The organism is Kluyvera sp. EC_51, from assembly GCF_019584505.1.
GTDB classification, from domain to species: Bacteria; Pseudomonadota; Gammaproteobacteria; order Enterobacterales; family Enterobacteriaceae; genus Kluyvera; species Kluyvera sichuanensis.
Window position 1 is genome coordinate 57477 of record NZ_VDAG01000115.1, and the last position, 112556, is coordinate 170032.

General features: G+C 55.3%; 112 protein-coding genes, 2 tRNA genes and 1 other RNA gene (2 of these 115 cut by a window edge). 58 read left to right on the plus strand and 57 right to left on the minus strand.

From position 1 onward, the window contains the following. Both gltD and gltB read right to left on the minus strand, forming a co-directional pair. Positions 1-577: the start of a glutamate synthase subunit GltD gene (gene gltD / locus FHC49_RS22240; RefSeq protein WP_185667787.1), read on the minus strand. It extends 842 nt beyond the left edge of the window; the window shows 577 of its 1419 coding nt (coding positions 1-577); its start codon is at positions 575-577; its stop codon lies beyond the left edge, outside the window. A 9-nt stretch (positions 578-586) separates the two neighbouring features. After that, a complete protein-coding gene (gene gltB, locus FHC49_RS22245) occupies positions 587-5047 on the minus strand; it encodes a glutamate synthase large subunit (protein ID WP_220440877.1) in 4461 nt (1486 codons plus the stop codon). Between the two features lie 685 nt (positions 5048-5732). On the opposite strand from gltB, the gene FHC49_RS22250 reads away from it, so the two are divergent. The 3 genes from FHC49_RS22250 to mtgA all read left to right on the plus strand — a co-directional run bounded on the left by FHC49_RS22250 (position 5733) and on the right by mtgA (position 10105). Then, positions 5733-6656 (plus strand): TIGR01212 family radical SAM protein, encoded by a 924-nt coding sequence (locus FHC49_RS22250; RefSeq protein WP_185667789.1) that lies wholly within the window; start codon positions 5733-5735, stop codon positions 6654-6656. Between the two features lie 163 nt (positions 6657-6819). Continuing rightward, the gene (gene arcB / locus FHC49_RS22255) at positions 6820-9159 is read left to right on the plus strand and encodes an aerobic respiration two-component sensor histidine kinase ArcB (RefSeq protein ID WP_220440878.1); all 2340 of its coding nucleotides are present in this window, start codon (positions 6820-6822) and stop codon (positions 9157-9159) included. 226 nt (positions 9160-9385) lie between these two features. Beyond that, a complete protein-coding gene (gene mtgA, locus FHC49_RS22260; RefSeq protein WP_185667937.1) occupies positions 9386-10105 on the plus strand; it encodes a monofunctional biosynthetic peptidoglycan transglycosylase in 720 nt (239 codons plus the stop codon). Between the two features lie 64 nt (positions 10106-10169). Here the strand turns inward: mtgA and npr are convergent, their stop codons facing one another. From npr to FHC49_RS22315, 11 genes are read right to left on the minus strand one after another with little or no spacing between them, the layout of a single operon-like run. Beyond that, the gene (gene npr, locus FHC49_RS22265; protein WP_185667791.1) at positions 10170-10442 is read right to left on the minus strand and encodes a PTS phosphocarrier protein NPr; all 273 of its coding nucleotides are present in this window, start codon (positions 10440-10442) and stop codon (positions 10170-10172) included. Continuing rightward, positions 10439-11293 carry an RNase adapter RapZ gene (gene rapZ, locus FHC49_RS22270; RefSeq protein ID WP_035891172.1) on the minus strand — a complete coding sequence of 285 codons (855 nt, stop codon included), beginning with the start codon at positions 11291-11293 and terminating at the stop codon, positions 10439-10441. Before rapZ ends, npr begins: the two co-directional genes overlap by 4 nt. Before the next feature lie 33 nt (positions 11294-11326). Beyond that, complete coding sequence (gene ptsN, locus FHC49_RS22275; RefSeq protein ID WP_220440879.1) at positions 11327-11815, minus strand: PTS IIA-like nitrogen regulatory protein PtsN; 489 nt, start codon at positions 11813-11815, stop codon at positions 11327-11329. 55 nt (positions 11816-11870) lie between these two features. Beyond that, entirely contained in the window at positions 11871-12158 is a 288-nt protein-coding gene (hpf, locus tag FHC49_RS22280; protein ID WP_185667793.1) for a ribosome hibernation promoting factor, read from the minus strand. Between the two features lie 22 nt (positions 12159-12180). Then, the gene (gene rpoN / locus FHC49_RS22285) at positions 12181-13614 is read right to left on the minus strand and encodes an RNA polymerase factor sigma-54 (RefSeq protein WP_185667794.1); all 1434 of its coding nucleotides are present in this window, start codon (positions 13612-13614) and stop codon (positions 12181-12183) included. 45 nt (positions 13615-13659) lie between these two features. Further along, on the minus strand, positions 13660-14385 hold the full coding sequence (gene lptB, locus FHC49_RS22290; protein ID WP_035891167.1) for an LPS export ABC transporter ATP-binding protein: 726 nt from the start codon (positions 14383-14385) through the stop codon (positions 13660-13662). Between the two features lie 6 nt (positions 14386-14391). After that, a complete protein-coding gene (gene lptA / locus FHC49_RS22295) occupies positions 14392-14946 on the minus strand; it encodes a lipopolysaccharide ABC transporter substrate-binding protein LptA (protein WP_035891165.1) in 555 nt (184 codons plus the stop codon). Beyond that, positions 14915-15490 (minus strand): LPS export ABC transporter periplasmic protein LptC, encoded by a 576-nt coding sequence (gene lptC / locus FHC49_RS22300; protein WP_185667796.1) that lies wholly within the window; start codon positions 15488-15490, stop codon positions 14915-14917. The genes lptA and lptC overlap by 32 nt, the downstream gene beginning before the upstream one ends. Continuing rightward, on the minus strand, positions 15487-16053 hold the full coding sequence (gene kdsC, locus FHC49_RS22305; RefSeq protein ID WP_185667797.1) for a 3-deoxy-manno-octulosonate-8-phosphatase KdsC: 567 nt from the start codon (positions 16051-16053) through the stop codon (positions 15487-15489). Before kdsC ends, lptC begins: the two co-directional genes overlap by 4 nt. Positions 16054-16068: 15 nt before the next feature. Then, complete coding sequence (kdsD, locus tag FHC49_RS22310) at positions 16069-17055, minus strand: arabinose-5-phosphate isomerase KdsD (RefSeq protein ID WP_317983845.1); 987 nt, start codon at positions 17053-17055, stop codon at positions 16069-16071. Between the two features lie 14 nt (positions 17056-17069). Then, positions 17070-18044: a calcium/sodium antiporter gene (locus tag FHC49_RS22315; RefSeq protein WP_220440880.1), complete on the minus strand. Its 975-nt coding sequence runs from the start codon at positions 18042-18044 to the stop codon at positions 17070-17072. A 188-nt stretch (positions 18045-18232) separates the two neighbouring features. Between FHC49_RS22315 and mlaF the strand changes: the two genes are divergently transcribed. From mlaF to murA, 7 genes are all read left to right on the plus strand, one after another. After that, the gene (gene mlaF / locus FHC49_RS22320; protein ID WP_185667799.1) at positions 18233-19045 is read left to right on the plus strand and encodes a phospholipid ABC transporter ATP-binding protein MlaF; all 813 of its coding nucleotides are present in this window, start codon (positions 18233-18235) and stop codon (positions 19043-19045) included. 7 nt (positions 19046-19052) lie between these two features. Beyond that, the gene (mlaE, locus tag FHC49_RS22325; RefSeq protein ID WP_185667800.1) at positions 19053-19835 is read left to right on the plus strand and encodes a lipid asymmetry maintenance ABC transporter permease subunit MlaE; all 783 of its coding nucleotides are present in this window, start codon (positions 19053-19055) and stop codon (positions 19833-19835) included. 4 nt (positions 19836-19839) lie between these two features. Then, complete coding sequence (gene mlaD / locus FHC49_RS22330; protein ID WP_220440881.1) at positions 19840-20394, plus strand: outer membrane lipid asymmetry maintenance protein MlaD; 555 nt, start codon at positions 19840-19842, stop codon at positions 20392-20394. 18 nt (positions 20395-20412) lie between these two features. Continuing rightward, positions 20413-21048, plus strand: coding sequence for a phospholipid-binding protein MlaC (gene mlaC, locus FHC49_RS22335; RefSeq protein ID WP_185667802.1), 636 nt, complete (start codon positions 20413-20415; stop codon positions 21046-21048). Beyond that, positions 21048-21338: a lipid asymmetry maintenance protein MlaB gene (gene mlaB, locus FHC49_RS22340; RefSeq protein WP_185667803.1), complete on the plus strand. Its 291-nt coding sequence runs from the start codon at positions 21048-21050 to the stop codon at positions 21336-21338. The genes mlaC and mlaB overlap by 1 nt, the downstream gene beginning before the upstream one ends. 138 nt (positions 21339-21476) lie before the next feature. Then, complete coding sequence (ibaG, locus tag FHC49_RS22345) at positions 21477-21731, plus strand: BolA family iron metabolism protein IbaG (protein WP_035891140.1); 255 nt, start codon at positions 21477-21479, stop codon at positions 21729-21731. Positions 21732-21796: 65 nt separating this feature from the next. Continuing rightward, positions 21797-23056, plus strand: a complete 1260-nt coding sequence (murA, locus tag FHC49_RS22350; RefSeq protein WP_185667804.1) for a UDP-N-acetylglucosamine 1-carboxyvinyltransferase — start codon at positions 21797-21799, stop codon at positions 23054-23056. Positions 23057-23112: 56 nt separating this feature from the next. On the opposite strand, the gene sfsB is transcribed toward murA, so the two are convergent. Together sfsB and ispB are read right to left on the minus strand one after the other, a co-directional pair. Next, a complete protein-coding gene (gene sfsB / locus FHC49_RS22355; RefSeq protein ID WP_185667805.1) occupies positions 23113-23388 on the minus strand; it encodes a DNA-binding transcriptional regulator SfsB in 276 nt (91 codons plus the stop codon). A gap of 192 nt (positions 23389-23580) precedes the next feature. Continuing rightward, positions 23581-24552 (minus strand): octaprenyl diphosphate synthase, encoded by a 972-nt coding sequence (ispB, locus tag FHC49_RS22360; RefSeq protein ID WP_220440882.1) that lies wholly within the window; start codon positions 24550-24552, stop codon positions 23581-23583. Positions 24553-24808: 256 nt separating this feature from the next. On the opposite strand from ispB, the gene rplU reads away from it, so the two are divergent. From rplU to cgtA, 4 genes are all read left to right on the plus strand, one after another. Next, positions 24809-25120 (plus strand): 50S ribosomal protein L21, encoded by a 312-nt coding sequence (gene rplU / locus FHC49_RS22365; protein ID WP_003025032.1) that lies wholly within the window; start codon positions 24809-24811, stop codon positions 25118-25120. 19 nt (positions 25121-25139) lie between these two features. Further along, positions 25140-25397, plus strand: coding sequence for a 50S ribosomal protein L27 (gene rpmA, locus FHC49_RS22370; RefSeq protein WP_035891128.1), 258 nt, complete (start codon positions 25140-25142; stop codon positions 25395-25397). 113 nt (positions 25398-25510) lie between these two features. Beyond that, entirely contained in the window at positions 25511-26476 is a 966-nt protein-coding gene (locus FHC49_RS22375) for a DMT family transporter (protein WP_185667807.1), read from the plus strand. A gap of 15 nt (positions 26477-26491) precedes the next feature. Continuing rightward, positions 26492-27667, plus strand: a complete 1176-nt coding sequence (gene cgtA / locus FHC49_RS22380; protein WP_220440883.1) for an Obg family GTPase CgtA — start codon at positions 26492-26494, stop codon at positions 27665-27667. 124 nt (positions 27668-27791) lie between these two features. Here the strand turns inward: cgtA and dacB are convergent, their stop codons facing one another. Next, entirely contained in the window at positions 27792-29225 is a 1434-nt protein-coding gene (dacB, locus tag FHC49_RS22385; RefSeq protein ID WP_220440884.1) for a serine-type D-Ala-D-Ala carboxypeptidase, read from the minus strand. Positions 29226-29471: 246 nt separating this feature from the next. Between dacB and greA the strand changes: the two genes are divergently transcribed. Continuing rightward, a complete protein-coding gene (greA, locus tag FHC49_RS22390) occupies positions 29472-29948 on the plus strand; it encodes a transcription elongation factor GreA (RefSeq protein ID WP_220440885.1) in 477 nt (158 codons plus the stop codon). 154 nt (positions 29949-30102) lie between these two features. On the opposite strand, the gene yhbY is transcribed toward greA, so the two are convergent. Further along, positions 30103-30396: a ribosome assembly RNA-binding protein YhbY gene (gene yhbY, locus FHC49_RS22395; protein WP_185667939.1), complete on the minus strand. Its 294-nt coding sequence runs from the start codon at positions 30394-30396 to the stop codon at positions 30103-30105. A gap of 126 nt (positions 30397-30522) precedes the next feature. On the opposite strand from yhbY, the gene rlmE reads away from it, so the two are divergent. The 6 genes from rlmE to FHC49_RS22425 all read left to right on the plus strand — a co-directional run bounded on the left by rlmE (position 30523) and on the right by FHC49_RS22425 (position 36116). After that, complete coding sequence (gene rlmE / locus FHC49_RS22400) at positions 30523-31149, plus strand: 23S rRNA (uridine(2552)-2'-O)-methyltransferase RlmE (RefSeq protein WP_035891117.1); 627 nt, start codon at positions 30523-30525, stop codon at positions 31147-31149. 103 nt (positions 31150-31252) lie between these two features. After that, positions 31253-33184 (plus strand): ATP-dependent zinc metalloprotease FtsH, encoded by a 1932-nt coding sequence (ftsH, locus tag FHC49_RS22405; RefSeq protein ID WP_220440886.1) that lies wholly within the window; start codon positions 31253-31255, stop codon positions 33182-33184. A gap of 95 nt (positions 33185-33279) precedes the next feature. Next, positions 33280-34128, plus strand: coding sequence for a dihydropteroate synthase (folP, locus tag FHC49_RS22410; protein ID WP_220440887.1), 849 nt, complete (start codon positions 33280-33282; stop codon positions 34126-34128). Continuing rightward, positions 34121-35458 carry a phosphoglucosamine mutase gene (gene glmM, locus FHC49_RS22415; RefSeq protein WP_185667812.1) on the plus strand — a complete coding sequence of 446 codons (1338 nt, stop codon included), beginning with the start codon at positions 34121-34123 and terminating at the stop codon, positions 35456-35458. The genes folP and glmM overlap by 8 nt, the downstream gene beginning before the upstream one ends. A 225-nt stretch (positions 35459-35683) precedes the next feature. Beyond that, entirely contained in the window at positions 35684-36016 is a 333-nt protein-coding gene (gene secG / locus FHC49_RS22420) for a preprotein translocase subunit SecG (protein WP_185667813.1), read from the plus strand. 13 nt (positions 36017-36029) lie between these two features. Continuing rightward, positions 36030-36116: transfer RNA gene (locus tag FHC49_RS22425), tRNA-Leu, on the plus strand. Between the two features lie 107 nt (positions 36117-36223). On the opposite strand, the gene FHC49_RS22430 is transcribed toward FHC49_RS22425, so the two are convergent. Then, on the minus strand, positions 36224-36760 hold the full coding sequence (locus FHC49_RS22430; RefSeq protein ID WP_220440888.1) for a carboxymuconolactone decarboxylase family protein: 537 nt from the start codon (positions 36758-36760) through the stop codon (positions 36224-36226). Between the two features lie 116 nt (positions 36761-36876). Here FHC49_RS22430 and FHC49_RS22435 point away from each other — a divergent pair, with 116 nt between their 5' ends. Next, complete coding sequence (locus FHC49_RS22435; RefSeq protein WP_220440889.1) at positions 36877-37782, plus strand: AraC family transcriptional regulator; 906 nt, start codon at positions 36877-36879, stop codon at positions 37780-37782. A gap of 113 nt (positions 37783-37895) precedes the next feature. Here FHC49_RS22435 and argG read toward each other — a convergent pair whose 3' ends face one another. Then, positions 37896-39239, minus strand: coding sequence for an argininosuccinate synthase (gene argG, locus FHC49_RS22440; RefSeq protein WP_185667816.1), 1344 nt, complete (start codon positions 39237-39239; stop codon positions 37896-37898). Positions 39240-39573: 334 nt separating this feature from the next. On the opposite strand from argG, the gene FHC49_RS22445 reads away from it, so the two are divergent. From FHC49_RS22445 to mtr, 12 genes are all read left to right on the plus strand, one after another. Beyond that, positions 39574-39650: transfer RNA gene (locus FHC49_RS22445), tRNA-Met, on the plus strand. Positions 39651-39858: 208 nt separating this feature from the next. Then, positions 39859-40311 carry a ribosome maturation factor RimP gene (gene rimP / locus FHC49_RS22450; RefSeq protein WP_220440890.1) on the plus strand — a complete coding sequence of 151 codons (453 nt, stop codon included), beginning with the start codon at positions 39859-39861 and terminating at the stop codon, positions 40309-40311. Positions 40312-40339: 28 nt separating this feature from the next. Further along, positions 40340-41827 carry a transcription termination factor NusA gene (nusA, locus tag FHC49_RS22455; protein WP_123651655.1) on the plus strand — a complete coding sequence of 496 codons (1488 nt, stop codon included), beginning with the start codon at positions 40340-40342 and terminating at the stop codon, positions 41825-41827. Positions 41828-41851: 24 nt separating this feature from the next. Further along, positions 41852-44542 carry a translation initiation factor IF-2 gene (gene infB / locus FHC49_RS22460; protein WP_220440891.1) on the plus strand — a complete coding sequence of 897 codons (2691 nt, stop codon included), beginning with the start codon at positions 41852-41854 and terminating at the stop codon, positions 44540-44542. 101 nt (positions 44543-44643) lie between these two features. After that, entirely contained in the window at positions 44644-45048 is a 405-nt protein-coding gene (gene rbfA, locus FHC49_RS22465) for a 30S ribosome-binding factor RbfA (protein ID WP_185667820.1), read from the plus strand. Further along, entirely contained in the window at positions 45048-45992 is a 945-nt protein-coding gene (truB, locus tag FHC49_RS22470; protein ID WP_185667821.1) for a tRNA pseudouridine(55) synthase TruB, read from the plus strand. Before rbfA ends, truB begins: the two co-directional genes overlap by 1 nt. 152 nt (positions 45993-46144) lie before the next feature. After that, a complete protein-coding gene (rpsO, locus tag FHC49_RS22475) occupies positions 46145-46414 on the plus strand; it encodes a 30S ribosomal protein S15 (protein WP_035891092.1) in 270 nt (89 codons plus the stop codon). Positions 46415-46771: 357 nt separating this feature from the next. Continuing rightward, entirely contained in the window at positions 46772-48907 is a 2136-nt protein-coding gene (pnp, locus tag FHC49_RS22480) for a polyribonucleotide nucleotidyltransferase (RefSeq protein ID WP_185667822.1), read from the plus strand. 110 nt (positions 48908-49017) lie between these two features. Beyond that, on the plus strand, positions 49018-49902 hold the full coding sequence (gene nlpI / locus FHC49_RS22485; protein WP_185667823.1) for a lipoprotein NlpI: 885 nt from the start codon (positions 49018-49020) through the stop codon (positions 49900-49902). 105 nt (positions 49903-50007) lie between these two features. Then, positions 50008-50088, plus strand: a complete 81-nt coding sequence (gene yrbN / locus FHC49_RS22490; protein ID WP_100249910.1) for a protein YrbN — start codon at positions 50008-50010, stop codon at positions 50086-50088. Beyond that, on the plus strand, positions 50081-52051 hold the full coding sequence (locus FHC49_RS22495; protein ID WP_185667824.1) for a DEAD/DEAH family ATP-dependent RNA helicase: 1971 nt from the start codon (positions 50081-50083) through the stop codon (positions 52049-52051). The genes yrbN and FHC49_RS22495 overlap by 8 nt, the downstream gene beginning before the upstream one ends. Positions 52052-52196: 145 nt before the next feature. Beyond that, the gene (mtr, locus tag FHC49_RS22500; RefSeq protein WP_220440892.1) at positions 52197-53441 is read left to right on the plus strand and encodes a tryptophan permease; all 1245 of its coding nucleotides are present in this window, start codon (positions 52197-52199) and stop codon (positions 53439-53441) included. Between the two features lie 90 nt (positions 53442-53531). On the opposite strand, the gene FHC49_RS22505 is transcribed toward mtr, so the two are convergent. The 3 genes from FHC49_RS22505 to FHC49_RS22515 all read right to left on the minus strand — a co-directional run bounded on the left by FHC49_RS22505 (position 53532) and on the right by FHC49_RS22515 (position 56556). Next, the gene (locus FHC49_RS22505; protein WP_185667826.1) at positions 53532-54539 is read right to left on the minus strand and encodes a luciferase-like monooxygenase; all 1008 of its coding nucleotides are present in this window, start codon (positions 54537-54539) and stop codon (positions 53532-53534) included. A 134-nt stretch (positions 54540-54673) separates the two neighbouring features. Beyond that, entirely contained in the window at positions 54674-55552 is an 879-nt protein-coding gene (locus tag FHC49_RS22510; RefSeq protein ID WP_185667827.1) for a U32 family peptidase, read from the minus strand. A gap of 8 nt (positions 55553-55560) precedes the next feature. Further along, on the minus strand, positions 55561-56556 hold the full coding sequence (locus FHC49_RS22515; RefSeq protein ID WP_220440893.1) for a peptidase U32 family protein: 996 nt from the start codon (positions 56554-56556) through the stop codon (positions 55561-55563). A gap of 219 nt (positions 56557-56775) precedes the next feature. On the opposite strand from FHC49_RS22515, the gene FHC49_RS22520 reads away from it, so the two are divergent. Continuing rightward, positions 56776-57300 (plus strand): SCP2 domain-containing protein, encoded by a 525-nt coding sequence (locus tag FHC49_RS22520; RefSeq protein WP_220440894.1) that lies wholly within the window; start codon positions 56776-56778, stop codon positions 57298-57300. Then, complete coding sequence (locus tag FHC49_RS22525; protein ID WP_185667830.1) at positions 57294-57797, plus strand: GNAT family N-acetyltransferase; 504 nt, start codon at positions 57294-57296, stop codon at positions 57795-57797. Before FHC49_RS22520 ends, FHC49_RS22525 begins: the two co-directional genes overlap by 7 nt. Here FHC49_RS22525 and FHC49_RS24505 read toward each other — a convergent pair. Continuing rightward, a complete protein-coding gene (locus FHC49_RS24505) occupies positions 57784-58068 on the minus strand; it encodes a GIY-YIG nuclease family protein (RefSeq protein ID WP_370631787.1) in 285 nt (94 codons plus the stop codon). The two genes, FHC49_RS22525 and FHC49_RS24505, sit on opposite strands and share 14 nt — an antisense overlap. Positions 58069-58122: 54 nt before the next feature. On the opposite strand from FHC49_RS24505, the gene FHC49_RS22535 reads away from it, so the two are divergent. After that, positions 58123-58548 carry a YhbP family protein gene (locus tag FHC49_RS22535; protein WP_185667832.1) on the plus strand — a complete coding sequence of 142 codons (426 nt, stop codon included), beginning with the start codon at positions 58123-58125 and terminating at the stop codon, positions 58546-58548. Here FHC49_RS22535 and FHC49_RS22540 read toward each other — a convergent pair. Both FHC49_RS22540 and FHC49_RS22545 read right to left on the minus strand, forming a co-directional pair. Further along, positions 58545-59990: a Cu(+)/Ag(+) sensor histidine kinase gene (locus FHC49_RS22540; protein WP_220440896.1), complete on the minus strand. Its 1446-nt coding sequence runs from the start codon at positions 59988-59990 to the stop codon at positions 58545-58547. The genes FHC49_RS22535 and FHC49_RS22540 overlap by 4 nt on opposite strands. Then, complete coding sequence (locus FHC49_RS22545) at positions 59980-60663, minus strand: copper/silver response regulator transcription factor (RefSeq protein ID WP_185667834.1); 684 nt, start codon at positions 60661-60663, stop codon at positions 59980-59982. The genes FHC49_RS22540 and FHC49_RS22545 overlap by 11 nt, the downstream gene beginning before the upstream one ends. Before the next feature lie 191 nt (positions 60664-60854). On the opposite strand from FHC49_RS22545, the gene FHC49_RS22550 reads away from it, so the two are divergent. Together FHC49_RS22550 and FHC49_RS22555 are read left to right on the plus strand one after the other, a co-directional pair. Beyond that, positions 60855-61166, plus strand: a complete 312-nt coding sequence (locus FHC49_RS22550) for a type II toxin-antitoxin system HigB family toxin (protein WP_185667835.1) — start codon at positions 60855-60857, stop codon at positions 61164-61166. After that, positions 61163-61579, plus strand: coding sequence for a type II toxin-antitoxin system HigA family antitoxin (locus FHC49_RS22555; protein ID WP_185667836.1), 417 nt, complete (start codon positions 61163-61165; stop codon positions 61577-61579). Before FHC49_RS22550 ends, FHC49_RS22555 begins: the two co-directional genes overlap by 4 nt. 95 nt (positions 61580-61674) lie before the next feature. Here the strand turns inward: FHC49_RS22555 and FHC49_RS22560 are convergent, their stop codons facing one another. Then, complete coding sequence (locus FHC49_RS22560) at positions 61675-62961, minus strand: sugar ABC transporter substrate-binding protein (RefSeq protein WP_220440897.1); 1287 nt, start codon at positions 62959-62961, stop codon at positions 61675-61677. Positions 62962-63473: 512 nt separating this feature from the next. On the opposite strand from FHC49_RS22560, the gene FHC49_RS22565 reads away from it, so the two are divergent. From FHC49_RS22565 to FHC49_RS22585, 5 genes are read left to right on the plus strand one after another with little or no spacing between them, the layout of a single operon-like run. Further along, positions 63474-64859, plus strand: coding sequence for a Cu(I)/Ag(I) efflux RND transporter outer membrane protein (locus FHC49_RS22565; protein ID WP_220440898.1), 1386 nt, complete (start codon positions 63474-63476; stop codon positions 64857-64859). A 24-nt stretch (positions 64860-64883) separates the two neighbouring features. Beyond that, positions 64884-65228, plus strand: coding sequence for a copper-binding protein (locus FHC49_RS22570; protein ID WP_220440899.1), 345 nt, complete (start codon positions 64884-64886; stop codon positions 65226-65228). Next, positions 65228-66463, plus strand: coding sequence for an efflux RND transporter periplasmic adaptor subunit (locus FHC49_RS22575; RefSeq protein WP_220440900.1), 1236 nt, complete (start codon positions 65228-65230; stop codon positions 66461-66463). Before FHC49_RS22570 ends, FHC49_RS22575 begins: the two co-directional genes overlap by 1 nt. 10 nt (positions 66464-66473) lie before the next feature. Next, entirely contained in the window at positions 66474-69617 is a 3144-nt protein-coding gene (locus FHC49_RS22580; protein WP_220440901.1) for a CusA/CzcA family heavy metal efflux RND transporter, read from the plus strand. A gap of 48 nt (positions 69618-69665) precedes the next feature. Continuing rightward, positions 69666-70304 (plus strand): NAD(P)H-binding protein, encoded by a 639-nt coding sequence (locus FHC49_RS22585; protein WP_220440902.1) that lies wholly within the window; start codon positions 69666-69668, stop codon positions 70302-70304. 24 nt (positions 70305-70328) lie between these two features. Here the strand turns inward: FHC49_RS22585 and dolP are convergent, their stop codons facing one another. The 4 genes from dolP to FHC49_RS22605 are packed head-to-tail and all read right to left on the minus strand — an operon-like array spanning position 70329 to position 73949. After that, a complete protein-coding gene (dolP, locus tag FHC49_RS22590) occupies positions 70329-70904 on the minus strand; it encodes a division/outer membrane stress-associated lipid-binding lipoprotein (RefSeq protein WP_185667843.1) in 576 nt (191 codons plus the stop codon). A 9-nt stretch (positions 70905-70913) separates the two neighbouring features. Then, entirely contained in the window at positions 70914-71504 is a 591-nt protein-coding gene (diaA, locus tag FHC49_RS22595) for a DnaA initiator-associating protein DiaA (RefSeq protein ID WP_035891056.1), read from the minus strand. A 16-nt stretch (positions 71505-71520) separates the two neighbouring features. Then, positions 71521-71910, minus strand: coding sequence for a YraN family protein (locus FHC49_RS22600; RefSeq protein ID WP_220440903.1), 390 nt, complete (start codon positions 71908-71910; stop codon positions 71521-71523). Further along, entirely contained in the window at positions 71868-73949 is a 2082-nt protein-coding gene (locus tag FHC49_RS22605; protein WP_220440904.1) for a penicillin-binding protein activator, read from the minus strand. The genes FHC49_RS22600 and FHC49_RS22605 overlap by 43 nt, the downstream gene beginning before the upstream one ends. 62 nt (positions 73950-74011) lie before the next feature. Between FHC49_RS22605 and rsmI the strand changes: the two genes are divergently transcribed. Continuing rightward, positions 74012-74875 carry a 16S rRNA (cytidine(1402)-2'-O)-methyltransferase gene (rsmI, locus tag FHC49_RS22610; RefSeq protein WP_035891050.1) on the plus strand — a complete coding sequence of 288 codons (864 nt, stop codon included), beginning with the start codon at positions 74012-74014 and terminating at the stop codon, positions 74873-74875. A gap of 82 nt (positions 74876-74957) precedes the next feature. On the opposite strand, the gene kbaY is transcribed toward rsmI, so the two are convergent. From kbaY to kbaZ, 8 genes are all read right to left on the minus strand, one after another. Next, a complete protein-coding gene (kbaY, locus tag FHC49_RS22615; protein WP_185667846.1) occupies positions 74958-75836 on the minus strand; it encodes a tagatose-bisphosphate aldolase subunit KbaY in 879 nt (292 codons plus the stop codon). Between the two features lie 12 nt (positions 75837-75848). Then, on the minus strand, positions 75849-77003 hold the full coding sequence (locus tag FHC49_RS22620) for an SIS domain-containing protein (protein WP_185667847.1): 1155 nt from the start codon (positions 77001-77003) through the stop codon (positions 75849-75851). Positions 77004-77304: 301 nt separating this feature from the next. Beyond that, entirely contained in the window at positions 77305-78438 is a 1134-nt protein-coding gene (nagA, locus tag FHC49_RS22625; RefSeq protein ID WP_220440905.1) for an N-acetylglucosamine-6-phosphate deacetylase, read from the minus strand. Continuing rightward, the gene (agaF, locus tag FHC49_RS22630; protein WP_185667850.1) at positions 78435-78869 is read right to left on the minus strand and encodes a PTS galactosamine/N-acetylgalactosamine transporter subunit IIA; all 435 of its coding nucleotides are present in this window, start codon (positions 78867-78869) and stop codon (positions 78435-78437) included. Before agaF ends, nagA begins: the two co-directional genes overlap by 4 nt. 15 nt (positions 78870-78884) lie before the next feature. After that, positions 78885-79763, minus strand: coding sequence for a PTS N-acetylgalactosamine transporter subunit IID (agaE, locus tag FHC49_RS22635; RefSeq protein ID WP_185667851.1), 879 nt, complete (start codon positions 79761-79763; stop codon positions 78885-78887). Continuing rightward, the gene (gene agaW / locus FHC49_RS22640) at positions 79753-80532 is read right to left on the minus strand and encodes a PTS N-acetylgalactosamine transporter subunit IIC (RefSeq protein ID WP_185667852.1); all 780 of its coding nucleotides are present in this window, start codon (positions 80530-80532) and stop codon (positions 79753-79755) included. Before agaW ends, agaE begins: the two co-directional genes overlap by 11 nt. Positions 80533-80542: 10 nt before the next feature. Continuing rightward, positions 80543-81016, minus strand: coding sequence for a PTS N-acetylgalactosamine transporter subunit IIB (gene agaV, locus FHC49_RS22645; RefSeq protein ID WP_185667853.1), 474 nt, complete (start codon positions 81014-81016; stop codon positions 80543-80545). 19 nt (positions 81017-81035) lie between these two features. Next, positions 81036-82331 (minus strand): tagatose-bisphosphate aldolase subunit KbaZ, encoded by a 1296-nt coding sequence (gene kbaZ, locus FHC49_RS22650; RefSeq protein ID WP_185667854.1) that lies wholly within the window; start codon positions 82329-82331, stop codon positions 81036-81038. A 250-nt stretch (positions 82332-82581) separates the two neighbouring features. Here kbaZ and FHC49_RS22655 point away from each other — a divergent pair, with 250 nt between their 5' ends. Continuing rightward, the gene (locus FHC49_RS22655; protein ID WP_185667855.1) at positions 82582-83397 is read left to right on the plus strand and encodes a DeoR family transcriptional regulator; all 816 of its coding nucleotides are present in this window, start codon (positions 82582-82584) and stop codon (positions 83395-83397) included. 61 nt (positions 83398-83458) lie between these two features. Here the strand turns inward: FHC49_RS22655 and garD are convergent, their stop codons facing one another. Beyond that, complete coding sequence (gene garD, locus FHC49_RS22660; protein WP_220440906.1) at positions 83459-85030, minus strand: galactarate dehydratase; 1572 nt, start codon at positions 85028-85030, stop codon at positions 83459-83461. A 413-nt stretch (positions 85031-85443) separates the two neighbouring features. On the opposite strand from garD, the gene FHC49_RS22665 reads away from it, so the two are divergent. From FHC49_RS22665 to FHC49_RS22695, 7 genes are all read left to right on the plus strand, one after another. Further along, positions 85444-86784: an MFS transporter gene (locus FHC49_RS22665; RefSeq protein WP_185667857.1), complete on the plus strand. Its 1341-nt coding sequence runs from the start codon at positions 85444-85446 to the stop codon at positions 86782-86784. A 26-nt stretch (positions 86785-86810) separates the two neighbouring features. Then, on the plus strand, positions 86811-87581 hold the full coding sequence (gene garL / locus FHC49_RS22670; protein WP_220440907.1) for a 2-dehydro-3-deoxyglucarate aldolase: 771 nt from the start codon (positions 86811-86813) through the stop codon (positions 87579-87581). A gap of 30 nt (positions 87582-87611) precedes the next feature. Further along, entirely contained in the window at positions 87612-88502 is an 891-nt protein-coding gene (gene garR, locus FHC49_RS22675) for a 2-hydroxy-3-oxopropionate reductase (protein ID WP_220440908.1), read from the plus strand. A gap of 95 nt (positions 88503-88597) precedes the next feature. Continuing rightward, positions 88598-89743, plus strand: a complete 1146-nt coding sequence (gene garK / locus FHC49_RS22680) for a glycerate 2-kinase (protein WP_185667860.1) — start codon at positions 88598-88600, stop codon at positions 89741-89743. A 32-nt stretch (positions 89744-89775) separates the two neighbouring features. Continuing rightward, positions 89776-90156: RNase P RNA component class A (rnpB, locus tag FHC49_RS22685), an RNA gene on the plus strand. A 546-nt stretch (positions 90157-90702) separates the two neighbouring features. Beyond that, the gene (locus tag FHC49_RS22690; RefSeq protein WP_185667861.1) at positions 90703-92028 is read left to right on the plus strand and encodes an amino acid permease; all 1326 of its coding nucleotides are present in this window, start codon (positions 90703-90705) and stop codon (positions 92026-92028) included. 19 nt (positions 92029-92047) lie between these two features. Beyond that, complete coding sequence (locus FHC49_RS22695; RefSeq protein WP_185667862.1) at positions 92048-93352, plus strand: serine dehydratase subunit alpha family protein; 1305 nt, start codon at positions 92048-92050, stop codon at positions 93350-93352. A 33-nt stretch (positions 93353-93385) separates the two neighbouring features. On the opposite strand, the gene FHC49_RS22700 is transcribed toward FHC49_RS22695, so the two are convergent. Further along, entirely contained in the window at positions 93386-93547 is a 162-nt protein-coding gene (locus FHC49_RS22700) for a hypothetical protein (protein WP_185667863.1), read from the minus strand. 26 nt (positions 93548-93573) lie between these two features. After that, positions 93574-94275, minus strand: a complete 702-nt coding sequence (locus FHC49_RS22705; RefSeq protein WP_185667864.1) for a pirin family protein — start codon at positions 94273-94275, stop codon at positions 93574-93576. Positions 94276-94379: 104 nt separating this feature from the next. Between FHC49_RS22705 and FHC49_RS22710 the strand changes: the two genes are divergently transcribed. Continuing rightward, a complete protein-coding gene (locus FHC49_RS22710; RefSeq protein ID WP_185667865.1) occupies positions 94380-95276 on the plus strand; it encodes a LysR family transcriptional regulator in 897 nt (298 codons plus the stop codon). 75 nt (positions 95277-95351) lie between these two features. Here FHC49_RS22710 and FHC49_RS22715 read toward each other — a convergent pair whose 3' ends face one another. The 11 genes from FHC49_RS22715 to FHC49_RS22765 form a co-directional block, all read right to left on the minus strand. After that, a complete protein-coding gene (locus tag FHC49_RS22715; protein WP_185667866.1) occupies positions 95352-95717 on the minus strand; it encodes a DUF805 domain-containing protein in 366 nt (121 codons plus the stop codon). Positions 95718-95846: 129 nt separating this feature from the next. Next, on the minus strand, positions 95847-96833 hold the full coding sequence (locus FHC49_RS22720; protein ID WP_220440909.1) for a glutathione S-transferase family protein: 987 nt from the start codon (positions 96831-96833) through the stop codon (positions 95847-95849). Positions 96834-96903: 70 nt separating this feature from the next. Then, positions 96904-97296, minus strand: coding sequence for a DoxX family protein (locus FHC49_RS22725; RefSeq protein ID WP_064542109.1), 393 nt, complete (start codon positions 97294-97296; stop codon positions 96904-96906). A gap of 193 nt (positions 97297-97489) precedes the next feature. Further along, a complete protein-coding gene (locus tag FHC49_RS22730; RefSeq protein WP_220440910.1) occupies positions 97490-97780 on the minus strand; it encodes a YqjK-like family protein in 291 nt (96 codons plus the stop codon). Next, positions 97777-98175 (minus strand): phage holin family protein, encoded by a 399-nt coding sequence (locus tag FHC49_RS22735; protein ID WP_220440911.1) that lies wholly within the window; start codon positions 98173-98175, stop codon positions 97777-97779. The genes FHC49_RS22730 and FHC49_RS22735 overlap by 4 nt, the downstream gene beginning before the upstream one ends. Positions 98176-98177: 2 nt before the next feature. Then, positions 98178-98483, minus strand: coding sequence for a YqjD family protein (locus FHC49_RS22740; protein WP_185667870.1), 306 nt, complete (start codon positions 98481-98483; stop codon positions 98178-98180). Between the two features lie 26 nt (positions 98484-98509). Continuing rightward, positions 98510-98878: a DUF1090 domain-containing protein gene (locus tag FHC49_RS22745; protein ID WP_185667871.1), complete on the minus strand. Its 369-nt coding sequence runs from the start codon at positions 98876-98878 to the stop codon at positions 98510-98512. A 147-nt stretch (positions 98879-99025) separates the two neighbouring features. Beyond that, entirely contained in the window at positions 99026-99406 is a 381-nt protein-coding gene (gene mzrA, locus FHC49_RS22750) for an EnvZ/OmpR regulon moderator MzrA (protein WP_185667872.1), read from the minus strand. A 2-nt stretch (positions 99407-99408) separates the two neighbouring features. Next, the gene (yqjA, locus tag FHC49_RS22755; protein ID WP_185667873.1) at positions 99409-100071 is read right to left on the minus strand and encodes a DedA family general envelope maintenance protein YqjA; all 663 of its coding nucleotides are present in this window, start codon (positions 100069-100071) and stop codon (positions 99409-99411) included. A gap of 305 nt (positions 100072-100376) precedes the next feature. Beyond that, the gene (gene exuR, locus FHC49_RS22760) at positions 100377-101153 is read right to left on the minus strand and encodes a transcriptional regulator ExuR (protein ID WP_185667874.1); all 777 of its coding nucleotides are present in this window, start codon (positions 101151-101153) and stop codon (positions 100377-100379) included. A gap of 129 nt (positions 101154-101282) precedes the next feature. After that, positions 101283-102587, minus strand: coding sequence for an MFS transporter (locus FHC49_RS22765; protein ID WP_185667875.1), 1305 nt, complete (start codon positions 102585-102587; stop codon positions 101283-101285). A gap of 475 nt (positions 102588-103062) precedes the next feature. On the opposite strand from FHC49_RS22765, the gene uxaC reads away from it, so the two are divergent. The 3 genes from uxaC (at position 103063) to FHC49_RS22780 (ending at position 106610) form a co-directional block, all read left to right on the plus strand. Next, the gene (gene uxaC / locus FHC49_RS22770; protein ID WP_185667876.1) at positions 103063-104475 is read left to right on the plus strand and encodes a glucuronate isomerase; all 1413 of its coding nucleotides are present in this window, start codon (positions 103063-103065) and stop codon (positions 104473-104475) included. Between the two features lie 14 nt (positions 104476-104489). Then, positions 104490-105977 (plus strand): UxaA family hydrolase, encoded by a 1488-nt coding sequence (locus tag FHC49_RS22775; protein WP_220440912.1) that lies wholly within the window; start codon positions 104490-104492, stop codon positions 105975-105977. A gap of 81 nt (positions 105978-106058) precedes the next feature. Further along, entirely contained in the window at positions 106059-106610 is a 552-nt protein-coding gene (locus FHC49_RS22780; protein WP_220440913.1) for a YgjV family protein, read from the plus strand. Between the two features lie 19 nt (positions 106611-106629). Here the strand turns inward: FHC49_RS22780 and sstT are convergent, their stop codons facing one another. The 4 genes from sstT to FHC49_RS22800 form a co-directional block, all read right to left on the minus strand. After that, positions 106630-107877: a serine/threonine transporter SstT gene (sstT, locus tag FHC49_RS22785; RefSeq protein ID WP_220440914.1), complete on the minus strand. Its 1248-nt coding sequence runs from the start codon at positions 107875-107877 to the stop codon at positions 106630-106632. 285 nt (positions 107878-108162) lie between these two features. After that, positions 108163-109131 carry a TerC family protein gene (locus FHC49_RS22790; protein WP_185667880.1) on the minus strand — a complete coding sequence of 323 codons (969 nt, stop codon included), beginning with the start codon at positions 109129-109131 and terminating at the stop codon, positions 108163-108165. A 273-nt stretch (positions 109132-109404) separates the two neighbouring features. Next, on the minus strand, positions 109405-110391 hold the full coding sequence (locus tag FHC49_RS22795; protein WP_185667881.1) for a Gfo/Idh/MocA family protein: 987 nt from the start codon (positions 110389-110391) through the stop codon (positions 109405-109407). Between the two features lie 72 nt (positions 110392-110463). Further along, on the minus strand, positions 110464-110964 hold the full coding sequence (locus FHC49_RS22800) for a YgjP-like metallopeptidase domain-containing protein (RefSeq protein WP_185667882.1): 501 nt from the start codon (positions 110962-110964) through the stop codon (positions 110464-110466). 83 nt (positions 110965-111047) lie between these two features. Here FHC49_RS22800 and rlmG point away from each other — a divergent pair, with 83 nt between their 5' ends. Further along, the gene (gene rlmG / locus FHC49_RS22805; RefSeq protein ID WP_220440915.1) at positions 111048-112184 is read left to right on the plus strand and encodes a 23S rRNA (guanine(1835)-N(2))-methyltransferase RlmG; all 1137 of its coding nucleotides are present in this window, start codon (positions 111048-111050) and stop codon (positions 112182-112184) included. A 68-nt stretch (positions 112185-112252) separates the two neighbouring features. On the opposite strand, the gene FHC49_RS22810 is transcribed toward rlmG, so the two are convergent. After that, positions 112253-112556, minus strand: the end of a protein-coding gene (locus FHC49_RS22810; RefSeq protein ID WP_220440916.1) for an NADPH-dependent 2,4-dienoyl-CoA reductase. It continues 1715 nt past the right edge of the window; only the last 304 of its 2019 coding nucleotides appear in the window; the start codon falls outside the window, past its right edge — the gene reads right to left on this strand; the stop codon is at positions 112253-112255.

The window sequence follows — 112556 nt, forward strand, 5'->3', positions numbered from 1 at the left end:
TGAAGGCCGGGATACCGAAGGTCAGCAGACCACCGATTTCAGGGTGACGGTCAAAGACCACGGCTTTCACACCGTTACGGGTCAGCACATCAGCACACGCCAGGCCCGCCGGGCCAGCGCCGATGATAGCGACTTTCTTGTCGGTCTGCTTCACACCGGTCATATCCGGACGCCAGCCCATCTCGAACGCTTTATCGTTGATATAGCGTTCGATGTTGCCGATGGTGACCGCGCCAAACTCGTCGTTCAGCGTACAGGAACCTTCGCACAGACGGTCCTGTGGGCAAACGCGCCCGCAGACTTCTGGCAGGGTGTTGGTCTGGTGTGACAGCTCGGCGGCTTCAAAAATACGCCCCTCGTTGGCCAGCTTCAGCCAGTTAGGGATGTAGTTATGTACCGGACATTTCCACTCGCAGTAAGGGTTACCGCAGGACAGGCAGCGGTCTGCCTGTGCTTTGGCCTGGCCTTCGGAAAACGGCTCGTAGATCTCAATAAACTCGATCTTGCGGATCTTCAGCGGTTTCTTTGGCGGATCAACGCGCTGCAGGTCGATAAATTGATAAACGTTCTGACTCATGATGACCTCTTACTGCGCCTGCACACGCAGCTCAGCTGCGCTACGACTACGGTGACCCAACAGGGCTTTCACATCACTGGACTTCGGCTTAACCAGCGCGAACTTCGCGGAGTAAGTCTCCCAGTGCGCCAGGATCTCTTCGCCGCGGGAAGAACCGGTCAGCTGCACGTGCTCGGTAATCAGACCGCGCAGATGCTCTTCGTGAATCGCCAGCGTGTCGACATCCAGCACTTCCACCAGTTCCGGGTTCACGCGCTTGCGGAAATCACCGTCTTCATCCAGTACGTAGGCGAAGCCGCCCGTCATACCGGCACCGAAGTTAACGCCCGTTTTGCCCAGCACGCAGACGATACCGCCGGTCATATATTCACAACCGTTGTCACCGATACCTTCTACGACGGTAATCGCCCCGGAGTTACGCACACCGAAACGTTCACCGGCGCGGCCAGCAGCGTACAGACGACCACCGGTCGCGCCGTACAGACAGGTGTTGCCGATGATGCTCGCTTCATGGCTGCGGAAGGATGAACCGACCGGAGGACGAATCGCCAGCAGACCGCCCGCCATGCCTTTACCGACGTAGTCGTTAGCATCGCCGGTCAGGTACAGCTCAACGCCGCCTGCGTTCCACACGCCGAAGCTCTGGCCCGCGGTACCGCTGAAGTGCGCTTTAATCGGGTCTGCCGCCAGACCCTGGTCGCCGTGGGTCTGGGCAATATAGCCAGACAGCGATGCGCCAACGGAACGGTCGGTGTTGCGGATATCAAACCAGAAGGTTTTGCTCTGGCGCTCATCCACAAACGGTTTTGCCTGCTGCAGCAACTGCGCGTTCAGCACGCCGTTATCAAACGGCGGGTTGTTCTCGGTGCAGTACAGCGCTTTGCCAGGATGTGGCTCAGCGGTTTCCAGCAGACGAGACAGCTCCAGCTTCTGCTGCTTGGCGGTGAAGCCATCCAGCTCTTTAAGCAGGTCGGTGCGGCCAATCAGGTCAACGAGGCGGGTTACGCCCAGTTCAGCCATCAGCTCGCGCACTTCACGGGCGATAAATTCAAAGTAGTTGGTCACTTTGAACGGCAGGCCGTGATAGTGGTTCTTACGCAGTTTCTCATCCTGAGTTGCTACGCCGGTTGCGCAGTTGTTCAGGTGGCAAATACGCAGATATTTACAGCCCAGCGCGACCATTGGCCCGGTACCGAAGCCGAAGCTTTCAGCGCCGAGGATGGCCGCTTTAATGATATCGACGCCCGTTTTCAGGCCGCCGTCCACCTGCAGACGAATCTTGTGACGCAGGCCGTTAGCGACCAACGCCTGCTGCGTTTCGACCAGACCCAGTTCCCACGGGCAGCCTGCGTACTTCACGGAGGAGAGCGGGCTTGCACCGGTACCGCCGTCGTAGCCGGCGATGGTGATAAGGTCGGCATAGGCTTTTGCCACGCCGGTTGCGATAGTGCCCACGCCTGGTTCGGAAACCAGTTTCACGGAGATCATCGCTTTCGGGTTGACCTGTTTCAGGTCGAAAATCAGCTGCGCCAGATCCTCGATAGAGTAAATATCGTGGTGTGGCGGTGGCGAAATCAGCGTGACGCCCGGTACGGAGTAGCGCAGTTTGGCGATGTACGGGGTGACTTTATCACCCGGCAGCTGGCCGCCTTCACCTGGCTTCGCGCCCTGGGCAACTTTAATCTGAATCACGTCGGCGTTAACCAGGTACGCTGGCGTCACGCCAAAGCGACCGGAAGCCACCTGCTTGATGCGTGACACTTTGTTGGTGCCGTAACGCGCCGGGTCTTCGCCGCCTTCGCCGGAGTTTGAGTTGCCGCCGATGCTGTTCATTGCTTCGGCCAGCGCTTCGTGTGCTTCCGGGCTCAGTGCACCGATAGACATCGCAGCGGTATCGAAACGCTTGAACAGGTCGCTTGCTGGCTCAACGTCGGCCAGGTTGACGGTTTCGCCGTTCGGGCTAATCGCCAGCAGGTCGCGCAGCGTTGCTGCAGGGCGGTTGTTGACCAGCTCTGCATATTCTTTGTAATCGCTATATTCGCCGCTCTGTACCGCCTGTTGCAGGGTGCGTACCACGTCCGGGTTGTAGGCGTGGTATTCGCCACCGTGAACGTATTTCAGCAGGCCGCCCTGTTCCAGCGGTTTACGCGCCAGCCAGGCACGCTTCGACAGGTTCAGCAAATCTTGCTGGAAGTCGTCGAACGACGCGCCGCCGATGCGGCTCACCACGCCCTGGAAGCAGTTATCGACCACATCATCGTGCAGGCCAACTGCTTCAAACAGCTTGGAGCAACGGTAAGACGCGATGGTCGAGATGCCCATTTTGGACATGATCTTGTACAGGCCTTTGTTGATGCCGTTACGGTAGTTCAGCATCACCGTGCGGTAGTCTTTCTCGATAGCATGGGTATCGATGAGACGGCCCAGGGTTTCATACGCCAGGTACGGGTAGATAGCCGTGGCGCCAAAGCCGAGCAGCACCGCAAAGTGGTGCGGGTCACGGGCGCTCGCGGTTTCGACGATGATGTTGGCATCGCAGCGCAGGCTCTTATCAACCAGACGGGTCTGGATAGCGCCCACTGCCATCGGTGCCGGTACCGGCAGACGATTTTTAGCGATATTACGGTCAGAGAGCACCAGCAGTACGGTACCGTTACGGACCATCTGCTCGGCTTTATCGCACAGCGCTTTCACCGTCTCTTCGAGGTTGGTTTCCGTCACATCGAAGGTGATATCCAGCGTGTCGGCGCGGTAGTGCTCCTCTTTCATCGTGGTGAGCTGATTGAAATCGGAGTACAGCAGAATCGGTGATTTGAAGCTCAGGCGGTGCGCCTGGCCTTCCGCTTCGCAGAAGACGTTCATCTCGCGACCGATGCTGGTCGCCAGCGACATCACGTGTGCTTCACGCAGCGGGTCGATTGGCGGGTTGGTCACCTGCGCAAACTGCTGGCGGAAGTAGTCGTAAATGATACGCGGCTGGCTGGAGAGCACGGCGAACGGGGTATCGTCACCCATTGAGCCGACCGCTTCCTGGCCGTTTTCACCGAGTACGCGGATAACGGAATCCAGCTCTTCGGCGCTGTAGTTAAACTGTTTCTGGTAGCTGGCGAGGGTATCGTCGTCCAGCTCGCGGCTGCCAACGCGGTCGTCCGCCAGATCTTCGAACGGCACCAGGCGGCGAACGTTCTTCTCCATCCACTCTTTGTACGGGTGGCGGCTTTTCAGATCGTTGTCGGTTTCGGCCGAGTGCAGAATGCGGCCGCTGCGGGTGTCGATAACCATCAGCTCGCCCGGGCCTACGCGGCCTTTTTCAACCACTTCGTCAGGCTGGTAATCCCAGATACCGACTTCAGAGGCGCAGGTGATGAGCTTGTCTTTGGTGATGACGTAGCGCGCGGGACGCAGACCGTTACGGTCGAGGTTACAGGCGGCGTAGCGACCGTCAGACATGACGATACCTGCCGGGCCGTCCCACGGCTCCATGTGCATGGAGTTAAAGTCGAAGAACGAACGCAGATCCGGGTCCATATCCGGGTTGTTCTGCCAGGCCGGTGGCACCAGCAGACGCATGGCGCGGATGATGTCCATCCCGCCCGCCAGCAGCAGCTCAAGCATGTTATCCATGGAGCTGGAGTCGGAGCCAGTTTCGTTAACGAACGGTGCAGCGTCGTGCAGATCCGGGATCAGCGGGGTCTGGAACTTATAGGTACGCGCGCGCGCCCACTGTCGGTTACCGGTGATGGTGTTGATTTCGCCGTTGTGCGCCAGATAGCGGAACGGCTGAGCCAGCGGCCAGCGTGGCACGGTGTTAGTGGAGAAGCGCTGGTGGAACAGGCAGATGGCTGATTCCAGGCGCAGGTCCGCGAGGTCCAGGTAGAAGCGCGGCAAATCCGCCGGCATACACAGACCTTTATAGATGTTTACCAGATTCGACAGGCTACAAACGTAGAAGTCTTTATCTTCCTGGAGGCGTTTTTCGATACGGCGACGCGCGATAAACAGGCGGCGCTCCATATCGCGTGGACGCCAGCCCGCAGGGGCGTTAACAAAAATTTGTTCGATGCGAGGCAGAGAGGAGAGGGCGATCTCACCCAGCACGCCTTCATTGGTTGGCACATCCCGCCAGCCGACGATAGACAGGGTTTCACGCTGCAGTTCTTCTTCTACAACACGGCGAGATGCCGCAGCCCGTTCAGGATCCTTATTCAGGAACAGCATCCCAACGGCATAGTTTTTCGCTAAACGCCAGCCGCGCTCTTCGGCGACGATGCGAAAGAAACGGTCAGGTTTTTGCAGCAGCAGGCCACAACCGTCACCGGTTTTACCGTCGGCGAGAATGGCGCCACGGTGCTGCATTCGGGCCAGTGCGTGTATCGCGGTACGCACTACCTTGTGGCTAGGTTCGCCTTCTATGTGGGCGATCAGGCCGAAACCACAGTTATCCCTCTCAAGGGATTTATCGTACAACATATCAGTGAACCTCCCCAGGCTCTACGGGACGCCCCCTTAATCGATTGCGCGCAAGGCACAGCAAGAGCATGGCGACGGGGTATGGCATTCATCTGCCTAACCTCGCATTCGCCCTCTTTTATCCTTTTCGCGTAGGTCGCACAAGTTTGAGGACTTGCTTAAGAGGGAATCTCAATTACTGCATAAATATGATGAGCAGACTGCTCATCCAGAAAGCTTCCAGCGGATTCCCAACTTATCGGGAATCGATACATAGGTCAAATGGCAATCTTATTTATACAGAAATGTGCTATAGAGCAATTAACGTAATGATATATAAGAAAAAACTGTCATTTTTGGCTGGCGTTAAGCGTGCTGAATGGGATTAGCTAGTGTGATCTGTCTCACTATCTGAAAGCGCTGTTTTAATCGTCATGCACTGTTTATATCACGATAAGTAGCATTTAATGCTGGCATGGAGTGTGGGGGTATAGGATCACTCTGTTTTTCAACGACAGATAGATTATTGCAAATCAGGCGCTGAACATAAGTAAAAATAATCTATATGGCTGTGAATGAAATTGCAGTTATTTTGATTGGTTATGCAATGAGGTAAAAGGTCTACATGACGATTGATCCAGGTCATCGCCGATCGAGACTAAAAATGGCAGGCTTGGCCCTTTTCTTCAGGCCGGTCTATCAGATTATGCAGTTACAAAAATTAGTCAATATGTTTGGTGGGGATCTTACGCGTCGTTATGGCGAAAAGGTTCATAAACTGACGCTGCATGGTGGATTTAGCTGTCCCAACCGCGATGGCACCATCGGTCGCGGCGGCTGCACGTTCTGCAACGTAGCTTCGTTCGCCGATGAAGAGCAGCAGCATAAGTCGATTGCCGAGCAGCTGGCGCATCAGGCGAATCTGGTGAATCGCGCAAAACGCTATCTGGCCTACTTTCAGGCCTATACCAGCACCTTTGCCGAAGTGCAGGTGCTGCGCTCGATGTACCAGCAGGCTATTAGTCAGGCAAATATCGTCGGGCTGTGCGTCGGTACGCGCCCGGACTGCGTGCCGGAGGCGGTGCTTGACCTGTTGAGTGAATACCACGAGCAGGGTTATGAAGTGTGGCTGGAGCTTGGCCTGCAAACGGCACACGATAAAACGCTGCACCGTATTAACCGCGGTCATGATTTTGCCTGCTATCAGAACACCACCCGTCTGGCGCGCGAACGCGGCCTGAAGGTGTGCAGCCATCTGATTGTCGGCCTGCCGGGCGAAGGGCAGCGCGAATGTCTGGAGACGCTTGAGCAGGTCGTTGAGACGGGTGTTGATGGCATTAAGCTGCATCCGCTGCATATCGTCACCGGCAGCATCATGGCGAAAGCCTGGGAAGCCGGGCGTCTGAACGGGATTGAGCTGGATGACTATACGGTCACCGCGGGCGAGATGATTCGCCATACGCCGCCGGAGGTGATTTATCACCGCATTTCCGCCAGCGCACGTCGCCCGACGCTGCTGGCCCCGCTGTGGTGTGAGAACCGCTGGACCGGGATGGTGGAGCTGGATAAATACCTGAACGAGCACGGCGTGCAGGGGTCAGCCTTGGGCCGGCCGTGGGTGCAGCCATAGCGCTGCGGCAACCTACAACAGCCGTGTAGCCCGGCCAAGCGCAGTGCCGCCGGGAAGGCTCCCTAGCCCAATTAGCAGATAATCCCCGCATTTTTCGCACAACCTACCGCGCTACGCTCAGAATTGGGTATGATTGAACGACGTTGTCGTTAAGGAATCCCTTATGAAGCAAATCCGTATGCTGGCGCAGTATTACGTCGACCTGATGATGAAGCTGGGTCTGGTACGTTTCTCATTACTGTTGGCGCTGGCGCTGGTGGTACTGGCCATTGTGGTGCAGATGGCGGTGACCATGGTGCTGCACGGCCAGGTTGAAAGCATTGATGTTATTCGTTCTATCTTCTTCGGTTTGCTGATTACCCCCTGGGCGGTTTACTTCCTGTCGGTGGTGGTGGAACAGCTGGAAGAGTCACGACAGCGTCTCTCCCGGCTGGTGGAAAAGCTTGAAGAGATGCGCGAACGCGATCTCAAGCTGAACGTCCAGCTCAAAGACAATATTTCTCAGCTGAATCAGGAAATTAGCGACCGTGAAAAAGCTGAGGCCGAGCGTCTTGCTACGCTCGAGCAGCTGCGTATTGAGGTGCAGGAGCGTGAAGAGACGCAGATTCGCCTTGAACAGCAGTCCTCTTTCCTGCGCTCCTTCCTGGATGCCTCTCCCGATTTGGTCTTCTATCGCAATGAAGATAAAGAGTTTTCTGGCTGTAACCGGGCGATGGAACTGCTGACCGGCAAAAGCGAGAAGCAGCTGATTCACCTGCACCCGGAAGAGGTTTATGCCCCTGAGGCGGCGGCGAAAGTTATTGAAACCGATGAGAAAGTGTTCCGTCACAACGTTTCACTCACCTATGAACAGTGGCTCGACTATCCTGACGGTCGCAAAGCCTGCTTTGAGATTCGTAAAGTGCCGTACTACGACCGCGTCGGTAAACGTCATGGCCTGATGGGCTTTGGTCGCGATATTACCGAGCGTAAGCGCTATCAGGACGCGCTCGAGCGCGCCAGCCGCGACAAGACCACCTTTATCTCCACCATCAGCCACGAGCTGCGTACGCCGCTGAACGGCATCGTCGGCTTAAGCCGCATCCTGCTCGACACCAACCTGACCACCGAGCAGGAAAAATACCTGAAAACCATCCATGTCTCGGCGGTCACGCTGGGCAATATCTTCAACGATATTATCGACATGGACAAAATGGAGCGCCGGAAGGTCCAGCTGGATAACCAGCCGGTCGATTTCACCGGTTTCCTGGCTGACCTGGAAAACCTCTCCGGCCTGCAGGCGCAGCAAAAAGGGCTGCGCTTCGTGATGGAGCCAACGCTGCCGCTGCCGCATAAGGTGATTACCGACGGCACCCGACTGCGCCAGATTCTGTGGAACCTTATCAGCAACGCCGTGAAGTTTACCCAGCAGGGGAGCGTGACGGTGCGCGTGCGCTATGATGCTGGCGACATGCTCCGCTTTGAAGTTGAAGACTCTGGTATCGGCATCCCGCAGGAAGAGCAGGATAAAATCTTCGCCATGTATTATCAGGTGAAAGATAGCCAGGGGGGCAAACCTGCTACTGGCACCGGTATCGGTCTGGCGGTCTCTCGCCGCCTGGCGAAAAGCATGGGCGGTGATATTGAAGTCTCAAGCCTGGCAGGGCATGGCGCCACCTTCACCCTGACGGTACATGCGCCCGCGGTGGCGGAAGAGGTTGAAGACGCGTTTGAGGATGATGAAATGCCGCTGCCGGCGCTGCATGTCTTGCTGGTGGAAGACATTGAGCTGAATGTCATTGTTGCCCGCTCGGTGCTTGAGAAGTTGGGTAATAGCGTCGACGTGGCGATGACCGGTAAGGATGCGCTGGAAATGTTCACCCCCGGTGAATATGACCTGGTGCTGCTGGATATCCAACTGCCGGACATGACCGGGCTGGATATTTCCCGCGAGCTGACGCGTAAATACCACGCTGACGATTTACCACCGCTGGTCGCGCTGACGGCGAACGTGCTGAAAGATAAAAAAGAGTATCTGGAAGCCGGGATGGACGATGTGCTGAGTAAACCGCTCTCGGTACCGGCCCTGACGGCGATGATCAAGAAGTTCTGGGATACCGTTGAAGACGAAGAGGAGAGTGCCGTGACGCCTGTAGAAAGCAGTAAATCGCAGCAACTGCTGGATATTCCAATGCTGGAGCAGTACATCGATCTGGTTGGGCCGAAGCTGATTACCGACGGTCTGGCGGTCTTCGAGAAGATGATGCCGGGCTATCTGGCGGTGCTGGAGTCGAACCTGACCGCGCGCGACCAGAAAGGCATCGTCGAGGAAGGTCATAAGATCAAAGGTGCAGCTGGCTCCGTTGGTTTACGTCACCTGCAGCAACTGGGGCAGCAGATCCAGTCGCCGGATTTACCTGCCTGGTGGGATAACGTGGGTGAATGGGTTGAAGAGATGAAGTCCGAGTGGCAGCAGGACGTTGCGGTGCTGAAAGCGTGGGTAGCGAGCGCTGATAAAAAATGACCCCGGCTTGACCGGGGTGCGCGAATACTGCGCCAACACCAGGGAACTGGTGGCTGCGTCAGCTGATTAGCTCTATTTTTTTGTTTTTGACACAACCTGAAATACGATTGCACGCTCAATAAGATAGCAAAACTTAAAATGTTTGTTACGTGAATCAGTAAAATGTGTGAAGCATAACGACTTAATCAGAAATATTAATCGGCGTCAGAGAGTTAGCGTGAAGAAGATGGCTTTGAGGAAGGTAGCGGGGCTAAAACAATTGTTCTGGCGACTGTTGCTGCTGCTGGCGCTTTTCTGGGGCGGTGGTATTGCCGCATTCAGTTTTCTGCCGGTTCCATTCTCCGCAGTGATGATTGAGCGTCAAATTGGCGCCTGGATGACGGGCGACTTTGGCTACGTGGCGCACTCTGATTGGGTTAGCATGGACGCTATCTCGCCGTTTATGGGGCTGGCGGTGATCGCCGCTGAGGATCAGAAATTCCCGGATCATTGGGGTTTTGACGTCTCGGCGATTGAGAAAGCGCTAGCGCATAACGAGCGTAATGAAAACCGGATTCGCGGCGCCTCTACGTTGTCGCAGCAGACGGCGAAGAACCTGTTCCTGTGGGATGGGCGCAGTTGGGTACGTAAAGGGCTGGAGGCCGGTCTGACGCTGGGCATGGAGACGGTCTGGAGTAAGAAGCGTATTCTGACCGTCTATCTGAACATTGCCGAATTCGGCGACGGTATTTTTGGTGTGGAGGCCGCATCTCAGCGCTATTTCCATAAGCCCGCGAGCAAGCTGACGATGGCGGAAGCCGCGCTGCTGGCCGCGGTGCTGCCTAACCCGATTCGTTTTAAAGCCAATGCGCCGTCAGGGTATGTACGTAGTCGTCAGGCGTGGATTTTACGCCAGATGCGTCAGCTGGGTGGGGAAGGGTTTATGCGGGAGAATAAGCTGTATTAACCGGGGGGCCACGGCGTCGCTGCGCTCGGCCGGGCAACATTAAACCGGTATCCCGGGCGATGGACTAGTCTTCGTCGAATCCGGCGTTAAACAGCGCAATCACCGCGGCCAGCGCCTCTTCTTCCTGCGGCCCGGTGGCCTCGACCTCAATCTGACGGCCTTTGGCCGAGTCAAGCATCAGCAGCGCAATCACGCTATTCGCTTCCGCTTCGGTTCCTTCATCGTTACGCAGCAGAACCTCTGCGTCGAAATTTTGCATCAGCTCAAACAACTTCATCGCCGGGCGGGCGTGCATGCCCAGCTTGTTGGTTATCTCAACGGTCTGCTTTACGGTCATGATTTGCGTTTTTCCAGCGTCCGGTGACGAGACTGCACGTTCTTGCCGCGCGAGCGGAAGTAGTCAGCCAGCTGTTCGGCAACGTAGACCGAACGGTGTTTACCGCCGGTACAACCAATCGCCACGGTCAGATAGCTACGGTTATTGGTTTCCAGCATAGGTAACCATAGCTCAAGATAGCTGCGCGTTTGATAGATAAAGTTGTGAACTTCCGTGTGCCTGTCAAGGAACGCGGCCACCGGTTTGTCCAGGCCGGTCATCGGACGCAGCTTAGGATCCCAGTGCGGGTTCGGCAGGAAACGGACGTCGAAGACGTAGTCGGCATCAATCGGAATACCGTGCTTGAAGCCGAAAGATTCGAACACCATCGTTAACTCGCGCTCGCGTTTGCCCAGCAGGCGAGTACGCAGCATCTCCGCCAGTTCGTGAACCGACATCTCGGAGGTATCGACGATAAGGTCGGCGCGGGAGCGCAGCGGTTCCAGCAGGTTACTCTCTTCATCAATGGCGCTTTCCAGCGACAGATTCTTACTGGAGAGAGGGTGCAGGCGGCGAGTGTCGCTGTAGCGGCGAATCAGGGTGTTACGATCGGCATCAAGGAACAGCAGCTGCGGAGAGAAGTTATCCGGCAGGTTTTCCATGGCCCGCTCAAAGATTTCCGGTGATTCAGGCATGTTACGCACGTCGATGCTGACGGCGGCCGATATTTCGCGGTCAGCGAGCGTTTTTGCCAGTTCTGGCAGCAGCACGACCGGCAGGTTATCGACGCAATAAAAGCCCATGTCCTCCAGCGCGCGTAAGGCGACCGATTTTCCCGAGCCAGAGCGGCCGCTGACGATCATCAGTACCATGTACCGTTTCTCCTCAGTACGATGTGATGTCCACTATGCATCATCGTGAGTTTCCGTATCGGTGATGATTTGATACAGCTCTTCGTCGCTCTGCGCGGCGCGTAGACGACGGCAAATGGTTTTATCCGCCAGACGTTTTGCCACCAGGGACAGCGTGTGCAGGTGGGTTTTGGTCTGGTCTGCCGGCACCAGGAGCGCAAAGAGTAAATCGACGGGCTGATTGTCGATAGCATCAAAGGCGATCGGGGTTTCCAGCTGCACAAACACGCCAACGGCGCGCAGCGTATCTTCTTCCAGCTTACCGTGAGGAATAGCGATACCGTTACCAATACCGGTACTGCCCATCTTCTCGCGGGTCAAGATGGCTTCAAAGACCACCTGCGGAGGCAGGCCTAGCTGTTTTGCCGCCAGTTCGCTGATGATTTCCAGCGCGCGTTTCTTACTCTGACAGTGCACAGCACTGCGGGTACATTCCTGGTTAAGGACATTGCTCAGTTGAAGAGCCGAATCGTTATTTGTCATAATTTCACCTAAGCATCGCCCGGTATGCGGGCATATCGGGCGACTGCTCGGACAATCAATGTTGTTTTAGTTTGTCTTTATGCTTGTTTAACTGTCTCGCCAGTTTGTCTATCAAACCGTCGATGGCGGCGTACATATCCTTGCCTTCCGCGCTAGCATGAAGTTCGCCCCCGTTAACATGCAACGTTGCATCCGAGATGTGCGTCAATTTCTCCACCTTCAACACAATGTAGACCTGATTGATCCTCTCGAAATACTGTTCGAGCTTAACGAATTTCGTATTCACAAATTCGCGCATCGCATCGGTAATTTCGACGTTGTGTCCAGTGATGTTGAGTTGCATAGTGTCTTCCTTATCAGTTGTGTCAAACCAGTTGTTTACGCTGGTTAGACGGCGGAATGGATAAAGACTCTCGGTACTTTGCAACGGTACGCCGTGCCACCATGATACCCTGTTCAGAGAGCATGGTGGTCAGTTTACTGTCGCTCAGTGGTTTTGCGGGGTTCTCCGCGGCAATTAATTTCTTAACCAGCGCGCGAATCGCCGTGGAAGAGGCTTCGCCGCCGCCCTCGGTACTCACGTGACTGGAGAAGAAATACTTAAGCTCGAAAATGCCTCGTGGGCTATGCAAATACTTTTGCGTGGTCACACGCGAAATGGTGGACTCGTGCATCTCGACGGTCTGGGCGATATCCGCCAGCACCATCGGTTTCATATACTCTTCGCCGAGATCGAAAAAGGCCTGCTGCTGTTCAACGATGCAGCGACTGACTCGCAGCAGCGTGTCATTGCGGCTCTCAAGGCTCTTAATCAGCCATTTCGCGTCCTGCAGGTTGCTGCGGATAAACTGGCTGTCGGCGTCGTTACGGGCGTTGTTGCACATTCCCGCGTAGTGTTGGTTGATCTGCAAACGCGGAATGCTGTCGGCGTTCAGCTCAACGACCCAGCGATCGTTCACCTTGCGTACCAGTACATCTGGGATCACATACTCCGGTTCACCGGTCTGGATCGACTGACCCGGTCGCGGATCCAGCGACTGGATAAGATCCACCGCCTCTTTCAACACGTCCTCTTTCAGCCGCGTGACGCGCATCAGTGAACGGAAATCGTGGTTGGCGAGCAGATCGAGATGATCGCTGATAATCAGACGGGCTTCAGTGATTCGCGGCGTAGCGGGGGAGAACTGAGAAAGTTGGATCAGCAGGCAATCGCGGAGATCTTTGGCGGCGACGCCGACTGGATCGAAGCGTTGGATCCGCTTGAGCACGGCTTCCACTTCATCGAGGCCAACCTCTTCGTCGCCAATCCCTTCCAGAATGTCTTCCACCGTGACGGTGAGATAGCCGGTGTCGTCCACCGCGTCGACGATCGAAGTCGCAATAGCCCGGTCGGTCTCGGTAAACGGCGTCAGCTCAACCTGCCACATCAGATAATCCTGAAGCGACTGGGTGGTTTCACCCTGATAAACCGGTAATTCATCGTCCTGATAATCAGCGCCGGTCCCGGAAGGGGTTCCGGCGGTGTAGATTTCATCCCAGCTGGCGTCGAGCGGCAGCTCTTCGGGCATATCAGGTTTTTCCAGCGCATCAACGCTGTCCAGCGTTTCGTTATCGACGGTTTCCTGAGTCTCTACTTCTTCGTGAAGATCGGTTTGCTCAAGCAGGGGATTACTCTCCAGCGCCTGCTGGAGTTCCTGCTGAAGTTCCAGCGTAGACAGCTGCAGCAGACGGATTGCCTGTTGCAGCTGTGGCGTCATGGCAAGCTGTTGGCTGAGCCTTAATTGCAAACCTTGCTTCATGTTCAGAACGAATATCTCCCGCTAACGTCGTAAACCACTACCCTATCAGAGTCTGAAGTCTTCCCCAAGATACACGCGTTTAACATGTTCGTCTTGTAGGATCTCCTGAGGGGTACCGTGGGCAATCAGGTGCCCCTGGCTGACGATATAGGCGCGTTCACACACGGCCAGCGTTTCACGTACGTTGTGGTCGGTGATCAGCACGCCAAGACCGCTGTCGCGGAGGTGTTCAATGATGCGTTTAATATCGATAACGGAGATCGGGTCAACGCCGGCAAACGGTTCATCCAGCAGGATAAATTTCGGGTTTGCCGCCAGCGCGCGGGCGATTTCAACACGGCGACGTTCACCGCCGGAAAGCGCCTGACCAAGGCTGTCGCGCAGATGCTCGATGTGGAACTCTTCCATCAACTCTTTGGCGCGGTCTTCCCGCTGTTCGTTGCTCAGATCGTCACGGATCTGCAGCACCGCCATCAGGTTATCGTAGACGCTCAGACGACGGAAAATGGAGGCTTCCTGCGGCAGATAGCCGATACCGCGACGCGCGCGGGCGTGCAGCGGCAGCAGGCTAATGTCTTCATCATCGATGATGATATTGCCGGCATCACGAGGAACGATCCCGACCACCATGTAGAAGGTGGTAGTTTTGCCCGCGCCGTTTGGCCCAAGCAGGCCCACAATCTCACCGGAATTCACGGTCAGACTGACATCTTCCACCACGCGGCGGCCTTTGTAGGCCTTCGCCAGATTTTTTGCAGTTAATGTCGCCATAACGAATTAGTTACTCTTCTTCTGTGCCGGAGCCTGGTCTTTGGACTTGTCCTGCAGCTGCGATGGAACCAGCACGGTGGTTACGCGTTTACCTTTGTCGCTAAACGCCTGCATTTTCTGCTCTTTGACCAGATAAGTGATCTTGTCGCCTTTGATGTTGCTATCCAGCTGCTCAAGGTAAGCGTTGCCGGTCAGCACCACGAAGTCGTTCGCCAGCTCATAATGCATTTTCGAGGCGCGGCCTTTTACCGGCTTGCCGTTGTCCTGCATCTGGTAGAAGGTTGCTGGGTTACCGTAACCGTCGATGACTTCTTTGCCTTTCTGGTCCGCTGGGCGGGTCACGACGACCTTATCGGCGTTGATTTTGATACTGCCCTGGGTCACCACTACGTTACCGGTGAAGGTTACGATGTTGCCCTGCATATCCAGCGACTGCTGATCGGATTCGATATGAATTGGCTGATTGGTATCGCCGGTAAGCGCCATTGCCGGCAGGCTGGCGGCCAGCAAGGAACCGGCAAGTGCCAGCTTAAGGCTGAGTTTGTTTGTTCTGAATTTCATAAGAGGTTCTAACCTTTTCAATCAGCTCGGCGTTTTTGCTGCGTAAATTGCCGCGCATTTTCAGGCCGCTGGAATTAAATGTTGTTCCGTATAACGTCACCAGATCGTCAGAGGAAACGTCCTGAGTCGTCAGGTTCACCTGGGCATTATCCGTAGTAATCTTACGCAGTTGTGCGTCTTCTGTCAGCGCGTTGATTTCAACGTGCCCATAGAGATACAGCATGCGGTCATTAGTGAGCTTGGCTTTATCTGCTTTAATCGACCAGGTCGGCACCTTGTTGGTGTCATAGGTTGTCAAAAACGGGTGGGTAAACCATGACAACGCCTGGTCGGAAAAATACTCCACATGCTCGGCGATTAACCGGTAGCTGAGCGCGCCCTCGGGGCTGTACACCACGGTATCGGTATGTTCGCTTTGGTAGGTTGGATCGTTTGCGTTAACGACGGCCTGGCTCGTGTCGTCTTTATCGGCCAGGTTCAGGCCGATCAGGACAAGCGCAACCAGCGATAACACAATAATAACCCAACGTCTGGTTTTACTCATATCGATTGCCCTTTGGCTTCTTCCAGCTTCCCTTGCGCCATTAGCAGCAGGTCGCAGACTTCACGAACTGCACCGCGGCCGCCCGCAATACGCGTCACGTAATCGGCTTTCGGTAGCAGCAGAGGGTGTGCATCCGCGACGGCGACGCTAAGACCAATTTCTGCCATCACCGGCCAGTCGATCAGGTCATCGCCAACGTAGGCCACTTCATCCGGCTGGAGATGCAGTTTTGCTATCAGCTCGCGGTAGGCGATCAGTTTATCCGACTGCCCCTGGTAAAGATGGGTGATGCCGAGCGTGGCGCAGCGGTCTTCTAACAGTTTAGCCTTTCGTCCGGTAATAATCGCCACGTCGATATCTGAGGTGAGGGCGCAGCGCACGCCGTAGCCGTCGCGGACGTTAAAGGCTTTCAGCTCTTCACCGCTGTTGCCCATGTAGATAAGCCCGTCAGAAAGCACCCCGTCAACGTCGAGGATCAGCAGGCGGATTTTTTCCGCCTTCGCCATAAATTGTGGACTCACCGGGCCATAGCAGGTGGCGACCGATGCGACAGCATTACTCATTCTTTATATCCTTGATTACACTACGCCTGCGCGCAGTAGGTCGTGCATATGTATCACACCTAGCAGATGGTCGCCATCGGCAACCAGCACGCAGGTGATATGACGGGATTGCATCAGGTTCAGCGCATCGACCGCCAGCATGCCTGGGCGAATGCGAATACCACCCGGCGTCATCACGTCTGCAATGCCGAGACTGCGCACATCGGCGCCGGTATCGAAAATGCGTCGCAGGTCACCGTCGGTGAAAATCCCTTTGATCTGCATGTTGTCATCGCAGATGGCGGTCATGCCCAGATTTTTGCGGGTAATCTCCAGCAGAGCATCGCGCAGCGACGCGTCAACGCTAACGTGCGGAATCTCATCGCCTGTATGCATAATATCGTTAACGCGCAGCAGAAGCTTACGACCCAGTGCGCCGCCGGGGTGCGACAGGGCAAAATCTTCAGCGGTAAAGCCGCGTGCTTTCAGTAACGCCACCGCCAGCGCATCGCCCATCACCAGTGCTGCCGTGGTGCTGGAGGTGGGGGCCAGCCCAAGCGGGCAGGCTTCGCGCGGAACCTTGACGCACAAATGAATATCCGCTGCGCGGCCCATGCTGCTGTCTGGACGACTGGTCATGCAGATAAGCGGCACGCGAAGACGTTTTAATACTGGAATGAGCGCCAGAATTTCATTGGATTCGCCGGAGTTGGATAAGGCGATAACGACGTCCTGCGGCGTGACCATGCCTAAATCGCCGTGCGCCGCTTCACCGGGGTGAACGAAGAAGGCGGAGGTGCCGGTGCTGGCGAAGGTGGCCGCCATCTTGCGGCCAATGTGCCCGGACTTGCCCATCCCCATGACCACGACTTTGCCGGTGCAGTAGAAGATCTTCTCGCAGGCGGCGCTGAAATCCTGGTTAATGTATTGATCTAGCTGCTCCAGCCCTTCCCGTTCAATCGCCAGAACGTCCCTTCCGGCCTGCTGGAAGTCGAAATCTGACGGCAAATCTATTTGCGACATAGTGTTATCCCAGTTCATTCGATGAAAAGCGGCGTGCCCCAGTAGAGCAGCGCCAGCCATACCACAAACCCGCCGATTAACAACACGCCCGCGACGCGGCCTACCTGACGGCGGCGCCAGCACAGCAGGGCAAAGACCACGCTGACCAGCATCATCACGCCGTAGTCCCGGGTATACGCGAGAGGGTTAAACGTCCCTGGCGCGATAAGGGCGGGGAGCCCCAGCACGATAGCAATATTAAAGAAATTCGAGCCGATGATATTGCCGACCGCAATATCGTTTTCGCCTTTACGTACGCCCGCAATGGCGGTTGCCAGCTCCGGCAGGCTGGTACCCAGCGCGATAATCGTCAGGCCAATGGTCAGTTCGCTCATCGCGAAGTAATTGGCCAGCACGGTGGCGTTATCAATCACCATCTGGGTCGCCATCGGCATGATAATCAGCGCCACGCCGAGCCAGAGGCAGGCTACGGGCAGCGACCCATCGCGCGGCAGTTCGGCCAACTGCTCCTGGGTAAATTTGTCGTTACCCTCGCGTTCGGCAAGGCGGGCTATTTTAATGATAAACAACAGCCAGAGCCCGGCCAGAATAAATAAAAAGACGCCGCCAAACCATGACAGTTCGCCATCATACAACACATAGCCTGCTACCAGGCTCACTACCAACATTAGCGGTAATTCGCGGCGCAGAATATCAGAATGCACGGTAAATGGGTGGAACAGGGCGGTCAGCCCGAGGATCAGCAAAATGTTGACGATGTTGGATCCGACGGCGGTACCGATGGCCAGATCGACCTGCCCGTGCAGCGAGGCGGCGGCAGAGACGATGATTTCCGGCAGTGAGGTACCGATGCTGACAACGGTTATACCTATAATCAGAGGAGGAACACCTAAAGCACGGCACAGAATCGAGGCGGAGTACACGAGGCGGTCGGCGCTGTAGACCACCAGAAGTAAACCAATTATTAACAGAGCCGTAGCTAAAAGCATCTAAAATCCTTTATTCGGGTATAATCGTCGGTCCGCACGTCTGGACGTAACGAATTCCTAATTTTGACTTTATGCGCTGGAAAAGTAAAACAAATGCCAGATTTCGTTAACCAGAGCGGTTAGGATTCTGTAAGAATGCGGGGGCAAGCAGGAGTTTGCTCTACTTAAGGACCTGGAAAGGTAAGCCTATGAGCCAAAATATCGAGAATCTGGTCGAGGTGCGAGACGTCACGTTTTCACGCGGCAGTCGGGTCATTTTCGACAATATCTCGCTCTCGGTGCCGCGCGGAAAAATCACCGCGATTATGGGCCCGTCGGGGATTGGCAAGACCACGCTGCTGCGCCTGATTGGCGGGCAGATCCCCCCAGATAGCGGAGAGATCCTCTTTGATGGCGAGAACGTGCCGAAGATGTCGCGCTCCCGCCTCTATACCGTACGTAAGCGTATGAGCATGCTGTTTCAGTCCGGTGCGCTGTTTACCGACATGAACGTGTTCGACAATGTGGCGTATCCGATTCGCGAGCATACTCGTCTACCGGCGCCACTGCTGAAAAGCACGGTGATGATGAAGCTGGAGGCCGTTGGCCTACGCGGTGCTGCAAAGCTGATGCCATCGGAGTTGTCCGGCGGTATGGCCCGTCGTGCCGCGCTGGCGCGCGCTATTGCGCTGGAACCCGATCTCATCATGTTCGATGAGCCTTTCGTCGGCCAGGACCCTATCACCATGGGGGTGCTGGTAAAGCTGATTTCTGAACTCAACAGTGCGCTGGGTGTCACCTGTATTGTGGTTTCTCACGATGTACCGGAAGTGCTGAGCATCGCGGATTACGCTTATATCGTGGCGGACCAGAAAATTGTCGCGCACGGCAGCGCCTCTTCATTGCAGGAAAATAGCGATCCTCGAGTGCGTCAGTTCCTCGACGGTATTGCCGACGGCCCGGTGCCGTTCCGTTATCCTGCGGGCGATTATCGCCGCGATCTCATCGGCACAGGGAGCTAATCTACTCATGCTGTTAAATGCACTGGCAGCGCTTGGACATCGCGGGATTAAGACCGTCGCGACGTTCGGGCGCGCTGGGTTAATGTTATTCAATGCCGTTGTCGGCAAGCCGGAGTTCCGCAAACACGCGCCGCTGCTGGTTCGCCAGCTGTATAACGTCGGCGTGCTCTCTCTGGTCATCATCATCGTGTCGGGCGTGTTTATCGGCATGGTGCTGGGGCTGCAGGGTTACCTGGTGCTGACCACCTACAGCGCGGAGACCAGTCTTGGCATGCTGGTGGCGCTATCGCTGCTGCGTGAACTGGGGCCGGTGGTTGCCGCGCTGCTGTTTGCCGGGCGTGCGGGTTCTGCGCTGACCGCGGAAATTGGCTTGATGCGCGCTACCGAACAGCTCTCCAGCATGGAGATGATGGCGGTGGATCCGCTGCGTCGCGTTATCTCCCCTCGCTTGTGGGCGGGCGTAATCTCGCTGCCGCTGCTGACCATTATCTTCGTGGCGGTCGGCATCTGGGGCGGTTCGCTGGTCGGCGTAAGCTGGAAAGGTATTGATGCCGGGTTCTTCTGGTCGGCAATGCAAAATGCGGTGGACTGGCGTCTGGATCTGGTGAACTGCCTGATCAAGAGCGTTGTTTTCGCCATTACGGTGACATGGATTGCGTTATTTAACGGTTACGATGCGATCCCCACTTCTGCCGGAATTAGCCGGGCGACGACGCGCACCGTGGTGCACTCCTCGCTGGCAGTTCTTGGGCTGGACTTTGTGCTGACGGCACTGATGTTTGGGAATTGAGTGAATGCAAACGAAAAAGAGTGAAATCTGGGTCGGTATTTTTTTGTTGGTTGCCCTGCTGGCGGCGTTGTTTATCTGCCTGAAGGCGGCGGACGTATCGTCAATGAAATCAGAACCAACCTACCGCATTTACGCCACCTTCGATAACATCGGCGGCCTGAAAAACCGTTCACCGGTGCGAATTGGCGGCGTAGTGATTGGTCGCGTTGCGGATATTGAACTGGATCCGAAAACCTACTTACCGCGCGTCGCTATCGATATCGAAGATCGCTATAACCATATCCCTGATACCAGTTCGCTGGCCATTCGTACTTCTGGCCTGCTTGGGGAACAGTATCTGGCGCTGAACGTCGGCTTTGAAGACCTTGAACTGGGAACGTCTATCCTTAAAGATGGCGGTATCATCCAGGACACTAAATCAGCGATGGTACTGGAAGACCTGATTGGCCAATTCCTTTACAACAGCAAAGGCAGCGACAATCAGAATTCAGGCGATGCGCAGGGTTCTGCAGATGGACATACTGGTACGGCGACGCCTGCGACTGGCGCGACGAATTAATCTCAGGAGATACTCGACATGTTTAAACGTTTACTGATGGTTGCCATGCTGGTGATTGCGCCGTTGACGGCGGCCACTGCGGCAGACCAAACCAATCCTTATAAGCTGATGAATGAAGCGGCGCAGAAGACGTTCGATCGCCTGAAGAATGAACAACCGAAGATTCGTTCTAATCCGAACTACCTGCGCGATGTGGTCGATCAGGAACTGCTGCCGTACGTACAGGTGAAATACGCCGGTGCGCTGGTGCTGGGCCGTTACTACAAAGACGCGACCCCTGCGCAGCGTGACGCATACTTCACCGCGTTCCGTGAATACCTGAAGCAGGCATACGGTCAGGCGCTGGCGATGTACCACGGCCAGACCTACCAGATTGCGCCAGAGCAGCCGCTGGGCGATGCGACTATCGTGCCTATCCGCGTAACCATCATTGACCCGAACGGCCGCCCTCCGGTGCGCCTGGACTTCCAGTGGCGTAAAAATACCCAGACGGGTAACTGGCAGGCGTATGACATGATTGCGGAAGGGGTGAGCATGATCACCACCAAGCAGAACGAATGGAGCGACCTGCTGCGCACTAAGGGCATTGACGGCCTGACCGCACAGCTGAAATCCATTTCTGCACAGCCAATCACCCTGGATCAGAAAAAATAATGGCCGAACCGCTAAGCTGGAAGCGCGACGGTGAACGCCTGGCGCTGCACGGTGAACTGGATCAGGACTTTCTGGTGTCCCTGTGGGATGCCAGAAGCGAAGCGACGCAGGGCGTGTCGGTTCTCGACCTCAGCGGCCTGAGCCGTGTCGATACGGCTGGTCTGGCGCTGCTGGTGCATCTGGTTGAGCTTATCCGCGCGCAGGGGCGAACCCCGAGCCTGGAAGGGGTAAGCGAAAAACTGGTAACCCTGAAAAGCTTGTACAACCTGCCGGAAGGCATGATCCCCTAACAGTTTCAGCACGTTACTGTTGTGGTTTCTGACAAAGCCCCATCAATCTCAACGATGGGGCTTTTTGCTTGTTTAAGACCGCGCCACTTTCCTCTAAGATGTGGGGCTTGTTTTCACTCTCAAATGAAATGCGAACCTATGGAAAATAATGAAATTCAGACCGTGCTGATGAACGCACTCTCCCTTCAGGAAGTTCTCGTTTCTGGCGATGGCAGCCACTTCCAGGTTATTGCCGTGGGTGAGATGTTTGATGGCATGAGCCGGGTTAAGAAGCAGCAGACGATCTATGGCCCGCTGATGGAGTATCTTGCGGACAACCGCATTCATGCCCTGTCGATCAAGGCGTACACCCCACAAGAGTGGGCACGCGATCGCAAACTCAACGGTTTTTGAGCCAGGGGAAAAGTGTGCGCACTTTTCCGGTGGCGAACGTGAATACTTAACAGAGATTAGATTTGATGGATAAATTTCGTGTGCAGGGGCCAACCCGCCTTCAGGGCGAGGTCACCATTAGCGGTGCTAAAAACGCTGCCCTGCCGATTCTATTTGCCGCTTTGCTGGCAGAAGACCCGGTAGAAATCCAGAACGTACCGAAGCTGAAAGACGTTGATACGTCCATGAAGCTGCTGACTCAGCTGGGTGCAAAAGTTGAGCGTAACGGCTCGGTGTGGATTGACGCGGGCTCGGTAAACGTCTTCTGCGCGCCATACGACCTGGTGAAAACCATGCGTGCTTCTATCTGGGCGCTGGGGCCGCTGGTGGCGCGTTTTGGCCAGGGTCAGGTTTCTCTGCCGGGTGGTTGCACTATCGGTGCGCGTCCGGTCGACCTGCATATCTCAGGTCTCGAGCAACTGGGCGCAGAAATTAAGCTGGAAGAAGGCTACGTCAAAGCAAGTGTTAACGGCCGTCTGAAAGGCGCGCATATCGTGATGGACATGGTTAGCGTTGGCGCGACCGTTACCATCATGTCCGCCGCGACGCTGGCGGAAGGTACCACCATCATCGAAAACGCCGCACGCGAGCCGGAAATCGTCGATACGGCGAACTTCCTCAACGCCATGGGCGCTAAGGTAACGGGTCAGGGTACCGACCGCATCACCATCGAAGGCGTGAAGCGTCTGGGTGGCGGTGTCTACCGCGTTCTGCCCGATCGTATCGAAACCGGCACCTTCCTGGTGGCCGCGGCGATCTCTGGTGGGAAAATTGTTTGCCGCAACGCGCAGCCGGACACCCTGGACGCCGTTCTGGCCAAGCTGCGTGAAGCCGGTGCCGATGTTGAAGTCGGTGAAGATTGGATCAGCCTGGACATGCACGGCAAGCGCCCGAAAGCGGTGAACGTGCGTACCGCGCCACATCCGGCATTCCCGACTGACATGCAGGCCCAGTTCACCCTGCTGAACATGGTTGCGGAAGGCACTGGCGTGATCACTGAAACGGTCTTCGAAAACCGCTTCATGCACATTCCTGAACTTATCCGTATGGGCGCACGTGCGGAAATCGAAAGCAACACCGCGATTTGCCACGGCGTTGAGCAGCTCTCCGGGGCTCAGGTGATGGCAACTGACCTGCGCGCCTCTGCAAGCCTCGTGCTGGCGGGCTGTATCGCTCAGGGCACCACAATCGTTGACCGTATCTATCACATCGATCGCGGCTATGAGCGTATTGAAGATAAACTGCGCGCTTTAGGCGCCAATATCGAACGTATCAAAGGCGAGTAATCGCAACCGCTATTTAAGCGCCCACAGATTCTGGTGGGCGCTTCTCTCTTAATATCTCACTCATTTTCCTGCTTACTGCGCCGAATAGACTGCGTTCTGTCGATAAACACATGGGTGACCGGATCGTGGTAGCGCGATGGCCAAATAATCCATGGGTCCGTTTCCAGCACTTTGGCAATGATCATCTCTCCTTTCGGCCACGGACGTGAAAGCACGTTGGCTAAGGTGGATGAACTTAGCCCGTTCTTACGTGATTCTGCTGCCATTGATGTGCCTTTTTTACGTAACCCCGCGATAATGTCGGCGGGATGCCAGTCGCTAAACTTCTCCATACTTCCTCCCTGAAAACGGTCATTAACTCGCTACGTTGAGTGAGGAATACACTGTATCGCTCTTTTCGGTAAGTTCATAAAAAGTTCTAGTAAGTTTAATTAAATTAGGAAAACATCAAATTTCTGACAAAAAAAGCGCCTTTCGGCGCTTTCAGGAACTTTCGGTGTTGTCGCGGGAAAGCGAACCGGGGATTAGCGATCGCGCTGAACGGCGATATGGGCCAGCCCGATAAGCGCATCGCGCCACGGCGTATCCGGTAGGGAGGTCAGGGAAGCAATCGCTTTGTCAGCCTCTTCCTCGGCGCGCTGACGCGTCCACTCCAGTGAACCACAGGCGGCCATTGCCTCCAGTACTGGTTCAAGCAGATGGCGGCCGTTGCCTTGTTCGATGGCACCGCGAATCAACTGCGCCTGCTCTGGGGTGCCGTTACGCATAGCGTGCAGCAGCGGCAGCGTAGGTTTGCCCTCGTTGAGGTCGTCACCCACGTTTTTACCCAGCGTTTCACCGTCGGCGCTGTAGTCGAGCAGATCGTCAATCAACTGGAAAGCGGTACCGAGATAGCGGCCATAGTCCTGCAGCCCTTTCTCTTGCTCAGGCGTACAGTCGGCAAGCAGGCCTGAACACTGCGCTGCCGCTTCGAACAGGCGCGCGGTTTTGCTGTAGATAACGCGCATGTAGTTCTCTTCGGTGATGTCCGGGTCATTAACGTTCATCAACTGAAGGACTTCGCCTTCCGCAATGACGTTAACTGCTTCAGACATCACTTCCAGCACCTTTAGTGAACCGAGGCTGGTCATCATCTGGAAGGCGCGCGTATAGATAAAGTCGCCAACCAGCACGCTGGCTGCGTTGCCAAAGGCCGCGTTTGCCGTCGCTTTGCCGCGACGCATATCGGACTCATCGACAACGTCGTCGTGCAGCAGCGTAGCAGTATGAATAAATTCGATCAGCGCAGCGATAGTGACGTGGGCATTTCCCTGATAGCCAACGGCACGGGCGGCCAGTACGGCGATCATCGGACGAATCCGTTTCCCGCCGCCGCTGACGATGTAATAGCCAAGCTGATTGATCAATTGGACGTCCGAGTTGAGCTGCTCAAGAATCGTCGCATTGATACCCGCCATATCCTGCGCGGTTAACTCGTTGATTTGTTGTAGATTCATCGCAAAAGCCGGGCTTAATGTCCTGTTTACCACTTATCCATATGGGATAACGAAGGTTTTACGTTAGAGTTGTAGATACGATTGTACTGAAAAAACGGCCCAGATAAACGTTGCTGTGCAGGTTGTATTTTTTTTCTGCATGTATTGATGGTAGCACTTGTCAAAGGCTCGCGTTTTGCGTAATATTCGCGCCCTATTGTGAATATTTATAGCGCACTCTGAATCACATAAAGTTGTGCGCGGAAGCGGAGTTTATATGTACGCGGTTTTCCAAAGTGGTGGTAAACAACACCGAGTTAGCGAAGGTCAGACCGTTCGCCTGGAAAAGCTGGACATCGCAACTGGCGAATCTGTTGAATTCGCTGAAGTTCTGATGATCGCAAACGGTGAAGAAGTCAAAATCGGCGTTCCTTTCGTTGATGGCGGCGTTATCAAAGCTGAAGTTGTTGCTCATGGTCGTGGCGAGAAAGTTAAAATCGTTAAGTTTCGTCGTCGTAAACACTACCGTAAGCAGCAGGGCCATCGTCAGTGGTTCACTGATGTGAAAATTACTGGCATCAGCGCTTAAGTTAAGGGGAGCAGATTAAATGGCACATAAAAAGGCTGGTGGCTCGACTCGTAACGGTCGCGACTCAGAAGCTAAACGTCTTGGCGTAAAACGCTTTGGCGGCGAATCCGTTCTGGCTGGTAGCATCATCGTTCGTCAACGTGGTACTCAGTTCCACGCTGGCTCTAACGTAGGCTGCGGCAAAGACCACACTCTGTTTGCTAAAGCAGACGGTAAAGTGAAATTCGAAGTGAAAGGCCCGAAAAACCGTCGTTATATCAGCATCGTTGCTGAATAAGTTTTTCGCGTCCCGGTAACGGATGAAAGCCCCGCAACGTGTTGCGGGGCTTTTTACATTCGACGCCAGAAAAATGATGGGTTGTACCACCGTTTCAGGGCAGGGAATCCGGTATGAAGCAGCAGGCGGGCATTGGCATTCTATTGGCGCTCACCACAGCAGTATGCTGGGGCGCACTTCCGATTGCCATGAAGCAGGTTCTGGAGGTCATGGAGCCACCCACAATCGTCTTCTACCGCTTTCTGATGGCGAGCTGTGGCCTGGGCCTCATTTTGTCCTGGAAACGCAAGCTGCCCTCTTTGCGGCTGTTTCGCGACCCTCGCTGGCTTGTACTGCTGCTTATCGCTACCGGCGGGCTGTTCGGTAACTTCGTGCTGTTTAGCTCATCGCTGCAGTATGTGAGTCCGACGGCATCTCAGGTTATTGGCCAACTCTCGCCCGTCGGGATGATGGTCGCCAGCGTCTTTATTCTTAAAGAGAAGATGCGCGGTACGCAGATAGTCGGCGCAATCATGCTTATCTGCGGGCTGGTGATGTTCTTTAACACCAGCCTGATTGAAATTTTTACCCGCCTGACCGATTACACCTGGGGTGTCATTTTTGGGGTTAGCGCGGCGATGGTTTGGGTGAGCTACGGTGTCGCACAAAAGGTGTTATTGCGACGTCTGGCCTCACAGCAGATCCTCTTTTTATTGTACACTTTATGTACGATTGCACTGCTGCCATTAGCAAAGCCTGAAGTTATCGGGCAACTGAGCGACTGGCAGCTAGCCTGTCTGATCTTCTGTGGTCTGAACACACTGGTCGGTTATGGGGCGCTGGCGGAAGCGATGGCGCGCTGGCAGGCGGCACAGGTGAGCGCGTTAATCACGCTGACTCCTCTGTTTACCCTGTTATTTTCAGATTTATTATCAATGGCCTGGCCCGATTTCTTCGCCAGACCGATGTTGAACCTTATTGGTTACCTCGGTGCGTTTGTCGTGGTTGCGGGCGCGATGTATTCCGCCATTGGTCATCGTCTTTGGGGGCGGTGGCGTAAGCGTGAAGCGGTTGTTCCGTTACCCCGCGCAGGCGAATGATTTACGGAGAGTAAAATGAAGTTTGTTGATGAAGCAACGATCCTGGTCGTAGCAGGTGATGGCGGTAATGGTTGCGTAAGCTTCCGCCGTGAAAAATATATTCCACGTGGCGGCCCTGACGGCGGCGACGGTGGCGACGGCGGCGACGTCTGGATGGAAGCCGACGAGAACCTGAACACCCTGATCGACTACCGTTTCGAAAAATCCTTCCGCGCTGAACGTGGTCAAAACGGTGCAAGCCGTGACTGTACCGGTAAACGCGGTAAAGACGTTACCATCAAAGTGCCGGTGGGTACCCGCGTTATCGATCAGGGCACCGGTGAAACCATGGGCGATATGACCAAACACGGTCAGCGCCTGATGGTCGCTAAAGGTGGCTGGCACGGCCTGGGTAACACCCGTTTCAAATCATCCGTTAACCGTACACCGCGTCAAAAGACCATGGGTACACCGGGCGATAAGCGTGACCTGCAGCTCGAACTGATGCTGCTGGCTGACGTGGGTATGCTGGGTATGCCAAACGCCGGTAAATCGACCTTTATTCGTGCGGTTTCCGCAGCGAAGCCTAAAGTGGCTGACTATCCGTTTACTACGCTGGTGCCAAGCCTTGGCGTGGTGCGCGTAGACAACGAGAAGAGCTTTGTGATCGCCGATATTCCAGGTCTGATTGAAGGCGCATCCGAGGGCGCTGGCCTCGGTATCCGCTTCCTGAAGCACCTTGAGCGCTGCCGCGTACTGCTGCACATCATCGATATCGATCCGATCGACGGATCCGATCCGGCTGAAAACGCAAAAATCATCATTGGTGAGCTTGAGAAATACAGCGAGAAGCTGGCGAGTAAGCCACGCTGGCTGCTTTTCAACAAGATCGACACCATGGATAAAGCGGAAGCTGAAGCTAAAGCTAAAGCGATTGCCGAAGCGATGGGTTGGGAAGATAAGTACTACCTGATCTCCGCAGCAAGCCAGGTTGGCGTGAAAGACCTGTGTTGGGACGTGATGAACTTCATCATCGAGAACCCAATTGCTCAGGCCGAAGAAGCGAAACAGCCAGAGAAAGTCGAGTTCATGTGGGATGACTACCATCGTCAGCAGCTGGACGAAGTTGCCGCAGAAGCTGAAGACGAAGAGTGGGATGACGATTGGGATGAAGACGACGAAGAAGGCGTTGAGTTCATCTACAAACGTTAATTCAACGTCCTCTGTAGCCCGGCCGAACTAAGTGACGCCGGGATCCCCCGGCGCCGGTGTTATCACACCTTGTTCGGGCTACAAATATCAAATAAAAAGGGCCGCGTCTGCGGCCCTTTTTTTATCAGTTGTTCTGATAAATATCTTTGTACAGTCTGCTCTCAAAGCGTACGAGCGGAATGCGTCGATTACGCTGATCCGCCGGCGGTACCGCGTACCCCGACAGATACTGCACAAACGCCATGCGCTGCCCGCTAGCGGTAGTGATAAAGCCCGCCAGGTTGTATACGCCCTGCAGTGAACCGGTTTTTGCCGAAACCTTGCCATCTACGCCAGCCTGATGCAGACCTGCGCGGTACTGTAGCGAACCGTCGTGTCCGGCAAGCGGTAGCATTGAGATGAAGTCCAGCTCGTTATCATGCTGGGCGATGTACTGCAGCGCCTGCATCATGGTTGCTGGCGCCAGCAGGTTATGGCGCGACAGGCCTGAGCCGTCAGCGATAATCGTGTTGCCTAAATCCACGCCGGCCTGCTGACGCAGAATCTGGCGAACCGCGTCGGAACCCGCACGCCAGGTGCCCGGTACGCCGAAGCGTGAATGGCCGATCATGCGGAATACGGTATCAGCAATCATGTTGTCTGATTTCTTCAGCATGATTTTCAGCAAGTCGTGCAGCGGCGCTGACTGCTTGCTGGCAATGACCGTCCCCGGCTCGTTGACCAGCGTTTGGCGCAGCAGGGTTCCGGTATAGGTAATCCCGGCTTGCTTGAGCTCGTCTTTGATAATCGCCCCGGCGTAGCTGGCGCCATCCTGAATGGCGAACGCCAGCGGCAGCGGGTCGGTACGCTGTGGCAGGCAGCCGGTGAGCGTATAGCGGTTCAGGTCGCCAGGCACGACGTCCAACTCGCAGTACTGTGCTTCCGGCGAGCCTTTGGCCAGCGTACGAACCTGACTGAACATGGTCACCGGGTAGTAAGAGGCAATACGAATAAACGCCAAATCGTTAGCTTTCTGGGCGCTATAAAGTGAAATCGAGAAGCAGTTGCGGTCGATAATAGCGGCCGCTGGCGGTGCACTAAAGCACTGGGTCATATCGTTCCACGGCCAGCCTGGGGCTTTATCGTGGCTGGCGAAAATGGAGGTGTCGATCAGCACGTTACCGTCAATATTCTGTACGCCCGACTTTTTCAAGGTGGCGACCATATTGCGGATATCCTGGCGTTTTAACGTCGGATCGCCGCCAAATCGCGCAATTAAGTCGCCTTTCAGCGTGCCGTTGTCCACGCTGCCTTTGCTCTCAAGCGTGGTGATAAAGCGGAAATCCGGGCCAAGCTGGAGCAGGGCGGCCAGCGCGGTGAGCACCTTTTGGGTACTGGCCGGCAGCGCCATCTGCTGGCCGTGATAATCAATCAGCGGCGCGGGTGCGCCCACTTTCTGTACCAGAAGCGCGAGGTTGGCCCCGTCGGGAAGCTGATTGATATATTCATCAACATTCGCGGCCTGAACGCTAAACGCTATACTGGTAGTCAATCCGATGATAAATCTAGGAAATCGCATATTCTCGCGCTAACAACCTGGAAACAAGCCGTCATACTACGGCGCAACGCCCTGTAAAGTAAACGATGACCCGTAGTGAACTTCGGGGTAAAATACGTATCAAATTAAAAATTGCTGCTGACCTGGGACTTCGTACCCGGGTCGGTTTTCTTTTGCTTCTGGCCTGGTGTTGATAGCGACTCAGGCGGGCTTAGCAGCCGGAGCGGGGCGAACCGCTCCCTACAGGAATGTTTAAGAGGTATAACAATGCAAGCTATTCCGATGACCCTTCGTGGTGCAGAAAAACTGCGTGAAGAGCTGGACTTTCTGAAGTCAGTTCGCCGCCCAGAAATCATTGCGTCTATCGCTGAAGCGCGCGAGCACGGCGACCTGAAAGAGAACGCAGAGTACCACGCTGCTCGTGAGCAGCAGGGCTTCTGTGAAGGTCGTATCAAAGATATCGAAGCGAAGCTGTCCAACGCGCAGGTTATCGACATCACCAAGATCCCGAACAATGGCCGTGTGATCTTCGGTGCCACCGTGAAGGTGCTGAATCTGGATAACGACGAAGAGCAGACTTACCGCATCGTGGGTGATGACGAAGCCGACTTTAAACAGAACCTGATTTCCGTCAACTCACCGATTGCACGTGGGCTGATTGGTAAAGAGCAGGACGACGTGGTAACCATCCGTACCCCGGGTGGCGAAGTTGAATTCGAAATCATCAACGTGGATTATCTGTAAAATTTGTTCAACACTGAAATTATTGAGCAAGTGTAAAGATAAGAAAAAGGCCGCATAGCGGCCTTTTATCAAGCATAAGAGCGTGGCATGTTGCTAGCCCTCGTAGAGAAAATCCCTCATTTAACACAATGTTGTGTCAGAAATTAGGATATTCTTAACGTGGCAACGAGATTTTGCGTTCTTTACCAGGGCGATAAAGCACCAGTATCTTACCGATGACCTGTACATTACAGGCGCCGGTTTCGCGAACGATAGCGTCCACAATCAAAGTTTTGGTCTCTCTGTCTTCCGAGGCGACTTTCACCTTGATAAGTTCATGGTGCTCTAACGCTAGTTCAATCTCGGCCAGTACCCCTTCGGTCAAACCATTGTTGCCAAGCATAACTACAGGCTTGAGCGAATGTGCGAGACCTTTCAGGTGCTGTTTTTGTTTAGTACTCAGATTCATCGTATATTTTTGCTTACGTTGGGATTGAAAACGGGTCATTCTACCGCCATCTCCCATATATCGCCAAACGATGCGTAGAAATTTACGCCGAAAGGCTACGATGAACTGCCCCGATGGGAATGTTAAATGACAGGTAAAAAGCGTTCTGCCAGTTCAAGCCGCTGGCTTCAGGAACACTTTAGCGATAAATATGTTCAAGAGGCACAGAAAAAGGGGTTACGTTCCCGTGCCTGGTTTAAACTTGATGAAATACAGCAAAGTGACAAACTTTTTAAACCGGGGATGACGGTTGTCGACCTCGGTGCCGCACCGGGAGGCTGGTCACAGTATGTGGTCACGCAGATTGGTGGCAAAGGCCGCATTATCGCTTGCGATCTTCTACCTATGGATCCAATCGTTGGTGTGGACTTCCTTCAGGGCGATTTTCGTGATGAACTCGTGATGAAGGCATTACTGGAACGCGTTGGTGACAGTAAAGTACAAGTTGTCATGTCAGATATGGCACCAAACATGAGCGGAACGCCGGCGGTTGACATCCCCCGGGCCATGTATCTGGTGGAACTGGCGCTTGAAATGGCTCGTGATGTGTTAGCGCCGGGCGGAAATTTTGTTGTGAAAGTGTTCCAGGGCGAAGGCTTCGATGAGTATCTAAGGGAAATTCGCTCCCTGTTTACGAAGGTTAAAGTTCGTAAGCCGGACTCTTCTCGTGCGCGTTCACGTGAAGTGTACATTGTAGCGACCGGGCGAAAGTGATAGACGGTGGTTTTTCAAACGAAAGTTTGAAAGAAACTGGATATAGAGTATCCTGACGCTGTTTTTAACACAGTTGTAATATGAGGTTAATCCCTTGAGTGACATGGCGAAAAACCTAATACTCTGGCTGGTCATTGCCGTTGTGCTGATGTCAGTATTCCAGAGCTTTGGGCCCAGCGAATCGAACGGCCATAAGGTGGATTATTCTACCTTCCTGCAAGAGGTCAATAACGACCAGGTTCGCGAAGCGCGTATCAACGGACGTGAGATCAACGTTACCAAGAAAGATAGTAACCGTTACACGACTTACATCCCGGTTAACGATCCGAAGCTGCTTGACAACCTGCTGACGAAAAATGTCAAAGTGGTTGGTGAGCCGCCTGAAGAACCAAGCCTGCTGGCTTCTATCTTCATTTCCTGGTTCCCGATGCTGCTGCTGATCGGCGTCTGGATCTTCTTCATGCGCCAAATGCAGGGCGGCGGTGGCAAAGGTGCCATGTCGTTCGGTAAGAGCAAGGCGCGCATGCTGACAGAAGACCAGATTAAAACCACCTTTGCTGACGTTGCAGGTTGCGACGAAGCGAAAGAAGAGGTGGGTGAGCTGGTTGAGTACCTGCGTGAACCGAGCCGTTTCCAGAAGCTGGGCGGTAAAATCCCGAAAGGTGTGCTGATGGTCGGCCCTCCGGGTACCGGTAAAACGTTGCTGGCAAAAGCGATTGCTGGCGAAGCGAAAGTACCGTTCTTCACCATTTCCGGTTCTGACTTCGTAGAAATGTTCGTGGGTGTCGGTGCATCTCGTGTGCGTGACATGTTCGAGCAGGCTAAGAAAGCGGCACCGTGCATCATCTTCATCGATGAAATCGATGCCGTAGGCCGCCAGCGTGGCGCAGGTCTGGGCGGTGGTCACGATGAACGTGAGCAGACGCTGAACCAGATGCTGGTTGAGATGGATGGCTTCGAAGGTAACGAAGGTATCATCGTTATCGCAGCGACTAACCGTCCAGACGTACTTGACCCAGCCCTGCTGCGTCCAGGTCGTTTCGACCGTCAGGTTGTGGTCGGTCTGCCGGACGTTCGCGGTCGCGAACAGATTCTGAAAGTGCATATGCGTCGCGTGCCGCTGGCACCTGATATTGATGCCGCAATCATTGCTCGTGGTACCCCTGGCTTCTCCGGTGCAGATCTGGCGAACCTGGTGAACGAAGCAGCACTGTTTGCAGCGCGCGGCAACAAGCGTGTGGTATCGATGGTTGAGTTCGAAAAAGCGAAAGACAAAATCATGATGGGTGCGGAACGTCGCTCCATGGTGATGACGGAAGCGCAGAAAGAATCTACCGCTTACCACGAAGCAGGCCACGCGATTATTGGTCGCCTGGTACCGGAACACGATCCGGTGCATAAAGTGACAATTATCCCACGCGGTCGTGCGCTGGGTGTGACCTTCTTCCTGCCTGAAGGCGACGCTATCAGCGCGAGCCGTCAGAAACTGGAAAGTCAGATCTCCACCCTGTACGGCGGCCGTCTGGCAGAAGAAATTATTTACGGCGTAGAACATGTTTCTACCGGTGCGTCGAACGACATTAAAGTCGCGACTAACCTGGCACGTAACATGGTGACCCAGTGGGGCTTCTCCGACAAACTCGGTCCGCTGCTGTACGCGGAAGAAGAAGGTGAAGTATTCCTGGGGCGCTCCGTCGCGAAAGCGAAACACATGTCCGATGAAACCGCGCGTATCATCGACCAGGAAGTTAAAGCGCTTATCGAACGTAACTACGCTCGTGCTCGCCAGCTCCTGAACGACAACATGGATATTCTGCATGCAATGAAAGATGCGCTCATGAAATATGAGACCATCGATGCACCGCAGATTGACGACCTGATGGCTCGCCGCGATGTGCGTCCGCCAGCAGGCTGGGAAGAACCAGGTTCATCCAACAACTCTGGCAACACGGGTAAACCAAGTGCGCCACGTCCGGTTGATGAACCGCGTGCTCCGGACTCTGGCACCATGTCAGAGCAGCTGGGCGACAAATAAGTTATCCCATCGTTGATGACTGTGCTTCACCTGAAACCCTGGGGCTTGCTCCAGGGTTTTTTTATGCCACCAATAAGAACTCAGAAGGATTCGCTATGAAACTCACTGCCCAGGGCTCCATCCTGGATCTTTCCCATCCACACGTGATGGGGATCCTCAACGTTACGCCGGACTCGTTCTCCGACGGCGGCACGCACAATACGCTGGTTGAGGCGGTGAAACATGCGAACCTGATGATTAACGCCGGTGCAACGATTATCGATGTCGGCGGTGAGTCGACGCGCCCTGGCGCGCTGGACGTCAGCGTTGAGGAAGAGCTGGCGCGCGTGATCCCGGTGGTGGAGGCGATTGCCCAGCGCTTCGAAGTGTGGATTTCGGTAGATACCTCAAAACCTGAGGTCATTCGTGAGTCCGCTCGCGTCGGAGCCCATATCATCAACGATATCCGCTCACTGAGCGAACCGGGTGCCCTGGAAGCGGCGGCGGAAACCGGGCTGCCGGTGTCGCTGATGCACATGCAGGGCAATCCAAAAACCATGCAGGAAGCACCGAAATACGACGATGTCTTTGCTGAAGTGAATCAGTACTTTGTGGAGCAGATCGCACGTTGTGAAAAGGCGGGTATCGGAAAAGATAAATTGTTGCTCGACCCGGGGTTCGGTTTCGGTAAAAATCTCTCCCACAATTACGCATTACTCGCTCGCCTGTCAGAATTCCATCATTTCGGTCTGCCGCTGTTCGTCGGCATGTCGCGGAAATCGATGATTGGCCAACTGCTGAACGTGGGGCCATCAGAACGCCTTAGCGGTAGCCTGGCGTGTGCGGTGATTGCAGCTATGCAGGGCGCGCATATCGTTCGCGTCCACGATGTCAAAGAAACTGTTGAGGCGATGCGTGTGGTCGAAGCCACGCTGTCTGCGAAGGGAAAAAAACGTTATGAGTAATCGCAAGTATTTTGGTACCGATGGGATCCGTGGCCGCGTAGGCGATGCGCCAATCACGCCTGATTTTGTCCTGAAACTCGGTTGGGCAGCGGGTAAAGTGCTGGCAAGCCACGGTTCGCGTAAAATCATTATCGGTAAAGATACCCGCATCTCTGGCTATATGCTGGAGTCTGCGCTGGAAGCAGGTCTGGCGGCGGCGGGCTTATCTGCCTCCTTCACCGGCCCAATGCCGACGCCTGCGGTTGCTTATCTGACCCGCACCTTCCGCGCGGAAGCCGGCATCGTTATCTCTGCATCGCATAACCCGTTCTATGACAACGGCATCAAGTTCTTCTCCATCGACGGCACCAAACTGCCGGACGAAGTGGAAGAAGCGATTGAAGCCGAAATGGAAAAAGAGATCACCTGTGTGGACTCAGCCGAGCTGGGTAAAGCCAGCCGCATCGTCGATGCTGCGGGCCGCTACATCGAGTTCTGTAAAGGGACCTTCCCGAACGAACTGAGCCTCAACCACCTGAAAATCGTTGTTGATTGCGCGAACGGCGCCACCTACCACATTGCGCCGAATGTACTGCGCGAGCTGGGGGCGAACGTGATTGCTATTGGCTGTGAGCCAAACGGTGTGAACATCAACGAAGAAGTGGGCGCCACCGACGTGCGTGCGCTGCAGGCGCGCGTGCTGGCGGAAAAAGCCGATCTGGGGATCGCGCTGGACGGCGACGGCGACCGCGTCATCATGGTTGACCACGAAGGTAACAAAGTCGATGGCGATCAGATCATGTATATCATCGCACGCGAAGCGCTGCGTCAGGGCCAGCTGCGCGGTGGCGCGGTAGGTACGCTGATGAGTAACATGGGTCTGGAAGTGGCGCTGAAGCAGTTGGGTATTCCATTCACCCGCGCGAAAGTGGGTGACCGCTACGTGCTGGAAAAAATGCAGGAGAAAGGTTGGCGCATCGGGGCGGAAAACTCCGGTCACGTTATCCTGCTGGATAAAACCACTACCGGTGACGGCATCGTGGCTGGCCTGCAGGTCGTCGCGGCGATGGTTCGCAACCACATGAGCCTGCACGATCTGTGCAGTGGCATGAAGATGTTCCCGCAGGTGCTGGTCAACGTCCGCTACACCGACGGTAAATCTAACCCGCTGGAAAATGAGGTCGTGAAAGCGACGGCAGCAGAAGTGGAAGCGGCGCTGGGTAACCGTGGTCGCGTGCTGCTGCGCAAATCCGGCACCGAACCGCTGATTCGCGTCATGGTAGAAGGTGAAGAAGAAGCGCAGGTCACTGCGTTCGCTCACCGCATTGCCGATGCGGTAAAAGCGGTATAACCGTGATGTAAGTGATTAAAAAGGTGGCGCTTGCCGCCTTTTTATTGCTGATTATGCGTTGTTTTGCTGTTTTTTTCCGCAGTTGATACAATGTGTCGAAATTGCCCTTGCGAAGGTCATTCGCTTTGGTTAGTATTCACACCCGCTTCAGTGGGAAACATAAACATCCCGCTTTATTGGTAGAAGCACTTGGTACGCGGTGTCCCCGCAAGGAACAGGTTGATTATGTACGAAGCTCTTTTAGTTGTTTTCCTTATTGTAGCGATTGGCCTTGTGGTCCTCGTTATGCTGCAGCAAGGTAAAGGCGCTGATATGGGAGCCTCCTTTGGAGCAGGCGCTTCCGGCACGTTGTTTGGTTCAAGCGGTTCTGGTAACTTCATGACCCGTATGACCGCTGTGTTTGCGACGCTGTTCTTCATTATCAGTCTGGTACTGGGCAACATCAACAGTAACAAGACCAATAAAGGAAGCGAGTGGGAAAATCTGACTGCGCCTAAGACTGAGCAAACCACTCAGCCAGCGGCACCGGCACAGCCGACCAGCGATATCCCGCATTAATAGTAGTATCCGTGCTGAGGTGGTGGAATTGGTAGACACGCTACCTTGAGGTGGTAGTGCCCTAACGGGCTTGTGGGTTCGAGTCCCATCCTCAGTACCAATATTCCGAAAGAAAGACGCTGAAAAGCGTCTTTTTTTTCGTCTGTAGAAAACCACCGTGATTTTATAGGCCGGATAAGGCAACTCCGTTATCCGGCACGCTTCGGCTTAGTCAGCCTTTGGGAAGTCAACCACGGTGTCGTTCACTCGGTTCACCATATTGGTAAACAGAATAGCGCTGATGGCGCTGATGGCTTCGATCACCTGACGGTCGCTGAACCCGCCGTCGCGCAGAGCGGCAACATCGGCTTCCGGCAGCGTACCCGCGGTGGTCACCAGCGTTTGTGAGAATTTAGCCAGCGCGTCGAGATGGGCATCTTCGGCATACTCTGCACGGCGCAGTTCGCGAATCTGTTCACTGCTGAAGCCGGCTTTTTTCGCCATCATGCTGTGGGCTGCCAGGCAGTAATCGCAGCCGGTAGCTTCGCTCACCGCCAGGTTGATGGTTTCCAGTTCCTTCGCGTTCAGGCTCCCCTTATGCAGCATGGCGTTGTGCGCCAATGCCTGTTGCAGCGACTCCGGTGAATGTCCACCGATTGTCAGGTAGGCATTTGGCACTTTCCCCATCGCTTTTTTAATCCCGCCAAAGATCTCTGCGGCTTTACCTGTTGCATCTTGTTCACGAATTTCAGCTAAACGGCTCATGACATACTCCTGTTACTAGAGGGTTTGTAGTGGCAATGACGTCATCTTAGAGGCGTTGGTCGTGCTAGACTGGCACTCTTCGTCTCATCTTTTTGTCTTATCGTCTCAGGAGTGTTATGGATAGCCTTAGCCATCTTTTGACGCTGTTGGCCCCACGCTGCGAAGTGAATCTTCACTGTCGCTTCGGTGGGCGCTGGCAGGCGGGGCATGATCAGATGCGTGCTGGCATCGTGCCCTGGCATTTTGTGCTGCGGGGGGAAGGGCGTCTTACCGTGGGGAATCAAACCCGGCATATGCGCGCGGGAGATGTCATTCTGTTGCCCCACGGCTCGCCGCATCTAATGGAGAGCCTGGTGGAGTGGGGGCAGGTTCTGCCGGTGGCTCACCGCTTTAACGGCACGCTAACCGAAATGCGTACCGGTAGCGAGAGCGATGCGCTGGAGATGCTGTGCGGCGAGTTCTATTTTGGCCCACACGTTAGCTGGCTGTTTGCCGAAGAGTCGGAGCTTATTCATCTGCATACCCACGAGCGTGACGATTGCCCGGAGCTGGAGATTCTGCTCAACGTTCTGGTGCGCGAAAGCCTGGCCGAGCATCCTGGCGGCAGCGCGATTGTGCGAAGCCTCGGTGATACGCTGCTGGTTCTGCTGCTGCGAACGCTGCTGGGAGCAGAGGAGCCACCGGGCGGTTTACTGCGCCTGATGCGTGATGAACGATTGATGCCCGCAGTACTGGCCGTTCTGGCCACGCCGGAACAGCCCTGGACGATGGAAAGTATGGCCGCCCGCGCCTTTTTATCGCGCGCGACCTTTGCTCGTCACTTTGCCCGCGCTTACCACCTGACGCCGCAGGCCTGGCTTACCCAGTTACGTATGGCGATGGCCGCCCGATTGCTGCACCAGGACCGACAGGCCCGGCTCGATGTCATTGCTGAACGCTGCGGATTCCAGTCGCTGGCATCGTTCTCAAAAACCTTCAAAAAGCACTATGGCCAGACTCCCGGAGAATGGCGACGTCGATAGCGCACTTTTAGTCGCCCGGCCGAACGCAGTGACGCCGTGACCTCATTGAACCCAAGCAATCCCCAGAAGCAAAAAAGGCCGCTCATGCGGCCTTTTACCTTCTCAACGCAGGCTTATTTGCCTTTGTTTTCCAGGTTCTCAACCTGCGGCAGGCCGGTAGCGGAAGAGGCGGTCAGCAGACCGGTCTTCGCATAGCCGAACAGCTTCTCGCGGGTATCGGTGATGTCCAGGTTACGCATGGTCAGTTGGCCGATACGATCGTCTGGAGAGAACACGGACTCGCCTTTTTCCATGGTCAGACGTTCTGCTTTGTAGGTCAGGTTGTCAGACACGGTGTTCAGGATGGTGTAGTCGTTACCGCGACGCAGTTCCAGGGTCACTTCACCGGTAATCTGGCTAGCAACCCAACGTTGCAGGGAGTCACGCAGCATCAGTGCCTGAGAATCGAACCAGCGACCCTGATACAGCAGACGACCCAGCTGGCGGCCGTGAGCGTGATACTGCTCGATGGTATCTTCGTTGTGGATACCGGTCAGCAGGCGCTCGTAGGCAATGTGCAGCAGCGCCATCCCCGGAGCTTCGTAGATGCCACGGCTCTTCGCTTCGATGATACGGTTTTCAATCTGGTCGCTCATGCCCAGACCGTGACGGCCACCGATGCGGTTCGCTTCCAGCATCATCTCAACGTCGTCGCTGAAGGTTTTGCCGTTCAGCGCTACCGGGTGGCCCTGCTCAAAGCGTACGGTCACTTCTTCCGCTGGGATCTTCACGTTCTCGTCCCAGAACTTCACGCCCATGATCGGGTTAACGATTTTCACGCTGGAGTTCAGGAACTCAAGATCTTTCGCTTCGTGGGTGGCGCCCAGCATGTTGGAGTCGGTGGAGTAGGCTTTCTCAACGGACATCTTGTAGTCGAAGCCGCAGGCAATCATGAATTCAGACATTTCATGACGGCCGCCAAGCTCGTCGATAAAATCGGTATCGAGCCACGGCTTGTAGATTTGCAGCTCGGCGTTGGTCAGCAGGCCGTAACGATAGAAACGTTCGATATCGTTACCTTTATAAGTACTGCCGTCACCCCAGATATTAACGCCATCTTCTTTCATCGCGGCAACCAGCATAGTACCGGTCACGGCACGGCCCAGCGGGGTGGTGTTGAAATAGGTCAGACCGCCGGTGGTGTTATGGAAGGCACCACACTGAATCGCGGCGATACCTTCAGCAACCAGCTGCTTACGGCAGTCGATCAGGCGAGCGTTCTCTGCGCCATATTCCATAGCACGACGAGGGATCGCATCATAATCGTCTTCGTCAGGCTGGCCCAGGTTTGCAGTATATGCATAAGGGACAGCTCCTTTTTGTCGCATCCACAGCAGCGCTGCGCTGGTGTCGAGACCGCCAGAGAAGGCGATACCAATACGTTGACCTGCTGGAAGATGCTTGAGAATCGTCGTCATAAAGTAAAACCCTGCTTGATTGACTGAAGGAGAAATCGCTTTCGCTGTCAGTGAATTTTTATGCAAAATAAATGAGTTTTCATTTAATCATGTTTTAGCTAACACCGGAAGGGATTCATGCATTTTTATTCAAAAATTCCGCGCCGTCAGCGCCGGTTGCCACGGTTACCATACCGCGATGGCGTACGCATTTCTTCTGCATAGAATGTGAGGTTGACAAGCTGTGATCGAGGTCACTATACTGTAGGCCGATTTTACGTCCCGTCCTCGGTACCAAATCCCAGCATTATTTGCACTTTTTGCTCAAAACGAGTAAAATTTGCCACGTTTCAGGCGCGGGGTGGAGCAGCCTGGTAGCTCGTCGGGCTCATAACCCGAAGGTCGTCGGTTCAAATCCGGCCCCCGCAACCACTTTCCCTTAGAGTTCATTTTCAAATATACTGTGAAGACTTAGGCCTTCGTAGCTGGATTTGAAAAAAAATTCTTTCGGAAGGTTCTCCAGGCCGCAGTTGCGGCTATAGGGTTCAGTTATCTAAAGCCCCGATTTATCGGGGTTTTTTGTTATCTGACTACAGAATAACTGGGCTTTAGGCCCTTTTTTTATGTCTTGGGGGTGGGTTTGTCCACATTAGAGCAAAAATTAACAGAGATGATTACAGCGCCGGTTGAAGCCTTGGGCTACGAACTGGTCGGCATCGAATTTGTTCGCGGTCGCACATCCACACTGCGCATCTATATTGATAGTGAAGATGGCATCAATGTTGATGATTGTGCTGATGTGAGCCACCAGGTAAGCGCGGTGATGGACGTTGAAGATCCTATTACTGTGGCTTACAACCTGGAAGTTTCCTCTCCGGGCCTCAACCGTCCTATGTTCACTGCTGAACACTATGTGCGTTTCATGGGTGAAGAGGTTGCGCTGGTCCTGCGTATGGCGGTTCAGAACCGTCGTAAGTGGCAGGGCGTTATTAAAGCGGTAGACGGTGAGATGATCACCGTGACAGTCGACGGTAAAGATGAAGTGTTCGCGCTGAGTAACATCCAGAAGGCGAACCTGGTTCCCCACTTTTAACAGTCTGGATTGAGGTGAAAAGCCCGCGATGAACAAAGAAATTTTGGCCGTTGTTGAAGCCGTTTCCAACGAAAAATCACTGCCACGCGAGAAAATTTTTGAAGCGCTGGAAAGTGCGCTGGCTACAGCAACGAAGAAAAAATACGAACAAGAGATTGACGTTCGCGTTGAAATTGACCGTCGTAGCGGTGATTTCGACACCTTCCGTCGTTGGGTTATTGTCGAAGAAGTGACCCAGCCGACTAAAGAAATTACCCTCGAAGCGGCACGCTTCGAAGACGAAAGCCTGAACGTGGGCGAATACGTTGAAGATCAGATCGAATCTGTCACCTTCGACCGTATCACGACCCAGACGGCAAAACAGGTAATCGTACAGAAAGTACGTGAAGCCGAACGCGCAATGGTTGTTGACCAGTTCCGTGAGCATGAAGGTGAGATCATCACCGGCGTGGTGAAGAAAGTTAACCGCGACAACATCTCCCTGGACCTCGGTAGCAACGCTGAAGCGGTTATCCTGCGTGAAGACATGCTGCCGCGTGAAAACTTCCGTCCAGGCGACCGTATTCGCGGCGTTCTGTACTCCGTACGTCCGGAAGCGCGCGGTGCGCAGCTCTTCGTCACCCGTTCTAAGCCAGAAATGCTGATCGAACTGTTCCGCATTGAAGTGCCAGAAATCGGCGAAGAAGTTATCGAAATCAAAGCCGCTGCTCGCGATCCGGGGTCTCGTGCCAAAATCGCTGTGAAGACCAACGACAAACGTATCGACCCAGTCGGTGCTTGCGTTGGTATGCGCGGCGCGCGTGTTCAGGCGGTTTCTACCGAGCTGGGCGGCGAACGTATCGATATCGTGCTGTGGGACGACAACCCGGCGCAGTTCGTGATCAACGCGATGGCTCCGGCTGACGTGGCATCTATTGTGGTTGACGAAGACAAGCACACCATGGATATCGCGGTTGAAGCGGGTAACCTGGCGCAGGCGATTGGCCGAAACGGTCAGAACGTCCGTCTGGCGTCTCAGCTGAGCGGCTGGGAACTCAACGTCATGACCGTTGATGACCTGCAGGCGAAGCACCAGGCTGAAGCACACGCGGCTATCGATACCTTCACTAAATATCTCGATATTGATGAAGATTTCGCTACCGTGCTGGTTGAAGAAGGCTTCTCCACGCTGGAAGAACTGGCCTACGTGCCAATGAAAGAACTGCTGGCTATTGATGGCCTGGATGAAGACACCGTTGAAGCACTGCGCGAGCGTGCTAAAAACGCACTGACCACTCTGGCACTGGCCCAGGAAGAGAGCCTCGGTGATAATAAACCGGCTGACGATCTGCTGAATCTGGAAGGATTGGATCGTGAGATGGCCTTCAAACTGGCTGCCCGTGGTGTTTGTACGCTGGAAGATCTCGCCGAACAGGGTATTGATGATCTGGTGGATATCGAAGGCTTAACCGACGAGAAAGCCGGTGAGCTGATTATGGCTGCCCGTAATATCTGCTGGTTCGGTGACGAAGCGTAATAAACTGTAGCAGGAAGGAACAGTATGACAGATGTAACCGTAAAAACGCTGGCTGCAGAAATACAGACCTCCGTGGATCGCCTGGTACAGCAATTTGCTGATGCGGGCATCCCGAAGGGTGCTGATGACTCTGTGTCCGCACAAGAGAAGCAAACCTTACTGGCGCATCTGAACCGTGAAAATGGTTCTGCTCCAGATAAGTTGACTTTGCAGCGCAAAACGCGCAGTACTCTCAACATTCCAGGTACCGGTGGAAAAAGCAAATCGGTACAAATCGAAGTCCGCAAGACACGCACCTTTGTGAAACGCGATCCGCAAGAGGCTGAACGCCTGGCCGCGGAAGAGCAGGCGCAGCGTGAAGCGGAAGAGCAAGCCCGTCGTGAAGCTGAAGAAGCAGCTAAACGCGAGGCGCAACAAAAAGCTGAACGTGAGGCCGCAGAAAAAGCTAATCGTGAAGCCGCTGATAAAGCGAAACGTGAAGCTGCGGAAAAAGACAAAGTGAGCAATCAACAGACCGACGATATGACCAAAACTGCCCAGGCCGAAAAAGCCCGCCGTGAAAATGAAGCTGCCGAGCTGAAGCGCAAAGCGGAAGAAGAAGCACGTCGCAAGCTTGAAGAAGAAGCGCGCCGCGTAGCGGAAGAAGCTCGCCGTATGGCAGAAGAAAACGAGAAGAATGGTGTGAATACCGCTGAACCGATTGAAGATGCTAGCGATTATCACGTCACCACCTCTCAGCACGCTCGACAGGCTGAAGACGAAAATGACCGCGAAGTTGAAGGTGGTCGTGGCCGTACCCGCACTGCGGCGAAAGCAGCTCGTCCTCAGAAGAAAGGCAACAAACACGCTGAATCTAAAGCCGATCGCGAAGAAGCACGCGCTGCTGGTCGCGGTGGTAAAGGTGGCAAGCGTAAAGGTTCCGCACTGCAACAGGGCTTCCAGAAGCCGGTTCAGGCCGTTAACCGTGACGTTGTGATTGGCGAAACCATCACCGTTGGCGATCTGGCTAACAAGATGGCGGTGAAAGGCTCTCAGGTCATCAAAGCGATGATGAAACTGGGCGCCATGGCCACCATCAACCAGGTCATCGACCAGGAAACCGCACAGCTGGTTGCCGAAGAGATGGGCCACAAAGTTATCCTGCGTCGTGAAAACGAGCTGGAAGAAGCGGTAATGAGCGACCGTGACACCGGTGCTGCGGCTGAACCGCGCGCACCAGTTGTGACCATCATGGGTCACGTTGACCACGGTAAAACCTCTCTGCTGGACTACATTCGTTCTACGAAAGTGGCCTCTGGCGAAGCGGGCGGCATTACCCAGCACATCGGTGCATATCACGTTGAAACTGAAAACGGGATGATCACCTTCCTGGATACCCCGGGTCACGCCGCGTTTACCTCCATGCGTGCTCGTGGTGCTCAGGCAACGGATATCGTTGTTCTGGTTGTTGCAGCAGACGACGGCGTGATGCCGCAGACCATCGAAGCAATCCAGCACGCGAAAGCGGCGCAGGTGCCTCTGGTTGTTGCTGTGAACAAAATCGATAAGCCAGAAGCCGATATGGACCGCGTGAAGAACGAACTGTCTCAGTACGGCGTTATGCCGGAAGAGTGGGGCGGCGAATCGCAGTTCATTCCAGTATCTGCAAAAGCGGGTACCGGTATCGACGACCTGCTGAACGCTATCCTGCTGCAGGCTGAAGTTCTGGAGCTGAAAGCGGTTCGTAAAGGTATGGCGAGCGGTGCGGTTATCGAATCCTTCCTGGATAAAGGTCGTGGCCCAGTTGCTACCGTCCTGGTTCGCGAAGGTACCCTGAACAAGGGCGATATCGTGCTGTGTGGCTTCGAATACGGCCGCGTTCGTGCGATGCGTAACGAACTGGGTCAGGAAGTGCTGGAAGCGGGTCCATCCATTCCAGTGGAAATCCTCGGTCTGTCCGGTGTTCCGGCTGCCGGTGACGAAGTGACCGTCGTTCGTGACGAGAAGAAAGCGCGTGAAGTTGCTCTGTACCGTCAGGGTAAATTCCGTGAAGTTAAACTGGCTCGTCAGCAGAAATCTAAACTCGAGAACATGTTCGCCAACATGACCGAAGGCGAAGTTCACGAAGTGAACATCGTACTGAAGGCCGACGTACAGGGTTCTGTGGAAGCGATCTCCGACTCCTTGCTGAAACTGTCTACCGACGAAGTGAAAGTGAAGATCATCGGTTCTGGCGTAGGTGGTATCACCGAAACCGACGCAACCCTGGCTGCAGCATCCAATGCTATCCTGGTTGGCTTCAACGTACGTGCTGATGCCTCTGCACGTAAAGTTATCGAGTCAGAAAGCCTGGATCTGCGCTACTACTCCGTCATCTATAACCTGATCGACGAAGTGAAAGCGGCAATGAGCGGCATGCTGTCCCCAGAACTGAAACAGCAGATCATTGGTCTGGCTGAAGTTCGTGACGTGTTCAAATCACCGAAATTTGGTGCGATCGCGGGCTGTATGGTTACCGAAGGTACCATCAAGCGTCACAACCCAATCCGCGTTCTGCGCGACAACGTGGTTATCTATGAAGGCGAGCTGGAATCCCTGCGCCGCTTCAAAGATGACGTTAACGAAGTCCGTAACGGCATGGAATGTGGTATCGGCGTTAAGAACTACAACGACGTTCGCGTTGGCGATATGATCGAAGTGTTCGAAATCATCGAAATCCAACGTACCATCGCTTAATCTTCGTTAAGATTGTCGATTGTAGGCCGGGATCGCCTCGCGCAACCCGGCAATTATTTCAAAAGGGGCTGATAGCCCCTTTTTTGTCTGGAGAATTTATTATGGCGAAAGAATTTGGTCGCCCGCAGCGCGTGGCCCAGGAGATGCAAAAAGAGATCGCAATCATCCTGCAGCGCGAAATTAAAGATCCTCGTCTGGGTATGATGACCACCGTTTCCGGTGTCGAAATGTCCCGTGACCTGGCCTATGCCAAAGTGTTTGTTACCTTCCTGAACGATAAAGATGAAGCGGCGATTAAATCCGGCATCAAAGCACTGCAGGAAGCCTCTGGTTTTATCCGCTCCCTGCTCGGGAAAGCGATGCGCCTGCGTATCGTGCCGGAACTGACCTTCTTCTACGACAACTCGCTGGTTGAAGGTATGCGCATGTCTAACCTGGTGACCAGCGTGGTGAAGCATGACGACGAACGTCGTGTGAACCCAGCGGACGACAGCAAGGAGGACTGATGAGTCGTCCTCGTCGTCGCGGCCGTGATATTCACGGCGTATTGTTGCTGGATAAACCGCAAGGCGCATCCAGCAATGATGTGCTGCAGAAGGTAAAGCGTATTTATAACGCCAACCGTGCCGGTCATACCGGCGCGTTGGATCCGCTGGCGACCGGCATGCTGCCGATTTGCCTCGGTGAAGCCACCAAGTTCTCCCAGTACCTGCTGGACTCCGATAAGCGTTATCGTGTGATTGCCCGCCTGGGCCAGCGCACTGATACCTCGGACGCCGACGGACAAATCGTGGAAGAACGCCCGGTGACCTTTAGCGATGCGGAACTGGCCGAAGCGCTGGAGAGCTTCCGTGGAGACACCCAACAGGTGCCGTCCATGTATTCGGCGCTGAAGTATCAGGGTAAGAAGCTGTACGAATATGCGCGTCAGGGCATTGACGTACCGCGTGAAGCGCGTCCGATTACCGTCTATGAGCTGCTGTTTATTCGCCACGAAGGCAACGAGCTGGAGCTGGAAATTCACTGCTCAAAAGGCACCTATATTCGAACCATTATCGACGATCTGGGTGAGAAACTCGGCTGCGGTGCGCACGTGATTTTCCTGCGTCGTCTGGCGGTCAGCAAATACCCGGTTGATCGTATGGTTACGCTGGAACAGCTGCAGGCATTGGTCGAACAAGCCGAGCAGCAGGGCGTTCCAGCAGCGGAACTGCTCGACCCGCTATTAATGCCGATGGACAGTCCGGCTTCAGACTACCCAATAGTCAATATCCCTTTAACCTCATCGGTTTACTTTAAAAATGGTAACCCGGTGCGGACGTCAGGCGCACCGCTGGAAGGTCTGGTTCGTGTGACGGAAGGCGAAGAGGGCAAATTCCTCGGCATGGGCGAAATCGACGATGAAGGCCGCGTGGCACCACGCCGTCTGGTGGTTGAATACGCTGAGTAAGCCAGATTGTGTGGCTTGCGATAACAGAGCGCTGCGAGTAGAATGTCGCGGCTTAACGCCTGCTTAATTGTTTAACAATTGGCAAGCGTTATATCAGGGGCTGCTGAATTAGAGATCGGCACCCTTTCTTTCTTTTAAATTTGGAGTTCAAAATGTCTCTAAGCGTTGAAGCTAAAGCACAAATCGTTTCTGAGTTCGGTCGTGGCGCAAACGACAGCGGTTCTACCGAAGTTCAGGTTGCACTGCTGACTGCACAGATCAACCACCTGCAGGGTCACTTTGCAGAGCACAAAAAAGATCACCACAGCCGTCGTGGTCTGCTGCGCATGGTTTCTCAGCGTCGTAAACTGCTCGACTACCTGAAACGTAAAGATGTTGCACGCTACACCGCGCTGATCGAGCGTCTGGGTCTGCGTCGCTAATTCTAGCGAGTTTCAGAAAGAGGGGCCTTTATGGCCCCTTTTTTCCACCAGACGACGGCAATTTAAAAGAATTGAGTGCCCGTAGAAACGCTGTCTGCGCCCCGGTAATCCTCCCTGTCTACGTTTCGTTTAGACAAAATTGAGCTGAAATTACCGACACAGCAGTATTTTGAAAGATAACGGGTATAATGTATTGTTGTTGTGCATATTCTTCGTTGCAGAGGTTCGCGCGGCTAATGAGAGGCTTTACCCGCATCGGGTTAGGGTTGTCATTAGTCGCGAGGATGCAAAGAAGATCGGTTTCATCGGTCGGTACGCCAGAGGGTGTGCCACCATTTAATAAGAAAGGATAGAATTTTGCTTAATCCGATCGTTCGTAAGTTCCAGTACGGCCAACACACCGTCACGCTGGAAACCGGCATGATGGCGCGTCAGGCAACTGCCGCTGTTATGGTTAGCATGGATGACACCGCGGTATTCGTTACCGTTGTAGGTCAGAAAAAAGCGAAACCAGGCCAGGACTTCTTCCCGCTGACCGTTAACTATCAGGAGCGTACCTACGCTGCTGGTCGTATCCCAGGTAGCTTCTTCCGTCGTGAAGGCCGCCCAAGCGAAGGCGAAACCCTGATTGCGCGTCTGATTGACCGCCCGGTTCGCCCGCTGTTCCCAGAAGGCTTCGTTAACGAAGTTCAGGTTATTGCTACCGTTGTTTCCGTTAACCCTCAGGTTAACCCAGACATCGTTGCTATGATTGGCGCATCTGCTGCCCTGTCCCTGTCCGGTATTCCATTCAATGGTCCAATCGGTTCTGCTCGTGTTGGTTACATCAACGACCAGTACGTACTGAACCCGACTCAGGACGAGCTGAAAGAGAGCAAGCTGGATCTGGTTGTTGCCGGTACCGAAGCTGCCGTACTGATGGTTGAATCCGAAGCAGAACTGCTGAGCGAAGACCAGATGCTGGGTGCCGTGGTATTCGGTCACGAACAGCAGCAGGTTGTTATCAAAGAGATCAACGAGCTGGTTAAAGAAGCGGGCAAACCACGTTGGGATTGGCAGCCCGAAGCCGTCAACGAAGCGCTGAACGCGCGCGTTGCTGCGCTGGCAGAATCTCGCCTGAGCGACGCTTACCGCATCACCGACAAACAAGAGCGTTATGCTCAGGTTGACGTGATTAAATCTGAAACCATCGCTCAGCTGGTTGCAGAAGACGAAACCCTGGACGCTAACGAACTGGGTGAAATCCTGCACGCTATCGAGAAAAACGTTGTTCGTAGCCGCGTACTGGCAGGCGAGCCGCGTATCGATGGTCGCGAAAAAGACATGATCCGTGGTCTGGACGTACGTACTGGCGTTCTGCCACGTACTCACGGTTCCGCGCTGTTCACCCGTGGCGAAACTCAGGCGCTGGTGACTGCGACCCTGGGCACCACCCGTGATGCACAGAACCTCGACGAGCTGATGGGCGAGCGTACTGACAACTTCCTGTTCCACTACAACTTCCCTCCGTACTGCGTAGGTGAAACCGGTATGGTCGGTTCTCCTAAGCGTCGTGAGATTGGTCACGGTCGCCTGGCGAAACGCGGCGTGCTGGCAGTCATGCCAGAGCTGGACAAATTCCCGTACACCGTTCGTGTGGTTTCTGAAATCACCGAATCTAACGGTTCTTCTTCCATGGCTTCCGTATGTGGTGCTTCCCTGGCGCTGATGGACGCAGGCGTGCCTATCAAAGCTGCCGTTGCGGGTATCGCGATGGGTCTGGTGAAAGAAGGCGACAACTTTGTTGTTCTGTCTGACATCCTGGGCGACGAAGACCACCTGGGCGATATGGACTTCAAAGTGGCGGGCTCCCGCGACGGTATCTCTGCACTGCAGATGGATATCAAAATTGAAGGTATCACCAAAGAGATCATGCAGGTTGCTCTGAACCAGGCTAAAGGTGCGCGTATGCACATCCTGGGCGTGATGGAACAGGCGATTAACGCGCCACGTGGCGACATTTCTCAGTTCGCTCCGCGTATCCACACCATCAAGATCAATCCAGACAAGATCAAAGACGTTATCGGTAAAGGCGGTTCTGTTATCCGTGCCCTGACCGAAGAAACCGGCACCACCATCGAAATCGAAGATGACGGTACCGTGAAGATCGCGGCGACCGACGGTGAAAAAGCGAAATTCGCTATCCGTCGTATCGAAGAGATCACTGCAGAAATCGAAGTAGGTCGTATCTACAACGGTAAAGTGACCCGTATCGTTGACTTTGGCGCGTTCGTTGCCATCGGTGGCGGTAAAGAAGGTCTGGTACACATCTCTCAGATCGCTGACAAGCGCGTTGAGAAAGTGACCGACTATCTGCAGATGAACCAGGAAGTACCGGTTAAGGTTCTGGAAGTTGACCGTCAGGGCCGTATCCGTCTGAGCATTAAAGAAGCAACCGAGCAGTCTCAGCCTGCCGCCGCAGCACCAGCTCCGGCAGCAGAGCAGGGCGAGTAAGGTTTGCCTTTGCCCTCCGCGTTTGCGGAGGGCACATTTAGCTGGCCGGATGCCTTGTTTGCAGGCGGGGGACAGGACGTTCATCCAATTGTTGTCTTCGGGAGTGGGAAATGAAGCCTTTTTTGCGCTGGTGTTTCGTTGCGACAGCACTCACGCTGGCAGGATGCAGCAACTCTGCCTGGCGTAAGAGTGAAGTCCTCGCAGTGCCATTGCAACCGACTTTACAGCAGGAAGTGATCCTGGCACGCATGGAACAAATTCTTGCCAGTCGGGCTTTAACCGATGACGAACGCGCACAGCTTTTATATGAGCGCGGAGTGTTGTATGATAGTCTCGGTCTGAGGGCATTAGCGCGTAACGATTTCTCGCAAGCGCTGGCAATCCGACCTGATATGCCTGAAGTATTCAACTACTTAGGCATTTATTTAACGCAGGCAGGCAATTTTGATGCTGCCTATGAAGCGTTTGATTCTGTACTTGAGCTTGATCCAACTTACAATTATGCGCACTTGAATCGCGGCATCGCGCTTTATTACGGTGGCCGTGCGAAGTTAGCGCAAGATGATCTGCTGGCGTTTTATCAAGACGATCCCAATGATCCTTTCCGCAGTCTGTGGCTTTATCTCGCTGAGCAGAAGCTCGATGAGAAGCAGGCGAAAGATGCGTTGAAGCAACGCTTCGACAAATCGGATAAAGAACAGTGGGGATGGAACATTGTCGAGTTCTACTTAGGCAACATTGACGAAAAAACGTTAATGGAACGCCTGAAGGCGGACGCAACGGATAACACCTCGCTCGCTGAGCATCTCAGTGAAACCAACTTCTATTTAGGTAAGTATTACCTAAGTCTTGGGGACAAGGACAGCGCTACGGCACTGTTCAAACTGGCGGTTGCCAACAACGTACACAACTACGTTGAGCACCGATACGCATTGTTGGAATTATCGCTCCTGGGCCAGGACCAAGATGACCTGGCAGAATCGGACCAGCAATAGCTGACGACTACATCAGCCCGTAATCTTTTTGATTGCCATCACCTTCGCGGGTGAGGGCGTTGTTGTTCGTTAATACACCTACTTTGAGCCGGTTCACACTTTTCAATGAAAATTGCAGATCAATTTCATGATGAGTTATGTAGACTGGCCGCCATTAATATTGAGGCACTTGTACTACATGGCTGAATTCGAAACCACTTTTGCAGATCTGGGCCTGAAGGCTCCTATCCTTGAAGCCCTTACCGATCTGGGTTACGAAAAACCATCTCCGATCCAGGCTGAGTGCATTCCGCACCTGCTGGGCGGTCGTGACGTTCTGGGTATGGCCCAGACAGGTAGTGGTAAAACCGCAGCGTTTTCCCTGCCACTGCTGAACAATCTCGATCCTGAGCTGAAAGCACCACAGATTCTGGTGCTGGCCCCGACCCGCGAACTGGCGGTTCAGGTGGCTGAAGCAATGACTGAGTTCTCTAAACATATGCGCGGCGTAAACGTGGTTGCCCTGTACGGCGGCCAGCGTTATGACGTGCAGTTACGCGCCCTGCGTCAAGGGCCACAGATTGTCGTCGGTACTCCAGGTCGTCTGCTTGACCACCTGAAGCGCGGTACCCTGGATCTCTCTAAACTGAGCGGTCTGGTACTGGACGAAGCTGATGAAATGCTGCGTATGGGCTTTATCGAAGACGTTGAAACCATCATGGCTCAGATTCCAGAAGGTCATCAGACCGCGCTGTTCTCTGCAACCATGCCGGAAGCTATCCGACGTATTACCCGTCGCTTTATGAAAGATCCACAGGAAGTACGCATTCAGTCCAGCGTAACGACCCGCCCGGACATCAGCCAGAGCTACTGGTCTGTGTACGGCATGCGCAAAAACGAAGCGCTGGTACGTTTCCTGGAAGCGGAAGATTTTGATGCGGCGATTATCTTCGTTCGTACCAAAAACGCGACCCTGGAAGTGGCTGAAGCCCTGGAACGTAGCGGCTACAACAGCGCCGCGCTGAACGGTGACATGAACCAGTCCCTGCGTGAGCAGACTCTGGATCGTCTGAAAGACGGTCGTCTGGACATCCTGATCGCAACCGACGTTGCGGCACGTGGTCTGGACGTTGAGCGTATCAGCCTGGTTGTTAACTACGACATCCCAATGGACTCCGAGTCTTACGTTCACCGTATTGGTCGTACCGGTCGTGCGGGTCGTGCTGGCCGTGCGCTGCTGTTCGTTGAGAACCGCGAGCGTCGTCTGCTGCGCAACATCGAACGTACTATGAAGCTGACCATTCCAGAAGTTGAGCTGCCAAACGCAGATCTGCTGGGCAAACGCCGTCTGGAAAAATTCGCCGCGAAAGTACAGCAGCAGCTGGAAAGCAGCGATCTGGATCAGTACCGTGCACTGCTGGCGCAAATCCAGCCGACGGCTGAAGGCGAAGAGCTGGACGTTGAAACGCTGGCCGCTGCGCTGCTGAAAATGGCACAGGGCGAACGTTCTCTGATCGTTCCACCAGATGCGCCAATGCGTCCTAAGCGTGAGTTCCGTGACCGTGACGATCGTTTCGAACGTCGTGACCGTAACGACCGCAATGACCGTGGCCCTCGTGGCGACCGTGCAGAACGTGGTGGTGAAGATCGTCCTAAGCGCGAACGTCGTGACGTTGGCGATATGGAACTGTACCGCATTGAAGTGGGTCGTGATGACGGCGTTGAAGTTCGTCACATCGTTGGCGCTATCGCGAACGAAGGCGACATCAGCAGCCGTTACATTGGTAACATCAAGCTGTTCGGTACCCACTCTACCATCGAACTGCCAAAAGGCATGCCGGGCGAAGTACTGCAGCACTTTACTCGTACCCGCATCCTGAACAAGCCGATGAACATGCAGCTGATCGGCGACGCGCAGCCTCGTCCAGAGCGTAGCGGTCGTAGCTTCGGCGGTGAACGTCGTGAAGGTGGTCGTAGCTTCGGTGGCGAACGTCGTGAAGGCGGTCGCGGTTTCGGCGGTGAGCGTCGTGAAGGCGGTCGTGGTGATGGTCGTCGTTTCAGCGGTGAGCGTCGTGACGGTGGTAACCGTGCGCCGCGCCGTGATGATGCAGGCGCTGCTCCACGTCGTGATGACTCTACCGGTCGTCGTCGTTTCGGCGGTGACGCATAAGCCTCACGGTTTAAAAGCGTAAAGTAATATATACAGCCCCGATCGTCATGATTGGGGCTTTTTTTATTCCATTTGTACTCGTGTACTGGTACAGTGCGACACATTAAAATGCAGTAGCAAAATAATACACTGGAGAAAAGGCTGTATGGCGACACTAACCACCACCCAAACGTCACCTTCGCTGCTTGGCGGCGTGGTGATCATCGGCGGCACAATCATTGGTGCGGGAATGTTCTCTCTGCCGGTGGTCATGTCTGGGGCGTGGTTCTTCTGGTCGATGGCGGCGCTGGTGTTTACCTGGTTCTGCATGCTGCATTCGGGGTTGATGATCCTTGAAGCAAACCTCAACTACCGTATTGGTTCGAGCTTCGACACCATTACCAAAGATCTGCTGGGCAGGGGCTGGAACGTGGTGAACGGCATCTCTATTGCCTTCGTGCTCTACATTCTGACCTACGCCTATATCTCGGCGAGCGGCTCGATTCTGCATCACACCTTCGCTGAGATGTCGCTGAACGTCCCGCCTCGGGCCGCAGGCTTTGGCTTTGCGCTGCTGGTGGCGTTTGTGGTGTGGTTGAGCACCAAAGCGGTGAGCCGCATGACCGCTATCGTGCTGGGCGCCAAGGTGATTACCTTCTTCCTGACCTTTGGTAGCCTGATGGGGCACGTCACGCCTGCCACGCTGTTTAACGTGGCTGAGACTCACGCCAGCTATACGCCTTACCTGTTGATGACGCTGCCGTTCTGTCTCGCCTCGTTTGGCTATCACGGTAACGTACCGAGCCTGATGAAGTACTACGGCAAAGATCCTAAGACCATCGTGAAGTGCCTGGTGTACGGCACGCTGCTGGCGCTGGTGCTCTATACCGTGTGGTTGCTGGGGACGATGGGCAACATCCCGCGTCCGGAGTTTATCGGCATTGCGCAGAAGGGCGGTAATATTGATGTGCTGGTGCAGGCGCTGAGCGGCGTGCTCAATAGCCGTAGCCTGGATCTGCTGCTGGTGGTGTTCTCAAACTTTGCGGTGGCGAGTTCATTTCTTGGGGTGACGTTGGGTCTGTTTGACTATCTGGCGGATCTGTTCAAATTTGATGACTCTGCGCTGGGTCGTTTCAAAACCGCGCTGCTGACCTTCCTGCCGCCGATTATCGGTGGCCTGCTGTGGCCGAACGGTTTCCTGTATGCCATTGGCTATGCTGGGCTGGCGGCGACCATCTGGGCGGCGATTGTCCCGGCGCTGCTGGCGCGTAAATCCCGTAAGCGCTTCGGTAGCCCGAAATTCCGCGTCTGGGGTGGTAAGCCGATGATTGCGTTGATTCTGGTCTTTGGTGTGGGTAACGCGCTGGTACACGTGCTGTCGAGCTTTAATCTGCTGCCGGTTTATCAGTAAGGTATTCGCCCCCTAACCCTAACCCTCTCCCCACGGGGGAGAGGGAATCTTGCCCCCTCGCCCCTTTGGGGAGAGGGGGATCGCACCGCACTATCCCAACAATTCTTTCTTCACATCCATCGCCAACCCAAACGAATGCAGCCGCGCCTGATGATCGAAAATCTGGCCATTAACCATAATCTCATCCGCCTGCGTTTCCCGCAGAATTGACTCCAGCCCGTGGCGTACTTTGGCCTTATCGCCCACCAGCGACATCCGTAGCGCCTGGTCAACGCCGTATTTCTCCGATGGCGTCCAGAAGTGCTCCATCTGCTGAATCGGCGGCGGCAGCTGCCCGGTCTCTCCACGACGCAGTTTCGTGAACGCTTGCTGCATGGAGGTAAAGAGGAATTCGGCATCGCGGTTGCTGTCGGCGGCGATGATATTGATGCATACCATCGCATACGGTTTTTCCAGCCGCGCCGACGGTTTGAAGTTGGTGCGATAGAGATGCAGCGCCTGGAACAACATGTCCGGGGCGAAGTGTGAGGCGAAAGCAAACGGCAGGCCGAGCTGTGCGGCAAGCTGCGCGCCGTACAGGCTGGAACCGAGCAGCCACACCGGGATCTTCTCGCCATAGCCCGGTACCGGGCGCACCTGCGGGTCAGGGTCGACCGCATCAAACCAGTCCACCAGCTCCGCGACGTCGCGCGGGAAGTTATCGATATCGCCGCTCATATGACGGCGCAGCGCGCGCATCGTTGGCTGATCGCTGCCCGGCGCACGGCCAAGACCCAAATCTATACGTCCTGGATAGAGCGTGTTGAGCGTACCGAACTGCTCGGCAATCACCAGCGGCGAGTGGTTAGGCAGCATCACGCCGCCGGAACCCAGATGCAGCGTGGTGGTGTGGGCGGCGAGGTAGCCAATCAGCACCGAGGTGGCCGCACTGGCGATACCCACCATATTGTGGTGTTCTGCCAGCCAATAGCGGTGGTAGCCGCGCTTTTCAGCGAGCTGTGCCAGAGAGAGCGAATGGGAGAAGGCTTCTCGTGCGGAGGAACCTTGAGGGATCGGCGCAAGATCGAGCACCGAGAATGCAACGGTTTTGTCAGTCATAAAGGCTCACTTTGCTACAGCATAGTCATCAGATTGAAGGTCTTGTTCCCGCCGGGCATCCCCGGCCAGAAAAGCTGCATCTTTAATAATGCATTAAAATCTGACCATTGTTGTTAACAAAGTGAGCGGTTTTATCAGGCCTGCAACTCCAGTCCGGCCAGACGCTTCCAGTAACCGTTGCAGTCGCTATTAGCAGTCAGCGGCAGTGGGGCAGCACCGTTTTCGTTAGCGCGGAAGGCGTCGAGCATGGCGAAGGTCTCATTGCCCATCGGCGACAGACGTACCATATCGACCAATCCGTGCATCGACGTCAGTTCGTTGCCGAGGTTATAAACGTAGCCGCTCATGGTCTGAATGCCATTCAGCACGAAGACCTGCTGATTCTCCTGCGACAGCATGCTGCGCCCGTTCGGGTACTTGATGCAGCAGGTCTCACACTCATCCTTTGGCTTATCTTCCGAACGCGCGGTAAAGCAGCGGGCGGAGTAGGCCAGCGGCAGATGGCCGTAGCTCAGCACTTCCACTTCAAACTTATCGCGGATGCCCAGCTCTTCACACTGATTGAGCAGGTTCACCAGCCAGTCGCGAGACAGCTCAACCGGCATGCACCAGCGCACCATGCCCTGCTTTTGCAGCAGGCGTAGGGTAACGGCGTTGTAGCAGTTCAGCGCGTGACCGGCGACAAACGGCAGCTTGCGCTCGGCGCACAGGTTCACCACTCCAAGGTCGCTGGCTTCAACCAGAAAATCACCGTTTTCCACGTAACGCTTAAGCTCGCCCAGTTCGGATGATGCCTGGACCAGCGCCAGCGTAGAGAGCACGACCTGTTTGCCGCTGCCGGCGAGGGATTTCGCCATATCCAGCCAGTCGCCGACTTTGGTCGCGCGGCGTTTGCTGCACACTGCTTCACCGAGGTAGATGGTATCGGCGCTGCTGTTAGCGGCCTGCTGGTAAAAATCTTCCAGCGTCTCTTTTGACCAGTAGTAAAGCACCGGTCCTAATGAATATTTCATTGCTGTTCCTACTGCCATTTACGGTGATAAGCGCCGAGGGTGGTCTGGGTGCCTTCTGACATCGAGCCGAGCGTCTCCATCCACGCGGCCTGCGGGACGAAGTTTTGCGGGTCAGCCATGCAGCGGTCAATCGCCTGACGCCACACCTTCGCCACCTGGCTGACGTACGCTGGGCTACGCTGGCGGCCTTCGATTTTCACCGAGGCGATATTGGCGGCCAGCAACTCCGGCAGCAGCTCCAGGGTGTTGAGGCTGGTTGGCTCTTCCAGCGCGTGATAGCGCTCGCCGTCGACCAGGTAGCGGCCTTTGCACAGCGTCGGGTAGCCAGCGTTCTCGCCATCCTGATAGCGGTCGATCAGCACTTCATTAAGGCGAGACTCCAGCCCCTGCGGGGTTTGCTGCCAGCGCACGTAGCGTGCAGGTGAGCAGGCGCCAACGGTGTTCGGCGACTCACCGGTCAGGTAAGATGAGAGATAGCAGCGGCCTTCGGCCATGATGCACAGGCTACCGAAGGCAAATACCTCCAGCGGCACCGGCGTAACGCGAGCGAGCTGCTTCACCTGGTGAATCGACAGTACGCGCGGCAGCACTACGCGGGCCACATCAAAGTTACGGTGGTAGAAATTAATCGCCTCTTCGTTGGTCGCTGATGCCTGAACGGAGACATGGCGCTCAATATGTGGGTAGCGCTCTGCGGCATACTCAAGCATGGCGAGGTCGGCGAGGATCAGCGCATCGGCGCCCAGCTGCGCAGCCATATCCACGGCGCGCTGCCAGCGGACGTAGCCGTCCGGGTGGGCAAAGGTGTTAATCGCGATGTGCAGCTTACGGCGATGCTGATGCACGAAGTTAACGGCTTCCTGCAGTTTCTTTTCGGTAAAATTAAGACCGGCGAAATGGCGGGCGTTGGTATCGTCCTTCAGCCCGATATACACCGCATCGGCTCCGTTTTCGATAGCCGCCTTTAGCGCCGGGAGGTTTCCGGCAGGGCAGAGCAACTCCATAATTCTTCCTGAGTTAGCGGCCCAGCAGGGCGCATTATTGTTAATGAATGAGGATTTTAGTTAACCTATCGCTAATCATTTTTGATTTGAGGCAGACAAAAGCGTATTGATGACGCCAATAATCCGCCTACCTCACGACATAATTGTTGATTTACGCCGCTATGTCGTTTAACTGATATGGCAAAATAACGGAACTATTGCATTCAGGGAGTAAAGCTTGTGTTGGATAAACTGCGTTCACGTCTGGTCCATGTTGCACCGACTCTGATGAGCGTTCCGGTGAAATTCACGCCGTTCGCGCTTAAACGGCAGGTCCTTCAGCAGGTGTTAAGCTGGCAGTTCCGCCAGGCGCTGGATGACGGTGAACTGGATTTTCTTGACGGCCGCTGGCTGAGTATTGAGGTGCGTGATATTGGCCTCACCTGGTTTACCTCCGTTGAGAACGGGCGCTTAATCGTCAGCGACGCCGCTCAGGCGGACGTGAGCTTCAGCGCGGATGCCAGCGATCTGTTAATGATCGCCGCGCGCAAACAGGACCCGGATACGCTCTTCTTCCAGCGTCGGCTGGTGATTGAAGGGGATACGGAGCTGGGTCTTTATGTCAAAAACCTGATGGATGCCATTGAGCTTGAGCAGATGCCGAAAGCGCTGCGCATGATGCTGATGCAGCTGGCTGATTTCGTAGAGGCTGGCCTAAAATCACCATCAGAAACTAAACATACATCGGTAGGTGAGCCATGCTGATTCGAGTAGAAATAGGAATAGATGCGCCGGGCATCGACGCGCTGCTGCGTCGAACCTTCAAGCGTGACGGTGAAGCCAACCTGGTGCGCGAGCTGCGCGAAGATGGCTTGATCACGCTCGGGCTGGTAGCAACGGACGATGAAGGCCATGTTGTGGGTTACGTCGCGTTTAGCCCGGTCAGCATTGAAGGCGAAGAGTTACAGTGGGTGGGGCTGGCTCCGCTGGCGATTGACGAAGCCTACCGCGGTCAGGGGCTGGCGCGTCAACTGGTCTATGAAGGGCTGGATTCGCTCAATGAATTTGGCTACGCGGCGGTGGTGACGCTGGGTGAACCTGAACTCTACGGTCGATTTGGCTTTGAGCGTGCGGCACAGTACGATCTGCGCTGTCGTTGGCCGGGCACCGAAGAGGCGTTTATGGTACATCGTCTGGCAGACGACGCGCTGAACGGTGTTCACGGGCTGGTGGAGTATTCTGACCACTTCAATCGTGTTTAAGGCCGCTCAGTAACGTTTCGAATGAACCGTCACCGGCAACGAGGCGCTCTTTCTGGCGCTTCGTTAGCTGCTTAATGCGGTACTCCAGGCGCAGTGCCAGCGCGTGCTCGCCAACCTCACCGGAAAACGCCAGCCGCAGCTCGCCTTTGCCGCGCAACGCTTTCGCCCCTTTACCGCTTTGATGCTGGTGGAACCGTCGTTCAACATCGGTGGTGATACCGGTGTACAATTTGTCGTCCTCAGTACGGACGAGATAAAGAAACCAACGCACGTGTGGCAACCTGTCTATGTGGATGAACGCACCATAGCATAACGGAGAGAACGGATGGAAACCCTCACTGCCATTAGCAAATGGCTGGCAAAACAGCATGTCGTCAGCTGGTGCGTCGCAAAGGAAGGCGAGCTATGGTGCGCTAACGCGTTCTACGTTTACGACGCGCAGCGTGTCGCCTTTTACCTGCTTAGCGAAGAGACCACCCGCCATGGTCAGATGACGGGACAGCAGGCACCCGTCGCCGGGACGATCAATGGCCAGCCAAAGACCGTAGCGTTGATTCGCGGCGTGCAGTTTAAAGGCGAGATTCGCCTGCTGAGCGGTGACGAAGCCGATGAAAAACGCGCGCTCTACGTTAAACGTTTCCCCGTTGCCCGGATGCTCTCTGCGCCGGTGTGGGAACTGCGCCTTGATGAACTGAAGTTCACCGATAACACGCTCGGCTTCGGCAAGAAGCTGCACTGGCTGCGCGACTAAGCCTTAAGCGTCGGCAGTTCAATGATAAAGCGCGTGGCGACGGTATCTGACGTCACGCTAATCTTTCCGTGGTGCGCCCGGACGATCGACTTCACGATCGCCAACCCAATTCCGCTGTTTTCCCCTTTCCGCTGCCGTGAAGGATCAACCCGGTAGAAGCGATCGAACAGGCGCGGCAAATGCTCCTCGGCAATCGGCGTGCCGGGATTTTCCACGCTGTAGATGACCCTTTCGTCATGCGCGCTCACTTGGACGGTGACCGACATCCCGCGCGGGGTGTAGCGGATGGCGTTGGAGAGCAGGTTGTTGATGACCCGGCGGATCATCAGCGGATCGCCCATCACCAGCGACGGTTGCCCGACAAAGCGCAGCGCCACGTCGCGCTCTTCCGCCCAGGCTTCAAAGAACTCAAACACCTTCATGGTTTCCGTCTGCAGATCCAGTGGTACGCTCTCCGGCACCAGCAGGTTCTCATCCGCCTGCGCCAGAAACAGCATATCGCTGACCATTTTTGCCATCCGGTTGTACTCCTCAAGGCTGGAGTAAAGCACATCTTCCAGCTCTTTGACCGTCCGGGGATGGCTGAGCGCTATCTCGGTCTGGGTGACCAGATTGGTGATTGGCGTGCGCATCTCGTGGGCGATATCGGCGGAGAAGTTGGCCTGACGTCGGAACACATCCTCGATCCGGCCGATCATCTGGTTAAACGAGATAACCAGCTGTTCCAGCTCGATCGGCACGCGGGTGGGATCCAGCCGCACGTCGAGATTTTCCGAGGTGATGTTTTTGATCTCCAGGCTGACGTCACGCAGCGGCTGGTGGCCTTTACGCACCGCGATCAACACGATCACCACGATAAACAGGCTGATGACGGCGGCGATCATCATCAGGTTGCGTTTGAGCTCTTTGAGATAGTGCAGATGGAAGTCTATCGACAGCGCGGTCAGCAGCGTGTAGCGCTGGGTATCGCTCTGAATCGTGGATGCGATAACCCGGTAGGTCGCCGTCGGCATGGCGCTGGCGTCGTGGCCTGCCATCGGCGGCATACTGCTGCCGACCCAGCGGAACATGCGCTGGGATTTCAACGCCTGGGAAAACTGGGGAGAGGCAAAGATCGGCGACAGATCCGGTCCGGTGGGGGAGCGATACAGCAGCGGATTGTTCTGGCTGCGCAGCAGCACGACGATATTGCGATAGCCCGCCAGTGCGCTCTGGATATTGGCAAGCTTCTCGGCCTCTGAGACATCTGGCGCCGTGAGCTGCGCATTAAGCGTCGCGTTCACCTGCTTAAGGTCATTCACATCCTGCTCGGCGAAGTGTTTTTCCACCGAATGCAGCATCATTCCGGTAAAGGCGGCAAACGCGAGAATGGTCGCCAGGCTGATAAAAAAGGTCAGACGGGTGGCAAGCGAGAACGGGCGGCGACGCGCGTTAACCTTCATCGCGAACCTCAAGCACATAGCCGACGCCGCGTACGGTCTGAATCAGCTTCGGGGTAAAGTCGTTATCGATTTTGGCGCGCAGGCGCTTGATGGCGACGTCGATAGCGTTGGTGTCGCTGTCGAAATTCATATCCCAGACCTGGGAGGCAATCAGCGAACGCGGTAACACCTCGCCCTGATGACGCAGGAAGAACTCCAGCAGCGTAAACTCTTTGCTGGTCAAGGTGATGCGCGTATCGCCGCGGGTCACCTTGCGGGAGACTCTGTCGAGCGTGAGGTCGGCAACCTGCAGTTGGCTCTCAACGATCACTGCCGCCCCACGGCGCAATAACGTTCTGACGCGCGCCAGCAGTTCGGCAAAAGCGAAGGGCTTCACCAGATAATCATCGGCGCCCAGTTCCAGCCCTTTCACCCGATGCTCAATGGTGCCGAGCGCGGTGAGCAGCAGGATTGGCATCCCTTTGTTGGCTGCGCGCAGCATGCGCACAATATCCCAGCCGTTGACGTCAGGCAGCATAATATCCAGCACAATCAGGTCGTAATCGGCGGTCATCGCCAGGTGATAACCGTTGAGGCCGTTGTCGGTGTGATCCACCACAAAGCCCGCTTCCGTCAACCCCTTTGCCAGGTATTCGCCCGTTTTGACCTCGTCTTCCACCACCAGAATTTTCATCTGCCCTCCATCGCCGCTGTGTGATGGAGCCATTCTAATGAGGAGTCGGCGAGGACGGAATACCTGATGGGGAGTTTCCTTAAACGGAAGAGAAGGCGAGCGCGCTGTCCGGATGTGGATATTGTTTCCATATTGTCAACAAAATGGCGGCTTGCTAAAATGTTCCAATATGGAAACATGGAGGTTATGTCGTGCATGTCATATCAAGGGCGCCATTTGATGAGGCGGTGAGGAAATACCCAAATGAGACCACCGCACTGGATGATACATATCGGGTTTTAAAACGAGCAAACGCCGCCACTCCGGATGAACTCAGGCAGTATTTTAGCAGCCTGGATCGTATGAAGTACCGGGATAAATGGTGGGTTATTGATATTAGCGGTAACACATTGAGAATGATGTTTTTTGCCGATTTCGAACGGGGAAAGGTGTTTATTAAACATATCACCACACATCCGGAGTATGACCGATTAACAAAATATTATCGGGAGCATAGAGAATGATTTTCAGAGAAGCGATCAAAGCGGCCAACGATCTCGCCAGCATTGTGCCACTGTTGGGTGGGAGTACATCTCGTAAAGATTATGAAGAGGCGCTGGAGCTGATTGAGTATCTGTTGGAGAACGAGCCCGATAGCCCTCTTGTTGATATGCTGGCCAGCAAAATAGCGGCCTATGAAGATAGTGCCGTAGAGTTTGCTGCATTTAATACACGTATTGCAACCGGATGTAACGGCGTAGCGCTACTGCGTGTGTTGATGGACCAGCATGGACTAAAGCAGTCAGATTTTGAGCATGAAATAGGTCAAAGATCGTTAGTCAGCCGAATACTGAATGGAGAGCGGGCCCTGACGCTCGATCATATGCGCGCGCTGGCAAAACGCTTTAACCTCCCCGTATCAGCATTTGTAGATTAAGCACATATTCGTGTAGCCCGGCCGAGCGCATGCGACGCCGGGTTTGGCACCGAGTTACCCCGGAGTCGGCGCTGACGGCCTCGTCCGGGCTACATTTATTCCGCCCACGCGTTCTGGCGCTTCAACTCCTCGTTCACCTTGCCGTTAATCTCCTTCAACACAGCGGGAATATCGCCTTCGCAGCTGGCGTAGATTTTATTAAAGCCGTCGGCGGTGATTTGCCGCACCGGGATCCAATTTGGGATCTGTGGCATGTAGCGCCCCTCTTTGGCGTAGGTTTCCGCGAACACTTCCCAGCGCGGATCGTCATGATAATCTTTGATATTCAGCGTCTTGTTAATGGGCAGACGGACGATCGGCATTGAGGTGCTGTCGGTCGCCATACCGATCTTCTGCCCCTCAGGCGAGATCAAAAACTCAAGGAACCGCTTCGCCGCCGCTTTATGCTGGCTGGTCTTCATCAGGAATGCCGTGGTACCTTCCGCCATGGAGATGGCGCCGCCGGGGCCTGCCGGTGGTGGCACGACGGTGTAGGTTTCTTTGCCCGGATCTTTATCGAACAGCGCGATGTGGTACGGGCCGGAGGAGTACATTCCGGTCTGCCCGGAGCGGAACGAGGTGTTGGCATCGGCGGTGGTGTGGTTAATCGCTCCCGGCTGCGCCAGCCCTTCGCACACCATCCCGCGCATAAACGTCATCGCGGTGACCATCTCTTTGCTGTCCAGCGCCGCTTTAAATTTCCCCGGCTGCGTTGCCACCAGGTAGTTCGCTCCCGCCTGCCACAGATAGGACGATGAGAACGAGCTGGCATAGCCGCGGGTGGTCGCTAATGGCATGGTAAAGCCATAGGTGTCGTTTTTACCGTTGCCGTCCGGGTCGTCATGGGTAAACGCCTTCGCCACGTTTTTCAGCTCCTCCCAGGTGGTCGGGGCTTTCAGATTGAGCTTATTCAGCCAGTCCTGACGGATAAACAGCGCGTAGGTATGCGCAGAGGTTGGGACACCGTAATATTTCCCGTCCGGCAGTTGAGTGGATTTCCACGCCGCCTCATAGACATCGCCGCCGCCCTTTAGCTCACCCGGCTTAATTTCATCGACGATGCCGAGCTGCACCATCTGGCCGACGATAATCGCATCGTTGAACACCACGTCCGGCAGCGCGTTGCCGGTAGCCGCCCGTGCCAGACGCTGGTCGAAGTCGGTCACCGCGTTGAAGTATTTAATCGATATCCCGGTCTCTTTTTTAAACTGGTCCGCAAGCTGTTGGTAAATCACTTTTGAATCGTTGCTGGCGCGGATCCAGACATCCAGTTCTTCGCTGAAAGCATTATGTGAAAGGCTAATTAACAGGGCCAAACCCAGCGCTTTGGTTTTGAATTGCATATATTGACTCCGATTTTTTACGGTAGATATTTGCCATCCCTGAACAGAGGTAAGGATTGGTGAAAAAAGGAACGAAAATGATGATAGGAGCGTGACGATGATGAAACAATGTTTTGAAAATGTAATTGCAGGAATATCAGATAATGATGTGGATGAGTTCACAAGGAAAATCAGGCGATATTTATTCTCGATAATTTAACCGTATGAAAAGATTACCGTTATCGTTTTGTACTAAATAAACACGGGGGGATAGCAAGAGAATAAATTCGTGAGCGTGCTAGCCTTTTTCCGTGAAAGCGTGATCGCCAATGAATATTGCAGAAAAAAAAGAGCAATTTTTTGGCCCATTATTATTTCCCACCGCGATTGCGGCTTATTTTTCGCCATGCCGATCACGTTCCACCGCGCGTAAATGACAGCTTTGTCATTAACCTGTCACCGAGCAAACAGAGTCACCTCCGTAAAGTAGCCACATAGCCAGCCCCTTTTGATTCGGCTGAACAGGACGTGACATGTTTAAAGTAAAACAACTGACGCTGATGATGGCGTTCATTCTAGCCGGATGCACCTCGCTGGCACCGGATTACCGACAGCCGGAAAACGTAGTACCTCAGCAGTTTTCGCTGTCTCAGGGGGCGTTGGTGCCGAGCGGCGGCCAGTGGCAGGAAACCGGCTGGCAGACCTTTTTCGTCGACCCACAGGCGAAACGCCTGATTGATGTCGCCCTGCACAACAACCGTGATTTACGCATGGCGGTGCTGAACGTTGAAGCCGCGCGCGCGCAGTACAACGTGACCGACGCTGGCCGCTACCCGCAGCTTGATGGCTCGACGGGCGGCAGCTATGAAGGCGACCTGCAGGGAAAAAACGCCACCACTAAAAGCTATAGCGCGGGCCTGAACCTGAGCTTCGAGCTCGACTTTTTCGGCAAGCTGAAAAACATGAGCGAGGCGGATCGGCAGAGCTTTTTCGCCAGCCAGGCCGCCCAGCGGGCGGCGCAGATTGTGGTGGTGACGAACGTCTCGCAGGCATACTTCAACCAGCGGCGGCTAGCAGCCCAGTTGGCGATCGCCAAAGAGACGCTGCGTAACTACCAGCAATCCTACGCGTTTGTGGAACAGCAGCTGGTTACCGGTAGCACCAACGTGCTGGCGCTGGAGCAGGCGCGTGGGGTGATTGAAAGCACCCGTGCCGATATCGCCCAGCGCGAAGGTGAGCTGGCGCAGGCCAATCACGCGTTGCAGCAGCTGTTAGGCACCTACAACACCCCGCTAAGCGATGACGTGCAGAACGTCACGGCCGTGAAGCCACTGCCACTGCCAGCTAACCTGCCATCGACCATTCTGCTTCAGCGTCCGGACATCATGGAGGCCGAGCACCAACTGCGCGCGGCGGATGCCAATATCGGCGTGGCCCGCGCGGCCTTCTTTCCGTCGATAACGTTAACCAGCGGCATTTCGAGCAGCAGTTCGTCGCTCTCCAGCCTGTTCAATGCGGCAAGCGGCATGTGGAACTTCGTGCCGAAAGTGGATCTGCCCATCTTCAATGCCGGGCGTAACGAAGCCAACCTGGCACTGGCTAACGTGAAGCAGCGTCAGGCGGTGGTGAACTACGAACAGAAAATTCAGGCAGCCTTTAAAGCGGTGGCCGATGCGCTGTCGCTTCGCGAAAGCATCGAAGGCCAACTGGTGGCGCAGCAGCGTTATTTAGCGTCGCTGCAAATTACCCTGCAGCGCGCCCGCGGATTATATGCCAGCGGTGCGGTGAGCTATATCGAAGTGCTCGATGCCGAGCGCGCTATCTTCACCACGCAGCAGGCGATCCTCGATTTACTTTATTCCCAACAGGTTAACGAAATTAATTTATTCACCGCACTCGGTGGCGGCTGGAAAGCGTAACCCTTTATTCAGGAGATTCTCGATATGCGTAACGTAACGATGTTGGTTGGCGGAATGTTGATGGCGATGACGCTGAACGTTCAGGCCGCCGAAATGCAGCATGACGGACATGGCCAGATGATGGAAATGAATACCCAGCAGGCGGTTATTCAGGGTACCGGCGTGGTGCAGTCCGTGGATAAAGCGGCGAAAAAAATCACCATCGCCCACGAAGCCATTCCCGCCATTGGCTGGCCGGCGATGACCATGCGCTTTACCTATTCCGCGCCCACCGAAGCTATTAATCAGCTGAAAGAGGGCAGTCACGTGAACTTCTCCTTTATTCAGCAGGGGAACATCTCGCTGCTTCAGGATATTAAGTCAATCTGATGGCTAAATTAAAATATACGGCCGCCATTGTCTGTAGCCTGATTATTGGCGGCCTGGCGACGGCGGTGATAAGCCGCTTTATGGCGCCGAACGCCCAGGCTGAATCTCAGCCTGCCGAGCGTAAGGTGCTGTACTGGTACGATCCGATGAAGCCCGACGTGCGCTTCGATAAGCCGGGTAAATCGCCGTTTATGGACATGGACCTGGTGGCGAAATACGCCGATGAGGGCGGGGATGCGCAGTCGAGCGGCGTCCGTATCGACCCCACTCAGGTGCACAACCTGGGGCTGCGTACGGAGAAAGTCAGCAAGGGCCGCCTCAACTATGGCCAGACCCTTCCGGCGAACGTCAGCTACAACGAATACCAGTTTGTGATTGTCCAGGCGCGCGCCGAAGGGTTTACCGAAAAGGTCTCCCCGCTGACGGTGGGCGACAAAGTGCGTAAGGGCACGCCGCTGGTGGAGGTCACCATTCCTTCGTGGGTGGAAGCGCAGAGCGAATACCTGCTACTGGCAAGCTCAGGCGGCACGGCAAGCCAGCTGGATGGCGTGCTGGAACGTCTGCGGCTGGCGGGCATGCCGGAAGCGGATATCCAGCGGATGCGCAGCACACGCCGCGTACAGACGCGCTTTACCCTTACCGCGCCTATCGATGGCGTACTGACGGCCTTTAGTCTGAAAAGCGGTATGAACATCGCCAAAGACAGCGTGGTGGCGCAGATTCAGGGCATGGACCCGGTGTGGATCACCGCCGCCGTGCCGGAATCGATCGCTTATCTGCTTAAAGACTCCACCCAGTTTACGGTGGCTATCCCGGCCTACCCGGACAAAACCTTCCCGATCCAGAAATGGTCTATCTTGCCGAGCGTCGACCAAACCACGCGTACGCTGCAGGTGCGTTTGCAGGTGAATAACCCGGATGAACTGCTGAAGCCGGGGATGAACGCCTACCTGAAGCTGAACGCGCAAAGCGACGAGATGCTGCTGATCCCGTCTCAGGCGGTGATTGATACCGGCGATGAGCAGCGGGTGATTACGGTGGCGAGCAACGGTGAGTTTGTGCCGAAAAAGATCCAGGTGCTGCATGAATCTCAGCATCAGGCCGGCATTGGCGCGGGGCTATCGGAAGGGGAATCGGTGGTGCTGAACGGCCTGTTCCTGATCGACTCGGAAGCGAATATCAGCGGCGCGCTGGACAGAATGCGGCATACCGCTGACGCCCACGCTGGGCATTAAGGAGACGGTGATGATTGAATGGATTATCCGGCGCTCGGTCGCCAACCGTTTTCTGGTGATGATGGGCGTGCTGTTTTTGAGCCTCTGGGGCGGCTGGACCATCGTCAACACGCCGGTGGATGCGCTGCCGGATCTCTCTGACGTACAGGTGATCGTCAAAACCAGCTATCCGGGGCAGGCGCCGCAGATTGTTGAGAATCAGGTGACCTACCCGCTCACCACCACCATGCTGTCGGTGCCGGGCGCGAAAACGGTGCGCGGCTTCTCGCAGTTTGGCGATTCCTACGTGTACGTGATTTTTGAGGACGGCACCGACCTCTACTGGGCGCGTTCGCGCGTGCTGGAGTACCTCAACCAGGTGCAGGGTAAGCTGCCGCAGGGCGTGAGCTCGGAGATTGGCCCAGACGCTACTGGCGTGGGCTGGATCTTTGAATATGCGCTGGTGGACAAAAGCGGTAAGCACGACCTTGCCGAACTGCGTTCGCTGCAGGACTGGTTCCTCAAATATGAGCTGAAAACCATCCCGAACGTGGCGGAAGTGGCTTCCGTTGGCGGTGTGGTGAAGCAGTATCAGGTGCAGGTCGACCCGATGAAGCTCGCCCAATACGGTATCAGCCTTAGCGATGTGAAGCAGGCGCTGACCACCTCCAACCAGGAGGCGGGCGGTTCATCGGTGGAGATGGCCGAAGCGGAATATATGGTACGTGCCACCGGCTATCTCAAAAGCCTGGAGGACTTTAACCATATCGTCCTGAAGGCTGAAGCGAACGGCGTACCGGTCTACCTGAAAGACGTGGCGCGGGTGCAGGTCGGCCCGGAAATGCGCCGCGGTATCGCTGAAATGAACGGCGAGGGTGAAGTGGCGGGCGGCGTGGTGCTGCTGCGCTCGGGTAAGAACGCCCGTGAAGTGATTTCGGCGGTGAAAGAGAAGCTCGCCTCGCTGCAAAAAAGCCTGCCGGAAGGGGTTGAGGTGGTCACCACCTACGACCGCAGCCAACTGATTGACCGGGCCATCGACAACCTGCGCTCGAAGCTGATTGAAGAGTTTATCGTGGTGGCGGTGGTCTGCGCGCTGTTCCTCTGGCACGTGCGCTCGGCGCTGGTGGCGATCGTCTCGCTGCCGCTGGGCTTGTGCATCGCCTTTATTGTGATGCATTTCCAGGGGCTGAACGCCAACATTATGTCGCTGGGCGGGATCGCCATTGCTGTCGGCGCGATGGTGGATGCGGCGATCGTGATGATCGAAAACGCCCACAAGCGGCTCGAACACTGGCAGGAGGCGCATCCTGATGAGCCGATGGATAACGCTACCCGCTGGAAAGAGATCACCGATGCGGCGGTGGAAGTGGGGCCTGCGCTGTTTATCAGCCTGCTGATTATCACGCTGTCGTTTATCCCGATCTTCACCCTCGAAGGGCAGGAAGGGCGCCTGTTTGGTCCGTTGGCGTTTACCAAAACCTACGCCATGGCGGGGGCGGCGGCGCTGGCAATCGTGGTGATCCCTATCCTGATGGGCTTTTGGATCAAAGGTAAGATCCCGGCGGAAGCGCGCAACCCGTTGAACCGTTTCCTGATTGCGATCTACCACCCGCTGCTGCTGAAGGTACTGAAATGGCCGAAGTTCACCTTGCTGGTGGCACTGCTGTCAATCTTCACCGTGCTGTGGCCGCTTAGCAAAGTGGGCGGTGAGTTTCTGCCGAAAATTAACGAAGGTGACCTGCTGTATATGCCTTCGACGCTACCGGGAATTTCGCCGGGGCAGGCGGCGGTGCTGCTCCAGCAGACGGATAAGCTGATTAAGACAGTGCCGGAAGTGGCATCGGTGTTTGGTAAATCGGGGAAAGCGGAAACTGCGACCGACTCTGCGCCGCTGGAGATGATTGAAACCACCATTCAGCTCAAGCCGCAGGATCAGTGGCGGCCGGGGATGACGCTCGACAAGATTATCGACGAGCTGGATGCCACCGTGCGGCTGCCGGGGCTGGCGAACCTGTGGGTGCCGCCGATTCGTAACCGTATTGATATGCTCTCCACCGGGATTAAGAGCCCGATTGGGATCAAGGTTTCCGGTACGTCGCTGGCAGATATTGATGAAGCCGCCCAGCGTATTGAAACGGTGGCCAAAACCGTGCCGGGTGTGGTCTCTGCGCTGGCTGAACGGCTGGAGGGCGGGCGCTATATTGACGTTGATATCAACCGCGAGAAAGCCGCGCGTTACGGTATGACGGTGGGCGATGTGCAGCTGTTTGTCTCGTCGGCAATCGGCGGGGCGACGGTGGGGGAAACGGTGGAAGGCGTGGCGCGCTACCCTATCAATATCCGCTACCCACAGGGCTTCCGCGATGGCCCGACGGCGCTGCGTCAACTGCCGATTCTGACGCCAGCGAAGCAGCAAATCACCCTTGGCGACGTGGCGGAGGTGAAGGTGGTTTCCGGCCCGACGATGCTGAAAACCGAGAACGCGCGTCCGGCGAGCTGGATTTACATTGATGCCCGTGACCGCGACATGGTCTCCGTCGTGCATGACCTGCAAACGGCGATTAGCCGCAGTGTAACCCTGAAGCCGGGCACCAGCGTGGCGTTTTCCGGGCAGTTTGAGCTGCTGGAACATGCCAATAAGAAACTCAAGCTGATGGTGCCGATGACGGTGATGATTATCTTCATCCTGCTCTATCTGGCCTTTCGCCGGGTGGATGAAGCGCTGCTGATTCTGATGAGCCTGCCGTTTGCGCTGGTGGGCGGTATCTGGTTCCTCTACTGGCAAGGGTTCTATATGTCGGTGGCAACGGGAACTGGGTTTATCGCCCTGGCGGGGGTGGCGGCGGAGTTTGGTGTGGTGATGCTGATGTATCTGCGTCATGCGATTGAAGCCGAACCGCGGCTGCAAAAGGCTGATACCTTTAGCCCGCAGGCGCTGGACGAGGCGCTGTATCATGGGGCCGTGCTGCGCGTGCGGCCAAAAGCGATGACGGTGGCCGTGATTATTGCCGGGCTATTGCCCATACTATGGGGAACCGGGGCCGGTTCCGAAGTGATGAGCCGCATTGCCGCACCGATGATTGGTGGCATGATCACCGCGCCGCTGCTGTCGCTGTTTATCATTCCGGCGGCCTATAAATTGATATGGTTGCATCGCAACAGACGCAGCCGATAAGGTAGTCCGGCGCCGCTTCGCGGTGCCGGGAAATACACGGAGCTTCCCATGCACCACGTCCTCATTACTGGTGCCACCGGCCTTGTTGGTGGGCACTTACTTAATCTGCTTCGCCGGGAGTCACAGGTGGAATCCATCGTCGCGCCTACGCGCCACCCGCTGGAACACGCCTTTGGGATCGTCAACCCGCACGACCCGGATCTCAGCGCGGCGCTGGCGAAGGTTACCTCGCCCGTCGATACCGTTTTCTGCTGCCTTGGCACCACAATCCGCGACGCGGGCTCGAAGGCTGCTTTCAGCCACGTCGATTACGATCTGGTGCTGGAAACCGCCCGCTCCGGCCTGCGGCTGGGCGCACAGCAGCTGCTGGTGGTCAGCGCGATGGGAGCAAACGCGAACTCCCCCTTTTTCTACAATCGGGTGAAGGGGGAAATGGAAGCCGCGTTGATAGACCAGGGCTGGCCGCAGTTGGTTATCGCGCGACCTTCAATGCTGCTCGGTCAACGCGGTAAACCGCGCCTGAACGAGCGCCTGTTGGCGCCGCTGTTTAGCGTGCTGCCGGGGAACTGGAAGGCGATTGAAGCACATGATGTGGCAAAGGCGATGCTGAGTGCGGCAAGGCACCCGGGAAATGCGCAGGTTGAGATTCTATCGTCGCGTAAGCTGAGGGAAATCGCCCGGCAGTGAACCTGCCGGGCAAGGTGTGAGACGTTATTGAATTGGGGTGAACGCGGTGGTGACGCGCTTCACGCCGCTCACGCGGCTGGCGATATCGGCCGCGGCTTTACCTTCGCGGTCGGTGACCAGACCCATCAGGAATACTTCACCATTTTCGGTCGTCGCCTTCACGTTAGAGGATTTCACCTGATCGCTCGCCAACAGCTGGGAGCGGACTTTGGTGGTAATCCAGGTATCGGAAGACGAGGTACCGAGGCTAATCGGCTGGCCCTGGCGAATTTCGTTATACACTTCGGTTGCGCCATCAACGCCAACGGCGATCTGCTTCGCACGGGTGGCGAGGCTCAGATCCGGCGTCTGACCGGTCAGCAGCACTTTGCCCTGGTAGGCGGTCACGTTAATGCGCGTCTCTTTCTTAATTTGCGCATCTTTAGACAGGGCGCTGTTCACACGAACCTCCAGCGTGCTGTCATCCACCTGAGTTCCCACCGTGCGGGGGTCAGTTGCGGCCTTGGTACCGACTGCAGCCGTGCCGACAACGGCAGCAGCAATACATCCCTGGAGCAGCATTGCGGAAATAAGGACCGCGAGGGTCGAAATCACCTTCATTTGTTCTCCTTAGTCGTCCTGGTGTGGGAAAAGGGTGTTATCAATCAAATCACACAGACAGTTTACCGTGAGCATGTGCATCTCCTGGATACGGGCGCTGCGGTGCGATGGAATGCGGATTTCCACATCCTGTTGACCGAGTAGGCCCGCCAGTTCACCGCCGTCATAGCCGGTCAGGGCGACGATGGTCATGTCACGCGTGACAGCCGCTTCTACCGCTTTGACGATATCGCGACTGTTACCACGGGTTGAAATAGCCAGCAGAACATCACCAGCGTGACCCAGCGCACGCACCTGCTTGGCATAGATTTCATCATGCAGGCGATCGTTCGCTATTGCCGTTAAGACCACATTATCGGAATTAAGTGCAATCGCGGGTAAACCGGGACGCTCTGTTTCATAACGGTTAATCATGCAGGCAGCAAAATGCTGTGCGTTGGCGGCGGATGAACCGTTACCACAACAGAGAATTTTGTTGCCGTTCAGCAGCGACTGTACCAGGGTCATCGCAGCTCGGGAGATAGCGTCCGGGAGCGCTTCTGCCGCGGCGATTTGGGTTTGAATGCTTTCGGTGAAGCACACTTTGATTCTTTCGAGCACGATATCCCTTTACATTCTATGAGCTAAAAGCGTTTGAAAACCATTCGATTTCATTGCCAGTGAAGGCTATCACATCGAAACGGCAATCCACAGTGTCAAAACTCCCATTGTGGCGGGCAAGCCACAAGCGGGCAGTCTGTAACAGTTTGTTTTGTTTGCTCCGGGTCACACTGGCGGCGGCACCGCCGTAAAACCCCGAGCTGCGATAGCGAACTTCCACGAAAACCGTGACCGTCCCTTCCCGCATTATCAAATCAATTTCGCCGCTGCGCTCGCGCACGTTGGCGGCGATAAACGCCAGTCCTTGGCCTTCAAGCCAGCGACGCGCGCGCTGTTCCGCGGCGTCGCCAACCTGTTTTGTCGTTAACTGGCGGGGACTACCTGCCCCTGCTGGTATTTGAGCCATGATAACTTCCTGTTAATCACGCAGTCCTGGGTGGCGCTGAGATCGCCGGTATTGCCGTTCAGCTCAAAGCCCGGCACGCCGCGCATCTGCGCGAAGTGGTTAGCCAGCGCCCAGGCATCCGCGCCCATGGCGTACAGACGCGCCAGTGAATAGTCATTGTTCACCGCACGCAGCGCCTGCTGCATCAGCGCCGGGTTACTGCCAGCAAGCATGGGGATTTCGCTGTACTGCAGGCCTTCCATCTCCAGACGGAAATCCGGGCCAGCGGTGCCCTGTGCGCTGCGGGAGCTGGCGTACAGCATTGCGCCGCTCTGGCTACCGTTACGCATCGCAATCATCGGTTTGATAAAGGCGATCTCTTCCGGGGTTGCCAGAATATAGGCCGCGTCTACCTTGTTGCTGCCGGTGATTTGCGCGTCGGTCGGTGCGGCTGGAATGGTCAGGTTACCGATGGTGACGCCCTGCGGCTGAGACTGCGCGGAGATAACCGGGGTGCCGGACAGCGAGATACCGGAACCGCCGTTCACGCCGCCTTTCAGCTCGGACAGGGAGCCAAACTTCTGCTGTAAGACCGTACCGCCACCGATTTTGTGCCACTCGTCGGCGAAGGCCTGGGTGACGCGATCGCCGAGGGCGTTACGTGGCACCAGCAGCAGCGGAGACTGTTTGCCCTGGTCATGAATATGACGCGCCGCATCGCGGGCTTCATCTTCAGGCGACAGCGCGAAGTAGCAGATGTTAGCACGGTTGCTTACCGCTTCCGGCTGGTTCAGCGCCAGCACGTTCAGCGTGGTGTTGCTTTTCATCAGCTCTTCAACGTTGTTTTTCAGCAGCGGGCCAACCACCAGGCTGACGCCGTCCTGCTGCGCCTGTGCCAGAATCTGGTTCAGCGGCTGGGAAGAGGTGTCGTAGATTTTCAGCTCTGCCGATGGGTTTGCCGCTACGCTCGCGACGGGCTGCACTGCCGGTGTTTGAGCAGGAGCCGCCTCGGCCGCCGGTGCCTGAGCCGCAGGCGAGGCGGCGTTGTTGGCCTGCGCGGCCTGAACAGGAGCCGCTACTGGCGCCTGGCTTTGCGGCGTAGTCAGGTCGGCCACTTCAGCCTGAGATGGGCTAACCACGGCGGCGGTCGCTGCCTGCGCGACCTGTTCCGGTACCGCGCTGCCGCTCACTGGCATGGTGCCGTTCTTCGCGGCTTCAAAGCCTTGCTGGATGGTACGGCCAAACACCGCTGCCTGGCCGTTTAACGGCAGCAGCAGGGCGATTTTGTTGACCGACGCCGGCTTAAAGTTCTGCACGTTCGCCAGCTGTGATGGCAGCACTTTCGCGCCTGGGTTCTGCGGATAACGAGTCTGCCAGTCTTTAATACCGGCTTTCAGCATATCAGGATCGTTGCGGTTATCGAACCAGACGCGCTGCAGATCGAGCCAGCCTTGCAGCACGTTTTCATCCGCATTGATCACCAGCGCGTTGGCCTGCTCCTGGGTCATGGAGGAAAGCGCCTGCCAGGTGGCGTCGCTGTTTTGCTGTCTTTCCGGCTGAGTGGTCAGCAGCGGTGCCTGGGCAATCAGGGCACGCAACAGCGTCAGGGACGGTTTACCCTGCTCGGCGCTGATGGTGTCCTGCCAGAAACGCGCCTGCAGCGCACTGTCGAAATCATCAGCTTTCAGCTTTTGCAGCAGCGCCTGTGCGCCAGCGTAATCTTTCTGCGCTAGCTTCAGTTCAACCGCTAACAGCGCCTGTTCCTGACGCTGGGCTGCGTTCAGTTGCTGCGGCAGCTGATTGAACAGCTCCAGCGCCTGCTGGCTCTTGCCTTCCTTCAGCAATGAACGAATGGCGAGTAATTGCCAGTTGGTCTTGCTATCATTCGAGCTTTGCTGCATCTGCTGCAGATAAAAGCCGGAGTCAGCCTGCGTCGCGCCCTGAAGTTGGGCTGCACTCTGATCGGGGGCCTGGGTGCCACAGCCTGCAAACAGCAGCGCTGCCAGGACGACCGGCAGACAGCGCGCGGCTTTCATACGAGAAAATGTTGAGGGTACCATTCTGTATCCAGTAATATTTTTTACGCAATGCTCAATATTAAATCGGCAATACGGACGAAACAATGAAACAACACGAATCGGCGGATAATTCTCAAGGCCAACTCTTTATTGTACCTACTCCTATCGGAAATTTGGCTGATATTACCCAACGAGCGCTCGAAGTATTGCAAGCTGTTGATTTAATTGCGGCTGAAGACACCCGTCATACAGGTTTATTGCTGCAACACTTCGCCATTAACGCCCGTTTGTTTGCCTTACACGATCACAATGAGCAACAAAAAGCGGAAACGCTGGTGGCGAAACTGAAGGAAGGGCAGAACATCGCGCTGGTTTCTGACGCCGGAACGCCGCTTATCAACGACCCTGGCTACCATCTGGTGCGTACCTGTCGCGAAGCGGGTATCCGCGTGGTGCCGCTGCCGGGCCCATGTGCGGCGATTGCTGCCCTGAGCGCTGCCGGTCTGCCGTCGGACCGTTTCTGCTACGAAGGCTTCCTGCCCGCTAAATCTAAAGGTCGTCGCGACACGCTGAAAGCCATCGAAGCCGAGCCGCGTACGCTGATTTATTATGAATCCACCCACCGTCTGCTCGACAGCCTGGAAGATATGGTCGCCGTCTGGGGTGAATCCCGCTACGTGGTGCTGGCGCGCGAACTGACCAAAACCTGGGAAACCATTCACGGTGCGCCGGTAGGCGAACTGCTGGCATGGGTGAAAGAAGATGAAAACCGCCGTAAAGGCGAGATGGTGCTGATTGTAGAAGGGCACAAAGCGCAGGAGGACGAACTGCCTGCCGACGCGCTGCGCACCCTGGCGTTGTTACAGGCTGAACTGCCACTGAAGAAGGCGGCGGCGCTGGCGGCGGAAATCCACGGCGTGAAGAAGAATGCGTTGTATAAGTATGCGCTGGAGCAGCAGGGGGAGTAGGTAAAAAGCCTGAAAACCTGCGCAATATAGAATCTGAAATACAAAAGGGGCTCGGTATTTCCGGGCCCCTTTGTATCAGCGCTTAGGCCGTAGCCGCTACGCCCGTCTGAATTCTCTGCGCCGAGCCGCAGACGTTGATTTTGTTTCTGACCACTTCCTTCATCGCATCCATCCCCACTCGCATGTAGTAGCGCGGATCGTTACCTTCCGGGTTCTCAGCAAACCACTGCTTCACCGCATCAGCAAAGGCGATTTTGAGTTCGGTCGCGACGTTAACTTTGCAGATGCCTAGCTCAATTGCCTGGCGAACAAACTCGTCGGGAACGTCGCTGGCGCCGTGTAGAACTAGCGGAACATCGACCACCTTGCGGATCTCTTCCAGGCGCTTGAAATCGATTTTCGGGCGCTTGGTGTAAAGGCCGTGGGCGGTGCCGATGGCGACGGCCAGGCTGTCTACGCCGGTCATCTCAACGAAGCGGCGCGCTTCTTGTGGGTCAGTAAAGAAGGCGCTCTCTTCATCGACATTCATATCATCTTCTACACCGCCAAGCCGCCCCAGCTCTGCTTCAACGCTGCAGTCGTTGTGGTGGCAAAAATCGACCACGGATTTCACCAACTGTACGTTTTCATCAAACGGGTAGTGGCTACCGTCAATCATTGCACTGCGTACCCCCGCGTGCACTTTGCGGCGGATATCGGCCAGCGATTCGTGGTGATCGAGGTGCAGAGCCAGGGGAAAATCGTAGCTGGCGGAGTAGGCTTCGCACAGCGCGTAGATCTCTTCAAAGGCAATGTGCTTAAAGGTCCCTGGCGTACCGGCGAGGATCACCGGGGATTGCATTTCGTTGCACACCTCAAGGATCGCCTGGATCGTTTCGGCGTTGTGGATGTTAAACGCGGGAACCGCATAGCCCTTTGCCTGGGCGTCCTGGAGCAGGTATTTCGTAGAAATAATAGCCATGATTCAATCCTCTTAGCCGCGCCATGGGTGAATGTTGACGCCCTGTACCACGCGGTTAACCGTGCCGCTAGCGGAAGGCGTGTCCGGCGTGATGCCGGCGTTGATGGACTCCGACAGCGCAAAAATCTGGGCGTACATCAGGAAACAGAAAGCCTGCTCGACGTCGCTAAATGGACGCGACGGCGGCAGAAGAATGTGAGGGCCCGCGCCGATTGCCTCGTCGGCATCGGAGGCAATGGCCACTACACGCATCGCGAGCTGGTCACGGCGCAGTTCTGCCAGCAGATCCAGATCGTACTGGCGCGTGTAAGGATGGCTGGAGACAAACATTACGATCAGCGTTTCGCTATCGACCAGCGATTTAGGGCCATGACGGAAGCCGGTAGAGGAGTCATAGAATGCGGCAATTTTACCGGCGGTTAACTCCAGCACTTTCAGCGCGGATTCACGCGCGGTACCCTGCAGGCCGCCGCTGCCCAGATAGACAATGCGTTTCCACGACTGCTGACCGAACACGCCCTGCGCGCCGTCTCCCAGTTCGTTCAGGATGGTCCGGCAGCGTCTGGCGACATCTTTGAAGGTATGGCTGTTAATCACGTCAGCGGCGAAGACTGATAGGCAGCTTGCCATCATGGTGGTGATGCTGCTGGTCATGGCAAAGCCACGGTCGTGGGTTTCGGCAGGCATCAGCAGCACCAGCGCGTTAGCGCTCTGGCGAGCATTCAGATACAGGCTGCCCGCTTCGTTGCAGGTGATCACCAGGTGGTAACACTCAGGAACCAGCTGATTGACCAGATCGACTGCCGCGACGCTCTCAGGGCTGTTGCCCGAGCGGGCGAATGACACCAGCAGAAGCGGGCCTTCGGTTCTCAGGTAATCCAGCGGGTTTGACACCAGATCGGTGGTGGGGATCGAACGAAAATCTTTACCGCTATGATGGCTGAGCCACGGGGCGATCATATCGCCAATAAAGGCTGAGGTGCCTGCGCCAGTGAGGACGATCTGCAGATCGCGGCGATTTAACAGCGGAGCAAGAAAGTTGTCGATCGACTGACGGGTGCTATCGATCTGCGCCAGAGAACGTAGCCAGCTATCAGGCTGCTGATGGATTTCTTCTTCAGTCCAGGAACGGGTTCTGGTGCGAGACGGGGTGTAGGTTTCTGACATAACGCAATCCTTAATCGTATGAACTCAGCATCAGAAGGTGGTGCTGCTCATGTTTATCTTTCGTTTCGTTTCATTTTAATGCTTTCTTGGTTGATTAAAATCTACAGAAAAGAAATCGAAAGTTCAATCTGGAAAATAAAAATAAAACGAAAAATTAGAGATGGGAGCAATTTTTGTTTTATTTATTTTTATTATTCAATGCGTTACATTTTTATTGGTAGAGGGTTTTGATTCTGACAAGAAAGGAAAAGAAAGATCCCCGCGGGGCGGTGCAGGGACCTTTACGTTAGACAATGAAAGGTTAAAGGTTTAGCGGTGTGCCTTTGAGCCAGATTTGTCGTACCTGAAGCTGGGCGTTAAGCGCAATCACATTCGCCTGCTTTCCGACGGCAATCGACCCAAGGTGGTCATCCACGCCGAGGAGCTGCGCGGGATGCAAAGAGGCCATACGAATCGCCTCTTCTGTGCTGATGCCAGCCATCTCCACCATATTTCTGACCGCGGCATCGACCGAGAGCGTACTGCCAGCCAGGCCACCGGAGGGTGTTCGCACAATGCCATTGCGCATCTCGACGTCGTAACCGCAGATGTCGTATCGCCCGTCGGGCATTCCGGCTGCCCGCATTGCATCGGTGATTAGCACCGTGCGCTCCGGGGCGCAGTGAGCGCATAGCCGTATGGCCGCCGGGTGCACGTGGTGCCCGTCGGCAATCAGTTCAAGCCAGGCGCGAGAATCGGTCAGGCCCGCGCCGACCATACCGGGCTCCCGGTGATGCAGACCGGTCATGCCGTTAAAGCAATGCACCAGCCCATCCGCACCGGCATCAAAGGCAGCAACGGTCTGCGCGTGGGTAGCGGCGCTATGGCCGAGCATCACGCGAACGCCGCGCCGCTTCAGATGTGCGATGGCCTCCAGCGCTCCGGCTTTTTCCGGCGCCAGCGCGACCACTCGAAGTGTGTTTTGCGAGTGGGCAATCAACCTATCCAGCTCGTGGGTGTCCAGCTCGCGAAACAGTTCGGGTGGGTGTGCGCCCTTGTTCTGGGGTGTAAAGTACGGCCCCTCCAGGTAGCTTCCCAGCACTATCGCTCCCTTGCCCCCCGTTTGCATGCGCAGGGCGATTCGCCCCAGCGCACTTTCGATAGCAGGAAGCGGGGCCGTGACGGTAGTGGGTAGCCAGGCACCGACCCCCTCGCAGGCTTTGTGTATCGCCAGCGTCTCCAACGTGCGTGGATCGTCATCCATCACATCTAAGCCTGCACCGCCGTGAACGTGGAGGTCGAGATAGGCCGGACACAACAGGTCAGCGTCACGGGTGGTTATACCGGCTGGAATCGGCGTAATTTGCGCTATCTGACCCTCAACGAGATGGATCTGATGGTCGTCCAGCCAGCCGCTTTCGCTCAGTACCCTGCGTGCGCGCAGCACCTGAGTCATATGCCTTCCTCTACCGCAACTTCTTCGCGGCAGTTTTTTAGCTCATCGACCAGACTGGTCAGCCCGCGATGCCCGCACTCTAGCGCCTGAAGCCTAAACGCCGTGCTGCTTAACCCTTCACGTTCCAGCACCATTTCCAGTAGCAGTTGGAGATTGGTCCCGGTGATCACTTCGCTGCCCGGTTTCTGCATGGCGAGCGTCGATGCCACGCGGAAAGGCGTTCCGCCTAATAAATCGGTCAGAAAAACGATATCCTGCTGAGAGTCTAGCTGAGCCATCGCGGCTTCCAGTTGCGACGTGAGCAACGCGGTCGTTGAGGCTTCGGGAAAATCGATAGCGATAAACTGCGGCTGCTCGCCCAGGATCTGTTTCATCGCTTGTTCCAGACCGGTCGCGAAACCACCGTGCCCACAAAGAATAATGCCTAACATTGTGACCTCTTTTACTTACAGGAAATGGGCAAACTTGCCGACAACGCCTAACAGCACGGTGATCCCAATCAGACGCAGCGGGCTCCAGCCACGACGTACCAGCCAGAACATGGTCATGGTGTAAACCAGCGGCAGGAACGCGGGCATCAGTTTATCAATCACGTCGGTCTGCAGTTTGACGACGGCATCCCCGGCGGTAATCTCAAGCGTCGTGGCTAAGCGAACGTAGGTGGCAACCAGTGCGCCAATCACCGTCATCCCAACGATAGATGCCGCATGGCCGACCTTCTGGGTGTTCGCCTTAATTAACGGGATCGCGGCGACCCCCATGCGATAAGCATAGTGGGCAAGGCCAAAGCGCAGGCCCAGGTGCACGATGTTGAACATCACAATAAAGACCACGGCCCCCAGAATGGATCCCTGAAGCGCCAGGCTTGCGCCAATACCGCCGCAGATAGGCAGCAACGTGAGCCAGAACATCGCATCACCGATGCCGCCTAACGGTGCGCCGACCGCGATTTTGGTGCTTTGAATACTGTTAACGTCCTGCTTGGAACGCTCCATCGCCAGAATAATGCCGATAACAAAGGTGACCAGGAAAGGGTGGGTGTTGAAGAATCCCATATGTCCTTTCATGGCGCGCGCCAGGTCGCGTTTATTGGTGTGGATCTTTTTCAGGGCCGGCAGTAGGCCATACAGCCAGCCGGATGCCTGCATACGTTCATAGTTAAAAGAGGCCTGCAGCAGCATGGAACGCCAGGCCACACGGTTGATGTCTTTGCGCGTTAGCTCAGCGCCAATGGACTGATCTTCATAGACGTTTTCGTTTACGCCGCTCAGCAGCGTCTCTTCGCTTTCGGCAACATTCGGCAGGGTGGTTTGATTAGATGCCATCTTCAAATTCCTCTTTCTGTGCCTGAGACACTTTAGGTTCCGGGTTCTTGCGCAGCAGATCGATCATCGCCATCGCCAGCGCGGCAGCGGCAATTGCCAGTACCGGCAGCTTGAGCCAGGCAGCGGCGACAAAACCGATGATGAAGTAAGGGATGTAGACGTTTTTCATCATGATTTTCAGCAGCACGGCAAAGCCGATCGCCGGCATGATGCCGCCCGCCACGCCGAGGCCATCGATCAAACGCTCAGGCAGAACGCTCATCGCGGTTTTGGCATGCTCCGCGCCGAAGTAAATCGGTAAAAAGGCGCATAAGAAGTAGAAGGTGCCTAACGCTAACAGCGCCAGGTAGTTAACGCGTTCAATGCCCTGAGTATCCGCGTTTGAGGCCATGCGGTCACAGCGTGACATGACGCCCGACATGACTGAAAACAGGAAAGTAATCCCCATCTGTACCGCGACGGCAAACGGCACGGCAACGCCAACGGCGACGTCGGGCTTCACTCCGGTGGTAATGGCGAACGTGGTGCCAACGATGGTACCGATAATAACGTTAGGCGGTTGTGCGCCGGCAAGCGGTGCCAGGCCCATCCAGACCAGCTCCAGCGTCCCGCCGGTCAGAATACCGGTATGCAGATCGCCGAGAATCAGGCCGACCAGCGGCCCCAACACCACAGGGCGATGCAGGTGCGTCAAACCGTTAAACATATCCAGGCCTGCGATAAAGGCGAGGATGCCTAGCGCAAATGCCTGTAGTAAGTTGATTTCCATCGCAATTACCTCAGATAAGTTTATAGAGATCTAACGCGGGTTCGGTGGGAACGCCCTGGACGAAGCATTCAACGCCTTCGGTTTTCAGCCCGTTGAACGCCTGGGTATCGTTAGCATCAATAGAGACCGTTTTGGCGATTTGCTTTTTGCCTTCGGCATAGTGCATGTTGCCAACGTTGATGCGTTTAACCGGTACGCCGCCTTCAACCAGCGTGAGGAAATCAGCTGGATTTTTGCAGACCAGTAAGATTTTCTGACGATCTGCGGCGCGGTGAATGTTGTCGATCACCTTCTGCAGCGTCCAGAAACGGACGGCGATCCCTTCGGCCAGCACCATCTCCATCAGGTTTTGCTGTACGGAGTCTTCTGCGACCTCATCGTTGGCAACGAGCACCAGGTTTGCCCCCGCAAACCCTACCCACTGCACCCCGACCTGACCGTGAATCAAACGTTCATCAATACGGCTTAACACAATGTTCGGCATAGCATTTTCCTCTTAATCGTTATTCGCTATCGGATTTGTCGCCCTGACAGGCGGCGTGGTACTGGCGTAAAACGTCCTGAATATGGTCGATAATGAGCGCGTGCGGCGTGGCGCTCAGGCTCCCTTCACGGACTCTGGCGTACTGCAAAGGGAGATACTGGCTTATCAGCGGCAGTGGAATCGGGGTATCCGCCAGATTGCGTACCAGCCGTTCGTAGGCGCTGTCGACCTGAGTATCAGGCCAGTAGTAGCGCATGCGGTCTGAGTAGCTATAGCTCCGTGCCAGCCGACGTGTATTGCTGTCGCCGTGGTAGTGGCTCTGCCAGTATTCGGGACGGTCCTGCATGACGTTTTCCAGCTCGCGTCGCAGACCGGAAATAGCCTTAGCAGGCAGCAACTCTTCTTCAATTCCTGCCAGTGAGAACAGCGCTTCGCGCAGAGCGAAGGTGAGTGCCGGGCCGACTTTCAGAATGGCAAAATGGTCAATCACCAACTGGCGAAGGGCGTGCGGCGTTTGATAGTCGGTGGAGTGTGCTTCAAAGACCATCGCGGGGTGAGATTCCACCATTTTGCTCAGCGCCACGGCTTTTTGCGGCTGATAGTCAATGACGTTGGTGTGATCGAACTCAACGCCGGGCTGAACTACTAAGGCGACGATACGCGGCCAGAGGTCAGCAAGCCCTTGCGCTTCAAAAGCATGATGATGGGCTTGCAGCGTGGCCTGCGCCGCTTCCGGCGTGGTGACGGCAAGTTCAGTGAGCGCTTCATGCGCGCCGCCCGGTACCGGAACCTCGGTGCCAATGACGTACACGAGGTCAGCGTGACCAAAATGCATTTTGCAGGTAGCTTCGGCAATGGCGGCGAGTCGCGCGGCGCGTTCTGCGACGATGGCATCGGTCAGCGGGACGGGGTCGTCAGCGCAGGACATGCTGCAATCAAGGTGGATTTTTTTGAATCCGGCGGCCACATAGCTTTTGATAAGCTCATCGGCATTGGCCATTGCCGTGGCGGCAGGCAGCGTTTGCCAGCGGTTTGGGCCGAGGTGATCGCCGCCGAGAATCAGCTGTTCGCGCGGCAACTGTAATGTATCAGCGAGTTGATGAACGAAACGGTGAAAATCAGCGGGCGTCATACCGGTATAGCCGCCAAACTGATCGACCTGGTTGGAGGTGGCTTCAATCAGTAATGGGCTGTGGTTTTGCAACGCCAGGCGCATTGCGGATTCCAGCACCAGCGGATGCGCTGAACAAACGGCGTAAATGCCCTTTGCGTTCCCCCGTTTGTGTTGTTCCACCATTTCTATGAGATGTTTCACTTTCCTCTCCGTATTCGATGGTTTTAATTTTTATCTTTCGTTTTATTTCACTTTATAGTGCATTACGTCATTTAAAAAATAAAACGAAAGGTTTTCATTTTCCGATCTGTTTCACAAAAGAAACGTAATGAAAGATTTGTATGGCCGATGATACGGGGCAAGTGCCATTTCTTGCGCTTGCAATCTGCTAAAAGAAAGGCGTTAATAGAACAATCGAAATGAAACGAAAGATTGGATTAAGGGATTCATTATGAGCAGCACGGATTCGTCCGCAGAAAAGCGCATCACAGGCACCAGTGAAAGGCGTGAACTCATTATTCAGCGCTTGCGCCAGCAAGGAAGCGTACAGGTTAACGATCTTTCCACTCACTTTGGCGTATCTACCGTCACTATCCGTAACGACCTGGCGTTCCTTGAAAAGCAGGGGATTGCGGTGCGTGCCTACGGCGGAGCGTTGATCTGTGACGGCAGCCAGCCTGGAAATGAGCCTTCGGTTGAGGATAAAAGTTCGCTGAATACCGCGATTAAACGACGTATTGCTGAAGCGGCGGTTCAACTGATAAAACCGGGGCATCGTATTATCCTCGACTCGGGGACCACCACGTATGAGATCGCGCGTCGCCTGCGTCAGCATACGGACGTCATTGCCATGACGAACGGTATGAACGTAGCTAATGCGCTGCTGGATGCCGAGGGCGTTGAGCTGCTGATGACCGGCGGACATCTGCGTCGTCAGTCACAATCGTTCTATGGCGATCAGGCGGAGCAGTCGCTGCAGAATTACCATTTCGACATGCTGTTCCTTGGCGTGGATGCTATCGACCTTGAGCGTGGGATCAGTACCCATAATGAAGATGAGGCGCGGCTGAATCGCCGGATGAGCGAAGTCGCAGAGAAGATCATTATCGTCACCGATTCCAGCAAATTTAACCGCTCCAGTCTGCATAAGATTATTGATATGCAGCGCGTGGATATGATCATCGTCGACGAAGGTATTCCGGCGGAAAGTCTGGAAGGGCTGCGCAAAAGCGGTATCGACGTCACGCTGGTGGCGGCATCGGAATAAAAAAACCGGGATAGCGGTGGTGCTATCCCGGTTGTTATCAGGCAGGGGCGCGATTAGTGCATCAGGTCACCGGTGCCGGGTTAAACACCGCCAGCTGGTTATGCAGCCCCCACTGATCCGAGAAGGTTTTCTTCCGCCCGCTCGCCACGTCGAGAATAAACTCAAACAGCTTGGTGCCCACATCCTCAATGGTCTCTTCGCCCGTCGCAATGGTTCCGGCGTTGATATCCATTAAGTCATACCAGCGGTTCGCCAGCTCCGTGCGGGTAGCCATCTTAATGACCGGCACCGCCATCAGGCCGTACGGCGTACCGCGACCGGTGGTGAAGACCTGCACGGTAATGCCAGAGGCCACCTGTTGGGTGCCGCAGACGAAATCGCTTGCCGGGGTGGCGGCATAAATCAGGCCGCGTTTGGTCGGGCGCTGGCCCGGTGATAGCACTTCCACAATGGCGCTCTTGCCTGATTTGGCGATAGAGCCCAGTGCTTTTTCTACCACGTTTGCCAGACCGCCTTTCTTGTTGCCCGGAGACGGGTTGGCGCTGCGGTCGGTTTGGCCCATATCGAGGTAGTTATCGTACCAGGCCATCTCTTCCAGTAGGCGTTTACCGACCTCTTCGTTGATGGCGCGCGGGGTGAGCAGGTGGATCGCATCACGTACTTCGGTGACTTCCGAGAACATGACGGTTGCGCCGCAGCGGACCAGCAGGTCAGACGCGTAGCCCACCGCTGGGTTGGCGGTGACGCCGGAGAAGGCATCGCTGCCGCCACACTGCATCCCAACGACCAGTTCAGACGCCGGGCAAGTTTCACGCTGGCGTTTATTGAGTTTTTCCAGGTGGCGTTCAGCTACCTGCAGAATGTCGTCGACCATCGATCTAAAGCCGACATGCTGTTCGTCCTGCAGGCGCACAATGCTGGCACTGTCGACCGGGATGCTCTGCACATCTTCGGTCCCTTGCAGCAGGCGTTCTGGCTGCAGTTTTTCGCAGCCGAGGCCGACCACCATCACTTCGCCGCCAAAGTTCGGGTTCAGGGCGATGTTATGAATGGTACGAATGGGCACGATGGCCGCCGGGGCGTTAATCGCCACGCCGCAGCCGTACAGGTGGTTAAGGCCTACCACGCCGTCGACGTTCGGGTATTTTGGCAGCAGATCGCGCTCAATAATCTTGACCACGTAATCCACCACGCCGGCCACGCAGTGCACGCTGGTGGAGATGCCCAGCAGGTTTTTGGTACCGACGCTGCCGTCGGCGTTGCGGTAGCCTTCGAAGGTGTAGCCTTCCAGCGGCGGCAGCGCTTCCGGCACTTTGGTGGCCAGCGGGAGCGTGTTCAACGGCGGTGCTTCCGGCAGAATGACCGTGGACTCATCAATCCAACTGCCCTTCACGATATCGCGAACGGCATAGCCGATGACCTCGCCGTAGCGGATAATTTCGCCGCGTTCGGGAATATCTACCAGAGCTACTTTATGCCCCTGGGGAATATGCTCAATTAATTCCAGACCATCAGGAAAACGTGTTCCTGCTTTTAATCCGTTATCGTTAACAATAATCGCCACATTATCAGTGTTGTGCACTTTAATATAAAAGGCAGTCGGCGATTCTTGTCTGATTTCAATGTTAGCCATTGTCCAGTATTCTCCAGCCAGCGGGGCAAAAAATAAAAGATAGAAGTGTCAGGGTTTTCATTATTGAAAATAAGAACACTTTGATTATGGAATAAAGCATGTCAGGTGTTGAAGTTTAAAAATGTGATTGAGATCACTTATTATTGTGGTGCCCCGTGGCGCAAGGGTATCAAAGCGTGAAATTGTGCATCAGCGCCCAGTGTTATGTGCATATGTATAATTAAAAGATTTTTAAAAGCGTTGAGATTGTGTGTTTGCACAATGTATGGCGCTGGTTTCCTGATTATACTGAATCCCGATTTCATAGTGTCTTATTGGTTTATTTAGTCGCTTGTTATCAATTAATAATCAGCGAAATATGCCTTAATAATAAAAATACAATTAAGGTGCTCTGTACCCCCGAGGATAATAAAATGATACATGATACTGCTGATGTTTCTGGATCAACGAAAGGAATGCCGACTCGTTATTTAATTTTGTTAGTTATTTTTATTGTTACGGCCGTTAACTATGCTGACCGCGCCACGCTCTCCATTGCCGGTACATCGGTGGCGAAAGAGCTGGGGCTGAGCGCGGTAGAAATGGGGTATATCTTCTCTGCGTTCGGTTGGGCTTATTTGCTCATGCAGATCCCCGGTGGTTGGTTACTGGATAAATTTGGTTCGAAGAAAGTGTACACCTACAGCCTGTTCTTCTGGTCGCTGTTCACTTTCCTGCAGGGCTTTGTTGGCTTCTTCCCATTAGCGTGGGCAGGCGTCTCCATGTTCTTTATGCGCTTTATGCTGGGCTTCTCCGAAGCGCCATCTTTCCCAGCGAACGCCCGTATTGTGGCGGCCTGGTTCCCGACTAAAGAGCGTGGCACCGCGTCCGCTATCTTTAACTCTGCGCAGTATTTTTCGTTAGCGTTGTTCTCTCCACTGCTGGGCTGGCTGACCTTCGCCTGGGGCTGGGAACACGTCTTTACCGTGATGGGGGCGATTGGCTTCGTGCTGACCGGGATGTGGGTGAAGTTTGTTCATAACCCGACTGACCATCCGCGTATGTCTAAAGATGAGCTGAAGTTTATTGCGGATAACGGTGCTGTGGTCGATATGGACCATAAAAAGCCGGGCAGCGATGCGGCAAAAGGTCCGAAGCTGGAGTACATCAAGCAGTTACTCAGCAGCCGTATGATGTTAGGTATCTTCTTTGGTCAGTACTTCCTGAACACCATTACTTGGTTCTTCCTCACCTGGTTCCCGATTTACCTGGTGCAGGATAAAGGGATGTCGATTCTGAAAGTAGGGCTGGTGGCATCTATCCCGGCGCTGTGTGGCTTTGCCGGTGGCGTGCTGGGCGGTCTGTTCTCTGACTACTTGATCCGCCGTGGCTGTACGCTGACCTTTGCTCGTAAGCTGCCTATCGTGCTGGGCATGCTGTTGGCATCGACGATTATTCTGTGTAACTACACCGATAACACCGCGCTGGTGGTAACCCTGATGGCGCTGGCATTCTTCGGTAAAGGCTTTGGTGCACTCGGCTGGCCGGTTATCTCCGATGTGGCACCGAAAGAGATTGTTGGGCTGTGCGGCGGGCTGTTTAACGTCTTCGGCAACGTGGCGTCTATCGTCACTCCGCTGGTGATTGGCTATATCGTGAGTGAGCTGCACTCCTTTAATGGCGCACTGATTTTTGTAGGCTGCTCTGCGCTGATGATGATGGTTTGCTACCTGTTCGTGGTGGGCGACATCAAACGTCTGGAACTGCGTAAGTAAGCCACGACTAACTTAAGGTAATGAAAATGGATAACGCGATTTTCCCTAACAAATTCAAAGCGGCACTGGCTGCCAAACAGGTTCAGATTGGCTGCTGGTCCGCACTCTCCAGCCCAATCAGCACCGAAGTGTTAGGACTGGCCGGTTTCGACTGGCTGGTACTGGACGGTGAACATGCGCCGAACGACGTGACGACGCTCATCCCGCAGCTGATGGCCTTAAAAGGCAGCGCGAGCGCACCGGTGGTGCGTATCCCGACTAACGAGCCGGTGATTATCAAGCGCATGCTGGATATCGGTTTCTACAACTTCCTGATCCCGTTCGTAGAAACCGAAGAAGAAGCCGCGCAGGCGGTCTCCTCTACCCGCTATCCGCCAGAAGGCATTCGCGGTGTGTCCGTTTCGCATCGCGGCAACATGTTTGGCACCGTGCCGGATTACTTCGCGCAGTCCAATAAGAACATCACCATCCTGGTGCAGATCGAGAGCCAGCTTGGCGTCGATAACGTTGATGCCATTGCCGCTACCGACGGCGTTGACGGGATCTTCGTTGGCCCAAGCGACCTGGCCGCCGCGTTAGGCCATCTGGGCAACGCTTCTCACCCGGAAGTGCAGCAGGCGATTCAACACATTTTCGCCCGTGCCAAAGCGCACGGTAAGCCGAGCGGCATTCTGGCACCGGTAGAAGCCGATGCGCGTCGCTATCTGGAGTGGGGCGCAACCTTTGTGGCGGTCGGCAGCGATCTGGGCGTGTTCCGCGCCGGTACGCAGAAGCTGGCTGACGCCTTCAAGAAGTAACCACCACCGAATACATACACATTTGAGGAAATGACGATGAAAGTTGGTTTTATTGGCCTGGGTATCATGGGTAAACCGATGAGTAAAAATCTGCTGAAAGCAGGTTACTCGCTGGTGGTTTCTGACCGTAATCCTGAAACGATCGCTGAAGTGATCGCCGCTGGTGCCGAAACGGCAACCACGGCAAAAGCGATTGCCGAGCAGTGTGATGTGATCATCACCATGCTGCCAAACTCCCCGCACGTGAAAGACGTGGCGCTGGGCGAAAACGGCATTATCGAAGGCGCGAAGCCGGGCACCGTGCTTATCGACATGAGTTCGATTGCTCCGCTGGCCAGCCGTGAAATTAGTGATGCGCTGAAGGCGAAGGGCGTTGAGATGCTTGATGCGCCGGTCAGCGGCGGCGAGCCAAAAGCCATCGACGGTACGCTGTCGGTGATGGTGGGCGGTGATAAAGCTATCTTCGATAAATACTACGACCTGATGAAAGCGATGGCGGGTTCGGTGGTACATACCGGCGACATCGGTGCGGGTAACGTGACCAAGCTGGCAAACCAGGTGATCGTGGCGCTGAACATTGCGGCGATGTCTGAAGCGCTGACCCTGGCAACCAAAGCGGGCGTTAACCCGGATCTGGTGTATCAGGCTATTCGCGGCGGCCTGGCAGGCAGCACCGTGCTGGATGCGAAAGCACCGATGGTGATGGACCGTAACTTCAAGCTGGGTTTCCGTATCGACCTGCATATTAAAGATCTGGCGAATGCCCTGGATACCTCGCACGGCGTTGGCGCACAGCTGCCGCTGACCGCGGCGGTGATGGAGATGATGCAGGCGCTGCGTGCCGATGGTCTGGGAACCGCTGACCATAGCGCTCTGGCATGCTATTACGAAAAGCTGGCGAAAGTGGAAGTCACTCGCTAAGGACGTTGTGCCCGGTGGCGCATTGCGTGCCGGGCTTACAGGGTAGGCCGGAGCAGTAAAACGCCCTCCGGCGTCGTGCGCTAATAGGCTCAGATATGAAAATCGTAATCGCCCCAGACTCTTATAAAGAAAGCCTTTCTGCCACCGAGGTAGCTCAGGCAATAGAAAAAGGATTTCGGGAAATCTTTCCGGAAGCGCAATTCGTGTCAGTGCCGGTCGCCGACGGTGGAGAAGGAACGGTTGAGGCGATGATTGCGGCCACGCAGGGGCGTTCGGTGACATCAACGGTCACTGGCCCGCTCGGCGAAGCCGTGGAAGCACAGTGGGGGATCTCCGGCGACGGGAATACCGCCTTTATTGAAATGGCGGCCGCAAGCGGCCTGGCCTTAGTGCCACCAGAACAGCGTAACCCGCTGATTACCACCTCTTACGGCACCGGGGAACTGATCCTCCAGGCGCTGGAGAGCGGGGTGAAGAACATTATTATCGGCATTGGCGGCAGCGCGACCAACGACGGCGGTGCCGGTATGGTGCAGGCGCTGGGCGCGAAGCTGTGCGATGCCGAGGGCAAGGAGATTGGCTTTGGCGGCGGCAGCCTGATGAGCCTTAATCACATTGATATTTCCGGCCTGGACGCCCGCCTGCAACACTGCGCGATTCGCGTGGCTTGCGATGTGACGAACCCGCTGACCGGGCCGCAGGGCGCTTCCTGCATCTTTGGCCCGCAGAAAGGGGCGACCGAGGCGATGATCGTCGAACTGGATCGCAACCTGGCCCACTATGCGGAGGCGATCAAAGCCTCGCTGCGTATCGACGTGAAAACCGTGCCGGGATCTGGCGCCGCGGGCGGAATGGGGGCGGCGCTGATGGCGTTCCTGGGCGCAGAGTTGCGCAGCGGCATTGAGATTGTGACCCAGGCGCTGAATCTGGAAGAGCATATTCACGATTGCACGCTGGTGGTCACCGGTGAAGGCCGTCTCGATAGCCAGAGCATTCACGGCAAGGTGCCGGTAGGCGTAGCCAGCGTGGCGAAGAAATACCATAAACCGGTTATCGGCATTGCCGGTAGCCTGACGCGCGATGTTGGCGTGGTGCACCAGTACGGCATTGATTCGGTATTCAGCGTGCTGAACCGTATTGGCTCGCTGGAAGAGGCGTTCCGCGATGCGGCGGAGAACATTTATCAGACCTCCCGGAACATTGCCGCCGCCATTCAGGTGGGGATGCGGATCGAAGGGTGACATCGGCGCGCAAACCCTCTATACTGCGCGCCGAAGCTGACCAGACAGTCGCCGCTTCGTCGTCGTCCTCTTCGGGGGAGACGGGCGGAGGGGAGGAAAGTCCGGGCTCCATAGGGCAAGGTGCCAGGTAACGCCTGGGGGGTGTAACAGCCCACGACCAGTGCAACAGAGAGCAAACCGCCGATGGCCCGCGCAAGCGGGATCAGGTAAGGGTGAAAGGGTGCGGTAAGAGCGCACCGCGCGGCTGGTAACAGTCCGTGGCACGGTAAACTCCACCCGGAGCAAGGCCAAATAGGGGTTCATAAGGTACGGCCCGTACTGAACCCGGGTAGGCTGCTTGAGCCAGTGAGCGATTGCTGGCCTAGATGAATGACTGTCCACGACAGAACCCGGCTTATCGGTCAGTTTCACCTCTTAAAAAACCCCGCCTCGGCGGGGTTTTTGCTTTTCGGCGCTGATTGAAGGACACGCCTTTTCAGTAGCGTTATATTCTATTTGTTTACCATATCCATACAAAAAATAGAGTTATTCACTAAATTGATGTAATGGTGTGATAACCGTCATTTTTTACCTTTCTTTAACTTCACATGTTGTTAACACGACTCATTGCGCTATCTCACAAAACCTGCGTAGCGTTCATCATCGAAGAAATCGCTATCCGGTTAAAATTCCTTATAAAACAACTTATTACGCTTATGGTGTTGGAAGCGAAAACAACCGAAATCTCTCTTTTTTTAGTTCAAGAGAAATACATTGGTTTATTTTGCGCTAATCGTAGCAATATTTTCTACTTTCGACGTTTCTCAGCGCATGGAGTTGCAAGTTTTTTCTCCATAACCCGCGCTATCATTTTCTCACTCTAAAAAAGGCAGTGAATAAGCCTGTAATATTAAAAATATCTGGAACATCAAACTGCATTAAAACAATAAACCCCTACATACTAAGAGTGAGAATTTGTTATGGAAACAATCTCAATAGCAACCGCGCCGACGTCGTCAGCGGCCGCGCGAGCGGGCATGTCAGAAAGTGAATGGCAGGCGGCAATAAAATTCGACAGTACCGACGTTGGCTGGGTCATTATGAGTATCGGGATGGCGATCGGGGCCGGGATCGTGTTCCTGCCGGTTCAGGTTGGCCTGATGGGGCTGTGGGTCTTCCTGCTCTCCTCCATCGTTGGCTACCCGGCGATGTACCTATTCCAGCGCCTGTTTATTAATACGCTTGCCGAATCGCCGGAGTGTAAAGACTACCCGAGCGTTATCAGCGGCTACCTCGGCAAAAACTGGGGGATCTTACTCGGTGCGCTCTACTTCATCATGTTGGTTATCTGGATGTTTGTGTACTCCACGGCGATCACCAACGACAGCGCCTCCTATCTGCATACCTTCGGCGTGACCGACGGATTGCTCTCCGAAAACCCGTTTTATGGCCTGGTGCTGATCTGCGTACTGGTAGCGATATCGTCGCGCGGGGAGAAGCTGCTGTTTAAAGTCTCCAGCTTTATGGTGCTGACCAAACTGCTGGTGGTGGCGGCACTTGGGGTGTCGATGGTCGGTATGTGGCATCTGTACAACGCCGGTACGTTGCCGCCGATGGGGCTGCTGATTAAGAACGCCATCATCACGCTGCCGTTTACCCTGACCTCTATCCTGTTTATTCAAACCCTGAGCCCGATGGTTATCTCCTATCGCTCAAAAGAAAAATCCCGCGAAGTGGCGCGTCACAAGGCGCTGCGGGCGATGAACATCGCCTTTGGCATTTTGTTCGTGGTGGTCTTCTTCTACGCCGTCTCCTTTACGCTGGCGATGGGTCACGATGAAGCGGTGAAAGCTTACGAGCAGAACATCTCGGCGCTGGCGATTGCCGCCCAGTTTATTAACGGCAGCGCGGGTGCCTGGGTGACCGTGGTGAGCGTGATCCTCAATATCTTTGCTGTGATGACCGCCTTCTTCGGCGTTTATCTGGGCTTCCGCGAAGCGACGCAGGGGATCGTTATCAACCTGCTGCGCCGCAAAATGCCGGAAGAACAAATCAATCAGAAGCTGGTGCAGCGCGGGATCATGATCTTCGCCATCCTGCTGGCCTGGAGCGCCATTGTTCTCAATGCGCCAGTGTTGAGCTTCACCTCTATCTGTAGCCCGATTTTCGGCATGGTGGGTTGTCTGATTCCGGCCTGGTTGGTCTACAAAGTCCCGGCGCTACACAAATACAAAGGCGTCTCGCTGGTGATTATCATCATTACCGGCCTGCTGCTCTGCGTCTCGCCGTTCCTGGCCTTCTCCTGATTTACCTGTGGTAATGAATATGGTTGATGTATCAATGAATCCGCTCTGGGACAACATGATTCAGGCGGTAAAACAGAACGTGAAGCCCGCAATGGGCTGCACCGAGCCGGTTTCACTGGCGTTGGCGAGCGCGATTGCGGCATCGCATCTGGCGGGCAGGGTTAGTCATATCGTGGCTAAAGTGTCGCCGAACCTGATGAAAAACGGCATGGGCGTTACCGTGCCGGGTACGGGGATGGTGGGGCTGCCGATTGCCGCCGCGCTGGGTGCGCTGGGTGGCGACGCGCAGGCCGGGCTGGAAGTGCTGAAGGGCGCGTCGGTGGAGGACATTACGGCGGCCAAGGTTCTGCTGGCCAGCGGTAAAGTGTCGGTGACGATGGAAGAGCCGTGCGATGACGTGCTCTATGCCAGCGCCACGGTCTATACCCTCGATGAATCGGCGACGGTGACCATTGCCGGTGGCCATACGCGAGTGATTCGCGTAGTGAAAAATGGCGTGACGCTGCTGAATGTCAGCAATGGCGAAGGCGCAGAAGAAGAGCAGACAACATCCCTTGAAAATGTCACCCTGGAGCAGGTCGTTGAGTTTGCCGAGCAGGTGCCGTTTGAAAAGATAAGCTTTATCCTCGATGCCGCCCTGCTGAACAGCGCGCTCTCTCATGAAGGGCTGCGTGCGCCGTATGGCCTGCATATTGGGGCGACCCTGCAACGTCAGCGCGAGCGCGGGCTGCTGGCAAAAGATCTACTGACCGACATCATGATCCGCACTTCGGCGGCCTCTGATGCACGCATGGGCGGCGCTTGCCTGCCAGCAATGAGCAACTCCGGCTCGGGCAACCAGGGCATTGCTGCGACTATGCCGGTGGTGGTGGTCGCGGAGCATCTGGGCTGCTCGCAGGAAAAAATGGCCCGCGGGCTGATTCTTTCGCACCTGACGGCTATCTATATCCATCACCAGTTGCCGATGCTGTCGGCGCTTTGTGCCGCGACCACCGCCTCGATGGGAGCGGCAGCCGGTATCTGCTGGCTTATCGACGGCAGCTACCGCAGCATCTCAATGGCCATCAGCAGCATGATCGGCGACGTCAGCGGCATTATCTGCGATGGCGCGTCTAACAGTTGCGCGATGAAGGTCTCAACCAGCGTGTCGTCGGCGTGGAAAGCGGTGCTGATGGCGCTGGATGAAACGGCGGTAACTGGAAATGAGGGGATTGTGGCGAACGATGTGGAGCAGTCGATTAGCAACCTCTGCTCGCTGGCCTGCCACTCCATGCAGCAGACGGACAAGCAGGTGATTCAGATTATGGCGAGCAAGCTCGCGTAAAAAATAGCCCCGGTCTCTGGCCGGGGCATCTTCTCAGGCGGCGTGTTCTGCTGCCTGATGACGTTCTGCTTCACAAACAATCGCTTCCAGCTCGTTCAGCATCTCTTCAAAGCCAAAGCTTTTTGGCGCGCTGACCGGCTGTGGTGCTTTAACGACGACGGCCTTGTGCTGCTTTTTGTTGTTTCGCTTACTCATTTTGTCTTCGGTGTCCCTGAAAATCGTTACACCGGTAAATCTATCAGCAAAGCGCGCAGCGGGGTATCAGCCACCAGTGTGATATTGCTCTCATCGCGGATAAACGCCCCATCGCCGCAGGTCAGAGATTGTTTTTCCGCCTCGTGAGCCAGTGCGTGAACCGTGCCATGAATCGACTGCAGATAGGCACGCGGCCCGTGCAGCTGCAGGCTGACCTGCTCGCCTTTGGCAAGCTCGATATGGTGCAGCCATACCTGCTGGCGCAGCTGCAGACTGTGCTGGCTGCCGTCCGGCGAGGCTAACAGTTGGTGATCGATCTCTTTCAGTTTGATCTTCTGCACGCGCGAGTTCTCGCGCTCAGGGCAGGCGTCGAGCCAGATTTGAATCCGGGTTAACGACTTGTCTTTACTCAGATTATGCTCGCTATAGCTGACGCCTGGCTGAGTGGCAATCAGCAGCGCTTCACCGGCTTTGGCATGAATATGGTGACCTTCACTATCGCGATACTCCGCTTCACCTTCCAGAATCAGATTCAGAATATCGACTTTTGGATAGGTGCGTGGCTGGAATGAGGCGCCCGGTGCGAGCACTTCCTGATTCAACACGCGCAGTGAGGCGTAGCCCAGCAGCTTCGGATCAAAGTAGTGCCCAAAAGAGAAGGTGTAGCGAGCCTGCAGCCAACCGAAGTCTGCCTGTCCGCACTGTTTCGCTGTTCTTGTGGTAATCATCTTCTTGACCCTCCTTTACACTAAAACAATGGTAAAGGTATGGACGCTGCATTGTTAGCCAGATATTCTGCCCGGTATGTTCAAATTTACTGAATGAGCACGCCATGGCTAAAGAGAGAGCACTGACGCTGGAAGCACTACGAGTAATGGACGCCATCGATAGACGCGGAAGCTTTGCCGCCGCGGCTGATGAGCTCGGACGCGTGCCTTCGGCATTAAGCTACACCATGCAAAAGCTGGAAGAAGAGCTGGACGTGGTGCTGTTTGACCGCTCGGGTCATCGAACAAAATTCACTAACGTGGGGCGCATGCTGCTGGAACGCGGGCGCGTGCTGCTGGAAGCCGCCGATAAGCTGACGACCGATGCCGAAGCGCTGGCTCGCGGCTGGGAAACCCATCTTACCATCGTAGCAGAAGCGCTGATCCCAACCTCTGCGCTGTTCCCGCTGGTGGAAAAGCTGGCGACCAAATCCAATACCCAACTGTCGATTATTACCGAAGTGCTGGCGGGCGCCTGGGAGCGCCTGGAGCAGGGTAGGGCGGATATCGTGATTGCGCCGGATATGCATTTTCGCTCATCGACGGAGATTAACTCCCGCAAACTCTATTCGGTGATGAACGTTTATGTTGCCGCGCCGGATCACCCTATCCATCAGGAAGCCGAACCGCTGTCGGAAGTGACGCGCGTGAAGTATCGCGGCGTGGCGATTGCCGACACCGCCCGCGAGCGTCCGGTACTGACGGTACAGCTGCTGGATAAGCAACCGCGTTTGACGGTCACGTCGATGGAAGAGAAGCGCCAGGCGCTGTTAGCCGGCCTGGGCGTAGCGACTATGCCGTATCCAATGGTCGAAGAGGATATCGCGCAGGGGCGCTTACGCGTGGTGAGCCCCGAATACACCAGCGAAATTGATATCATCATGGCCTGGCGTCGCGACAGCATGGGCGAAGCGAAGTCCTGGTGTCTGCGTGAGATTCAAAAGCTGTTAACCGCGAAATAAACCCCAGAGTCGGTGCTTCGCACCTCGTCCGGGCTACCTGCAACATGTAGCCCGGCCGAGCGAAGCGACCCGGGATCAGGAAAGACGCTTCGGATCCGGTCCGAAACGGTTGTCGCCAGGCGTTCCGTTCTGGCAGTTAAAGATGATGATCACAATCCAGCCAATCACCGGAATGATCAGTAGCAACAGCCACCACGCCGAGCGATCGGTGTCGTGCAGTCGGCGGAACTGCACTGCCCACCACGGAATAAAGACCAGAATGCCGTAAATAGTGGTGAGGATCCCTTCGCCGCCAGCGCGCTGCCAGCCTAGCATCTTGTCTATCACCCCCAGCACGAACGTCAAAATGACGTTCACCAGAATGAACATCCAGTACTCTTTGCGACGGGCGCGGCCGCCAAACCCAATGTAATTACGTAGAACGTTGAGATACCAATCCATTTTTATGCCTCAGTTGATCATTAATCACTTGTTTTTAAAGCGATCAAGCTAAGGATAGTCGTGAATGAAAAGGTGGTAAATATTGGCGGGGTGAATTAATTGGGCATCGAAGACCGATGCCCGGTGTGCTTAGCGGAAACGCTCGTCGCGGCCGTGCGGTTCGTCCAGATCCTGCCATGGCCCGATGGAGATAATCCCGGTCGGGTTAATGGTTTTGTGGCTACGGAAGTAGTGGTTACGGATATGGTCGAAGTCGACGGTCTCAGCAATACCCGGCATCTGGTAGATATCACGCAGGAAGCCGTGCAGATTCAGATAGTCGCTGATGCGGTGCTTATCGCACTTAAAGTGGGTCACGTAGACCGGATCGAAGCGGATAAGCGTCGTCCACAGGCGAATATCGGCTTCGGTGAGCTGATTACCGGTCAGGTAGCGGTGCTGTCCAAGGATCTTCTCCAGGCGATCCAGCGAGCTAAAGACTTTCTCCACGGCGTCATCATAGGCCGCCTGGCTGGTGGCGAAGCCGGCTTTGTAGACCCCGTTGTTCACCGTGTCGTAGATCCAACTATTCAGCTCGTCAATCTGCTCGCGCAGCGCGACCGGATAGTAATCACCCGCTTTGGCGCCCAGGGCATCAAAGGCGGTATTGAACATGCGAATGATCTCCGCAGATTCGTTGCTGACGATGGTCTGATTCTTTTTATCCCACAGCACCGGTACGGTTACGCGCCCGGAGTAGCTGGAATCGGCATGCTGATAGAGTTGATAAAGGAACTGATGCTGATAAAGCGTATCGCCAGTGGCGGCCGGGAAATCGGCGTCGAAGGTCCAGCCGTTTTCCAGCATGAGCGGGTTCACGACGGAAACCGAGATAAACGGCTCCAGCCCTTTGAGTTTACGCAGGATCAGCGTGCGGTGCGCCCACGGACAGGCAAGAGAGACGTACAGGTGATAGCGATCTTTCTCGGCGGCAAAACCACCGTTACCGGTCGGGCCTGGCTCGCCGTCGGCGGTCAGCCAGTTGCGAAATGCGGATACCGAACGCTGGAAACGTCCACCGGTGGATTTGGTGTCATACCAGACGTCCTGCCAGACGCCATCGATCAATTGTCCCATGATGTTCTCCTCCAGATAGCAAAAGCGAGGAGATATCTCCTCGCTTTTTTATTCATTCAGTATAGTGCGCTTACCACTTTTTATTCAGCACGCGGTCGATGCTGAATGCACCTGGACCGGTGATACCCAGCAGCAGGTAGCCGCCAGCGATGGTCAGGTTTTTCATAAACATCAGCGAGTTCATGCCTTCAGCAAAGTTGCTGTGGAAGATGAAGGCGGTCAGCAGGGTGAAGCCTGCGGTGAACAGCGCGGTGGTACGAGTCAGAAAACCGAACAGAATCGCCAGACCGCCGCCAAACTCAAGCAGAATGGTCAGTGGCAGCAGGAAACCTGGGACACCCATTGCTTCCATATACTGCTGCGTACCCGCATACCCGGTGATTTTGCCCCAGCCTGCGGTGATAAACAGAATCGGCATCAGAATACGTGCGACCAGGAAACCAATATCTTCTAATTTTTTCATCTTTCTCTCCAGAGAACCTTGCGGGCAGTTAAACCGTTTTATTGAGCGTTTACACGTTGATAGCGCGTAGCTGCTGTCGATGGAGAGAAATATAACTGTGACGTATAACAATTGTTAGCAAGGAAAACTGTTGAAGTTCTTCAAAGAATCTGAGCAATGATGTATGGCAGCGAGAAAAGCAGAGTAGGGAAGGTTAAACGGAGCGGCGCAGGATATTTCTGACCATGCGCCAGGTGCTCCAGACGCCCAGGCCGCGGCGGGCCCAGCGCACCAGAAAACGCGGATGGCGCAAAGAGACCACCGCCATCACGCTGCTGCCGACCATCACCCATGAGCGCAGGCTTACCAGGCGGTCCCAACCGCGATCGTAGGGCTGCGTGGCCTCCAGCCAGTCGCGACGGCTGGCGCTCATATCCAGCCGTTGCTGTTGAATCTGCCGCAGCAGATACGCTTTGCGTTCCTCTCGCTCCTGACGTGGACTCATGGTTCGTCATCCTCCAGCAGGGCGCGATCGTTAGCCAGTTCGTGGCGAGTATGGCGCAGCAGGGTGGAGCGGCGGGCTTTGCGCAGGGTCCATATCCCACCAACGATCGCGAGCAGCAGCAGGGTTACCGTAGTGGCGACCATTACGATAAGGCGATACTGCGGGTCAACGGCCCACATGATCAGCACCAGCAGGCTCATTAGGCCGAAAGCGGTGAACAGCAGGGTAAGCCCGGCCATTAACAGGATCTGGATGAGGTTGGCTTTCTCCTCTTCCAGTTCGACGACCGCTAAGCGCAGCCGCGTTTCGACCATCTGAACCACGAGAGTAACTATGCGCTGGCCAATGCCGAGAATGTTCTTTCCCGGCCCCGGCGCGTGTTGAGATTGGCTCATGCTTAGCGACGCGTCAGCAGAACGCCCAGCACCAGCCCGACAGCTGCACCAATACCGACGCCTGTCCACGGATTTTCACGCACGTAGCCATCGGCTTTCGCCGCTGCTTCACGCGTTTGCTTCGTTAGCACTTCACCTGCTTCACCCAGACGATCACGGCTCTCTTTGAGCGCGCTCTCTGCTTTACTGCGCAGTTTGCTCATCTCCTCTTTGGATTTGTCGGTGGAAGCATTCAGGACTTCTTCCAGGGTATCGGACAGGGCCTTCAGCTCTGCGCGTAACTGATCTGATGTCGAATCTTTAGCCATCGTATCTCTCCTTTAAGGATTTCCACTCAATATGCGCGGGATTCCAGCGCGTTAAGTTCTTTTTTGGCTTCCTGCAGCTTATGCTCGCGTTTTGCCACTTTATCCGCATCGCCTTTCTGCTCTGCTTCCTTCAGATCCTGCTCGCGCTCGCGAACTTCATCCTTCTGTTCCGCAATTTTTTCCTGATGATCGGCGCGAAGCTTGCTGTCAGTACAGTGTGCCTGGACTTCGCTCAGCGCCTTTTTCAGGCCGTCGATACGGTGCTGATTGTTATGCTTCTCGGCATAACCAATCTCACGCTGAATGTCCTGCTCTTTTTCCTGACACAGTGATGTTGCTGCTGCGCTCGCACTAAGAGACGCGAGGGCAAGAGCAAGAACGATGCGGTATTTCATGTATGAACCTTCCATTGTGCGTAGTACATCGGCATGTACTTTTTCCGGTATGTGGGCAGCGCCGCTGCGTCACCCACAATACTAAGCATAGTAAGTAAAATACAAAATCACCAAAGCGGGTGAAAGTATTCGGATTCCTGGAAGTGGCTAACCAAATCGATGCGAGGTGTCACGAAGAAGGGACAGCCAGCTTGCCGGGTTGTTATCTTCATCCTGCAGCGCTATCACGTAGACGTGCGGCAGGGTGTTATCCAGCACGCGCTTCGCCGCGGCGCTCTGCTCGCTGGATTCAAAGGTAATCAATAAGGCATCATCCTTCGGCGTGATGCTCTTAAAGCGAATGCCGTTAGCATCCAGATGATGAGAAATGGAGAAGCCGTCGGGCATGCTGGCCTGATTCATCGGGCGAATGGCCAGCGTAGACTCTTCGCGCTGCAGTGCGGCCCATAGCCAAAGCATGATGCATAGCATCAGCATCATGCCCAGACTAACGGCAAATCGACGTAGCAGAATGCGGTTTGCCACCATCGTTAGCCTCGATTACCGTATTTCTTCTTCCACACCACGGCCAGTGAACCAATCAGGCCGACGACCAGCAGTACCACCGGCAGCAGCATCAGGCACGACATCAGCGCGTCTTCGTATTTCTGGAATACCGGGGTTTTACCCAGCAGATAGCCAAGGGTGGTCAGAATCAGTACCCACAGCAGGCCGCTCATCCAGTTGAAGAACTGGAAGCGCGCGTTGTTCAGGCCTGAAATTCCGGCAATGGTCGGCAGCAGGGTACGCACGAACGCGATAAAGCGACCAATCAGCAGCGCTGAGAGGCCGTGCTTATGGAACAGATGGTGCGCGCGCTGGTGGTAATGGGCGGGAAGATGAGAAAGCCAGTTCTGGACGATACGCGTATTGCCCAGCCACTTGCCCTGAATATAGCTAAGCCAGCAGCCAAGGCTTGCGGCAACGGTGAGTAGAATGACCGTTTGTGGGAAGCCCATCGCACCTTTGGCTATCAGTACGCCGACCAGCACCAGCAGGCTATCGCCCGGTAAAAACGCAGCCGGCAGCAAACCGTTCTCAAGGAACAGGATCATAAATAAGACAAAATAGAGCATACCGATCATGGACGGATTAGCGAGGGTTTCGAAATCCTGGCTCCACAAGGCATTTAAGAGTTGGGTTAGTAGTTCCATTCACGATTCCTGGTACATCGATTAACGTAATGCCTGAACGCGCTGCGACGGTCTTTGCTTGTTTCTATTTTAATAGCATCGCGGTAAATACGCGCTGAACAGTCCCTGTTTTGGCAAAATAATCTACTGCTGAACAACAAAAAGGCAAAATGCATGCAATTGTAACAAATGGCGCGGTTTTCCGTCATAGAAATTGCAATTTGTTGCAGAACGATTTTGCGGTTTCGGGCGGGGAGTGGCTAGGGGATTTACAAAGGCTTACCCACGTGAAAAGTCAGGTAAGCCTTGATAAGTGACAAGGGCGCTTATTTGCCGCCGATAGCGACCGTATCGAGGTGAACTACCGGGTTTTCCGCAAACAGGTAGCGGTCGGCGTTGAACTCAAAATCATCGCTGGTTTCGTTGAACAGCATCAGCTTGGTGTTCTCCAGATGCTGCCACATGGCAATTTTTGCCGCATGCGGATCTTTGCGAATCAGCGCTTTCAGGATCTGGTCGTGATCGTCACACCAGTTATCTACGGTGCGAGCGTCGATATGGTCGTGGAGTTTTTTCCAGTACGGGTTGTGCACGCGCTGGGTCCACATTTTTTCAACGATGGCCGCAAGCGCGGTGTTTTGCGTAGCCAGAGCAACCTGCACGTGGAACTGGAGATCCCACTGGGAGTCGCGGAAGCACTGCTCTTTGCGTGCGTTTTCCTGGATCTCCATCAGCTTCATGATGTCCTGCTTGGTGACCTGGGTGGCGGCGAACTCCGCGATGTTGCTCTCAATCAACTGACGTGCCTGCAGTAGCTCAAACGGGCCGTAGTTGGCAAACTCCAGCGTTTCGTCCGGCATCTGATGGTATTTCGGCTGATTGGAAATGACGTGAATGCCGGAGCCTTTACGGACTTCAACATACCCTTCGACTTCCAGCATGATAATCGCTTCGCGAACCACGGTGCGGCTGACGCTCTTTTCATCGGCAATAAAGCGCTCCGCAGGCAGTTTATCGCCCACTAGGTATACGCCTTGCTCAATGCGTTCTTTTAGCTCAGCGGCCAGTTGCTGATACAAGCGACGTGCGTCGGCGATTTCCATATGCTCTCCAGGCAGGGTACGGCAGATTAAATTTGTTATACCACTTTTACGAGCAGCTAACCACATTATGACATGAAAAAAGCCGCCTGTAACAAGGCGGCTTTTGGGAAAACGGACATCCGTTACAGATTAGTTTTGCGTGGCCTGCTGCGTCGGGCTATTTGCGCCGGATTCACCGTCGTCTGCCTGCTTGTTCTGCAGCACGGTCCAGATAACCACTGCACCTAACAGGTCGAAGATAGCCAGTACGGCGAACAGTGGGCTGAAGCCGATGGTATCAGCCAGTGCGCCAACAACCAGTGCAAACATGGTGCTCGCCATCCACGCCGCCATCCCGGTCAGACCGTTCGCGGTAGCCACTTCGTTACGACCAAAGACGTCGGAAGAGAGCGTAATCAGCGCGCCGGACAGAGACTGGTGAGCAAAGCCACCGAGGCACAGCAGGGCGATAGCAACGTATGGGCTGGTGAACAGACCGATCATCCCTGGGCCAATCATCAGCAGGGCGCCCATGGTGACAACCATTTTACGGGAAACAATCAGGTTCACGCCGAACCAGCGCTGGAACAGCGGCGGCAGGTAGCCACCCAGTACGCAGCCTACGTCAGCGAACAGCATTGGCATCCACGCAAACATGGCGATTTCTTTCAGGTCAAAGCCGTAGACTTTGAACATGAACAGTGGGATCCAGGCGTTGAAGGTACCCCATGCTGGTTCAGCCAGGAAGCGCGGCAGGGCGATACCCCAGAAGCGACGGGTTTGAATGATCTGCCATGGCGACATTTTCTTCGCGTTGTTGGTCTGGTGCTGTGCTTCCTGACCACCAATGATGTACTCACGTTCTTCGTCAGTTAATTTTTTCTGATCGCGTGGGTGTTTGTAGAAGATAAGCCAGGACATTGCCCAGATGAAGCTCAGCGCGCCGGAGATAATGAACGCCATCTGCCAGCTGTGCATCACGATAGCCCAGACCACCAGAGGTGGCGCAATCATGCCGCCGATAGACGAACCAACGTTAAAGTAACCTACCGCGATAGAACGCTCTTTCGCCGGGAACCACTCAGAGCTGGCTTTCAGACCCGCAGGGATCATTGCTGCTTCAGCCGCACCGACCGCACCACGTGCGATGGCCAGACCACCCCAGCTGCCTGCCAGCGCAGTCGCGCCACAGAAAACAGCCCAGGCAATGGCGAAGAAGGCGTAACCGATTTTGGTACCCAGAATGTCCAGAACGTAGCCGGCAACCGGCTGCATCACGGTATAAGCTGCAGAGTAAGCAGCGATGATGTAAGAGTATTGTTGTGTGGAAATGTGCAGCTCAGCCATCAGAGTCGGCGCAGCTGCCGCCACGGTATTACGTGTCAGGTAGCCCAGCACGGTGCCCATTGTCACCAGTGCGATCATGTACCAACGTAACCCTTTAATTTTACGCATGTAAACCTCATCGTGTTGTTATAACTGCGAGTCCTGCAGCCATCCTCCCGTGTTGCCGGAAGATGTCATTCTCGAAGGGGCTTACCGGAGTAAACTTCCCGGTACGGCCCGAACTTGCCAGTAAGTACGCGTGCTGAATTCGGTATCCGTACCGCTCAATCAGGTGTCTGTATCGACCACGTCGACTGCATTCCGTCGTTCAATGTGTTTCGACGGGGTGCAAGATAACTTGTCATACAACTTTAAAAGGTGAATACCGTCACAAAAGAGGTATTTTCCGTACGGTTTAAGGGGTAGATAGGCCAGGCCAGGCGCGGCGCGGCTTGCAGGGGTGTTTCTTCATTTTTTCTGTCATTTTTTGTCAAGGTTTATTGATCTAACTCACGAAAAAATCTTCGGTTGAACGAAATTGGTGTGATAACTTTGACAGCATTACAGATAAACATCTGACCCACTCGTTGAGAGGAAGACGATAATGACCCCGTTCATGACTGAAGATTTTCTGTTAGACACCGAATTTGCCCGCCGTCTGTACCACGACTACGCAAAAGATCAGCCGATTTTCGACTATCACTGCCACCTGCCACCACAGCAGGTTGCGGAAGACTATCGTTTTAAAAACCTGTATGACATCTGGCTGAAAGGCGATCACTACAAGTGGCGCGCAATGCGTACCAACGGCGTAGCGGAACGCCTGTGCACCGGCGATGCGTCTGACCGCGAGAAGTTTGACGCGTGGGCTGCCACCGTGCCGCACACCATCGGCAACCCGTTATACCACTGGACTCACCTCGAACTGCGTCGCCCATTCGGCATCACCGGTAAACTGCTGTCACCGTCTACCGCTGGCGAAATCTGGGATGAGTGCAACGAGTTGCTGGCTCAGGACAAATTCTCCGCGCGCGGCATCATGAAGCAGATGAACGTGAAAATGGTCGGCACCACCGATGACCCGATCGATTCTCTGGAACATCATGCGGCCGTCGCGAAAGACGGTTCCTTTGACGTGAAAGTGCTGCCGAGCTGGCGCCCGGATAAAGCGTTCAACATTGAACTGGCAACCTTCAACGATTACATGGCGAAACTGGGTGAAGTGTCTGACACCGACATCCGTCGCTTTGCTGACCTGCAGACTGCGCTGACCAAGCGTCTGGATCACTTCGCCGCGCACGGCTGTAAAGTCTCTGACCACGCGCTGGACGTTGTCCTGTTCGCGGAATCTAACGAAGCGGAACTGGATAGCATCCTGGCACGCCGTCTGGCCGGTGAAACCCTGAGCGAGCACGAAGTCGCCCAGTTCAAAACCGCCGTACTGGTCTTCCTGGGCGCTGAATACGCACGTCGCGAATGGGTACAGCAGTACCACATCGGCGCGCTGCGTAATAACAACCTGCGTCAGTTCAAACTGCTGGGTGCGGACGTCGGCTTCGACTCCATCAATGACCGCCCAATGGCGGAAGAGCTGTCTAAACTCCTGAGCAAACAGAACGAACAGAATCTGCTGCCAAAAACCATTCTGTACTGCCTGAACCCGCGTGATAACGAAGTGCTGGGCACCATGATCGGTAACTTCCAGGGTGAAGGTATGCCGGGCAAGATGCAGTTCGGTTCCGGCTGGTGGTTCAACGATCAGAAAGACGGTATGGAACGTCAGATGACTCAGCTGGCACAGCTGGGCCTGCTGAGCCGCTTCGTCGGCATGCTGACCGATAGCCGTAGCTTCCTGTCTTACACCCGTCACGAATACTTCCGCCGTATTCTGTGCCAGATGATTGGCCGTTGGGTTGCTGCGGGCGAAGCGCCTGCTGACATCCAGCTGCTGGGTGAGATGGTGAAAAACATTTGCTTTAACAATGCGCGTGACTACTTCGCCATTGAACTGAACTAAAGTCTGGGGTTGGTATGCAATACATCAAGATCCATGCGCTGGATAACGTCGCAGTCGCGCTCGCTGATTTGGCCGAAGGAACCGACGTCACCGTTGATGGGCAGGTGATTACCCTGCGTCAGGCGGTCACGCGTGGCCACAAGTTCGCCTTACGCGATATCGCGAAGGGTGAAAACGTCATTAAATACGGTTTACCGATTGGTCACACGCTGGTGGATGTGGCGGCGGGCGAGCATATTCATGCTCATAACACGCGCACCAATCTGAGCGATCTGGACACGTATAGCTACCAACCTGATTTCCAGGCAGAGGTTGCCCAGCCCGTCGATCGTGACGTGCAGATCTACCGCCGGGCGAACGGTGACGTGGGCGTGCGTAACGAACTCTGGATCCTGCCGACCGTGGGCTGCGTGAACGCCATGGCTCGTCAGATGCAGAACCGTTTCCTGAAAGAGACCAACGATGCCGAAGGTATTGACGGCGTTCATCTCTTCAGTCACACCTACGGCTGTTCGCAGCTCGGCGACGATCACATCAACACCCGCACCATGCTGCAAAACATGGTGCGTCACCCGAATGCGGGTGCGGTGCTGGTGGTTGGCCTGGGTTGTGAAAACAACCAGGTCGATGCGTTCCGCGAAACCTTAGGGGAGTTCGATCCTGAACGCGTTCACTTTATGGTCTGCCAACACCAGGAAGACGAAGTGGAAGCAGGGATCGAACATCTCCATCAGCTGTACAACGTGATGCGCAATGACAAACGCGAGCCGGGTAAACTGAGCGAGCTGAAGTTTGGTCTGGAATGCGGCGGGTCTGATGGCCTGTCCGGCATTACCGCCAACCCGATGCTGGGTCGTTTCTCCGACTACGTGATTGCCAACGGCGGCACTACCGTGCTGACCGAAGTGCCGGAAATGTTCGGCGCCGAGCAGCTGCTGATGAGCCACTGTCGTGACGAAGAGACCTTCGGCAAGCTGGTGACCATGGTCAATGACTTTAAGCAGTACTTCATTGCCCACGACCAGCCAATCTACGAGAACCCATCGCCGGGCAACAAAGCGGGTGGTATCACCACGCTGGAAGATAAATCACTGGGCTGCACGCAGAAAGCGGGTTCCAGCAAAGTGGTTGACGTTCTGCGCTACGGTGAACGCCTGAAGACGCACGGTCTGAACCTGCTCAGCGCACCGGGTAACGATGCGGTGGCGACCAGTGCCCTGGCGGGCGCGGGCTGCCATATGGTGCTGTTCAGTACCGGTCGCGGTACCCCTTACGGTGGTTTTGTGCCGACGGTGAAAATTGCCACCAACAGCGAACTGGCTGAGAAGAAGAAACATTGGATCGACTTCAATGCTGGCCAACTGATTCACGGTAAAGCGATGCCTCAGCTGTTGGAAGAGTTTGTTGACGTTATCGTCGACTTCGCCAACGGCAAGCAGACCTGCAACGAGCGCAATGATTTCCGCGAGCTGGCCATCTTTAAGAGCGGCGTCACGTTGTAATAAAAATGTGATCTGATACGATAAAACGGCGTTTCATTGTGTGAAACGCCGTTTTTTTATGCTGTTTAACAAGGATCTCTCATGACGGCGTATTGGTTGGCCCAGGGCGTTGGCGTTCTGGCATTTATCATCGGTATCACTACCTTCATCAACCGCGATGAACGGCGCTTTAAGTTCCAGCTCTCCCTCTACAGCGCCACCATTGGCGTGCACTTCTTCCTGATGGGGGCGATTCCCGCCGGGATGAGCGCCGAGCTGAACGTTATCCGAACCATTATTTCGGTCTACACGCGCCGGATCTGGGTGATGTTTGTCTTTATTGCGCTGACGCTGATTCTCGGGCTTGGCAAATTGCACCATGCAATGGAACTGTTGCCGATCGCCGGCACGGTAGCCAGTACCTGGGCGCTGTTTCGCTGCAAAGGACTGACGGTACGCTGCGTGATGTGGTGTTCCACGCTTTGCTGGGTTATCCATAACTTCTGGCTTGGTTCAATTGGCGGCACGATGATTGAGGGTAGCTTCCTGGTGATGAACGGCCTGAACATCATTCGCTTCTGGCGGATGCAGCGTAAGGGAATTGATCCGTTTAAGGTCGAGAAGAAGGTGCAGGAAGAGAACCCCTCCGCCTGATGGCGAAGGGGTTAGAGCGTTAGCTACGCAGGGCGTTCTTTTCCAGGCGATCGTCTTCTGCCTGGCAGGCCGCGGCGGTGAACAGCACGTCGGTTGACGAGTTGAGCGCCGTTTCGCAGGAGTCCTGCAGCACGCCGATAATAAAGCCGACGGCGACGACCTGCATGGCGACGTCGTTCGGGATGCCGAACATGTTACAGGCCAGCGGGATCAGCAGCAGAGAACCGCCCGCCACCCCAGATGCTCCACAGGCGCACAGCGAAGCCACTACGCTCAGCAGCAGTGCGGTCGGTAAGTCTACCGGAATCCCCAGTGTATTGACTGCCGCTAGCGTTAATACCGTAATGGTGATTGCCGCCCCAGCCATGTTGATGGTAGCGCCCAGCGGGATGGAGACGGAGTAGGTGTCCCTATCCAGATTGAGTTTCTCACACAGCGCCATATTCACCGGAATATTAGCGGCAGAGCTACGGGTAAAGAAGGCATACACGCCGCTTTCGCGCAGACAGGCCATGACCAGCGGATACGGGTTGCGGCGAATTTTCCAGAAGACCAGCAGTGGGTTTATTACCAGCGCGACCAACAACATACACCCGATCAGGACCAGCAGCAGTTGCGCATAGCCCCACAGGGTTTCAAAGCCGGTTGTGGCAAGCGTGGAGGCGACCAAGCCGAAGATCCCCAGCGGCGCAAAACGGATCACCACTTTGACGATAAAGGTCACCGCATGGGAAATATCGTTGATCAGATTTTTGGTGGTGTCGTTACCGTGGCGCAACGCAAAGCCTAAACCGACGGCCCATACCAGAATACCGATATAGTTGGCATTCATCAGCGCGCTGATTGGGTTTGATACCATGCTCATCAGCAGACCGCGCAGCACTTCCACGATGCCAGATGGCGGCGCAATATCTTCCGCTGCGGCGCTGAGATGCAGCGTAGAAGGGAATAAGAAGCTAAAAAGCACCGCAGTCAGCGCGGCGGCAAAAGTGCCGATCAGATACAGAAATAGAATCGGACGGATATTGGTTTTTTGCCCCTGCTGGTGATTGGCAATCGAGGCCATGACCAGCATTAATACCAGCACCGGTGCGACGGCTTTCAGTGCGCCGACGAACAGCGTACCCAACAGGCCAGCGGCAATGGCGGCCGGTTTGGAAACGACGGCCAGCAGAATCCCCAGGATCAGCCCAACCAAAATCTGTTTAACCAGACTACCGCTGGTTATAAAACGCAAAAAGCCGGGTGATGCGGATGGTTTTGTCATCAATGCATTCCTTAGAGTGATGTGTGTTGTCTTTCCAGCGACGTATTATTTGTTACGTTTATGTCTGGATGTAAAAAAGTGTTTGCTCGATCGAGTATAAGGAAAGTCGTGGTTTGGGGAAGTGTAAAATGCTGGAATTTACGCCATGCATCATATTTTTTAACTAATAATTTACATTGTGTGACGTAGATTGAAGTATGAAAGTAGCCCGGGCGAGGCGTTCACGCCGACCCCGGGAAGCCTCGGAGCGACTCCCGGCGTCGCTTTGCTCGGCCGGGCTACGGGTTACATTTTCTGCTTTTTCAGATCGTTACGGTGGTTAACCCAGGCGTTGAGGATCAGGGTGAATGCCAGGATCCCGCCGACCACGCCCAGCGATACCGAGATTGGGATATGGTAGAAATCGACGATCAGCATCTTGATACCGATAAACACCAGGATTACCGACAGCCCGTACTTCAGCATCGAGAAGCGCTCTGCCACGCCCGCCAGCAGGAAGTACATCGCACGCAAACCAAGGATCGCGAACAGGTTAGAGGTCAGCACGATAAACGGATCGGTGGTAACCGCAAAGATAGCCGGAATACTGTCGACCGCGAAGATAACATCGCTCAACTCCACCAGAATCAACACCAGCAGCAGCGGTGTGGCAAACAGCACGCCGTTCTTACGGGTAAAGAAGTGCTCGTTCTCGATTTTGTCGGTCATCCGCAAATGCCCGCGCAGCCAGCGCACCAGCGGTTTATCGCCAATCCCGCCTTCATCTTCCTTCGCCAGCGCCATCTTAACCCCGGTGAACAGCAGGAATGCGCCGAAGAGATACAGCAGCCATTCGAACTGGGAGATAAGCCAGCTTCCCGCGAAGATCATGATAGTACGCAGCACGATCGCGCCCAGTACGCCGTAGACCAGCACGCGGCGCTGCAGCGCCGCAGGCACCGAGAAGTAGCTAAACAGCATCAGCCAGACGAAGACGTTGTCTACCGCCAGCGATTTTTCGATCAGGTAGCCGGTGAGGAAGGCGAGCGCCTGCGGGTCAGCGACCGCGCGGCCCTGAGTTTCCGCCAGGTACCACCAGAACGCGGCGTTAAACAGTAACGAGAGGGTGACCCACACCAGCGACCAGGCTGCCGCCTGTTTCATGGACATGGTGTGCGCGCCGCGACGGCCCTGCAGGAACAGGTCGATAGCGAGCATAATCACCACGACGACAGCGAATCCGCCCCACAGCAACGGTGTGCCGACTGTATTCATAGAATTTTTCCTTACGCATAAAAAAACGGCTAACGTCAGAAGACGATAGCCGCTGCTTTTTTATGCATAGACCTCGCCTTCCGGCAAGGTCTCACTTACAACTAAAAACGAATGCGGTGGCGCATTCGTTTTCCGTTGCTCGGCGACCGGATACGGTTTTGCACGTATCGTAATGACGATCCACCGACAAGGAAGTTACTCCCCTTTGCACGTAACAAAATATGACAAGCCATTGATTTCGTCAATGGCCTGTAACATGTGCTTTACGTTGTTTTACGCGGCAGGGACATCCGCCGGGAAAACAACGCCGGTCTGGCGACGAATTTCCGTCTGAACCTTCGCGGTGATACGGCTCACTTCAAGGGCGGGATGGTCCACTTCGTTGTTTTCGACCAGGCGCGCAAACTCCTCGGCTTCATACAGCATAGTATTAATATGCTGAGGCTGGCTGAGATCCTGCGCTTTGCTGCCGCGCGGGATGAAGGAGACCTTCTGGCACTCGGAGATTTTCTCCACCACCAGCGCACCGGCTTCGCCCTGAATTTCACTCGGCAGGGTAGAGTCGCTGACCTTAGAGTGCTGCAACGTCACGCTGAAATCGCCGTAGTCGAGCACCGCGATACCGTGCGCATCAACGCCGCTATCCAGCAGGCTGGCAGACGCCTGTACCTGCTTCGGCTCACCCCACAGGGCTACCGCAGAGGCCAGACAGTAGAAACCGATATCCATAATCGAGCCGTTGGAGAAGGCCGGGTTAAAGGTATTTGGATTTTCACCGTCCAGGTAGCGCTGGTAGCGCGAGGAGTACTGGCAGTAGTTGATAAACGCCTTACGAACCGGGCCCACTTTCTCCAGCGACTGCTGCAAAATCTGGAAGTTGGGCAGGCTGGCGGTTTTAAACGCTTCGAACAGCACCACCTGATTTTCCCGCGCAAGGGCGATAGCCTGCTCGACTTCATGCAGGTTGGAGGCCAGCGGCTTCTCGCAAATCACATGTTTTTTATGCTGTAAAAACAGCTTTGTCTGCGGGAAGTGGAGCGAGTTCGGGCTGGCGATATACACCGCGTCAATGTCTTCGCTTTGCGCCATGGCGTCCAGCGACGTAAACAGATGTTCGACGGGATAATCGTTGGCGAAGGTCTGCGCCTGCTCAAGGCTGCGGGAATAGACGGCGGTCAACTTGTACTTGCCGGTCTCATGCGCGGCATCGACAAACTGGCGGGTGATCCAGTTTGTCCCAATCACTGCGAAACGTATCATAAACGCCTTCTGGCTCCATAAAGGGATTCTTTCGTCAATGTAACACGCCTTTATGACATTGCCAGTGGGCGACTACGCAGATTCCTTTAACGAAAGGTGCGTCAGCCACAAACGGGTATCAAACTCCAACTGATGGTACTGCGGCTCCATGTGGCAGCACAGCTGATAGAAGGCTTTGTCGTGCTCTTTTTCTTTTAGGTGCGCCAGCTCGTGTACCACGATCATCTTCAAAAAAGCCTCCGGCGCGCTGCGGAATACGGTCGCCACGCGGATCTCTGCTTTGGCCTTCAGCTTGCCGCCCTGCACGCGGGATACCGCCGTGTGCAGCCCGAGCGCGTTCTTCAGCACGTGGATCTTATTGTCGTACATGACTTTATTGATGGGCGGCGCGTTACGCAGGAACTGGCTTTTCAGATCCTGGGTATACTGCCAGAGGGCTTTATCGGTGGCGAAATCGTGGGTACCCGGGTAGCGTTTTTCCAGCACCGCCCCCAGACGCTGTTCAGCAATCAGCGTTCTCACTTGAGAAAGCAAATGTTCCGGGTAGCCCTGGAGGTAAGTTAGTTGGTTCATCTTTGCCCATGCCAATCATAAAAAGTGTATACTCACGCACCCTTTTCAGGGATACGCCGAAATTTTACCATTCAGGAGGGCCGATGAGCCACACAGACAACGGTTTCCGTTCACTGACACTTAAACGTTTCCCGGAGACGGACGACGTTAACCCACTGCTGGCGTGGGAAGCAGCCGATGAATATCTGCTGCAACAGCTGGACGATACTGAGATTCGCGGCCCGGTGCTTATCCTGAATGATACCTTCGGTGCGCTGGCCTGCGCGCTGGCGGAGCATACGCCGTACAGCATCGGCGACTCTTACTTAAGCGAGCTGGCGACGCGTGAAAACCTGCGCCACAACGACATTGCCGAGTCGAGCGTGAAGTTCCTCGACAGCACCGCGGAATACCCACAGGCGCCGGGCGTCGTACTGATTAAGCTGCCGAAAACCATGGCGCTGCTGGAGCAACAGCTGCGTGCGCTGCGCGACGTAGTCACGCCAGAAACGCGCATTCTTGCCGGTGCAAAAGCGCGTGATATCCATACTTCTACGCTTGAGCTGTTTGAAAAAGTGCTGGGCCCAACCACCACCACGCTGGCATGGAAAAAGGCGCGCCTGATCAACGGCACCTTTACCAAACCGGCGCTGGCTGAAACCGCCCAGACCCTGAGCTGGAAGCTGGAAGGCACCGACTGGACTATCCACAACCACGCGAACGTCTTCTCCCGTACTGGGCTGGATATCGGCGCGCGCTTCTTTATGGAGCATCTGCCGGAAAACCTGGAAGGCGAGATTGTCGATCTCGGCTGCGGCAATGGCGTGCTGGGCATGACGCTGCTGGCGAAAAACCCAGAAGCCAGCGTGGTGTTTGTTGATGAATCGCCGATGGCGGTCGCTTCCAGCCGCCTGAATGTGGAAACCAACCTGCCGGACGCGCTGGATCGCAGCGAGTTTATGATTAACAACGCGCTCTCCGGCGTAGAACCGTTCCGCTTTAACGCGGTGTTCTGCAACCCGCCGTTCCACCAGAAGCATGCGCTGACCGATAACATCGCGTGGGAGATGTTCCACCACGCCCGCCGCTGCCTGAAAATTAACGGCGAACTGTATATCGTGGCGAACCGTCATCTGGACTATTTCCACAAGCTGAAGAAGATTTTTGGTAACTGCGAAACCATCGCCACCAACAACAAGTTTGTGATCCTCAAAGCGGTGAAGCTGGGCCGTCGTCGTTAATGGGATAGAACCTTTCCCGGCGTCGCATTCGCTCGGCCGAGCGAATGCGACGCCGGGGGCATGCTGATTTAAATACCTAGCGCCAGCTTCGTCCCCTGCGCAATCGCCCGCCGAGCATCCAGCTCACTGGCCACATCACAACCACCGATAAGATGCACCGTCTTACCTGCCGCTTGTAACGGTTCCTGCAACGCACGGTTTGGCTCCTGACCGGCACAAATAATCACGTTATCAACCGCCAACACCTGCGCTTCACCGCCTATCTCAACGTGCAGCCCTTCGTCGTCTATCTTCTGATAGCTGACCGCCGGGATCATCTTCACGCCGCGTGAAAGCAGGGTGGTGCGGTGGATCCAGCCGGTGGTTTTGCCC

What these genes read in the sequence shown, in the direction of transcription:
- dolP (WP_185667843.1), bottom strand. Translation starts at nt 70,904, where the DNA reads ATGAAGGTGATTTCGACCCTCGCGGTCCTTATTTCCGCAATGCTGCTC.
- FHC49_RS22800 (WP_185667882.1), bottom strand. Translation starts at nt 110,964, where the DNA reads ATGAACCAACTAACTTACCTCCAGGGCTACCCGGAACATTTGCTTTCT.
- garD (WP_220440906.1), bottom strand. Translation starts at nt 85,030, where the DNA reads ATGGCTAACATTGAAATCAGACAAGAATCGCCGACTGCCTTTTATATT.
- FHC49_RS22525 (WP_185667830.1), top strand. Translation starts at nt 57,294, where the DNA reads ATGCTGATTCGAGTAGAAATAGGAATAGATGCGCCGGGCATCGACGCG.
- agaE (WP_185667851.1), bottom strand. Translation starts at nt 79,763, where the DNA reads ATGGCATCTAATCAAACCACCCTGCCGAATGTTGCCGAAAGCGAAGAG.
- FHC49_RS22690 (WP_185667861.1), top strand. Translation starts at nt 90,703, where the DNA reads ATGGAAACAATCTCAATAGCAACCGCGCCGACGTCGTCAGCGGCCGCG.
- FHC49_RS22495 (WP_185667824.1), top strand. Translation starts at nt 50,081, where the DNA reads ATGGCTGAATTCGAAACCACTTTTGCAGATCTGGGCCTGAAGGCTCCT.
- FHC49_RS22505 (WP_185667826.1), bottom strand. Translation starts at nt 54,539, where the DNA reads ATGACTGACAAAACCGTTGCATTCTCGGTGCTCGATCTTGCGCCGATC.
- FHC49_RS22735 (WP_220440911.1), bottom strand. Translation starts at nt 98,175, where the DNA reads ATGAGCCAATCTCAACACGCGCCGGGGCCGGGAAAGAACATTCTCGGC.
- dacB (WP_220440884.1), bottom strand. Translation starts at nt 29,225, where the DNA reads ATGCGATTTCCTAGATTTATCATCGGATTGACTACCAGTATAGCGTTT.
- hpf (WP_185667793.1), bottom strand. Translation starts at nt 12,158, where the DNA reads ATGCAACTCAACATCACTGGACACAACGTCGAAATTACCGATGCGATG.
- FHC49_RS22775 (WP_220440912.1), top strand. Translation starts at nt 104,490, where the DNA reads ATGCAATACATCAAGATCCATGCGCTGGATAACGTCGCAGTCGCGCTC.
- FHC49_RS22570 (WP_220440899.1), top strand. Translation starts at nt 64,884, where the DNA reads ATGCGTAACGTAACGATGTTGGTTGGCGGAATGTTGATGGCGATGACG.
- ftsH (WP_220440886.1), top strand. Translation starts at nt 31,253, where the DNA reads ATGGCGAAAAACCTAATACTCTGGCTGGTCATTGCCGTTGTGCTGATG.
- ibaG (WP_035891140.1), top strand. Translation starts at nt 21,477, where the DNA reads ATGGAAAATAATGAAATTCAGACCGTGCTGATGAACGCACTCTCCCTT.
- FHC49_RS22535 (WP_185667832.1), top strand. Translation starts at nt 58,123, where the DNA reads ATGGAAACCCTCACTGCCATTAGCAAATGGCTGGCAAAACAGCATGTC.
- rlmE (WP_035891117.1), top strand. Translation starts at nt 30,523, where the DNA reads ATGACAGGTAAAAAGCGTTCTGCCAGTTCAAGCCGCTGGCTTCAGGAA.
- arcB (WP_220440878.1), top strand. Translation starts at nt 6,820, where the DNA reads ATGAAGCAAATCCGTATGCTGGCGCAGTATTACGTCGACCTGATGATG.
- rapZ (WP_035891172.1), bottom strand. Translation starts at nt 11,293, where the DNA reads ATGGTACTGATGATCGTCAGCGGCCGCTCTGGCTCGGGAAAATCGGTC.
- yhbY (WP_185667939.1), bottom strand. Translation starts at nt 30,396, where the DNA reads ATGAATCTGAGTACTAAACAAAAACAGCACCTGAAAGGTCTCGCACAT.
- FHC49_RS22510 (WP_185667827.1), bottom strand. Translation starts at nt 55,552, where the DNA reads ATGAAATATTCATTAGGACCGGTGCTTTACTACTGGTCAAAAGAGACG.
- FHC49_RS22555 (WP_185667836.1), top strand. Translation starts at nt 61,163, where the DNA reads ATGATTTTCAGAGAAGCGATCAAAGCGGCCAACGATCTCGCCAGCATT.
- murA (WP_185667804.1), top strand. Translation starts at nt 21,797, where the DNA reads ATGGATAAATTTCGTGTGCAGGGGCCAACCCGCCTTCAGGGCGAGGTC.
- truB (WP_185667821.1), top strand. Translation starts at nt 45,048, where the DNA reads ATGAGTCGTCCTCGTCGTCGCGGCCGTGATATTCACGGCGTATTGTTG.
- glmM (WP_185667812.1), top strand. Translation starts at nt 34,121, where the DNA reads ATGAGTAATCGCAAGTATTTTGGTACCGATGGGATCCGTGGCCGCGTA.
- cgtA (WP_220440883.1), top strand. Translation starts at nt 26,492, where the DNA reads ATGAAGTTTGTTGATGAAGCAACGATCCTGGTCGTAGCAGGTGATGGC.
- uxaC (WP_185667876.1), top strand. Translation starts at nt 103,063, where the DNA reads ATGACCCCGTTCATGACTGAAGATTTTCTGTTAGACACCGAATTTGCC.
- FHC49_RS22545 (WP_185667834.1), bottom strand. Translation starts at nt 60,663, where the DNA reads ATGAAAATTCTGGTGGTGGAAGACGAGGTCAAAACGGGCGAATACCTG.
- FHC49_RS22725 (WP_064542109.1), bottom strand. Translation starts at nt 97,296, where the DNA reads ATGAAAAAATTAGAAGATATTGGTTTCCTGGTCGCACGTATTCTGATG.
- infB (WP_220440891.1), top strand. Translation starts at nt 41,852, where the DNA reads ATGACAGATGTAACCGTAAAAACGCTGGCTGCAGAAATACAGACCTCC.
- FHC49_RS22655 (WP_185667855.1), top strand. Translation starts at nt 82,582, where the DNA reads ATGAGCAGCACGGATTCGTCCGCAGAAAAGCGCATCACAGGCACCAGT.
- FHC49_RS22605 (WP_220440904.1), bottom strand. Translation starts at nt 73,949, where the DNA reads ATGGTACCCTCAACATTTTCTCGTATGAAAGCCGCGCGCTGTCTGCCG.
- rpoN (WP_185667794.1), bottom strand. Translation starts at nt 13,614, where the DNA reads ATGAAGCAAGGTTTGCAATTAAGGCTCAGCCAACAGCTTGCCATGACG.
- FHC49_RS22560 (WP_220440897.1), bottom strand. Translation starts at nt 62,961, where the DNA reads ATGCAATTCAAAACCAAAGCGCTGGGTTTGGCCCTGTTAATTAGCCTT.
- FHC49_RS22435 (WP_220440889.1), top strand. Translation starts at nt 36,877, where the DNA reads ATGGATAGCCTTAGCCATCTTTTGACGCTGTTGGCCCCACGCTGCGAA.
- FHC49_RS22715 (WP_185667866.1), bottom strand. Translation starts at nt 95,717, where the DNA reads ATGGATTGGTATCTCAACGTTCTACGTAATTACATTGGGTTTGGCGGC.
- garK (WP_185667860.1), top strand. Translation starts at nt 88,598, where the DNA reads ATGAAAATCGTAATCGCCCCAGACTCTTATAAAGAAAGCCTTTCTGCC.
- FHC49_RS22375 (WP_185667807.1), top strand. Translation starts at nt 25,511, where the DNA reads ATGAAGCAGCAGGCGGGCATTGGCATTCTATTGGCGCTCACCACAGCA.
- yqjA (WP_185667873.1), bottom strand. Translation starts at nt 100,071, where the DNA reads ATGGAACTACTAACCCAACTCTTAAATGCCTTGTGGAGCCAGGATTTC.
- FHC49_RS22790 (WP_185667880.1), bottom strand. Translation starts at nt 109,131, where the DNA reads ATGAATACAGTCGGCACACCGTTGCTGTGGGGCGGATTCGCTGTCGTC.
- gltB (WP_220440877.1), bottom strand. Translation starts at nt 5,047, where the DNA reads ATGTTGTACGATAAATCCCTTGAGAGGGATAACTGTGGTTTCGGCCTG.
- FHC49_RS22695 (WP_185667862.1), top strand. Translation starts at nt 92,048, where the DNA reads ATGGTTGATGTATCAATGAATCCGCTCTGGGACAACATGATTCAGGCG.
- FHC49_RS22720 (WP_220440909.1), bottom strand. Translation starts at nt 96,833, where the DNA reads ATGGGACAATTGATCGATGGCGTCTGGCAGGACGTCTGGTATGACACC.
- greA (WP_220440885.1), top strand. Translation starts at nt 29,472, where the DNA reads ATGCAAGCTATTCCGATGACCCTTCGTGGTGCAGAAAAACTGCGTGAA.
- kdsD (WP_317983845.1), bottom strand. Translation starts at nt 17,055, where the DNA reads ATGTCGCAAATAGATTTGCCGTCAGATTTCGACTTCCAGCAGGCCGGA.
- exuR (WP_185667874.1), bottom strand. Translation starts at nt 101,153, where the DNA reads ATGGAAATCGCCGACGCACGTCGCTTGTATCAGCAACTGGCCGCTGAG.
- FHC49_RS22740 (WP_185667870.1), bottom strand. Translation starts at nt 98,483, where the DNA reads ATGGCTAAAGATTCGACATCAGATCAGTTACGCGCAGAGCTGAAGGCC.
- FHC49_RS22745 (WP_185667871.1), bottom strand. Translation starts at nt 98,878, where the DNA reads ATGAAATACCGCATCGTTCTTGCTCTTGCCCTCGCGTCTCTTAGTGCG.
- nagA (WP_220440905.1), bottom strand. Translation starts at nt 78,438, where the DNA reads ATGACTCAGGTGCTGCGCGCACGCAGGGTACTGAGCGAAAGCGGCTGG.
- rbfA (WP_185667820.1), top strand. Translation starts at nt 44,644, where the DNA reads ATGGCGAAAGAATTTGGTCGCCCGCAGCGCGTGGCCCAGGAGATGCAA.
- secG (WP_185667813.1), top strand. Translation starts at nt 35,684, where the DNA reads ATGTACGAAGCTCTTTTAGTTGTTTTCCTTATTGTAGCGATTGGCCTT.
- folP (WP_220440887.1), top strand. Translation starts at nt 33,280, where the DNA reads ATGAAACTCACTGCCCAGGGCTCCATCCTGGATCTTTCCCATCCACAC.
- yrbN (WP_100249910.1), top strand. Translation starts at nt 50,008, where the DNA reads ATGAAAATTGCAGATCAATTTCATGATGAGTTATGTAGACTGGCCGCC.
- rpmA (WP_035891128.1), top strand. Translation starts at nt 25,140, where the DNA reads ATGGCACATAAAAAGGCTGGTGGCTCGACTCGTAACGGTCGCGACTCA.
- FHC49_RS22580 (WP_220440901.1), top strand. Translation starts at nt 66,474, where the DNA reads ATGATTGAATGGATTATCCGGCGCTCGGTCGCCAACCGTTTTCTGGTG.
- mlaF (WP_185667799.1), top strand. Translation starts at nt 18,233, where the DNA reads ATGAGCCAAAATATCGAGAATCTGGTCGAGGTGCGAGACGTCACGTTT.
- FHC49_RS22700 (WP_185667863.1), bottom strand. Translation starts at nt 93,547, where the DNA reads ATGAGTAAGCGAAACAACAAAAAGCAGCACAAGGCCGTCGTCGTTAAA.
- FHC49_RS22665 (WP_185667857.1), top strand. Translation starts at nt 85,444, where the DNA reads ATGATACATGATACTGCTGATGTTTCTGGATCAACGAAAGGAATGCCG.
- FHC49_RS22710 (WP_185667865.1), top strand. Translation starts at nt 94,380, where the DNA reads ATGGCTAAAGAGAGAGCACTGACGCTGGAAGCACTACGAGTAATGGAC.
- agaV (WP_185667853.1), bottom strand. Translation starts at nt 81,016, where the DNA reads ATGCCGAACATTGTGTTAAGCCGTATTGATGAACGTTTGATTCACGGT.
- rplU (WP_003025032.1), top strand. Translation starts at nt 24,809, where the DNA reads ATGTACGCGGTTTTCCAAAGTGGTGGTAAACAACACCGAGTTAGCGAA.
- mlaD (WP_220440881.1), top strand. Translation starts at nt 19,840, where the DNA reads ATGCAAACGAAAAAGAGTGAAATCTGGGTCGGTATTTTTTTGTTGGTT.
- garR (WP_220440908.1), top strand. Translation starts at nt 87,612, where the DNA reads ATGACGATGAAAGTTGGTTTTATTGGCCTGGGTATCATGGGTAAACCG.
- mtgA (WP_185667937.1), top strand. Translation starts at nt 9,386, where the DNA reads ATGGCTTTGAGGAAGGTAGCGGGGCTAAAACAATTGTTCTGGCGACTG.
- mlaC (WP_185667802.1), top strand. Translation starts at nt 20,413, where the DNA reads ATGTTTAAACGTTTACTGATGGTTGCCATGCTGGTGATTGCGCCGTTG.
- nlpI (WP_185667823.1), top strand. Translation starts at nt 49,018, where the DNA reads ATGAAGCCTTTTTTGCGCTGGTGTTTCGTTGCGACAGCACTCACGCTG.
- agaF (WP_185667850.1), bottom strand. Translation starts at nt 78,869, where the DNA reads ATGTTAGGCATTATTCTTTGTGGGCACGGTGGTTTCGCGACCGGTCTG.
- kdsC (WP_185667797.1), bottom strand. Translation starts at nt 16,053, where the DNA reads ATGAGTAATGCTGTCGCATCGGTCGCCACCTGCTATGGCCCGGTGAGT.
- FHC49_RS22705 (WP_185667864.1), bottom strand. Translation starts at nt 94,275, where the DNA reads ATGATTACCACAAGAACAGCGAAACAGTGCGGACAGGCAGACTTCGGT.
- rsmI (WP_035891050.1), top strand. Translation starts at nt 74,012, where the DNA reads ATGAAACAACACGAATCGGCGGATAATTCTCAAGGCCAACTCTTTATT.
- kbaY (WP_185667846.1), bottom strand. Translation starts at nt 75,836, where the DNA reads ATGGCTATTATTTCTACGAAATACCTGCTCCAGGACGCCCAGGCAAAG.
- rpsO (WP_035891092.1), top strand. Translation starts at nt 46,145, where the DNA reads ATGTCTCTAAGCGTTGAAGCTAAAGCACAAATCGTTTCTGAGTTCGGT.
- sfsB (WP_185667805.1), bottom strand. Translation starts at nt 23,388, where the DNA reads ATGGAGAAGTTTAGCGACTGGCATCCCGCCGACATTATCGCGGGGTTA.
- FHC49_RS22730 (WP_220440910.1), bottom strand. Translation starts at nt 97,780, where the DNA reads ATGAGTCCACGTCAGGAGCGAGAGGAACGCAAAGCGTATCTGCTGCGG.
- FHC49_RS22250 (WP_185667789.1), top strand. Translation starts at nt 5,733, where the DNA reads ATGCAGTTACAAAAATTAGTCAATATGTTTGGTGGGGATCTTACGCGT.
- FHC49_RS22515 (WP_220440893.1), bottom strand. Translation starts at nt 56,556, where the DNA reads ATGGAGTTGCTCTGCCCTGCCGGAAACCTCCCGGCGCTAAAGGCGGCT.
- ptsN (WP_220440879.1), bottom strand. Translation starts at nt 11,815, where the DNA reads ATGACAAATAACGATTCGGCTCTTCAACTGAGCAATGTCCTTAACCAG.
- FHC49_RS22795 (WP_185667881.1), bottom strand. Translation starts at nt 110,391, where the DNA reads ATGATACGTTTCGCAGTGATTGGGACAAACTGGATCACCCGCCAGTTT.
- FHC49_RS22565 (WP_220440898.1), top strand. Translation starts at nt 63,474, where the DNA reads ATGTTTAAAGTAAAACAACTGACGCTGATGATGGCGTTCATTCTAGCC.
- rlmG (WP_220440915.1), top strand. Translation starts at nt 111,048, where the DNA reads ATGAGCCACACAGACAACGGTTTCCGTTCACTGACACTTAAACGTTTC.
- FHC49_RS22600 (WP_220440903.1), bottom strand. Translation starts at nt 71,910, where the DNA reads ATGGCTCAAATACCAGCAGGGGCAGGTAGTCCCCGCCAGTTAACGACA.
- FHC49_RS22585 (WP_220440902.1), top strand. Translation starts at nt 69,666, where the DNA reads ATGCACCACGTCCTCATTACTGGTGCCACCGGCCTTGTTGGTGGGCAC.
- mlaE (WP_185667800.1), top strand. Translation starts at nt 19,053, where the DNA reads ATGCTGTTAAATGCACTGGCAGCGCTTGGACATCGCGGGATTAAGACC.
- lptC (WP_185667796.1), bottom strand. Translation starts at nt 15,490, where the DNA reads ATGAGTAAAACCAGACGTTGGGTTATTATTGTGTTATCGCTGGTTGCG.
- agaW (WP_185667852.1), bottom strand. Translation starts at nt 80,532, where the DNA reads ATGGAAATCAACTTACTACAGGCATTTGCGCTAGGCATCCTCGCCTTT.
- argG (WP_185667816.1), bottom strand. Translation starts at nt 39,239, where the DNA reads ATGACGACGATTCTCAAGCATCTTCCAGCAGGTCAACGTATTGGTATC.
- npr (WP_185667791.1), bottom strand. Translation starts at nt 10,442, where the DNA reads ATGACCGTAAAGCAGACCGTTGAGATAACCAACAAGCTGGGCATGCAC.
- FHC49_RS22540 (WP_220440896.1), bottom strand. Translation starts at nt 59,990, where the DNA reads ATGAAGGTTAACGCGCGTCGCCGCCCGTTCTCGCTTGCCACCCGTCTG.
- nusA (WP_123651655.1), top strand. Translation starts at nt 40,340, where the DNA reads ATGAACAAAGAAATTTTGGCCGTTGTTGAAGCCGTTTCCAACGAAAAA.
- FHC49_RS22575 (WP_220440900.1), top strand. Translation starts at nt 65,228, where the DNA reads ATGGCTAAATTAAAATATACGGCCGCCATTGTCTGTAGCCTGATTATT.
- ispB (WP_220440882.1), bottom strand. Translation starts at nt 24,552, where the DNA reads ATGAATCTACAACAAATCAACGAGTTAACCGCGCAGGATATGGCGGGT.
- sstT (WP_220440914.1), bottom strand. Translation starts at nt 107,877, where the DNA reads ATGACAAAACCATCCGCATCACCCGGCTTTTTGCGTTTTATAACCAGC.
- FHC49_RS22315 (WP_220440880.1), bottom strand. Translation starts at nt 18,044, where the DNA reads ATGCTTTTAGCTACGGCTCTGTTAATAATTGGTTTACTTCTGGTGGTC.
- mlaB (WP_185667803.1), top strand. Translation starts at nt 21,048, where the DNA reads ATGGCCGAACCGCTAAGCTGGAAGCGCGACGGTGAACGCCTGGCGCTG.
- FHC49_RS22780 (WP_220440913.1), top strand. Translation starts at nt 106,059, where the DNA reads ATGACGGCGTATTGGTTGGCCCAGGGCGTTGGCGTTCTGGCATTTATC.
- mzrA (WP_185667872.1), bottom strand. Translation starts at nt 99,406, where the DNA reads ATGGTGGCAAACCGCATTCTGCTACGTCGATTTGCCGTTAGTCTGGGC.
- lptB (WP_035891167.1), bottom strand. Translation starts at nt 14,385, where the DNA reads ATGGCGACATTAACTGCAAAAAATCTGGCGAAGGCCTACAAAGGCCGC.
- garL (WP_220440907.1), top strand. Translation starts at nt 86,811, where the DNA reads ATGGATAACGCGATTTTCCCTAACAAATTCAAAGCGGCACTGGCTGCC.
- FHC49_RS22620 (WP_185667847.1), bottom strand. Translation starts at nt 77,003, where the DNA reads ATGTCAGAAACCTACACCCCGTCTCGCACCAGAACCCGTTCCTGGACT.
- mtr (WP_220440892.1), top strand. Translation starts at nt 52,197, where the DNA reads ATGGCGACACTAACCACCACCCAAACGTCACCTTCGCTGCTTGGCGGC.
- FHC49_RS22765 (WP_185667875.1), bottom strand. Translation starts at nt 102,587, where the DNA reads ATGCGTAAAATTAAAGGGTTACGTTGGTACATGATCGCACTGGTGACA.
- lptA (WP_035891165.1), bottom strand. Translation starts at nt 14,946, where the DNA reads ATGAAATTCAGAACAAACAAACTCAGCCTTAAGCTGGCACTTGCCGGT.
- FHC49_RS22430 (WP_220440888.1), bottom strand. Translation starts at nt 36,760, where the DNA reads ATGAGCCGTTTAGCTGAAATTCGTGAACAAGATGCAACAGGTAAAGCC.